The 111,481-nt window shown below is 63.5% G+C and carries 106 protein-coding genes (2 of these 106 running past the window's edge); 64 read left to right on the top strand and 42 right to left on the bottom strand.

What is annotated here, in order from left to right; all coding sequences use genetic code 11:
• The 12 genes from HMPREF3173_RS05005 to HMPREF3173_RS04950 all read left to right on the top strand — a co-directional run.
• On the top strand, nt 1-195 hold the end of the coding sequence (locus tag HMPREF3173_RS05005) for an efflux RND transporter permease subunit (RefSeq protein WP_070571772.1). 2,859 nt of this gene lie to the left of the window's left edge; the window shows 195 of its 3,054 coding nt (coding positions 2,860-3,054); the start codon falls outside the window, past its left edge; the stop codon is at nt 193-195.
• A gap of 198 nt (nt 196-393) precedes the next feature.
• Nucleotides 394-576, top strand: a complete 183-nt coding sequence (gene oscA, locus HMPREF3173_RS05000) for a sulfur starvation response protein OscA (RefSeq protein WP_043211521.1) — start codon at nt 394-396, stop codon at nt 574-576.
• Between the two features lie 49 nt (nt 577-625).
• On the top strand, nt 626-1,633 hold the full coding sequence (locus HMPREF3173_RS04995; protein ID WP_043211519.1) for a sulfate ABC transporter substrate-binding protein: 1,008 nt from the start codon (nt 626-628) through the stop codon (nt 1,631-1,633).
• Between the two features lie 113 nt (nt 1,634-1,746).
• On the top strand, nt 1,747-2,565 hold the full coding sequence (gene cysT, locus HMPREF3173_RS04990) for a sulfate ABC transporter permease subunit CysT (RefSeq protein ID WP_070571771.1): 819 nt from the start codon (nt 1,747-1,749) through the stop codon (nt 2,563-2,565).
• A 13-nt stretch (nt 2,566-2,578) separates the two neighbouring features.
• Nucleotides 2,579-3,451, top strand: a complete 873-nt coding sequence (gene cysW, locus HMPREF3173_RS04985; RefSeq protein ID WP_070571770.1) for a sulfate ABC transporter permease subunit CysW — start codon at nt 2,579-2,581, stop codon at nt 3,449-3,451.
• Nucleotides 3,452-3,454: 3 nt separating this feature from the next.
• Nucleotides 3,455-4,444: a sulfate/molybdate ABC transporter ATP-binding protein gene (locus tag HMPREF3173_RS04980; RefSeq protein WP_070571769.1), complete on the top strand. Its 990-nt coding sequence runs from the start codon at nt 3,455-3,457 to the stop codon at nt 4,442-4,444.
• Between the two features lie 368 nt (nt 4,445-4,812).
• The gene (locus tag HMPREF3173_RS04975) at nt 4,813-5,607 is read left to right on the top strand and encodes an energy transducer TonB (protein ID WP_070571768.1); all 795 of its coding nucleotides are present in this window, start codon (nt 4,813-4,815) and stop codon (nt 5,605-5,607) included.
• A gap of 35 nt (nt 5,608-5,642) precedes the next feature.
• Nucleotides 5,643-6,365, top strand: a complete 723-nt coding sequence (locus tag HMPREF3173_RS04970; RefSeq protein ID WP_070571767.1) for a MotA/TolQ/ExbB proton channel family protein — start codon at nt 5,643-5,645, stop codon at nt 6,363-6,365.
• 1 nt (nt 6,366) lies between these two features.
• Nucleotides 6,367-6,768, top strand: a complete 402-nt coding sequence (locus HMPREF3173_RS04965) for an ExbD/TolR family protein (RefSeq protein ID WP_070571766.1) — start codon at nt 6,367-6,369, stop codon at nt 6,766-6,768.
• A 229-nt stretch (nt 6,769-6,997) separates the two neighbouring features.
• Nucleotides 6,998-7,579: an alpha/beta hydrolase gene (locus HMPREF3173_RS04960; RefSeq protein WP_070571765.1), complete on the top strand. Its 582-nt coding sequence runs from the start codon at nt 6,998-7,000 to the stop codon at nt 7,577-7,579.
• Nucleotides 7,580-7,642: 63 nt separating this feature from the next.
• Entirely contained in the window at nt 7,643-8,578 is a 936-nt protein-coding gene (locus tag HMPREF3173_RS04955) for a sigma 54-interacting transcriptional regulator (RefSeq protein ID WP_070571764.1), read from the top strand.
• 195 nt (nt 8,579-8,773) lie between these two features.
• The gene (locus tag HMPREF3173_RS04950; RefSeq protein WP_070571763.1) at nt 8,774-9,559 is read left to right on the top strand and encodes a MetQ/NlpA family ABC transporter substrate-binding protein; all 786 of its coding nucleotides are present in this window, start codon (nt 8,774-8,776) and stop codon (nt 9,557-9,559) included.
• Nucleotides 9,560-9,902: 343 nt separating this feature from the next.
• Here the strand turns inward: HMPREF3173_RS04950 and HMPREF3173_RS04945 are convergent, their stop codons facing one another.
• Both HMPREF3173_RS04945 and HMPREF3173_RS04940 read right to left on the bottom strand, forming a co-directional pair.
• The gene (locus tag HMPREF3173_RS04945) at nt 9,903-10,721 is read right to left on the bottom strand and encodes an alpha/beta fold hydrolase (RefSeq protein WP_070571762.1); all 819 of its coding nucleotides are present in this window, start codon (nt 10,719-10,721) and stop codon (nt 9,903-9,905) included.
• Nucleotides 10,722-10,762: 41 nt separating this feature from the next.
• Nucleotides 10,763-13,126 carry a penicillin acylase family protein gene (locus HMPREF3173_RS04940; protein WP_070571761.1) on the bottom strand — a complete coding sequence of 788 codons (2,364 nt, stop codon included), beginning with the start codon at nt 13,124-13,126 and terminating at the stop codon, nt 10,763-10,765.
• Nucleotides 13,127-13,213: 87 nt separating this feature from the next.
• On the opposite strand from HMPREF3173_RS04940, the gene HMPREF3173_RS04935 reads away from it, so the two are divergent.
• Nucleotides 13,214-13,780 (top strand): sugar O-acetyltransferase, encoded by a 567-nt coding sequence (locus HMPREF3173_RS04935; protein WP_070571760.1) that lies wholly within the window; start codon nt 13,214-13,216, stop codon nt 13,778-13,780.
• Here HMPREF3173_RS04935 and HMPREF3173_RS04930 read toward each other — a convergent pair.
• Complete coding sequence (locus tag HMPREF3173_RS04930; RefSeq protein WP_070571759.1) at nt 13,759-14,322, bottom strand: DUF6436 domain-containing protein; 564 nt, start codon at nt 14,320-14,322, stop codon at nt 13,759-13,761. The genes HMPREF3173_RS04935 and HMPREF3173_RS04930 overlap by 22 nt on opposite strands.
• Before the next feature lie 133 nt (nt 14,323-14,455).
• Here HMPREF3173_RS04930 and HMPREF3173_RS04925 point away from each other — a divergent pair, with 133 nt between their 5' ends.
• Entirely contained in the window at nt 14,456-15,385 is a 930-nt protein-coding gene (locus tag HMPREF3173_RS04925; RefSeq protein WP_070571758.1) for a phospholipase BipL, read from the top strand.
• Here the strand turns inward: HMPREF3173_RS04925 and HMPREF3173_RS04920 are convergent, their stop codons facing one another.
• On the bottom strand, nt 15,386-16,138 hold the full coding sequence (locus HMPREF3173_RS04920) for a DUF2059 domain-containing protein (RefSeq protein WP_070571757.1): 753 nt from the start codon (nt 16,136-16,138) through the stop codon (nt 15,386-15,388). It abuts the gene before it with no gap.
• A 121-nt stretch (nt 16,139-16,259) separates the two neighbouring features.
• Here HMPREF3173_RS04920 and HMPREF3173_RS04915 point away from each other — a divergent pair, with 121 nt between their 5' ends.
• Together HMPREF3173_RS04915 and HMPREF3173_RS04910 are read left to right on the top strand one after the other, a co-directional pair.
• On the top strand, nt 16,260-16,883 hold the full coding sequence (locus HMPREF3173_RS04915; protein ID WP_070571756.1) for a 2OG-Fe(II) oxygenase: 624 nt from the start codon (nt 16,260-16,262) through the stop codon (nt 16,881-16,883).
• Nucleotides 16,870-17,373 (top strand): 2-thiouracil desulfurase family protein, encoded by a 504-nt coding sequence (locus tag HMPREF3173_RS04910; RefSeq protein ID WP_070571755.1) that lies wholly within the window; start codon nt 16,870-16,872, stop codon nt 17,371-17,373. Before HMPREF3173_RS04915 ends, HMPREF3173_RS04910 begins: the two co-directional genes overlap by 14 nt.
• A 54-nt stretch (nt 17,374-17,427) precedes the next feature.
• Here HMPREF3173_RS04910 and HMPREF3173_RS04905 read toward each other — a convergent pair whose 3' ends face one another.
• Entirely contained in the window at nt 17,428-17,907 is a 480-nt protein-coding gene (locus HMPREF3173_RS04905) for a transporter substrate-binding domain-containing protein (RefSeq protein ID WP_070571754.1), read from the bottom strand.
• A gap of 227 nt (nt 17,908-18,134) precedes the next feature.
• Here HMPREF3173_RS04905 and HMPREF3173_RS04900 point away from each other — a divergent pair, with 227 nt between their 5' ends.
• A complete protein-coding gene (locus HMPREF3173_RS04900) occupies nt 18,135-18,611 on the top strand; it encodes a DUF4399 domain-containing protein (protein WP_070571753.1) in 477 nt (158 codons plus the stop codon).
• Nucleotides 18,612-18,766: 155 nt separating this feature from the next.
• Here HMPREF3173_RS04900 and serA read toward each other — a convergent pair whose 3' ends face one another.
• Nucleotides 18,767-19,996, bottom strand: a complete 1,230-nt coding sequence (gene serA, locus HMPREF3173_RS04895; protein ID WP_043211478.1) for a phosphoglycerate dehydrogenase — start codon at nt 19,994-19,996, stop codon at nt 18,767-18,769.
• Between the two features lie 169 nt (nt 19,997-20,165).
• Here serA and HMPREF3173_RS04890 point away from each other — a divergent pair, with 169 nt between their 5' ends.
• The 4 genes from HMPREF3173_RS04890 to HMPREF3173_RS04875 all read left to right on the top strand — a co-directional run bounded on the left by HMPREF3173_RS04890 (nt 20,166) and on the right by HMPREF3173_RS04875 (nt 24,295).
• A complete protein-coding gene (locus tag HMPREF3173_RS04890; protein WP_070571752.1) occupies nt 20,166-21,563 on the top strand; it encodes an FAD-binding oxidoreductase in 1,398 nt (465 codons plus the stop codon).
• A gap of 26 nt (nt 21,564-21,589) precedes the next feature.
• Nucleotides 21,590-22,255, top strand: a complete 666-nt coding sequence (locus HMPREF3173_RS04885; RefSeq protein ID WP_070571751.1) for a fumarylacetoacetate hydrolase family protein — start codon at nt 21,590-21,592, stop codon at nt 22,253-22,255.
• A 145-nt stretch (nt 22,256-22,400) separates the two neighbouring features.
• The gene (locus tag HMPREF3173_RS04880; RefSeq protein ID WP_070571750.1) at nt 22,401-23,324 is read left to right on the top strand and encodes an SdiA-regulated domain-containing protein; all 924 of its coding nucleotides are present in this window, start codon (nt 22,401-22,403) and stop codon (nt 23,322-23,324) included.
• Nucleotides 23,325-23,389: 65 nt separating this feature from the next.
• The gene (locus HMPREF3173_RS04875) at nt 23,390-24,295 is read left to right on the top strand and encodes an SdiA-regulated domain-containing protein (RefSeq protein WP_043211469.1); all 906 of its coding nucleotides are present in this window, start codon (nt 23,390-23,392) and stop codon (nt 24,293-24,295) included.
• A gap of 103 nt (nt 24,296-24,398) precedes the next feature.
• Here HMPREF3173_RS04875 and rpiA read toward each other — a convergent pair whose 3' ends face one another.
• Nucleotides 24,399-25,073: a ribose-5-phosphate isomerase RpiA gene (rpiA, locus tag HMPREF3173_RS04870; protein ID WP_043211467.1), complete on the bottom strand. Its 675-nt coding sequence runs from the start codon at nt 25,071-25,073 to the stop codon at nt 24,399-24,401.
• A gap of 141 nt (nt 25,074-25,214) precedes the next feature.
• Between rpiA and ilvA the strand changes: the two genes are divergently transcribed.
• The 4 genes from ilvA (at nt 25,215) to ptsP (ending at nt 30,258) form a co-directional block, all read left to right on the top strand.
• Complete coding sequence (ilvA, locus tag HMPREF3173_RS04865; RefSeq protein WP_070571749.1) at nt 25,215-26,729, top strand: threonine ammonia-lyase, biosynthetic; 1,515 nt, start codon at nt 25,215-25,217, stop codon at nt 26,727-26,729.
• 38 nt (nt 26,730-26,767) lie between these two features.
• On the top strand, nt 26,768-27,193 hold the full coding sequence (locus HMPREF3173_RS04860) for a DUF2269 family protein (RefSeq protein WP_070571748.1): 426 nt from the start codon (nt 26,768-26,770) through the stop codon (nt 27,191-27,193).
• A 283-nt stretch (nt 27,194-27,476) separates the two neighbouring features.
• Nucleotides 27,477-27,956 carry an RNA pyrophosphohydrolase gene (locus HMPREF3173_RS04855; protein ID WP_029614755.1) on the top strand — a complete coding sequence of 160 codons (480 nt, stop codon included), beginning with the start codon at nt 27,477-27,479 and terminating at the stop codon, nt 27,954-27,956.
• A gap of 22 nt (nt 27,957-27,978) precedes the next feature.
• The gene (ptsP, locus tag HMPREF3173_RS04850; RefSeq protein WP_070571747.1) at nt 27,979-30,258 is read left to right on the top strand and encodes a phosphoenolpyruvate--protein phosphotransferase; all 2,280 of its coding nucleotides are present in this window, start codon (nt 27,979-27,981) and stop codon (nt 30,256-30,258) included.
• A 58-nt stretch (nt 30,259-30,316) separates the two neighbouring features.
• On the opposite strand, the gene HMPREF3173_RS04845 is transcribed toward ptsP, so the two are convergent.
• Nucleotides 30,317-31,063 carry an NRDE family protein gene (locus HMPREF3173_RS04845; protein ID WP_070571746.1) on the bottom strand — a complete coding sequence of 249 codons (747 nt, stop codon included), beginning with the start codon at nt 31,061-31,063 and terminating at the stop codon, nt 30,317-30,319.
• A gap of 131 nt (nt 31,064-31,194) precedes the next feature.
• On the opposite strand from HMPREF3173_RS04845, the gene HMPREF3173_RS04840 reads away from it, so the two are divergent.
• Genes HMPREF3173_RS04840 through HMPREF3173_RS04830 form a run of 3 tightly spaced genes read left to right on the top strand, consistent with a single transcriptional unit; the run spans nt 31,195 to nt 33,823 of the window.
• Nucleotides 31,195-31,977, top strand: coding sequence for a sulfite exporter TauE/SafE family protein (locus HMPREF3173_RS04840; RefSeq protein WP_043208693.1), 783 nt, complete (start codon nt 31,195-31,197; stop codon nt 31,975-31,977).
• Between the two features lie 16 nt (nt 31,978-31,993).
• Nucleotides 31,994-32,803 (top strand): prolipoprotein diacylglyceryl transferase, encoded by an 810-nt coding sequence (lgt, locus tag HMPREF3173_RS04835; RefSeq protein WP_043208691.1) that lies wholly within the window; start codon nt 31,994-31,996, stop codon nt 32,801-32,803.
• A gap of 48 nt (nt 32,804-32,851) precedes the next feature.
• Nucleotides 32,852-33,823: a thymidylate synthase gene (locus HMPREF3173_RS04830; RefSeq protein WP_070571745.1), complete on the top strand. Its 972-nt coding sequence runs from the start codon at nt 32,852-32,854 to the stop codon at nt 33,821-33,823.
• 33 nt (nt 33,824-33,856) lie between these two features.
• Here the strand turns inward: HMPREF3173_RS04830 and cadR are convergent, their stop codons facing one another.
• Entirely contained in the window at nt 33,857-34,300 is a 444-nt protein-coding gene (gene cadR / locus HMPREF3173_RS04825; protein WP_043208688.1) for a cadmium resistance transcriptional regulator CadR, read from the bottom strand.
• Between the two features lie 112 nt (nt 34,301-34,412).
• Between cadR and HMPREF3173_RS04820 the strand changes: the two genes are divergently transcribed.
• From HMPREF3173_RS04820 to HMPREF3173_RS04795, 6 genes are all read left to right on the top strand, one after another.
• Nucleotides 34,413-36,671 carry a heavy metal translocating P-type ATPase gene (locus tag HMPREF3173_RS04820; protein WP_070571744.1) on the top strand — a complete coding sequence of 753 codons (2,259 nt, stop codon included), beginning with the start codon at nt 34,413-34,415 and terminating at the stop codon, nt 36,669-36,671.
• 10 nt (nt 36,672-36,681) lie between these two features.
• A complete protein-coding gene (locus HMPREF3173_RS04815; RefSeq protein WP_043208684.1) occupies nt 36,682-37,551 on the top strand; it encodes a LysR family transcriptional regulator in 870 nt (289 codons plus the stop codon).
• A 179-nt stretch (nt 37,552-37,730) separates the two neighbouring features.
• Nucleotides 37,731-38,795, top strand: coding sequence for a putative 2-aminoethylphosphonate ABC transporter ATP-binding protein (locus HMPREF3173_RS04810; protein ID WP_043208682.1), 1,065 nt, complete (start codon nt 37,731-37,733; stop codon nt 38,793-38,795).
• 1 nt (nt 38,796) lies between these two features.
• The gene (locus HMPREF3173_RS04805; protein ID WP_070571743.1) at nt 38,797-40,521 is read left to right on the top strand and encodes a putative 2-aminoethylphosphonate ABC transporter permease subunit; all 1,725 of its coding nucleotides are present in this window, start codon (nt 38,797-38,799) and stop codon (nt 40,519-40,521) included.
• A 30-nt stretch (nt 40,522-40,551) separates the two neighbouring features.
• Nucleotides 40,552-41,577 carry a putative 2-aminoethylphosphonate ABC transporter substrate-binding protein gene (locus HMPREF3173_RS04800; RefSeq protein WP_070571742.1) on the top strand — a complete coding sequence of 342 codons (1,026 nt, stop codon included), beginning with the start codon at nt 40,552-40,554 and terminating at the stop codon, nt 41,575-41,577.
• Between the two features lie 66 nt (nt 41,578-41,643).
• On the top strand, nt 41,644-42,195 hold the full coding sequence (locus HMPREF3173_RS04795) for a phosphonate degradation HD-domain oxygenase (RefSeq protein WP_070571741.1): 552 nt from the start codon (nt 41,644-41,646) through the stop codon (nt 42,193-42,195).
• A 33-nt stretch (nt 42,196-42,228) separates the two neighbouring features.
• Here HMPREF3173_RS04795 and HMPREF3173_RS04790 read toward each other — a convergent pair whose 3' ends face one another.
• Nucleotides 42,229-43,593 carry a GTPase/DUF3482 domain-containing protein gene (locus tag HMPREF3173_RS04790; protein ID WP_070571740.1) on the bottom strand — a complete coding sequence of 455 codons (1,365 nt, stop codon included), beginning with the start codon at nt 43,591-43,593 and terminating at the stop codon, nt 42,229-42,231.
• Nucleotides 43,586-44,977 (bottom strand): DUF2868 domain-containing protein, encoded by a 1,392-nt coding sequence (locus HMPREF3173_RS04785; RefSeq protein ID WP_070571739.1) that lies wholly within the window; start codon nt 44,975-44,977, stop codon nt 43,586-43,588. The genes HMPREF3173_RS04790 and HMPREF3173_RS04785 overlap by 8 nt, the downstream gene beginning before the upstream one ends.
• A 53-nt stretch (nt 44,978-45,030) precedes the next feature.
• On the opposite strand from HMPREF3173_RS04785, the gene HMPREF3173_RS04780 reads away from it, so the two are divergent.
• Complete coding sequence (locus HMPREF3173_RS04780; protein ID WP_070571738.1) at nt 45,031-45,546, top strand: dihydrofolate reductase; 516 nt, start codon at nt 45,031-45,033, stop codon at nt 45,544-45,546.
• 95 nt (nt 45,547-45,641) lie between these two features.
• Here the strand turns inward: HMPREF3173_RS04780 and HMPREF3173_RS04775 are convergent, their stop codons facing one another.
• On the bottom strand, nt 45,642-47,033 hold the full coding sequence (locus tag HMPREF3173_RS04775; RefSeq protein WP_043208668.1) for an L-cystine transporter: 1,392 nt from the start codon (nt 47,031-47,033) through the stop codon (nt 45,642-45,644).
• 245 nt (nt 47,034-47,278) lie between these two features.
• Here HMPREF3173_RS04775 and HMPREF3173_RS04770 point away from each other — a divergent pair, with 245 nt between their 5' ends.
• Complete coding sequence (locus HMPREF3173_RS04770) at nt 47,279-48,334, top strand: HAD family hydrolase (RefSeq protein WP_070571737.1); 1,056 nt, start codon at nt 47,279-47,281, stop codon at nt 48,332-48,334.
• Between the two features lie 141 nt (nt 48,335-48,475).
• Here the strand turns inward: HMPREF3173_RS04770 and ilvD are convergent, their stop codons facing one another.
• The 3 genes from ilvD to HMPREF3173_RS04755 form a co-directional block, all read right to left on the bottom strand.
• Nucleotides 48,476-50,317, bottom strand: a complete 1,842-nt coding sequence (gene ilvD, locus HMPREF3173_RS04765) for a dihydroxy-acid dehydratase (RefSeq protein ID WP_070571736.1) — start codon at nt 50,315-50,317, stop codon at nt 48,476-48,478.
• Nucleotides 50,318-50,662: 345 nt separating this feature from the next.
• Nucleotides 50,663-51,859 (bottom strand): class I SAM-dependent rRNA methyltransferase, encoded by a 1,197-nt coding sequence (locus HMPREF3173_RS04760; protein WP_070571735.1) that lies wholly within the window; start codon nt 51,857-51,859, stop codon nt 50,663-50,665.
• Nucleotides 51,860-52,031: 172 nt separating this feature from the next.
• Nucleotides 52,032-52,568: a type 1 glutamine amidotransferase domain-containing protein gene (locus HMPREF3173_RS04755; protein WP_043208659.1), complete on the bottom strand. Its 537-nt coding sequence runs from the start codon at nt 52,566-52,568 to the stop codon at nt 52,032-52,034.
• Nucleotides 52,569-52,761: 193 nt separating this feature from the next.
• Here HMPREF3173_RS04755 and HMPREF3173_RS04750 point away from each other — a divergent pair, with 193 nt between their 5' ends.
• Nucleotides 52,762-53,574, top strand: coding sequence for an HDOD domain-containing protein (locus HMPREF3173_RS04750; RefSeq protein WP_177343684.1), 813 nt, complete (start codon nt 52,762-52,764; stop codon nt 53,572-53,574).
• Nucleotides 53,575-53,580: 6 nt separating this feature from the next.
• Nucleotides 53,581-54,393, top strand: coding sequence for a bifunctional DNA-formamidopyrimidine glycosylase/DNA-(apurinic or apyrimidinic site) lyase (mutM, locus tag HMPREF3173_RS04745; RefSeq protein WP_070571734.1), 813 nt, complete (start codon nt 53,581-53,583; stop codon nt 54,391-54,393).
• Nucleotides 54,394-54,527: 134 nt separating this feature from the next.
• On the opposite strand, the gene HMPREF3173_RS04740 is transcribed toward mutM, so the two are convergent.
• The 5 genes from HMPREF3173_RS04740 to HMPREF3173_RS04720 form a co-directional block, all read right to left on the bottom strand.
• Nucleotides 54,528-54,779 (bottom strand): YfhL family 4Fe-4S dicluster ferredoxin, encoded by a 252-nt coding sequence (locus tag HMPREF3173_RS04740; RefSeq protein ID WP_043208655.1) that lies wholly within the window; start codon nt 54,777-54,779, stop codon nt 54,528-54,530.
• A gap of 109 nt (nt 54,780-54,888) precedes the next feature.
• A complete protein-coding gene (coaD, locus tag HMPREF3173_RS04735; protein WP_043208653.1) occupies nt 54,889-55,368 on the bottom strand; it encodes a pantetheine-phosphate adenylyltransferase in 480 nt (159 codons plus the stop codon).
• A gap of 112 nt (nt 55,369-55,480) precedes the next feature.
• Nucleotides 55,481-57,079 carry a GMC family oxidoreductase gene (locus HMPREF3173_RS04730; protein ID WP_070571733.1) on the bottom strand — a complete coding sequence of 533 codons (1,599 nt, stop codon included), beginning with the start codon at nt 57,077-57,079 and terminating at the stop codon, nt 55,481-55,483.
• 15 nt (nt 57,080-57,094) lie between these two features.
• Complete coding sequence (locus HMPREF3173_RS04725; RefSeq protein ID WP_070571732.1) at nt 57,095-57,580, bottom strand: twin-arginine translocation pathway signal protein; 486 nt, start codon at nt 57,578-57,580, stop codon at nt 57,095-57,097.
• A gap of 13 nt (nt 57,581-57,593) precedes the next feature.
• Entirely contained in the window at nt 57,594-59,024 is a 1,431-nt protein-coding gene (locus HMPREF3173_RS04720) for a coniferyl aldehyde dehydrogenase (RefSeq protein WP_070571731.1), read from the bottom strand.
• Nucleotides 59,025-59,261: 237 nt separating this feature from the next.
• Here HMPREF3173_RS04720 and HMPREF3173_RS04715 point away from each other — a divergent pair, with 237 nt between their 5' ends.
• Together HMPREF3173_RS04715 and HMPREF3173_RS04710 are read left to right on the top strand one after the other, a co-directional pair.
• Nucleotides 59,262-59,927, top strand: coding sequence for a TetR/AcrR family transcriptional regulator (locus HMPREF3173_RS04715; RefSeq protein ID WP_043208646.1), 666 nt, complete (start codon nt 59,262-59,264; stop codon nt 59,925-59,927).
• Nucleotides 59,928-59,962: 35 nt separating this feature from the next.
• The gene (locus HMPREF3173_RS04710) at nt 59,963-60,817 is read left to right on the top strand and encodes a sulfurtransferase (RefSeq protein ID WP_070571730.1); all 855 of its coding nucleotides are present in this window, start codon (nt 59,963-59,965) and stop codon (nt 60,815-60,817) included.
• Between the two features lie 49 nt (nt 60,818-60,866).
• Here HMPREF3173_RS04710 and HMPREF3173_RS04705 read toward each other — a convergent pair whose 3' ends face one another.
• The 6 genes from HMPREF3173_RS04705 to HMPREF3173_RS04680 form a co-directional block, all read right to left on the bottom strand.
• Nucleotides 60,867-61,859: a hydrolase gene (locus HMPREF3173_RS04705; protein ID WP_070571729.1), complete on the bottom strand. Its 993-nt coding sequence runs from the start codon at nt 61,857-61,859 to the stop codon at nt 60,867-60,869.
• A 60-nt stretch (nt 61,860-61,919) separates the two neighbouring features.
• Nucleotides 61,920-63,326, bottom strand: a complete 1,407-nt coding sequence (locus HMPREF3173_RS04700) for a M16 family metallopeptidase (RefSeq protein WP_070571728.1) — start codon at nt 63,324-63,326, stop codon at nt 61,920-61,922.
• Nucleotides 63,323-64,663, bottom strand: coding sequence for a M16 family metallopeptidase (locus HMPREF3173_RS04695; protein ID WP_139146811.1), 1,341 nt, complete (start codon nt 64,661-64,663; stop codon nt 63,323-63,325). Before HMPREF3173_RS04695 ends, HMPREF3173_RS04700 begins: the two co-directional genes overlap by 4 nt.
• A gap of 90 nt (nt 64,664-64,753) precedes the next feature.
• Nucleotides 64,754-65,356, bottom strand: coding sequence for a 16S rRNA (guanine(966)-N(2))-methyltransferase RsmD (gene rsmD / locus HMPREF3173_RS04690; RefSeq protein WP_043208640.1), 603 nt, complete (start codon nt 65,354-65,356; stop codon nt 64,754-64,756).
• Nucleotides 65,356-66,852, bottom strand: a complete 1,497-nt coding sequence (locus HMPREF3173_RS04685; RefSeq protein ID WP_070571727.1) for a M16 family metallopeptidase — start codon at nt 66,850-66,852, stop codon at nt 65,356-65,358. Before HMPREF3173_RS04685 ends, rsmD begins: the two co-directional genes overlap by 1 nt.
• On the bottom strand, nt 66,845-68,200 hold the full coding sequence (locus HMPREF3173_RS04680; protein ID WP_070571726.1) for a M16 family metallopeptidase: 1,356 nt from the start codon (nt 68,198-68,200) through the stop codon (nt 66,845-66,847). The genes HMPREF3173_RS04685 and HMPREF3173_RS04680 overlap by 8 nt, the downstream gene beginning before the upstream one ends.
• A gap of 230 nt (nt 68,201-68,430) precedes the next feature.
• Between HMPREF3173_RS04680 and ftsY the strand changes: the two genes are divergently transcribed.
• The 4 genes from ftsY to rpoH all read left to right on the top strand — a co-directional run bounded on the left by ftsY (nt 68,431) and on the right by rpoH (nt 72,596).
• Nucleotides 68,431-69,939, top strand: a complete 1,509-nt coding sequence (gene ftsY, locus HMPREF3173_RS04675; RefSeq protein WP_070571725.1) for a signal recognition particle-docking protein FtsY — start codon at nt 68,431-68,433, stop codon at nt 69,937-69,939.
• Nucleotides 69,936-70,607 (top strand): cell division ATP-binding protein FtsE, encoded by a 672-nt coding sequence (gene ftsE, locus HMPREF3173_RS04670; RefSeq protein WP_043208636.1) that lies wholly within the window; start codon nt 69,936-69,938, stop codon nt 70,605-70,607. Before ftsY ends, ftsE begins: the two co-directional genes overlap by 4 nt.
• Complete coding sequence (gene ftsX, locus HMPREF3173_RS04665) at nt 70,604-71,629, top strand: permease-like cell division protein FtsX (RefSeq protein ID WP_070571724.1); 1,026 nt, start codon at nt 70,604-70,606, stop codon at nt 71,627-71,629. Before ftsE ends, ftsX begins: the two co-directional genes overlap by 4 nt.
• A 112-nt stretch (nt 71,630-71,741) precedes the next feature.
• Complete coding sequence (rpoH, locus tag HMPREF3173_RS04660) at nt 71,742-72,596, top strand: RNA polymerase sigma factor RpoH (RefSeq protein WP_043208632.1); 855 nt, start codon at nt 71,742-71,744, stop codon at nt 72,594-72,596.
• 95 nt (nt 72,597-72,691) lie between these two features.
• On the opposite strand, the gene mtgA is transcribed toward rpoH, so the two are convergent.
• The gene (gene mtgA, locus HMPREF3173_RS04655; protein WP_070571816.1) at nt 72,692-73,390 is read right to left on the bottom strand and encodes a monofunctional biosynthetic peptidoglycan transglycosylase; all 699 of its coding nucleotides are present in this window, start codon (nt 73,388-73,390) and stop codon (nt 72,692-72,694) included.
• Between the two features lie 64 nt (nt 73,391-73,454).
• Here mtgA and HMPREF3173_RS04650 point away from each other — a divergent pair, with 64 nt between their 5' ends.
• The 4 genes from HMPREF3173_RS04650 to trmB all read left to right on the top strand — a co-directional run bounded on the left by HMPREF3173_RS04650 (nt 73,455) and on the right by trmB (nt 75,709).
• Complete coding sequence (locus tag HMPREF3173_RS04650) at nt 73,455-73,826, top strand: DUF423 domain-containing protein (RefSeq protein ID WP_043208631.1); 372 nt, start codon at nt 73,455-73,457, stop codon at nt 73,824-73,826.
• Nucleotides 73,827-73,929: 103 nt separating this feature from the next.
• Nucleotides 73,930-74,130, top strand: coding sequence for a sulfur carrier protein ThiS (thiS, locus tag HMPREF3173_RS04645; protein WP_028689131.1), 201 nt, complete (start codon nt 73,930-73,932; stop codon nt 74,128-74,130).
• Nucleotides 74,131-74,182: 52 nt separating this feature from the next.
• The gene (locus HMPREF3173_RS04640; protein ID WP_043208630.1) at nt 74,183-74,977 is read left to right on the top strand and encodes a thiazole synthase; all 795 of its coding nucleotides are present in this window, start codon (nt 74,183-74,185) and stop codon (nt 74,975-74,977) included.
• Nucleotides 74,978-74,986: 9 nt separating this feature from the next.
• Nucleotides 74,987-75,709 (top strand): tRNA (guanosine(46)-N7)-methyltransferase TrmB, encoded by a 723-nt coding sequence (gene trmB, locus HMPREF3173_RS04635; RefSeq protein WP_070571723.1) that lies wholly within the window; start codon nt 74,987-74,989, stop codon nt 75,707-75,709.
• A gap of 228 nt (nt 75,710-75,937) precedes the next feature.
• Here the strand turns inward: trmB and HMPREF3173_RS04630 are convergent, their stop codons facing one another.
• The 9 genes from HMPREF3173_RS04630 to HMPREF3173_RS04590 all read right to left on the bottom strand — a co-directional run bounded on the left by HMPREF3173_RS04630 (nt 75,938) and on the right by HMPREF3173_RS04590 (nt 82,513).
• Nucleotides 75,938-76,264 carry a DUF3392 family protein gene (locus HMPREF3173_RS04630; RefSeq protein ID WP_043208627.1) on the bottom strand — a complete coding sequence of 109 codons (327 nt, stop codon included), beginning with the start codon at nt 76,262-76,264 and terminating at the stop codon, nt 75,938-75,940.
• A gap of 9 nt (nt 76,265-76,273) precedes the next feature.
• Nucleotides 76,274-77,461 carry a radical SAM family heme chaperone HemW gene (gene hemW, locus HMPREF3173_RS04625; protein ID WP_070571722.1) on the bottom strand — a complete coding sequence of 396 codons (1,188 nt, stop codon included), beginning with the start codon at nt 77,459-77,461 and terminating at the stop codon, nt 76,274-76,276.
• Nucleotides 77,458-78,054 (bottom strand): RdgB/HAM1 family non-canonical purine NTP pyrophosphatase, encoded by a 597-nt coding sequence (rdgB, locus tag HMPREF3173_RS04620; protein ID WP_043208624.1) that lies wholly within the window; start codon nt 78,052-78,054, stop codon nt 77,458-77,460. Before rdgB ends, hemW begins: the two co-directional genes overlap by 4 nt.
• Nucleotides 78,051-78,485, bottom strand: a complete 435-nt coding sequence (locus tag HMPREF3173_RS04615) for a DUF4426 domain-containing protein (protein WP_043208621.1) — start codon at nt 78,483-78,485, stop codon at nt 78,051-78,053. The genes rdgB and HMPREF3173_RS04615 overlap by 4 nt, the downstream gene beginning before the upstream one ends.
• 31 nt (nt 78,486-78,516) lie before the next feature.
• Nucleotides 78,517-79,137, bottom strand: coding sequence for a methionine biosynthesis protein MetW (gene metW / locus HMPREF3173_RS04610; RefSeq protein WP_043208620.1), 621 nt, complete (start codon nt 79,135-79,137; stop codon nt 78,517-78,519).
• Nucleotides 79,138-79,144: 7 nt separating this feature from the next.
• Nucleotides 79,145-80,284, bottom strand: a complete 1,140-nt coding sequence (locus HMPREF3173_RS04605; protein WP_070571721.1) for a homoserine O-succinyltransferase MetX — start codon at nt 80,282-80,284, stop codon at nt 79,145-79,147.
• 87 nt (nt 80,285-80,371) lie between these two features.
• Nucleotides 80,372-80,959 carry a YggT family protein gene (locus HMPREF3173_RS04600; RefSeq protein ID WP_043208615.1) on the bottom strand — a complete coding sequence of 196 codons (588 nt, stop codon included), beginning with the start codon at nt 80,957-80,959 and terminating at the stop codon, nt 80,372-80,374.
• 10 nt (nt 80,960-80,969) lie between these two features.
• On the bottom strand, nt 80,970-81,788 hold the full coding sequence (gene proC, locus HMPREF3173_RS04595) for a pyrroline-5-carboxylate reductase (RefSeq protein WP_070571720.1): 819 nt from the start codon (nt 81,786-81,788) through the stop codon (nt 80,970-80,972).
• 38 nt (nt 81,789-81,826) lie between these two features.
• Entirely contained in the window at nt 81,827-82,513 is a 687-nt protein-coding gene (locus HMPREF3173_RS04590; RefSeq protein ID WP_070571719.1) for a YggS family pyridoxal phosphate-dependent enzyme, read from the bottom strand.
• Nucleotides 82,514-82,579: 66 nt separating this feature from the next.
• On the opposite strand from HMPREF3173_RS04590, the gene HMPREF3173_RS04585 reads away from it, so the two are divergent.
• The gene (locus HMPREF3173_RS04585) at nt 82,580-83,578 is read left to right on the top strand and encodes a type IV pilus twitching motility protein PilT (protein ID WP_070571718.1); all 999 of its coding nucleotides are present in this window, start codon (nt 82,580-82,582) and stop codon (nt 83,576-83,578) included.
• Between the two features lie 163 nt (nt 83,579-83,741).
• Here HMPREF3173_RS04585 and HMPREF3173_RS04580 read toward each other — a convergent pair whose 3' ends face one another.
• On the bottom strand, nt 83,742-84,371 hold the full coding sequence (locus HMPREF3173_RS04580) for a C40 family peptidase (protein WP_070571717.1): 630 nt from the start codon (nt 84,369-84,371) through the stop codon (nt 83,742-83,744).
• 167 nt (nt 84,372-84,538) lie between these two features.
• On the opposite strand from HMPREF3173_RS04580, the gene HMPREF3173_RS04575 reads away from it, so the two are divergent.
• Nucleotides 84,539-84,955, top strand: a complete 417-nt coding sequence (locus tag HMPREF3173_RS04575; protein ID WP_043208605.1) for an NINE protein — start codon at nt 84,539-84,541, stop codon at nt 84,953-84,955.
• A 43-nt stretch (nt 84,956-84,998) separates the two neighbouring features.
• On the opposite strand, the gene HMPREF3173_RS04570 is transcribed toward HMPREF3173_RS04575, so the two are convergent.
• The 3 genes from HMPREF3173_RS04570 to HMPREF3173_RS04560 all read right to left on the bottom strand — a co-directional run bounded on the left by HMPREF3173_RS04570 (nt 84,999) and on the right by HMPREF3173_RS04560 (nt 89,856).
• Nucleotides 84,999-85,706 carry an SPOR domain-containing protein gene (locus HMPREF3173_RS04570; protein WP_043208603.1) on the bottom strand — a complete coding sequence of 236 codons (708 nt, stop codon included), beginning with the start codon at nt 85,704-85,706 and terminating at the stop codon, nt 84,999-85,001.
• A gap of 1 nt (nt 85,707) precedes the next feature.
• A complete protein-coding gene (gene argS, locus HMPREF3173_RS04565; protein ID WP_070571716.1) occupies nt 85,708-87,444 on the bottom strand; it encodes an arginine--tRNA ligase in 1,737 nt (578 codons plus the stop codon).
• Nucleotides 87,445-87,636: 192 nt separating this feature from the next.
• Nucleotides 87,637-89,856 (bottom strand): primosomal protein N', encoded by a 2,220-nt coding sequence (locus tag HMPREF3173_RS04560; protein WP_070571715.1) that lies wholly within the window; start codon nt 89,854-89,856, stop codon nt 87,637-87,639.
• 170 nt (nt 89,857-90,026) lie between these two features.
• On the opposite strand from HMPREF3173_RS04560, the gene rpmE reads away from it, so the two are divergent.
• The 3 genes from rpmE (at nt 90,027) to HMPREF3173_RS04545 (ending at nt 92,515) form a co-directional block, all read left to right on the top strand.
• Nucleotides 90,027-90,242, top strand: a complete 216-nt coding sequence (rpmE, locus tag HMPREF3173_RS04555; RefSeq protein WP_023378219.1) for a 50S ribosomal protein L31 — start codon at nt 90,027-90,029, stop codon at nt 90,240-90,242.
• Between the two features lie 2 nt (nt 90,243-90,244).
• Complete coding sequence (locus tag HMPREF3173_RS04550; protein ID WP_070571714.1) at nt 90,245-91,066, top strand: thermonuclease family protein; 822 nt, start codon at nt 90,245-90,247, stop codon at nt 91,064-91,066.
• 180 nt (nt 91,067-91,246) lie between these two features.
• On the top strand, nt 91,247-92,515 hold the full coding sequence (locus tag HMPREF3173_RS04545; protein ID WP_043208592.1) for a malic enzyme-like NAD(P)-binding protein: 1,269 nt from the start codon (nt 91,247-91,249) through the stop codon (nt 92,513-92,515).
• 148 nt (nt 92,516-92,663) lie between these two features.
• On the opposite strand, the gene HMPREF3173_RS04540 is transcribed toward HMPREF3173_RS04545, so the two are convergent.
• Nucleotides 92,664-95,114, bottom strand: a complete 2,451-nt coding sequence (locus tag HMPREF3173_RS04540) for a penicillin-binding protein 1A (RefSeq protein WP_371906661.1) — start codon at nt 95,112-95,114, stop codon at nt 92,664-92,666.
• 163 nt (nt 95,115-95,277) lie between these two features.
• Between HMPREF3173_RS04540 and pilM the strand changes: the two genes are divergently transcribed.
• The 10 genes from pilM to hemE all read left to right on the top strand — a co-directional run bounded on the left by pilM (nt 95,278) and on the right by hemE (nt 109,950).
• On the top strand, nt 95,278-96,183 hold the full coding sequence (gene pilM, locus HMPREF3173_RS04535) for a type IV pilus biogenesis protein PilM (RefSeq protein ID WP_070571712.1): 906 nt from the start codon (nt 95,278-95,280) through the stop codon (nt 96,181-96,183).
• Nucleotides 96,183-96,719 (top strand): PilN domain-containing protein, encoded by a 537-nt coding sequence (locus HMPREF3173_RS04530; protein WP_070571711.1) that lies wholly within the window; start codon nt 96,183-96,185, stop codon nt 96,717-96,719. Before pilM ends, HMPREF3173_RS04530 begins: the two co-directional genes overlap by 1 nt.
• Complete coding sequence (locus tag HMPREF3173_RS04525; protein ID WP_070571815.1) at nt 96,716-97,732, top strand: pilus assembly protein PilP; 1,017 nt, start codon at nt 96,716-96,718, stop codon at nt 97,730-97,732. Before HMPREF3173_RS04530 ends, HMPREF3173_RS04525 begins: the two co-directional genes overlap by 4 nt.
• Nucleotides 97,677-98,924 carry a type IV pilus secretin PilQ gene (locus HMPREF3173_RS04520; RefSeq protein ID WP_070571814.1) on the top strand — a complete coding sequence of 416 codons (1,248 nt, stop codon included), beginning with the start codon at nt 97,677-97,679 and terminating at the stop codon, nt 98,922-98,924. Before HMPREF3173_RS04525 ends, HMPREF3173_RS04520 begins: the two co-directional genes overlap by 56 nt.
• 4 nt (nt 98,925-98,928) lie before the next feature.
• Nucleotides 98,929-99,447 (top strand): shikimate kinase AroK, encoded by a 519-nt coding sequence (aroK, locus tag HMPREF3173_RS04515; RefSeq protein ID WP_043208585.1) that lies wholly within the window; start codon nt 98,929-98,931, stop codon nt 99,445-99,447.
• A gap of 97 nt (nt 99,448-99,544) precedes the next feature.
• Entirely contained in the window at nt 99,545-100,642 is a 1,098-nt protein-coding gene (gene aroB / locus HMPREF3173_RS04510) for a 3-dehydroquinate synthase (RefSeq protein WP_043208583.1), read from the top strand.
• Between the two features lie 15 nt (nt 100,643-100,657).
• Nucleotides 100,658-102,295 carry an AAA family ATPase gene (locus tag HMPREF3173_RS04505; protein WP_070571710.1) on the top strand — a complete coding sequence of 546 codons (1,638 nt, stop codon included), beginning with the start codon at nt 100,658-100,660 and terminating at the stop codon, nt 102,293-102,295.
• 364 nt (nt 102,296-102,659) lie between these two features.
• The gene (gltB, locus tag HMPREF3173_RS04500) at nt 102,660-107,105 is read left to right on the top strand and encodes a glutamate synthase large subunit (protein ID WP_043208577.1); all 4,446 of its coding nucleotides are present in this window, start codon (nt 102,660-102,662) and stop codon (nt 107,103-107,105) included.
• A gap of 123 nt (nt 107,106-107,228) precedes the next feature.
• On the top strand, nt 107,229-108,647 hold the full coding sequence (locus tag HMPREF3173_RS04495; protein ID WP_043208574.1) for an FAD-dependent oxidoreductase: 1,419 nt from the start codon (nt 107,229-107,231) through the stop codon (nt 108,645-108,647).
• 238 nt (nt 108,648-108,885) lie between these two features.
• Nucleotides 108,886-109,950 (top strand): uroporphyrinogen decarboxylase, encoded by a 1,065-nt coding sequence (gene hemE, locus HMPREF3173_RS04490; protein WP_043208573.1) that lies wholly within the window; start codon nt 108,886-108,888, stop codon nt 109,948-109,950.
• 122 nt (nt 109,951-110,072) lie between these two features.
• On the opposite strand, the gene HMPREF3173_RS04485 is transcribed toward hemE, so the two are convergent.
• Complete coding sequence (locus tag HMPREF3173_RS04485) at nt 110,073-111,233, bottom strand: MFS transporter (RefSeq protein WP_371906660.1); 1,161 nt, start codon at nt 111,231-111,233, stop codon at nt 110,073-110,075.
• 207 nt (nt 111,234-111,440) lie between these two features.
• Here HMPREF3173_RS04485 and HMPREF3173_RS04480 point away from each other — a divergent pair, with 207 nt between their 5' ends.
• Nucleotides 111,441-111,481: the 5' portion of a LysR family transcriptional regulator gene (locus HMPREF3173_RS04480; RefSeq protein WP_070571708.1), read on the top strand. 853 nt of this gene lie beyond the right edge of the window; the window shows 41 of its 894 coding nt (coding positions 1-41); the start codon lies at nt 111,441-111,443; its stop codon lies off the right edge, out of view.

Genomic DNA, 111,481 nt, shown 5'->3' with positions numbered 1-111,481 from the left:
CGCCGCCGACCGATCCTGCTGACCGCGGCGGCGGCGAGCCTTGGCATGATCCCGATCGCTCGGGAAGTGTTCTGGGGGCCGATGGCCTACGCGATGATCGGCGGCATCATCAGTGCAACGCTGCTGACGCTTTTGTTCCTGCCGGCGCTCTACGTGGCCTGGTACAAGATCCGCGAGCCGCAGACACAACGTTAGGGCACGCAACGGGTCTGTGGGAGCGGGTAAACCCGCTCCCACAGACCCGTTGCCACCTTCGAAATCGGCTCGGAATTTTAGTTATATAAAAATTCTTAAACAGTATTTTTCAGAATAAATACACGTCTCTAAGATTGCCCTCAAGCCAGGCGCAATCACCTTCCTCTGCCCGGCACTTCATACCCAAGGAGAACGAGCATGAGTGCATCTGTGCGTAGCATCGACGGTCAGGACGAAACCACCATTCTGCGTGAAATCCAGAGCGCGCTACGCGATCTGCGCTTCGGTGCGGTGGAGATCACCGTGCACAACGCCCAAGTCGTGCAGATCGAGCGCAAGGAAAAATTCCGCCTCCAGCAGCCAGGCAACAAGTCCGGCTGATACCGCCCCCCTCTAACAAACTAGAAAAATGCCAATCGGGAGCTTCACCATGTCCATCCGCCGTTATGCGCTTGCCGCTCTGGCCAGTGCCGTTTTTGCCGGTTCCGCGATCGCCAAGGACTACGAACTGCTGAACGTGTCCTACGACCCGACACGCGAGCTGTACCAGCAGTACAACGCCGAGTTCATCAAGCACTGGCAGGCCGCTCATCCCGGCGACAAGGTGAAGATCCAGCAATCCCATGGCGGCTCGGGCAAGCAGGCCCGCGCGGTGATCGATGGCCTGCGCGCGGACGTGGTGACCCTAGCCCTGGCCGGCGACATCGATGAAGTGGCCAAGCTCGGCAAGAGCCTGCCGCAGGACTGGCAGAAACGCCTGCCTGAGGCCAGCACGCCCTACACGTCCACCATCGTGTTCCTGGTGCGCAAGGGTAACCCCAAGGGCATCAAGGACTGGGGCGACCTGATCAAGAAGGACGTCTCGGTCATCACCCCCAATCCCAAGACCTCCGGCGGCGCCCGCTGGAACTTCCTCGCCGCCTGGGCCTATGGCCTGAAGACCGGCGGCAGCGAAGACAAAGCCAAGGCGTACGTGCAAGAGCTGTTCAAGCACGTGCCGGTGCTCGATACCGGCGCCCGTGGCTCGACCATCACCTTCGTCAACAACGGCCAGGGCGATGTGCTGCTGGCGTGGGAGAACGAAGCGTTCCTGGCCCTGAAGGAAGACGGCGGCAGCGACAAGTTCGAGATCGTCGTGCCGTCCCTGTCGATCCTCGCCGAGCCACCGGTAGCCGTGGTCGACAAGAACGCCGAGAAGAAAGGCAACACCGAGATCGCCACCGAGTACCTCAAGCACCTGTACAGCCCGGCCGGCCAGAAGATTGCCGCCGAGAACTTCTACCGCCCGCGTGACGAAAAAGTCGCTGCCGAGTTCGGCAAGCAGTTCCCGAAACTGGAGCTGGTGACCATCGACAAGGACTTCGGTGGCTGGAAAACTGCACAGCCCAAGTTCTTTAACGATGGTGGTGTGTTCGATCAGATTTATCAGGCACAGTGATCGGTCATGAAAACTTGCGGGGCCGCGGTGAGGCCCCGAAAAGCAACACCCTTCAGTAGCCTGCACCAGCCCGGGATCACGCCCGGGCTTCGTGCGTTCAACCAGGGAACTTTATGTCACGTCGTATTTCCCCCGTCATACCCGGCTTCGGGCTGACACTGGGCTACACCTTGGTGTATCTCAGCCTGATTGTGCTCATACCGCTGGCCGCCATGTTCGTGCATGCCGCGCAGCTCACCTGGGAACAGTTCTGGAGTATCGTCAGCGCGCCGCGGGTTCTGGCCGCGCTCAAGCTGAGCTTCGGCACCGCCCTGTTCGCCGCCCTCATCAATGGTGTGATCGGCACCCTGCTGGCCTGGGTGCTGGTGCGCTACAGCTTTCCCGGTCGCAAGATCATCGATGCGATGATCGACCTGCCGTTCGCTTTGCCCACCGCTGTGGCGGGTATCGCCTTGACCGCCTTGTATGCGCCGGCCGGCTGGGTTGGGCAGTTCGCGACCGACCTGGGCTTCAAGATCGCCTACACCCCACTGGGCATTACCCTGGCGCTGACCTTCGTCACCCTGCCGTTCGTGGTGCGCACGGTGCAGCCGGTGCTGGCCGATATTCCGCGTGAAGTCGAAGAGGCCGCTGCCTGCCTGGGGGCCAAGCCGCTGCAGGTGTTCCGCCACGTGCTGGCCCCGGCGTTGCTGCCGGCCTGGCTGACCGGCTTCGCCCTGGCGTTCGCCCGGGGCGTAGGCGAGTATGGTTCGGTGATCTTCATCGCCGGCAACATGCCGATGAAGACCGAGATCTTGCCGTTGCTGATCATGGTCAAGCTCGACCAGTACGATTACACCGGTGCCACCGCCATTGGCGTGCTGATGCTGGCGGTTTCCTTCATCCTGCTGCTGCTGATCAACCTGTTGCAGCGGCGCATCGAAACCCCTTGAAGGAGGCCCGGTAATGTCTTCGTCATCCCTTGGCGCAGCGGCCGCCGCCAACGCCGCCCGCCGTGGCAGTGCTACCTCAAGGCGTGTGCTGATTGCCCTGGCCTGGCTGGTGTTCGCGCTGTTCCTGCTGCTGCCGCTGTTCATCGTCGTGTCCCAGGCCCTGAAGAATGGCTTTGGCACGTTCTTCGAGGCCATCTTCGAGCCCGACGCCCTGTCGGCGCTGAAGCTCACCCTGTTCGCGGTGGTCATCTCGGTGCCGCTGAACCTGGTGTTCGGCGTCAGCGCCGCCTGGTGCGTGAGCAAGTACACCTTCCGCGGCAAGAGCCTGCTGGTGACCCTTATCGACCTGCCGTTCTCGGTTTCGCCGGTGATCGCCGGTCTGGTCTATGTGTTGATGTTCGGTGCCCAGGGCCTGTTCGGCCCCTGGCTGCAGGACCACGACATCCAGATCGTGTTCGCCCTGCCGGGCATCGTGCTGGCGACCATCTTCGTGACTGTGCCTTTCGTGGCCCGAGAGCTGATCCCGCTGATGCAGGAACAGGGCACGCAGGAGGAGGAGGCCGCGCGCCTGCTCGGCGCCAACGGCTGGCAGATGTTCTGGCACGTGACGCTGCCGAACATCAAATGGGGCCTGATCTACGGCGTGGTGCTGTGCACCGCGCGGGCCATGGGTGAGTTCGGCGCCGTGTCGGTGGTGTCCGGGCATATCCGCGGCGTCACCAACACCTTGCCGCTGCACGTGGAGATCCTCTACAACGAGTACAACCATGTCGCGGCCTTCAGCGTGGCCAGCCTGCTGCTGATCCTGGCGCTCTTCATCCTGCTGCTCAAGCAGTGGAGCGAGAACCGTATTAACCGCCTGCGCCACAGCGCCGCGGAGGAATGATTCATGTCGATCGAAGTTCGTAACGTCAGCAAGCGCTTCAACGCCTTCCAGGCCCTGGACAACATCAACCTGGATATCAACAGCGGTGAGCTGGTGGCTCTGCTGGGCCCGTCCGGCTGCGGCAAGACCACCCTGCTGCGCATCATCGCCGGCCTGGAAACGCCCGACCAGGGCAATATCGTGTTCCATGGCGAGGACGTGTCCGGCCATGACGTGCGTGATCGCAACGTCGGTTTCGTGTTCCAGCACTACGCGTTGTTCCGCCACATGAGCGTGTTCGATAACGTCGCCTTCGGCCTGCGCATGAAGCCCAAGGGTGAACGCCCGAGCGAGAGCAAGATCGCCGAGAAAGTGCACGAGCTGCTGAACATGGTGCAACTGGACTGGTTGTCCGACCGCTACCCTGAGCAGCTCTCCGGCGGTCAGCGCCAGCGTATCGCCCTGGCCCGTGCCCTGGCGGTGGAGCCCAAGGTGCTGCTGCTCGATGAGCCCTTCGGTGCGCTGGACGCCAAGGTACGCAAGGAGCTGCGCCGTTGGTTGGCGCGCCTGCACGAGGACATCAACCTGACCTCGGTATTCGTCACCCACGACCAGGAAGAAGCCATGGAAGTGGCAGACCGCATCGTGGTGATGAATAAGGGTGTGATCGAGCAGATCGGTTCGCCGGGCGAGGTGTATGAACACCCTGCCAACGACTTCGTCTATCACTTCCTGGGCGACTCCAACCGCCTGAGTCTGAGCGAGGGCCAGCATGTGCTGTTCCGTCCGCACGAAGTGTCGCTGTCGCGCCATGAGACCGAAGGCCACCAGGCCGCCGAAGTGCGCGACATCCGCCCATTGGGGGCGACCACGCGTGTCACCTTGAAGGTGCCAGGGCAGAGCGAGTTGATCGAGGCGGAAGTGGTCAAGGACCACGACAGCCTGTCGGGGCTGGCGCGGGGGGAGACGTTGTTCTTCCGGCCGAAGGTCTGGCAGAAGGTAACGGACATCTGATCCATCGTGCACACCGATAACCCGGGCATCGTCCCGGGTTTTTTTGGGCTGCAGGAATCTGTGGGAGCGGTTTTTGCCCGCGGATGCGTGGTGAAGAGGCGGGCGTAGTCGCGGGCTAACCCGCTTCCACAGAGGGTGTGCAACCCCACCTGTGCGCCAGGGCCATGCCTTGTCGCTATATTTCATATGCCGGGCAGGCATCGTTTTTTCGGTGCACTGCTGCAGCCCTTGAACGACGCGGCCTGGGCGCAACCGTAGGTTCTTCATATTCAAAAAAGATCTATTTTTAATTTTAAATATTACTTTCTGGGATAAGCCTTCGCGCCCGATGATTCAGTCATGAATCACGCCCCCAGGGAGTTCTATCGATGGGTAATGTCCATTCGGCCGTCAGGGCCTACGACCAGCCATGGCGTCCGGCATCGGGCGACCTGGTCGAGCTTGGACGAACGCTTCGCCTGCCATTGGGCCAACTGCGCCTGCAACGCACGCCTGTCAGTGGCCTCAAGCGTCGCGACACGCTGGCACTAGGGCTGCTGGTGTTGGCCCTGCATGGCGCTGCGGCCTACTGGATCAGCCAGGCGCCGACACCAGTATTGCCCGTGGTTCCACCACAGATTCCGCCGATGACCATCGAGTTCGCCGCGCCCGCAACGCCTGTGGTCGACCCCCCTCCACCGGCTCCAGCGCCGCCTGTGGTCGAGCCGCCACCCCCTGTGGTGGACGAGCTGGCGGCCAAGCCTGCGCCAAAACCGATACCCAAGCCCAAGCCGAAACCTGCGCCCAAACCAGTGGCCAAGCCGCAGCCCAAGCCCGTCGAGGCGCCGCCCGCTCCACCGGTGGCGGCCCCCGCGCCGGTAGCTCCGCCGGCACCGGCGCCGGTTACGCCACCTTCGGCCAGCGCTGCCTATTTGAAGAACCCCGCGCCGCAGTACCCACAAATGGCCCATCGCCGGGGCTGGGAGGGTTCGGTGCTGCTGCGTGTCGAGGTGCTCGCCAACGGCAAGCCTGGGCAGATCCAGATCCAGAAGAGCAGCGGTCGCCAGGTGCTGGATGACGCGGCCCTCGCCGCAGTGACGCGCTGGAGCTTCGTGCCGGCCAAGCAGGGCAAGGTGGCCCAGGTTGGCTGGGTCAGCGTGCCGATCGATTTCAAGCTTCGTTAATTCGCGCCCATCGACGTACAAAGGAAGACTTCATCATGAGCCTGTTGGCATCCCCACTCGAATCCGTTGAAAGCGCCGTCATCTGGCTGCTGGTTGGTTTTTCCGTGGCCACCTGGGCGTTGGCCTTGGTCAAGGTCGTGCAGTTCGTGCGCCTGAAGCATCAGGATCGGCGCTTCCATGAGCAGTTCTGGGCGGCCTCGAGCCTCGATGCGGCAGCCCAGCCCAGCCACGATCTGCCCGGCCCCGCCGCCCGGGTGGCCCAGGAAGGCTACGCAGCGATTGCCGTCGGGGAGCCGGGCCAGGCCAATGACCTGAGCCATGCCATCAATCATCAGGACCGTCTAGAGCGCGCGCTGCGTCAGCAGATCGTGCGTGAACGTCGCTCCCTGGAAACGGGCCTGGCAGTGGTCGCCAGCATCGGCAGCACCTCGCCTTTCATCGGCCTGTTCGGCACCGTGTGGGGCATCATGGAAGCGCTCAAGGGCATCAGCGCGGCAGGTTCGGCGAGCCTTGAAACCGTGGCCGGGCCGATCGGCGCGGCGCTGGTGGCCACCGGTGTCGGTATCGCCGTCGCGGTGCCTGCGGTGCTGGTCTACAACTACTTCCTGCGCCGTCTCAAGCTGACCGCCGCCGACCTCGACGATTTCGCCCATGACTTCTACAGCCTGGCGCAGAAGAGTGCCTTCCGCGTACTGGTACACCCTGCGGTGCACAAGGCTCAGGCCGGATTCACCCAACCGGTGAAGGAGGCCTCCTGATATGGCCTTCTCGACCCAGGACAGCGACGAAGTCCTCAGTGACATCAACGTCACGCCCTTGGTGGACGTCATGCTGGTGCTGTTGGTGGTGTTCATCGTCACCGCACCGCTGCTGACCAACGCCATCCCCATTAACCTGCCCAAGACCGAGGCGGTGGCCCCGGTCGAGCAGAAGGACCCGCTGGTGGTGAGCATCGATGGCAGCGGCAAGCTGTTCATCAACAAGGACGAGATCCAGCCCGATCTGCTGGAAACCAACCTCAAGGACGCCAAGGCCAAGGACGCCGAGCTGCGCGTCCAGCTGCAGGCCGACGATGGCGTCAATTACGGCGAAGTGGCGCGGGCCATGGCTGCCATCGAACGTGCCGGGATCAGCAAGTTGGCGGTGATCACCGCACGCTGACCGGCAAACCCTCTTCAGGCAAGTGCTTCAGGGCCATTTTCCTTGGCAGGGGATGGCCCTTTTTTTGGGCTGTACGTTTTGAGCTTCGTGCGGCAAGAGGGCACGAGTTAGCGACTGAAGCGCGTCGCTTAAAACTTAAAGCTATTAATAAATAGCGCCTTATTCCTTTACTGGTATAACCGACTCCTCAATACTGTCCCAAGCACGCAAACTTCCAGGAGGCGTCCCCATGCGCAATGAGTCGATCCGTTACCTGATTGTGCCGGGCTGGCAAGGATCGCCAGACAACCATTGGCAAAGTCACTGGCAGCGTAGTCTGCCCAACAGCGTCCGGGTCGAGCAGCGCGACTGGCTCACGCCTCAGCGACGCGACTGGGTCCAGGCGCTGGAACAGGCGATCGCCGCCGAACGCTCGCCGGTGATCCTGATCGCCCATAGTCTGGGCTGCATCACCGTCGCTCATTGGGCCGCCCAGGCCCGCCCAGCCTTGCTGCGCCAAGTGCGCGGCGCATTGCTGGTGGCTCCGGCGGATGTCGAGCGGCCCACCTGCTCGCCCGCACTGCGCAATTTCGCACCGATCCCGCTGCAGCCGCTGCCATTTCCGAGTCAGGTGGTCAGCTCGGACAACGACCCGGCCGTCAGTGTGCCGCGTGCATTGCACCTGGCACGGGCCTGGGGTGCCGAGGCGGGGCTGCTGGCCAATGCCGGGCATATCAACGTCAAGTCCGGCCATGAGCGCTGGGAGCAAGGCTTCGCCTACCTCTATCGCCTGCAAGGCCGTATCGAACAGCGGGCCTTGCGCCGCGCCTGATCCGCGAACCGTTCACGTACACCAAGACGCCCGGCCGGCAACGGCCTCGGGCGGGAGCGCGTCATGACCCTTCACAACACTTTCGGTCAGCCTTTGCTGACCTTCCCCGAGCAAGACAAAAGCCCATTGAGCATCCGCGCCAAGGCGCTGGTGTTCATCGACCCTCGTTCGCAACAGCTGCGCGATGCCCTGGAGCGCCTGGCACCGCAACCGGTGCCAGTGCTGATCCGCGGCGAGACCGGTACCGGCAAGGAGCTGCTGGCCCGACAGGTCCATCGTGCCAGTGACCGTAGTGGGTTGTTCGTCTCGGTGAGCTGCGCGGCGATCAGCCCGACCTACGCCGATGCCGAGTTGTTCGGCTACAGCGCCGGCACCCTGGGGGGAACCGCCAGCGGCCGGGCGGGCTGGTTCGGCTCGGCCAATGGCGGCACCCTGTACTTGGACGAGATCGCCGCCCTGCCGCTGGCGATCCAGGGCAAGCTTCTGGCGGCGCTGGAGAACCGCGAAGTCACCCGCGTCGGCGCCCAGCGGCCGCAGCCGGTGGATGTCCGCTTGGTGGCGGCGTCCAGTATCGACCTGGCCCAGGCCGTGCGTGCCGGGCGCTTCAACGAGCGACTCTACCTCTACCTGCGCGAAGGCCAGCTGGAATTGCCGGCGCTACGCGAGCGGGTGGGAGATATCCTGCCGCTGGCCGAATACTTCATCGGAATCTACAGCCTACGCCTGGGCGTTCCGGTGCCGCTGATCAGCGAAGCCGCCCAGCAGGCCCTTGAGGCCCATGCCTGGCCCGGCAATACCCGCGAGCTGGAAAACGTCATCCACTTTGCCCTGTTGGTGAGCGAGGCCGGGGAAATCCTCCCGCAGCACCTGGACCTGCCCGACACCACGCCGCTGGCCAGCCTGGCGCGCCAACTTGCGCAACTGGGCCAGAGCCAGGAGTTGCAAACGAAATCGGCGCTGCGCCAATTGCTGGCTTCGACCTTGGCCAGCCTGGGCTAAACCCTGCGCTAGAGCGGGGCACCGTTGGTCAGAAGTAAACGCGGTAATGGCAATTTGTTTTGGTTATAAGTGGCTAAGCAAAAGATATTGTTAAGGAATAAAAATTCCCGGTATCGTCCGCTTCACGCCCCCATTCAAAGGGTGGGCACCGACTTCGCCATCATCAATGGCTCCAGCTTGATAACAAGGATCACCATGAAAAAAACTCTGCTGACCACTGCCCTGGCCGCTGCCCTGTCGCTGGCCGGTTTCGCCAACGCCGCCGAGAAGCTGGTCGTGGCTGCTACCCCCGTACCCCACGCCGAGATCCTCGAACTGATCAAGCCAGCCCTGGCCAAGGAAGGCGTGGACCTGCAGATCAAGGTCTTCACCGACTACGTCCAGCCTAACGTGCAGGTCGACCAGAAGCGTCTGGATGCCAACTACTTCCAGACCCTGCCGTACCTGAAGAACTTCAACGAAGGCAAGGGTACTCACCTGGAAACCGTGATCGGCGTACACGTCGAGCCGTTCGGTGGCTACTCCAAGAAGGTCAAGAGCCTGGCTGAGCTCAAGGACGGTGCCACTGTCGCCATCCCCAACGAAGGCAGCAACAGCGGCCGTGCGCTGATCCTGCTGCAAAAGGCAGGTCTGATCACCCTGAAAGATCCGAAGAATGCCCTGGCCACGCCCAAGGACATCGCCGAGAACCCGAAAAACCTGAAGTTCCGCGAGCTGGAATCGGCCATGCTGCCGCGCGTGCTCGATCAGGTCGACCTGGACATGATCAACACCAACTACGCCCTGGAAGCCGGTCTGAACCCGGCCAAGGACGCCCTGGTAATCGAAGGCAGCGACTCGCCGTACGTGAACTTCCTGGTTGCCCGCCCGGACAACAAGGACAGCGAGGCCATCCAGAAACTGGCCAAAGCCCTGACCAGCCCGCAGGTGAAGGAATTCATCGCCAAGAAGTACAGCGGTGCGGTGCTGCCGGCGTTCTGATCTTCACGCCTGAAAGAAAAACGCCGACGCATTTGCGTCGGCGTTTTCGTTCATGCCCCCGATTTGGCCAGCGCCCGACGCAAGGCCAGGAGCCATTGAAGTTGCTCGTTCGAAATGGGTGGGCAGGCGCTGTTCATTGGGGGAGTCCTGAAGGCTGTCTGAGTGCCCTTTGAGAGGCCATCGACAGGAAAGATCCCAGGTCAGGACGAAATTTCCGCGCCCGCCGACGAAGGGTACGCGTTGCGACCGATCGCAGACCTTGCCCTCAAGGGCACAGCGCCAAGCCGAAGAATGTCGCCGTACCTGTGGGAGCGGGTGGGGCTGCATGGCAGCCTCCGGGATTTCAGCTATTGCGCGGCAACCAGTTCAACAGAAACTCATTCACCACCTGCGGGCTCTCGAGACTCGAGATGTGCCCCGCGAACGGAATCTGCGCCGCCAGGCAGCCGATCAAGCGGGCCATTTCGTTGGACTCTGCCGGTGGCCGGGGAATGTCCTGGTCGCCATACAGCACGATAGTACGTTCGCCTGGCAATTCGCCCAGCCGCGCCAGCAGGTCTGGCCGGCCGAAAATCACTCGGCCCATCGGCTCGAGGCTTTCCCGGATCGCCTGGGCGCTGCTGGCCTTGAGCTGGGCGCGAAACTGCTCACGGATCTCTGGCACCGTCTGGCCGCCAGCATGGAAGAAGATCGGTACGACGATGTCGAGCAAGGCATCGCTGAACCCGCCCGCTGCGCTCGCGGCATCGAGCAGGCCAAAGTATTTCAGGCGGGTGGCGTCCGGCTCGGCGCCCAGGTAGGTGTCCATCAACACCAGGCGGTCGATGCGCTGGGGGTGCTCGATGGCCAGTTGTGCGCCCCACATGCCGCCGACCGACAGGCCGACCAGATGGCATTTCGGGATATCCAGGGCATCGAGCAATGCCAGGTGCTGGCGCGCCAGCGCGCTCATGTCGGTAGTGGTGGACGGTAGCGCTGCGGAGTCGCCGTGGCCCCAAAGCTCGGGCACGATCACCCGGAAGTGTTTCGACAGCGCCTCGATCTGCGGCTGCCACATGGCCGCCGACCACAGGTAGCTGTGGCCCAGCAGTACAGGGAAACCTTGGCCCTGGTCGACATAGCTCATGCGGGCGCCGTCGATTTCAATGAAGTGCTTGTGCATCGGGATCCTCGGGAGCGGGTTGAAGGTCATGGCTTGGGCCGTCACTGTACCGGCAGCAGTCGCAGGGTGCTTTGCGCTGGAATCACGCCCATCTGCGCCCGTTGATAACGCCCATTGATGTAATCCTCGGCTTGGTCGCCATAGTGCGGGTCGAACAGCACACCGCTCTGGCCTACCGGGTTGATGGTCAGGGCCGCGCCGGGGTCTGCGAAATCGATCAGGCGCCGGGTTGAGGGGCCGTAGTTGACTGCCCAGGGCGCCGGACCGATCTTCGCCGAGAGGTTGTTGGGCACCTCATGGGTACCGGGTGCGGCGAAGGGGCCAACGTTGAACAGCAGGTTCAGCGGCTTCTTCACTCCCAGCGGGTGGTTGTGGGTCAGGGTGTGGGCTTTGCCCCACTGCCAGCGGGCCGGGTCCTTGCCGAACGTCTCGCGCAGGTGAGCGAGGCTGCGTTGCCAGGCCAGCTTGACGATGGCGGTGCGGTCGGTATGTTCGCTGGCGCCGCGTAGCGCCCACCAAGGCGACTCGGGATCGGCCGCCAGGCGCGGCAGGGCTGCATCGATGACGCGGGTGTTGATCAGGACTGGGAACCAGGTATCTCCCAGTTCGTCGTGCAGGGCCGCGAAGGCCAGTTCATACAGGAACTGGTTGAACAGGGTCGCACTGGTCGAATCCAGCGGGTAGTCGCCCCGCCAGGCGGCCAATTGTTCCACCAGTTCCTTCTCCTGCTCGCCCTGAGCGATGGCGCGCAAAGTGCCCAGCAGCGGTGCCACGGTGCGTGGGCCGTAGTCGGTGGCGGTATCGAGCTGCAAAGCTTGGGTGTTTTGGGTGTCCCACTGGATGCCTGGCGCGGCCAGGTGTCGGTCGAGCTGGCGACCGCGGTCGGGCAGGTTGTAGTAGCCTGGGACCGGCACGACGGCCGGAGGCTGGAAGTTGGCCGAGACGATGTAGCCGCTGGCAGGGTTCTCTTGCTGCGGGTTCACGCTGAACGGGTAGAAGCCGGGTTTGTCGGCCTGGGACGTGCTGCCATCGAGAATGAACGACGGATTGACCCCCTCTGGGCGCACCGGCAATTGCGCTGCTGCCCACCAACCGATGTCGCCACGGGCATTGGCCCAGACAAGATTCAGGCCGGGGGCATGGATCTTCGCTGCCGCGTCGCGCATCTTGCCCAGGGTATCGGCGCGGTTCACCTGATAGAAGCCATCGAGCAAGGGGTTGTCGGTTTCCAGGAATGCCCACCACATGGCAATCGGCCTAGGCCCGGCGGTGGCGCCGATCACATCGTTGACGATCGGGCCGTGGGGCGAGCGACGTAGGGTGATAGACGCGGGGGCCTGGCCTTTGACAGCGATCTGCTGCTCGACTTTTTCCAGCGGCTGCCACCTGCCATCGACCCTGACCTGTTCGGGGTCGTTCGGGTTGACCTGCTCGGCGATCAGGTCTACGTCGTCGTTCTGGAACATGGTCAGGCTCCAGCCGAAGTCGAGGTTGTGACCGAGCAGGGCGAAGGGGTTGAGCGCCTGGAAGTAGCCATACAAGTTGAACCCCGGTGCCGACAGTTCGGCCTCGTACCACACTGCCGGGACGGCAAAGCCAATGTGCGGATCGCCGGCCAGCAATGGGCGGCCGCTGCGCGTGCGGGTGCCGGACACTGCCCAGGCATTGCTGCCTTCGAACTGGGGTATGCCGGCCTCGCCCAAGGCCTCGTGACTCAAGCGTGCCAACTGCTCCAGGCTGCGCCAGTCCGCGGCAGCCAGGGGCGCGGCCAGGGCGCCGTCCGGTTGCCAGTCGAGATCGAAGATTTCCAGGTACTGGGGGCCGAGCTGATCGCGGATGTAGGTCAGCGCAGGCTCGGTGCGAAAGGCGGCGGCGAAACTGTATGCCAGGTAGCCGGCGATGCTGAGCGTGTCCTCGGCGGTGAAGGGGCGTGGGTTGATGCCCAGCAGGTCGAACTCCATGGGCTTGGGGTGGCTGGCCTGCCATTGGTTGACCCCGTTCAGGTAGGCCTGCAACGCCTGCCAGGCCGGCGACTGCTTGTCCTGGCGCTGGGCCATGCGTGTGGCCTGTTCGCGGATACGCAGGCTGCGAAACAGGGTGTCGGTGGGGATCAGGTCGGCGCCCAGCACTTCGGCCAGTTCTCCACGGGCCAGGCGCCGCAGGATCTCCATCTGGAACAGCCGATCCTGGGCATGCACATAGCCCAGGGCTCGGTACAGGTCAGACTCGTTCTGCGCCTGCAGGTGAGGAACGCCGCGAGCGTCGTAGCGTACGCTGACCGGCGCCTCAAGGCCGGCAACACTCACCTGGCCCTCGCGCTGTGGCTGCTTGCCTTCCACGTACCAGTAACCGGCGCCCACGGCAGCGACAATCGCCACTGCCAGCAGGGTCAGGCTGCGCTTCATCAAGACTCCTTGTGCATTCGAGCTAAAAGTGTGGTCCGATCATCGACGGATTCGCGAACTGAGCATAGTCCCCTGGAAGGAGTCTCCATGTCCCTCAGCGAAAAACAGAAAATGCTGACTGGCCAGCTTTACCATGCCGGCTGCCCTGAACTGCAAGCCGAGCAGATCGCCAACAAGCACTGGATGCACCGCTACAACAGCAGTGTCGAGCTGCTCAACGACGCCCGCCACGCGCTGTTGGTCGAGCACTTCGGCCATGCCGGCCCAGGCGCAGTGATTCGTCCGCCATTTTATTGCGACTACGGCTACAACATCAGCGTGGGTGCCAACACCTTCATGAATTTCAATTGCGTGATCCTCGATGTGTTGCCGGTCCATATCGGCGAGGACTGCCAGATCGGCCCTGCGGTGCAGATCTACACCGCTGACCATCCGCTGGACCCCGAGGTGCGCCGCAGCGGGCTGGAGAGCGGCCGGCCGGTGCGCATTGGCAACAACGTGTGGATCGGTGGCGGGGCGATCATCCTGCCGGGCGTGAATATCGGCGACAACGCCGTGGTGGGCGCCGGCAGCGTGGTCACCCGTGACGTGCCGGCCGGGGCGATCGTGGTGGGCAACCCCGCGCGGGTGCGTCAGCCGCCCCAAGGGCAGTAGCAGCCCTGGGCCAGGGTGTTGGACGCGTTGACCTTGCGGCCTTCGACCAGCGCCTTGAGGACCGGCTCGATGAAGCTGTTGCTGGCATTGCACACGGCGCCCTCGCTATAAGGGCCGAAGTAGGCCAGGCGGCCTTCGCGGTCCCAGATGGCCACGGCGGGAGACGCCGGCAGGTGCTCGCTGCCGGGCAGCGCGGCCAAGGGTTGGAGCGCCGCCAGGTTGCCAGGCAACTGGCCTTGGCTACCGGGCTTTTGCACCACATGAAAGCGCACGCCTTGAGGTGCGAAATGTTCGATCAGCTCGCCCAGGTGCTGCTGGTTGCCGACGTTGCAGGGGCAGGCCGGGTCCCAGAAATGCACCACCCGGATCGGGCCTGGGCCGGCCAGCTCGGCGGGCAACTGCAACTGGCTGCCCTCGAACAGCGTTGTCTGGTCGTCGAACGTGCGCAGGTAACGCGCCTGGAAACTGGCGTACGCCCACCAGAGGACGGCAGCGCAGAGCAGCAATGCGAAGGCGGTCAGCAGGGATTTTCGGGTGGGCATGGTGTGTCCGCAGGACGTGGGGCAGCGAAAACCCTGTGGGAGCGGTCTGTTCTGGCGAAGGGTCTAGCTTGCCACGATGACGCCCAGAGCTGAATATCACAGGTCAATACTCGCTTCGCTGTGGATCCGCCCGATGCCCGCCACCTTTCACCCCGACCTCCTGCGCGCCAGCCTTGCGCCCTTGGCAGCCCGCCACCCTCTGTCGTCTCAAGGCCTGGACTACCAGCGTTTCTATGGCCTGGACCTGCTGGTGCGCCAAAGCTGGCTGGGCGGCTTCAAGGCGGCGGGCTTCGAGTTGGTGGGGCAGGTGTGGTTGCCGCAGCGGCCTGTGGCGACGCTGTTTCTGCTGCACGGCTACTACGACCACATGGGGCTGTACTGCCATGTGATCGAGTGGGCGTTGGGTCAGGGGTTTGCGGTCATCAGTTGCGACCTCCCTGGGCATGGGCTGTCGAGTGGCGAACGGGCCAGCATCACTGATTTCGCCGTCTACCAGCAGATGCTCGATGCCTTGTTCGAACAGGCCCGTCTGCTCGACTTACCACGCCCATGGCATCTGTGCGGGCAGAGCACTGGCGGGGCGATCGTGGTGGACCACGTGCTGCACCACGGCGAGCAGAGCCCGGCCGATGGCCAAGTGATCCTGCTGGCGCCTTTGGTGCGGCCACGCTCGTGGTATTGGTCGAAACTCAGCTATTGCGTGCTGCGCCACTTCGTCAACGGCATCGAGCGGCGCTTCAGCGAGAACAGTAACGATCCGGCGTTCCTGCCGTTCCTGGAGGCCGACCCACTGCAACCGCGGCGGTTGCCGACGGCCTGGGTCGGGGCTCTGGTGGCCTGGGTCAAGCGTATCGAGGCCGCGCCGCGTAGCGTGCGGCGACCGGTGATCGTGCAGGGGGAAGCCGACGCCACGGTGGATTGGCCCTACAACCTCAAGGTGCTCAAGGCGAAGTTCGCCGAGCCGCAGATCCTCATGCTGCCCGAGGCGCGTCATCATCTGGCCAACGAGCTGCCGGACATTCGCCAGCGCTACTTCGCCTTCATCGATCAGCGCCTTGGCTGATCACTGCAGGTCTGCGGCGCTCTGCCCCACCGCCAGACCGGCGCGCACCGCTTCCAGGGCAGCCTTGTAGTAGGCCTTGCCTTCGGCAGATTCGGCGAAGGTGGCGAATTCTTCGAGCTCGGCGTCGGACAGGTCGCGGTAGACGTACAGCAGGGTGTTGTTCAAATCCTCGCCGATCTGCTGCATCAGGCGCTGGCGCTGGCCATCGAGCAGGCTGCTGGCCTGACCTGCCCCGAACAGGCCGGGGATCATGGAGCTGAGACTGTCGGCTGCGACGCCGGCGATTGCCAGGCTCACCTCGGCACCGGCTTCCCGGGCAGGCAGGGCTTGGGCCAGGTGGCCGATGATCAGCATGCGGTTGTCGCTGGCCTGGATCTTCGGCAGACCTTTGGCGTTCTTGGCCAGTTGGTCCTTGCGCGTGGCCAGCAGTTCGGCGGCCACGACCTTGCGCCCAAGCGGCGATTGGAAGAAGGCCAGCGCAGGCGCAGGGTTGGGCAGGTTGGCGCGCAATTGCGCCTGGGCCCGGCGGTCCATGGCTTGGGCCTGGAAACGCTGGTTGCTGTTGTTGACCAGCGCCTGGTAGACCGCAGGCGGCAGGCTGTTCTTGTAGCGCTGCTGGGCAGCGCTCACGGCATCGGTGAAGTGGGCGCGCTGGTCGGGCCAGCCGGCGACCTTGTACAGCTGATCGAGACTGTCTGCCCAGACAGGCATGGTGCAGATCATCATCAGCAGCAGGGAAAACAAACGGCGCATTCAGGACTCCTGTCGGCAGGCCGCTATTGTCCTTGGGGCGGCGTGGCTTTGTCGAGACGCCGATGACGGTTGGCGGCCAAGTGGCGCTGTCGGTTTTCACGGCGAGTCGATACTATGCGCCATGCCCATCTCTCTTGAATATCCGATGCTTTCTACCATCGTCGACGACCTGGCCAACCGTGGTTGGTCTCGCCAGCCTTTTTTCCTGCCCGAAGCATTGATCAGCGCCTTGGCGGCCGAGTGCCGACACCGTGCCGCCGAGGGCGAATTGAGCCCGGCCGGCGTAGGGCGCGGCACCGGACAAGAGGTGCGCGAAGCGATCCGTGGCGACCGCATCCAATGGCTTGAGCCGGGTGAGTCCGAGGCCTGTGACCGCTACCTGGCGGCCATGGACAGCCTGCGCCAGGCGCTGAACCAGGGCTTGTACCTGGGCCTCGAGGACTTCGAGTGTCATTTCGCCTTGTATCCACCAGGCGCCTTCTATCGCCGTCATGTGGACCGTTTCCGCGACGACGACCGACGCGCGGTCTCGGCCATCCTTTATCTCAACGAGAATTGGCAACCCCAGGATGGTGGCCAGTTGCGCATGTTCCTCGCCGAGGACACGGAGCTGGATGTGCAGCCGGAGGCGGGCAGCCTGGTGGTGTTCCTGTCTGGGGATATCCCCCATGAAGTCTTGCCGGCCAGGCGTGATCGCCTGTCTCTGACCGGCTGGTTCCGCCGTCGTGGCAATGAACCGTTCTGATTTGCCCAGGGTCCTGGTCAGCGCCTGTCTGCTGGGGCAGCCGGTGCGCTACGACGGGCGCGACAGCGGGCACCCGGATCTTCTTCAGCGCTGGCAGGCCGAAGGCCGCGTGGTGCCGCTATGTCCAGAAGTGGCGGGCGGCCTGCCGACACCCCGCCCACCAGCGGAAATTCCGGGCGGGCAGGGGGCGGCGGTGCTGGACGGGCAGGCCCAGGTAGTGACGGTGACCGGGTTGGATGTCAGCGAAGCCTTTCTTGCTGGCGCCCGGCAGGCCCTGGCGCTGGTGCGTGAACATGGCATCCGTGTGGCGGTGCTCAAGGCAGGCAGCCCTTCATGTGGCAACCGGTTGACCTACGATGGGACCTTCAGCGGCGTGAAGGTCCCGGGGGAAGGGGTGACCACAGCGCTGTTGCGCCGCGAAGGCGTGCTGGTGTTCAGCGAGCTGGAGCTCGAAGACGCACAGCGAGCGCTGGAAGGTATGAGCCACTAGCAAGGATTCGCCAGACGATAAAGGCCGATGCCCCCTGCAGCGTTTGGCAGGCCATCACTGGCTCGCTGCCTGGTTCTTGAGCCACTTCTGTTCCAATGCCGTCAGACGGCCGTCGTCCTTGATGCGCTGCAGGGCATTGTTCACAGCGCTTTCGAACGCCGGGTTGTCCTTCTGAAATGGAATCACCCGTGCGTCGGCGCCATAGGGCTGACTGATATCCAATTGCCCATCGAGTGTCTGTTTGGCATCGAGCTGATCGAGGGCGATGTCGAACTTGCCGCTCTGAACGCCAGGCAGCAACTGGTCCGCGGGGGCCTCGACGAATTGTGCACGCACGTCCAGTTCCTTGGCGATGGCCTGGCCCAGCTCGATCTCGAAGCCGGTCAGGTGTTCGTTTTCCTTGTAGGCGTAGGGTGGGGTATCGGATTGCACGGCAATGCGCAGCTCGCCCCGGTCGTTGACTTCGTCTATCAGCTCGGCCTGGGCCAATGGGCTGATCAAAAGTGCCAGCAGTACGCCAGTGCTCAAACGCATGAATGCCCCCATTTTCTTTTGGCAGTTGAATATGTTTCGCCGCGACTTTCTGACTTGTTACGGTCGAATGCAGGCTATGACCTTAGCTGCGCTGCAATGTTTTGAGCGTCGATCATTTTTTCTGGTCCTGTCCGGCAAGACCTTGGCGCCCAATTGAACTATGGTGATTTATCGCTGCGGTTCGTTAATGGACAGTAGTCAATGAAAGTGAAACACAGGAGATGTGAATGAACAGCCTATTTTCGCGTGCTGCCGTTGCCGGCTTGTTGATGGGGGTGTCGGTGTTCGCGGGCGCCGCGGACGCGCTGAAGAGTCAGGAGCCGCCCGAGGGCGCCAAGGTCTTCATCGTTTCCCCCGCTGACGGAGCGACCGTCGACAAGACCTTCACGGTCAAGTTCGGCATCGAGGGCATGGGGCTCAAGCCTGCGGGCGATGCGACCCCGCACACGGGTCACCATCACCTGCTGGTTGATGTCGACAAAGAGCCTGCGGCTGACCAGCCGCTGCCGACCACCTTGATGCCGGAGAACAACGCGCCACTGCCGGCCGGCCCGCAAGTGTTGCACTTCGGCAAGGCGCAGACCGAAGCCACCATCACACTGGCGCCGGGCAAGCACACCCTGCAGCTAGTCCTGGGGGACCGGTTCCATGTGCCATTCAAGCCAAGCGTCGAGTCCCAGAAGATCACCGTGCAGGTGAAGTAAATCCCGACCTTTTCGCGGCCCTCCAGGCGCAGCGAGAGGTTTCCAGAGCGACACATGACCTGTGGTGGCGGGTTTATCCGTGAAACAAACACCGCCAATGCACAGGCAAAAAAAAGGAGGCCCCGCAGGCCTCCTGTTTTATGTGACGCAGTAACTTAGAACAGCACGCGAGAGCGGATAGTGCCCTTGACCTGCTGGAGTTTTTCCTGCGCCAGGTCCGAGTATTCGGCATCCACGTCGATGACCACGTAACCCACTTTCTCGTCGGTCTGCAGGAACTGACCGGAGATGTTGATCCCGTTTTCGGCGAAGACTTTGTTGATTTCGCTGAGTACGCCGGGGATGTTTTGGTGGATGTGCAGCAGGCGGTGCTTGCCTGGGTGCGCCGGGAGGGCAACTTCGGGGAAGTTGACCGACGATACGGACGTACCGTTGTCGCTGTACTTGACCAGCTTTTCGGCCACTTCCAGGCCGATGTTGGCCTGGGCTTCGGCGGTGGAACCACCGATGTGTGGGGTCAGGATCACGTTGTCCAGGCCGCGCAGCGGGCTTTCGAACTGCTCGTCGTTGGAGCGCGGCTCGACCGGGAAGACGTCGATGGCGGCGCCGATCAGATGCTGGTCCTTGATCGCGGCAGCCAGGTGGTCGAGCTCGACCACGGTGCCACGGGCGGCGTTGATCAGGATCGAGCCCTTCTTCATCGCACGGATTTCCTTCTCGCCGATCATCCACTGGGTGGATGGCAGCTCAGGCACGTGCAGCGAGACGATGTCGGCCAGGCCCAGCAGCTCGTGCAGGCTGGTCACCTGGGTGGCGTTGCCCAGCGGCAGCTTGGTCAGCGGATCGTAGAAGTAGACCTGCATGCCCAGGCTTTCGGCCAGGACCGACAATTGGGTGCCGATCGAGCCGTAGCCGACGATGCCCAGTTTCTTGCCACGGATCTCGAAGGAATTGGCCGCGCTCTTGATCCAGCCGCCACGGTGGCAGGAAGCGTTCTTCTCGGGGATGCCACGCAGCAGCAGGATGGCTTCGGCCAGCACCAGCTCGGCAACGGAGCGGGTGTTGGAGAATGGCGCGTTGAACACGGCGATACCGCGCTCGCGGGCTGCGTTCAGGTCGACCTGGTTGGTACCGATGCAGAAGCAGCCGACAGCGACCAGTTTCTTCGCGCAGTCGAAGATCTCTTCGGTCAGCTGGGTGCGGGAGCGAATGCCGATGAAGTGGGCATCAGCGATCTTTTCCTTAAGCTCTGCTTCCGGCAAGGAACCAGTGAGGTACTCGATATTGGTGTACCCGGCAGCCTTGAGGGTATCGACCGCATTCTGGTGCACACCTTCAAGAAGAAGGAACTTGATCTTGCTCTTGTCGAGAGAAGTCTTGCTCATCTGCGTAAACCTGTATCCCGGAGAAAAAATGGCAGGGGGTAAAGCGGCGCGGTGTCGGCCTTAGCACGAACGGCGGGAGCGCTATGCTAGCATACGCGACAGAATCTGAGCTTATCCCGACAGGTGAAGAGTGCTCAGGGTGACTATGAATGGTTCGAGAGTTCAGCCGATGACCAACACCGCGGTACTTGATGAACTGATGACCCTGGTCGACCCGAGCAAGGTTCTTACCGACCCGGCTTCGCTGGAGGCCTACGGCAAGGACTGGACCAAGCACTATCCACCGGCGCCCTCGGCGATCGTCTTCCCTCGGACCATCGAGCAGGTGCAGGCCATTGTCGCCTGGGCCAATCGACATCAAGTCGCGTTGGTGCCCTCGGGCGGGCGCACCGGCCTCTCTGCCGCCGCGGTGGCCGCCAACGGCGAGGTGGTGGTGGCCTTCGACTACATGAACCGGATCCTCGACTTCAACGCCTTCGACCGCACCGTGGTGTGCCAACCGGGCGTGATCACTCGCCAGTTGCAGCAGTTCGCCGAGGACAACGGCCTTTATTACCCGGTGGATTTCGCCTCGTCGGGCTCCAGTCAGATCGGTGGCAACATCGGCACCAATGCCGGCGGCATCAAGGTCATTCGCTATGGCATGACCCGTAACTGGGTAGCAGGGCTGAAAGTGGTGATCGGCAAGGGTGAGCTGCTCGAGTTGAACAAGGGCCTGATCAAGAACGCCACCGGCTACGACCTGCGTCAGTTGTTCATTGGCGCCGAAGGCACCCTGGGCTTCGTGGTCGAGGCCACGCTGCGTCTGGACCGTGCGCCGCGCAACTTGACCGCCATGGTGTTGGGTACGCCGGACTTCGACTCGATCATGCCAGTGCTGCATGCCTTCCAGGGCAGGCTCGACCTCACCGCGTTCGAATTTTTCTCCGACAGGGCCTTGGCCAAGGTCATGGGGCGTGGCGACGTGCCGCCGCCGTTCGAGACCGATTGCCCGTTCTATGCCCTGCTGGAGTTCGAAGCCAGCACCGAAGATGTGGCCAACGAAGCCCTGGCCACCTTCGAGCATTGCGTCGAGCAGGGCTGGGTACTCGATGGCGTGATGAGCCAGAGCGAGACCCAACTCAAGAACCTATGGAAACTGCGCGAGTACATCTCCGAAACCATTTCCCACTGGACACCCTACAAGAACGACATTTCCGTCACGGTTTCGAAGGTGCCGGCGTTCCTGCGGGACATCGATGCCATCGTCGGTCAGCACTATCCGGACTTCGAAGTGGTCTGGTACGGCCATATCGGCGACGGCAACCTGCACCTGAACATCCTCAAGCCCGATGACATGGCCAAGGACGCGTTTTTCGCCACCTGCGCCAAGGTCAACAAATGGGTGTTCGAGATCGTCCAGCGTTACAACGGCTCGATCTCCGCCGAGCATGGCGTGGGCATGACCAAGCGCGACTACCTGGGCTACAGCCGCTCGCCTGAGGAAATTGCCTGCATGAAGGCAATAAAGGGAGTGTTCGACCCGAACGGCATCATGAATCCGGGTAAGATCTTCGCTCCTGAATAAGTACGCAGTATCCAGAGGAGTCGGCCATGAGTTACCAGCACCAGTACCTAGACGGCACGCGCATCCACTTTCCCCTGGGCAAGGTGGTCTGCATAGGCCGTAACTACGCCGAACATGCCAAGGAGCTGGACAACCCAATCCCCAGCGAGCCTCTGCTGTTCATAAAGCCCGGCAGTTGTGTGGTGCCCTTGGAGGGTGGTTTCAAGATCCCGATCGAGCGGGGGGCCGTGCATTATGAAGCGGAGATTGCCGTGCTGGTCGGCAAGCCGCTGTCGACCCACCCCAGCGAAGAAGAAGTGCGCGATGCCATTTCCGGCTTTGCCCCGGCCTTGGACCTGACCCTGCGCGACGTGCAGGCCAAGCTCAAGGAGAAGGGCCTGCCTTGGGAACTGGCCAAGAGCTTCGACGGTGCCTGCGTCCTGCCGCCGTTCGTGGTCGCCGACACCTTCGAGGACCTGACCGATATCGGCATTCGCCTGTCGATCAATGGCGAAGTCCGCCAGGACGGCAACAGCGCGATGATGCTCAACCCCATCGTGCCGGTCATCCAGCATATTGCCGCCCACTTCTCCCTGCTCCCGGGTGATGTCATCCTCACCGGTACACCCGTTGGCGTCGGCCCCTTGAGCGTGGGCGATGAGCTGGTGTTGGAGCTTCCCGGCGCGAGCCGCTTCGAAAGCCGCGTGTTGTGACCCGCTGACGATGGCAGTCTTGTCGGGCTGTCATCGTATTCAACGCGATATTTGCCGTTTTTTTCACAAATCATCCGGATAATGCCCCGGATATTTCATTAGCCGAAGTTAGGGAGAACTCGGCGATACCAGGAAGCGCTCTTCTATGGCATTTACCTCCAGTGCTCCACGCCCAGTTCGCAAGCGCGGTATTTTCCGTCGTTGGCAGGTATGGGTAGGGGTAGTCGCAGTGTTGGGCTATGTCCTGGCGGTGATCATGCATTGGGACGATCGCGCCGTGCTGTGGGTCAAGGAGCGCTTCGAGAGTAAGGTCGAGCGCGGTGAAAGCGTCTGGCTGCCGGACTACGTGGCGGACATCGATGCCAAGGTATTGCCGGACATGTCGGACGATGAGCCATCGGACCTGGCGTTCAACCCGTTTACCCGGACCCTGTTCGCGGTAATGGGGAACAACCCTTTCCTGGTCGAGCTGAGCCTCGAGGGTGATGTGCTGCGCAAGATCCCGCTGGTGGGCTGGGACAACCCCGAAGGGGTCGCGGTGTTGGCCGATGGCCAGATCGCGATTGTCGACGAGCGCAAGCATGACATGACCCTAGTGAGCGTGGATGCCAGCACCACCAGCTTGACCTACGCGGACCATCCGCACCACGACCTGGGCAAGTCAGCCAACAGCAACAAGGGTTTCGAGGCCATCGCCTGGGACCCTGTCCGCCAGCGTCTGCTGTTGGGTGAAGAGCGTCCGCCCAAACTGTATGCCTGGAGCACCGATGGCAAAAGCCCGCTCAAAGGCGAAAAGCAGGTTGTGCCCAGCGACCAGCTCGATGTGCGCAATCTCTCCGCCTTGTGGGTCGATCCCCGCACGGGCCATTTGCTGGTCTTGTCGGCTGATTCCAACTTGCTGCTGGAACTGGACGAAAAGGGCAAACAGGTCAGCTTCATGACGTTGCTCGGCGGTTTCAACGGCTTGAAGCACACCATTCCGCGCGCCGAGGGCGTGGCGACGGATGACCAAGGCAACCTGTACATGGTGAGTGAGCCAGACCTTTTCTATCGTTTCAGAAAGAACTGACGGCATTAAGTTTTATTTCAGTCGACCATGATTAGATTCCGGCCTTTCTTATCGGATCTATCTTCATGTGTCGTCGTTCACGCCTGTTCCTTGTTCTGGTGCCATGCCTTGCGCTGCTGGCGGGTGGATTGGCCGCCCATGAGTTTCGTCTGTTCGAGCGTGGCTGGTTCAATCTTCAGGCTTGGTGGCAGCCTGCCGAGCAGGGTATAGGCCTTGATCGTTACCGTGTGACGCTCGAAGCCCAGCCTATCGCAGGGTTGGATGACGATATCTCGGCGCTGACCTTCGACCCCGACCGCAAGACCCTCTTCACCGTCACCAACAAACGCTCCGAACTCATCGAACTGTCGCTAGAAGGTCGCATCCTGCGCCGCGTCCCCCTGACCGGCTTCGGCGATCCCGAGGCGGTGGAATACGTGGGGACCAACAGTTATGTGATCACTGACGAGCGTGAGCAGCGGCTGATCCGCGTGCATCTGGACGACGACACGCTGTTTCTCGACGCCAACGATGCCGAGCAGCTCACCTTGGCCATTGGTCGTAATGGCAACAAGGGCTTCGAAGGCCTGGCCTACGACTCGGCAGGCAAGCGCCTGTTCGTGGCCAAGGAGCGCGACCCGATGATGATCTACGAGATTCACGGCTTCCCCCACGGAAAACCCGGAAAACCCTATGCGGTGCATGTGGTGCAGGACCGCAAGCGCGATTCGCGGTTGTTCGTGCGTGACCTGTCGAGCCTGCAGTTCGACGAGCGCACGGGGCATTTGCTGGCGCTGTCGGATGAGTCCCGGTTGGTGGTGGAACTGGATGTGGAGGGCCGGCCGCTGAGCACGCTTTCGTTGAACAAAGGCTTCCAGGGGCTCAAACGCAGTGTGCCGCAGGCCGAGGGCCTGGCCATGGACGAGGAGGGGACCATCTATCTGGTCAGCGAGCCGAACCTGTTCTACGTCTTCAGGCAATCGACAGATTGAACGCGGGTCGCGAGCAGGTCTGAGCTCAAAGTCGCCAATTCCCACCGGATACCGGTGGAAACTGGCGAAGTCTTCAATGGGCTGCAATGCAGCCCCAGAAGGGTTACTCGGCCTTGAGCGTCTTGACGCCTTCGGCGGTGCCGAGCAGCAGCAGGTCCGCCGGACGGGCCGCGAACAGGCCGTTGGTGACCACGCCGACGATGGCGTTGATCTGCGACTCCAGGCCGACCGGGTCGGTGATTTGCAGGTTGTGCACGTCGAGAATGACGTTGCCGTTGTCGGTCACCACGCCTTCGCGATACACCGGGTCGCCGCCGAGCTTGACCAGCTGGCGAGCCACGTGGCTGCGGGCCATGGGGATCACCTCGACCGGCAGCGGGAAGGCGCCCAGCACGGGCACCAGCTTGCTGGCGTCGGCGATGCAGATGAAGGTCTTGGCCACCGCCGCGACGATCTTCTCCCGTGTCAGGGCCGCACCGCCGCCCTTGATCAGGTTCAGGTGTGCATCGCTCTCGTCGGCACCGTCCACATAGAACTCCAGTTCGCTGACACTGTTGAGTTCGTACACCGGGATGCCGTGGGACTTCAGGCGCTCGGCGGTGGCTTCGGAGCTGGCGACAGCGCCGTCGAAGGCGGTCTTGTGCTTGGCCAGGGCATCGATGAAGAAGTTGGCGGTCGAACCGGTGCCGACGCCGACGACGCTTTTCTCATCCAGCTTGGGCAGAATGAAGTCGACGGCAGCCTGGGCGACGGCCTGTTTGAGTTGGTCCTGGGTCATGCGGGCTCCGAGAGGGGCGGGATTTCAAAGCCCGGTATTATAGACGCAAGTGCCGGCAAAACCTCGGTTTCGCTGTGGTCGCCCGACGTAGCGCTGCGGTAGACTCCCAGGCCTTGTCCCGCGGCCAGTGATGCTTTCCCGATGCTCGAACAGTACGTCAAGAAGATCCTCACCTCGCGCGTCTACGACGTCGCGGTCGAAACCCCGCTGCAGAGCGCTGGCCAGTTGAGCAAGCGGCTGGGCAACCAGGTCTTGCTCAAGCGCGAGGATCTGCAGCCGGTGTTCTCCTTCAAGATCCGTGGGGCGTACAACAAACTGGCGCAGCTGAGCCCAGAAGAACTGGCCCGCGGCGTGGTCACCGCCTCGGCCGGCAACCATGCCCAAGGTGTGGCACTGGCGGCGCGCGAACTGGGTATCAAGGCAACGATCGTGATGCCTAAGACCACCCCGGAGATCAAGGTCGAAGGCGTGCGCTCGCGCGGCGGCAAGGTGGTGCTGCACGGCGACTCCTTCCCCGAGGCGCTGGCGTATTCGCTCAAGCTGGTGGACGAAAAGGGCTTCGTTTACATCCACCCCTATGACGACCCTCACACCATTGCCGGTCAAGGCACGGTGGCCATGGAGATCTTGCGCCAGCACCCTGGGCGCCTGGACGCGATCTTCGTGCCTGTCGGCGGCGGTGGCCTGATCGCCGGCATCGCCGCCTACGTGAAGTACCTGCGTCCCGAGATCAAGGTGATCGGCGTCGAGCCGGACGATTCCAACTGCCTGCAGGCCGCGATGGCTGCAGGCGAGCGCGTGGTGCTACCGCAGGTCGGCCTGTTCGCCGACGGCGTGGCGGTGGCGCAGATCGGCCAGCATACCTTCGACATCTGCCGACACCATGTGGACGAGGTAGTGACAGTCAGCACCGACGAGATTTGCGCTGCCATCAAGGATATCTACGACGATACCCGCTCGATCACCGAACCTGCAGGCGCCTTGGGCGTGGCGGGCATCAAGAAATACGTCGAGCTGTATGGCGTATCCGGCCAGACCCTGGTGGCGATCGACTCGGGTGCCAACGTCAATTTCGACCGCCTGCGCCATGTGGCCGAGCGCGCCGAACTGGGCGAAAAGCGCGAGGCGATCATCGCTGTGACCATTCCAGAGCGACCGGGCAGCTTCAAGGCATTCTGCGAGGCGATCGGCAAGCGCCAGATCACCGAGTTCAACTACCGTTACCACGCCGACAAGGAAGCGCACATCTTCGTTGGCGTGCAGACTCACCCTGAAACCGATCCGCGGGCAATGCTGGTCCAACAACTGACCGAGCAAGGCTTCCCTGTCACCGACCTGACCGACAACGAACTGGCCAAGCTGCATATCCGCCACATGGTCGGCGGGCACTCGGCAGGGGCCAGCGACGAGATGGTGCTGCGCTTCGAGTTCCCCGAGCGCCCAGGGGCGCTGTTCAATTTCCTCAACAAACTCGGCGGTCGCTGGAACATCTCCATGTTCCACTACCGCAACCACGGCGCAGCCGATGGCCGAGTGGTCGCAGGCTTGCAGGTACCGGACGACGAACGCCACCTGGTACCGGCGGCACTGGCCAAGATCGGCTACCCGTACTGGGACGAGACCGATAACCCGGCCTACAAGCTGTTCCTGGGCTAAACGACTAAGCTTGCCCTATCGCTCAAGGACGTGAAGACATGGAATACCTGACCACCCTCAAGGCCCTGCACATCGGTGCCACCGTGTTGTTGCTACTGGGCGCGCTGGGCCTGTCGATCTGGACCGTCGCTGCCCGCCGTCGTGGCGATGCCGAGGCCTACGGCAAGCTGCTGCGCCGGCCTCTGGTGTTTGTCTGGTTGTTGATGGGCGTTTGCTTGGTGAGCATGCCGTTCACCGGTTGGTGGCTGGTGCACCTGATCGGCTGGCCCCTGGGGCAGACGTGGTTACTGGCCTCCAGCGTCATCTACAGCGTGGGCGCGTTCACTGCCTGGTGGTTGTTGGTCCGTCTCAACCGTCTGCGCAAGGCTGAACCCACGGGGTTGCGCTTGACCCTGGCGTTGGCGTTGATCAGTGGCGTGTGCTTGCTCTCCATCGCCGGACTGATGGGCGCCAAGCCGATCTGAGCCCCAAGGGGCCGTTCCACGCCCCATCGCAGGCTTGGCCAGCTTCCACCTGGATCCGCTTTGAAAGGTAGGCGCTGGCGCAGCTCCGATGCTCCGTCACCAACCCTTCATGAAACCGCGGTATATCGTTACAGACCCTCGGCGACGTTCATGAGCCGGGCCTTGGCAAGACCCCATGGAACACAGAGTTTTCACCTCGCCGCACATAAGCTTGGCGGGCGCGTTGCTGCGCTCGTGAGCTTTGTGGAACAATGCGTTGACATGCGTTTGCGAGGTTGCTGCCGTGATCGACCCGGATGGTTTTCGCCCCAATGTCGGGATCATTCTTACGAATGATGCCGGGCAGGTGCTATGGGCTCGACGGATCAACCAGGATGCCTGGCAATTCCCCCAGGGTGGCATCAACCCTGACGAGACGCCGGAAGACGCCCTGTACCGCGAGCTGAACGAAGAAGTAGGCCTGGAACGCGAGGATGTGGAAATTCTTGCCTGCACCCGTGGCTGGTTGCGTTATCGTTTACCCCAGCGCCTGGTGCGCACCCACAGCCAGCCCCTGTGCATTGGCCAGAAACAGAAGTGGTTCCTGCTGCGCCTTGTGAGCAATGAGCAGCGGGTACGCATGGACCTGACCGGCAAGCCGGAATTCGACGGCTGGCGTTGGGTCAGCTACTGGTATCCCTTGGGCCAGGTGGTGACATTCAAGCGTGAGGTCTATCGCCGCGCCTTGAAAGAGCTAGCCCCGCGCCTGTTGACGCGCGACTGACGACGGAGTCCGACCCCGAGCCATGCTCAATACGCTGCGCAAGATCGTCCAGGAAGTGAACTCCGCCAAAGATCTCAAGACGGCGTTGGGGATCATTGTCTTGCGCGTCAAGGAAGCCATGGGCAGCCAGGTCTGCTCGGTCTACCTGCTCGATCCGGATACCAACCGTTTCGTGCTCATGGCCACCGAGGGCTTGAACAAACGCTCCATCGGCAAGGTCAGCATGGCCCCCAACGAAGGCCTGGTTGGCCTGGTCGGTACCCGGGAAGAGCCGCTGAACCTCGAAGACGCCGCCGCCCACCCCCGTTATCGCTACTTCGCCGAAACCGGCGAGGAGCGCTTCGCCTCCTTCCTCGGTGCACCGATCATCCACCACCGTCGTGTGGTCGGGGTGTTGGTCATCCAGCAAAAGGAGCGCCGCCAGTTCGACGAAGGCGAAGAAGCCTTCCTGGTCACCATGAGCGCCCAGCTCGCAGGCGTTATCGCCCATGCCGAGGCCACCGGCTCCATCCGTGGCCTGGGCCGCCAGGGCAAGGGCATCCAGGAGGCGCGCTTCGTCGGTGTGCCTGGCTCGCCGGGCGCTGCCGTCGGCAAGGCCGTGGTGATGCTGCCGCCGGCCGATCTGGAAGTGGTCCCGGACAAGACCGTCGAGGACATCGACACTGAACTCAAGTTGTTCAACACCGCTTTGGAGGGTGTGCGCGCCGACATGCGCAAGTTGTCGGCCAAGCTCGCCACCCAGCTGCGCCCGGAAGAGCGCGCGCTGTTCGACGTCTACCTGATGATGCTCGAGGATGCGGCCCTGGGCGGCGAGGTGGCGCAGGTCATCAAGACCGGCCAATGGGCCCAGGGCGCCCTGCGCCAGGTGGTGGGCGAGCACGTCAGCCGCTTCGAGTTGATGGACGACGATTACCTGCGTGAGCGGGCATCGGACGTCAAGGACCTGGGCCGGCGCCTGCTGGCCTATCTCCAGGAGGCGCGCTCGCAGACGTTGGTATACCCGGACAACACCATTCTGGTCAGCGAGGAGCTGACCCCGGCGATGCTTGGCGAGGTCCCGGAGGGCAAGCTGGTCGGCCTGGTGTCGGTACTCGGTTCGGGCAACTCCCACGTGGCGATCCTGGCTCGGGCCATGGGCATCCCGACGGTCATGGGCCTGGTCGACCTGCCGTACTCGAAAGTCGACGGCATCGAGATGATCGTCGACGGCTACAAGGGTGAGGTGTTCACCAACCCGGGCGAGGTGCTGCGCAAGCAGTACAGCGATGTGGTCGAGGAGGAGCGCCAGCTGGCCCAGGGGCTGGATGCCCTGCGTGAGCTGCCCTGCGTGACCCCGGATGGCCACCGCATGCCGTTGTGGGTCAACACGGGGCTGCTGGCCGATGTCGCCCGTGCCCAGCAGCGTGGTGCCGAAGGCGTGGGCCTGTACCGCACCGAAGTGCCTTTCATGATCAACCAGCGCTTCCCCAGCGAGAAGGAACAGCTGACGATCTACCGTGAGCAGCTGCAGGCGTTCCATCCGCTGCCTGTGACCATGCGCAGCCTCGATATCGGCGGCGACAAGGCGCTTTCGTACTTCCCGATCAAGGAAGAAAACCCCTTCCTGGGCTGGCGTGGCATCCGTGTGACCCTCGACCACCCGGAAATCTTCCTGGTGCAGACCCGCGCCATGCTCAAGGCCAGCGAGGGCCTGAACAATTTACGCATTCTGCTGCCGATGATCTCTGGCATCCATGAGCTGGAAGAGGCGCTGCACCTGATCCACCGCGCCTGGGGCGAGGTGCGGGACGAAGGCACCGATGTGCCGATGCCGCCGGTCGGGGTGATGGTCGAAATTCCTGCTGCGGTTTATCAGACCCGCGAGCTTGCGCGGCAGGTGGACTTCCTGTCGGTCGGTTCCAACGACCTTACCCAGTACCTGTTGGCGGTCGATCGGAACAACCCGCGCGTCGCCGACCTCTACGACTACTTGCATCCGGCGGTGCTTCAGGCCTTGCAGACCGTGGTCAGCGTCGCCCATGAAGAAGGCAAGCCGGTGAGCATTTGCGGTGAGATGGCCGGCGATCCAGCTGCCGCCGTGCTGCTTATGGCGATGGGCTTCGATAGCCTGTCGATGAACGCCACAAACCTGCCAAAGGTGAAGTGGATGCTGCGTCAGATCAACATGAGCAAGGCCAAGGAACTGCTGGTCGATGCCATGAGCCATGACAACCCGCAGGTTATCCACAGCTCGCTGCAGTTGGCCCTGAAGAACCTGGGGCTGGCGCGGATGATCGGGCCTGGGGCCAACAAGACCCTCTGACATCACTCCTGGCCTCTTCGTGGGTAAACCCGCGAAGAGGCCGGTACACCAATGCCTTTCAAACCAGCAGCTCGACCTCTCCCAAGTGCCCGCCAAAGGGCCCGAAACTGCGCTCGATGATTCGCCGCCGCCCTTGGTCATCGACCAGCAATACCGTACTCGCCCGTGTTCCATAGTTCTGGCTGGCAATGAACACGCTCGACAGCAGCTTCTCGGTCGCCAGCCCCACGCCAGTTTCCGGCAGATCGCTTTCATGGGCCGGCGCTGCATCGGCGAGCAACGCCAGCAGATGCTCTGGCTGAGGATCCTCAAGTAACGCCTCCAGCCCACTACGCGCCTTGATCAGCTTGGGCCAGGGCGTATCCAGCCCGGCATTGGACAGCCCGTACACCCCAGGCTCCAGCAGGCGCGGCGAGGTCTGGCGTGCGTTCAGGTAACCCAGCTGCCCGGCATCGCCCACCAGTAGATTGAATCCTGAGTACTGGCTGCTGCGGCTGGCCACGTGGTCGAGATAAGCCTCCACGCCCAGGTCCCCGCGCAGATACGCCGTCACCAGCTCGCCGCGTGAGCGTGGCCCGAGTGGCTGTTGTGGGTCACGGATGTTGGTCAGCGCCGCGAAGCGTCCCTGGGGGCCTATGCCCAGCCAGGTGCCACCGGCTTCCAGGTCGCGACCGGCATGCACGCCCGGGGCGTCCTCCCAGGCGGCCAGGGCTTGGGTCGGGCGGGCGTAGAACTCGTCACGGTTGGCCGCGACGATCAGCGGCAGGGCGTGCCCCGGCCGCCAGGCGAAAACGATCAGGCACATGTCAGGGCCTCGGTTGTTTTGGCCACTCTACCCACTAGGCCTGCGTCTATCCATCACCTGACAGAGAGTTCACTAGAGCCACGGGGCTGGCTTCCGCTACCATGGCGGATTGTTTCCATAAGGGGCGACGAATGGAATTCGTACTCTATCTGCTGTTGGGGGCCTGCGCCGGTGTGTTGGCCGGGCTGTTCGGTGTGGGCGGTGGCATCATCATCGTGCCGGTGCTGGTGTTCAGCTTCACCCTGCAGGGCTTCGACCCGTCGGTACTGACTCACTTGGCCGTCGGCACGTCGCTCGCGACCATCGTCTTCACGTCGATCAATGCCGTGCTTGAGCATCAGCGCAAGGGCGCGGTGCAGTGGCCGATCTTCGCCTGGATGACCCTTGGCATCCTGCTCGGTGCGCTGGTCGGGGCCAAGACTGCCTCGCTGATCCAAGGCCCGATGCTGCAGAAGATCATCGGCGTGTTCGCCCTGGTGATCGCCGCGCAGATGGCCCTGGACCTCAAGCCCAAGGCCAGCCGCGGCATACCCGGCAAGCCCGGCCTGACCGCTGCTGGCAGCGTGATCGGCTGGGCCTCGGCGATCTTTGGCATCGGCGGCGGCTCGCTGACCGTGCCGTTCCTGACCTGGCGCAGCCTGCCGATGCAGCAGGCAGTGGCGACCTCGTCGGCCTGTGGTTTGCCGATTGCCGTGGCCAGTGCCCTGAGCTTCATGTGGCTGGGCTGGAACGAGCAGCACCTGCCGGCTCACAGCATCGGTTACGTCTATCTTCCTGCGCTGGTGGGCATCGCGGTCACCAGCATGTTCTTCGCCCGATTCGGTGCCCGCCTGGCGCACAGGTTGTCGCCGCGTTTGCTCAAGCGTCTGTTCGCCGCGCTGCTGTTTTGCGTCGGTCTGAGCTTTTTGATTTAACCCGAGAGGAATGACAATGCTGCCTTACCCGCAGATCGACCCCGTGGCCGTGGCCATCGGGCCGCTGAAAATCCACTGGTACGGCCTGATGTACCTGATCGGCATCGGCGGCGCCTGGCTGCTGGCCTCGCGCCGGTTGAACCGCTTCGACCCCACCTGGACCCGCGAGAAACTCTCCGATCTGGTGTTCTGGCTGTCCATGGGGGTGATCGTCGGTGGGCGCCTGGGCTATGTGCTGTTCTATGACCTGCACCAGTACTTGGCCAATCCGACGTTGATCTTCGAGGTCTGGAAGGGCGGCATGTCGTTCCACGGTGGCTTCATCGGCGTGATGCTGGCGGCACTGTGGTTCGGCAAGCGCAACAACAAGTCGTTCTTCGAGCTGATGGACTTCGTCGCCCCGCTGGTGCCGATCGGCCTGGGCGCCGGGCGCATCGGCAATTTCATCAACGCCGAGCTGTGGGGCAAGGCCACCGACCTGCCTTGGGCGATGGTCTTCCCGCCGTTCAGCGACCCGGCGCAACTGCCGCGTCACCCGTCGCAGTTGTACCAGTTCGCCCTCGAAGGTGTGGCATTATTCGTCATCCTTTGGCTGTACTCGCGCAAACCGCGTCCGACCATGGCCGTTTCCGGCATGTTCGCGCTGTTCTACGGGATTTTCCGCTTCATCGTGGAATTCGTGCGGGTACCCGACGCCCAGCTGGGGTACATCGCCTTCGGCTGGTTGACCATGGGTCAGTTGCTCTGCGTGCCGATGATCGCCGGCGGCATCTTCCTGATCTGGTGGGCCTACAACCGCAAACCTACGGCCAAGGCCACCGTTTGACTCTCACGGCAGGGGCGATCCCCCTGCCGTTCTTGCTACAGGTAAGCCATGAAACAGTATCTAGACCTGGTCCGCGACGTCATCGAAAACGGTACGTTGCAGGAAAACCGCACCGGCATCCGCACCATCAGCCTGCCGGGCGCCATGCTGCGTTTCGACCTGCAGAAGGGCTTCCCGGCCATCACCACGCGCAAGTTGGCGTTCAAGTCGGCGATCGGCGAGATGGTGGGTTTTTTGCGCGGCGTGAAGAATGCCGGGCAGTTCCGTGAGTTGGGCTGCAAGGTCTGGGACCAGAACGCCAACGAGAACGCTCAGTGGCTGGCCAATCCCTTCCGCCAGGGCCACGACGACCTGGGTGAAATCTACGGCGTGCAATGGCGCCAGTGGCCGGGCTACAAGCGCATCCCGCTGAGCAACCCGGCGGCCATCGAGATGGCCGAGAAGGCAGGCTTTCGCCGCATCGCCCAGGATGAAGAAGACGGCCAGGCGTTCGTCATCCTGTACAAGGCCATCGACCAGGTGCGCCAGTGCCTGGACACCATCGCCCACGACCCGGGCAGCCGCCGCATTCTGTTCCACGGCTGGAACTGCGCCCAGCTCGATGAAATGGCCCTGCCGCCGTGCCACCTGCTGTATCAGTTCCACCCCAATGTCGAGACCAAGGAAATTTCCCTGACGCTCTACATCCGTTCCAACGACCTGGGCCTGGGCACACCGTTCAACCTCACCGAAGGCGCGGCGCTGCTGTCGCTGTTCGGCCGCCTGACCGGCTACACCCCGCGCTGGTTCACCTATTTCATCGGCGATGCCCATGTGTATGAAAACCACCTGGACATGCTGAACGAGCAGATGAAGCGCGAGCCATTGGCGGCGCCGAAACTGGTGATCAGCGACCGCGTGCCGGCGTTCGCAGAGACGGGCCAGTACGAGCCCGAGTGGCTGGAGAAGATCGAGCCGAGCGACTTCTGGCTGGAAGGGTACGAGCACCATGCGCCGATGACCGCGCCGATGGCGGTCTGACCTTTAGAGGGCTGGGCTGCTTCGTAGCCCCCCTCAATGCCCGTGACTGCGTCCCACGTGGGAGTGCTCGGTTTCGGGTACCGATACCGCCCCGTTCGTCTCCAGTTGCTGAAGGATCGCGCACTCCGATCCTTTGGCGTTGCACTGCTGGCGCAGCTCCACCAACTGCGCCTGCAGCGCCATCAACCCATCGATTCTCGCCTGCACATGCTCGATATGCTCGTCGATCAGCGCATTGACGCTGCCGCACGAGTCGTCCGGGCTGTCGCGCAGGCGCAACAGGCTGCGGATTTCGTCCAGGGTCATGTCCAGGGTGCGGCAGTTGCGGATGAAGGTCAGGCGCTCCACATGGGCCTGGGTGTATTGCCGGTAGTTGCCTTCGGTGCGGGCGGGGGCCGGTAGCAATTGCTCGCGCTCGTAGTAGCGGATGGTCTCCACGGCGCACTCGGTGGCCTTGGCCAGTTCTCCGATCTTCATGGCAATCTCCAGGAAAGGGGCTTGACCCTATAGTGGCTACAGGGTGTTCACTTGGCAACAACCCACTCTGTGGATACCTGCAGAGGTCAGCGCTCACGTTAAGGATGATTCCATGAACCAGCCTGTCAGCCCCGAACATCAGCATGACCACGGCCATGATCACGATCATGGCGACAAGGCGCACAGCCATGCCTCCCATGGTCACGGTTGCTGCAGCTCCAGTGCCGCGCCAGCCAGGGTGCAATTGACCGAGAGGGCCAGTGGCCAGGCGCGGCTCAGCCGTTTCCGCATCGAGGCCATGGACTGCCCGACCGAGCAGAGCCTGATCCAGGACAAGCTCGGCAAGCTGGCGGGCATCGAACAACTGGAATTCAACCTGATCAACCGCGTGCTCGGCGTGCACCACACGCTGGAGGGTACGGCCCAGATCGAGCAGGCCATCGACAGCCTGGGAATGAAGGCCGAGCCTGTGAGCAGTGAGGGTGATGATGCCCCAGCTGCGCCCCAGGTCCACCAGACCCGCTGGTGGCCGCTCGCGTTGTCCGGTGTGGCGGCGATCGCCGCCGAGCTCGTGCACTTCTCCGGCAAGGCTCCGGAGTGGGTCGTGGCGCTGTTGGCGCTGGCAGCCATCCTCGGCTGTGGCCTGGGCACCTACAAGAAGGGCTGGATCGCCCTGAAGAACCGCAACCTCAACATCAATGCATTGATGAGCATCGCCGTGACCGGTGCCGTGCTGATCGGCCAATGGCCGGAGGCGGCCATGGTCATGGTGCTGTTCACGGTCGCCGAACTGATCGAGGCGCGCTCGCTGGACCGCGCCCGTAATGCCATCGGTGGGCTGATGCAACTGAGCCCGGACCTGGCCACGGTGCAGCAGGCTGACGGCCAATGGCGTGAGGTCGAGGTGCGGGATGTGGCTATCGGTGCCTTGGTGCGCGTGCGCCCTGGTGAACGCATCGGCCTGGACGGCGAGGTGGTTAGTGGGCAATCGAGCGTCGATCAGGCGCCGATCACCGGCGAAAGCTTGCCGGTCGAAAAGGCTGTCGGCGACAAGCTGTTCGCCGGCACCATCAACCAGGCCGGTGCCTTGGAGTACCGGGTCACTGCGGCGGCAGGGCAGTCGACCTTGGCGCGCATCATCAAGGCCGTCGAAGAGGCCCAAGGCGCCCGGGCGCCGACCCAGCGCTTCGTCGACCAGTTCTCGCGCATCTATACCCCGGCGGTGTTCGCGGTGGCCCTGACGGTGGCGATCATTCCGCCGCTGTTCATGGCCGGTGCCTGGTTCGACTGGATCTACCGCGCGCTGGTCCTGCTGGTGGTGGCCTGCCCTTGCGCCCTGGTGATCTCCACCCCGGTGACCATCGTCAGTGGCCTGGCGGCGGCGGCGCGCAAGGGCATCCTGATCAAGGGCGGCGTGTACCTCGAAGGCGGGCGCAAGCTGGACTTCCTGGCTCTGGATAAGACCGGCACCATCACCCATGGCAAGCCGGTACAAACCGACAGCAAGGTGCTCGACCCGTTGTTCGAAGGCCGCGCCCAGGCGTTGGCGGCAAGCCTGGCGGCGCGCTCCGACCACCCGGTGTCGGGCGCCATCGCCCAGCATGCCCAGGCGCAGGCCCTGGAGCTGAGCGACGTGCGTGAGTTCACCGCCCTGGCAGGTCGCGGCGTGCGGGGCGAAATCGACGGCACCCTGTATCACCTGGGCAACCATCGCCTGGTCGAGGAGCTGGGCCTGTGCTCGCCGGCTCTGGAGGCCGACCTGGACCAGCTCGAGCGCCAGGGCAAGACCGTCGTGCTGCTGCTCGACGGCTCCGGACCGCTGGCGCTGTTCGCCGTGGCGGACACGGTCAAGGACAGTAGCCGCGAGGCCATCGCCGAGCTGCATGCGCTGGGTATCAAGACTGTCATGCTGACCGGCGATAATCCCCACACCGCCCAGGCCATCGCCGCCCAGGTGGGCATCGACCGCGCCGAAGGCAACCTTTTGCCGGCGGACAAGCTCGGCAGCATCGAGGCACTGTACGGCCAAGGGCATCGTGTCGGCATGGTCGGTGATGGCATCAACGACGCGCCGGCCCTGGCCCGCGCCGAGATCGGCTTTGCCATGGCGGCGGCCGGCACCGACACCGCCATCGAGACCGCCGACGTGGCGCTGATGGACGATGACTTGCGCAAAATCCCCGCCTTCGTCAGGCTGTCGCGCCAAAGTGCGGCGATCCTGACGCAGAACATCGTTCTGGCGCTGGGCATCAAGGCGATTTTCCTGGCGATCACCTTCGCAGGCATGGCGACCATGTGGATGGCGGTGTTCGCCGACATGGGCGTGAGCCTGCTGGTGGTGTTCAACGGCTTGCGCCTGCTGCGTAAATAGAGGTAATTCGATGCTGAGCGCGGAGCTCAAAGCCTTCTACATGGTCGCCCGCCTGGGCAGCATCACTTTGGCTGCGAAGAAGCTCGGGCTCAGCCAGCCCACGGTGACCACGCAGATCCGCAACCTGGAGAGCCAGTACGCAGTTGAGCTGTTCTACCGGGGTGGGCGGCGCTTGGTGCTGAGCGAGGAGGGCGCGCGACTGTTGCCGATGGTCAAGGCCTTGCTGCAACAGGAAGCCGACATCGAGTTCGAGCTGCGCAACAGTGGTCAGGCCCAGGGCGGTTTGCGCATTGCCGCCACCGCACCCTATTACATCCTCGACCTGGTGAAGATCTTCCGTGAGCGCTTGCCACAGGTGGAGCTGACCGTAGAAATCGGCAATTCCCAGCAGGTGCTGGAGATGCTCGAGGACTACCGGGTGGACATCGCTGCCTCCTCCCAACTGGTGGAAGACAATCGTCTGGTGCGTCGCGTGCTGGGTAGCGACCCGCTGGTCGTGGCGGTGCACCGCAACCACCCGCTGGCCCATCGCCACGCAGTTTCCATCGACGCGCTGGCCGGGCACTGTCTGTTGATGCGTGAACCTGGTTCGACCACTCGCAAGCTGACCGAGCGCATGCTCGAGGAGGCCGGGGTCAACGGTGGGACGCTGTTGGAAATCGGCAGCCGTGAATCGATCCGCGAGGCGGTGCTGCGCAACATCGGCATCAGCATCATTGCCCGCCATGAAGTGCCGCATAACCCGGAGCTGCGCGTGTTGACGCTGGAGAATGCTCCGGTGATGCACGAGTACTTGTACTGCCTCAAGGAGCGGCGCCAGGCCAGATTGCCGGCGGCGTTCCTGGGCGTGGCGCAAGAGGTGGTTGGGTCCCAGTTCTAGATCGGTGTTGGCTTCTTCGGGGGGGGGCTGAACCCTGTAGGAGCGGGTTTCCCGTGAAAGTGCCGTTGAGTTCACTACAAAAATCCGTGAATGGCACTATCGGCAGCTTTTGCTTACCAGCCACATAACCTTCGCATTGAGTTTCTAGCATGGCCCCATCTGTTCGATGAGGCCCTGTCATGAACAACGCTATCCCCGCCCCGGGCGCACAAATGAAAGTGCGCAATATCCACAAGCGTTTCGGCGCCTTCACGGCCCTCAACGATGTCTCCCTGGACATCGCCGCCGGTGAGCTGGTCTGTCTGCTGGGCCCTTCTGGCTGTGGCAAGACCACGCTGCTGCGCTGCATCGCCGGTCTAGAGCGCCAGGACCGTGGCGAGCTGTACATCGGCGAACGCGATATCTCCCACTTGCCACCCCAGGCCCGTGACTACGGCATTCTGTTCCAGTCCTATGCGCTGTTCCCCAATCTGACCGTCGAGGCCAATATCGCCTATGGTCTGACCGGCAGTAGCCGCGAGCAGGCACGCCATCGTGTGGCGCAGATGCTCGAACTGGTCGGTCTCTCGGGCAGCGAGAAGAAATACCCCGGCCAGCTGTCCGGCGGCCAGCAGCAACGCGTGGCCCTGGCCCGCGCCCTGGCGCCGTCGCCTTCGCTGTTGTTGCTCGACGAGCCCATGTCGGCACTCGATGCACGTGTTCGCGAGCACCTGTGCACCGAGTTGCGCCAGCTTCAGCGCCAGTTGGGCATCACCACCCTGATGGTGACCCACAACCAGGACGAAGCCATGTTGATGGCCGACCGCATCGCCGTGATGAACAACGGCCAGGTCGAGCAGTACGCCACCCCGCAGGAAATCTACGACCAGCCCGCCACGCCGTTCGTGGCCGAGTTCGTCGGTCAGGGCAACTGGCTGCCCTTCCAGCGCAGCGGCGACAGCCATGCCCAGGTGGGGGGCATGAACATGCGCCTGGCCCCTGGGGCGGTGCACAGCAGCAGCGGTCGACTGTTCTGTCGCCCTGAGGCGATCACCGTCAACCCGGTGGTGCATGAGGAGAACCTGTTCCCGGCCATGGTCCAGGAGATCACCTTCCTGGGTAACCGCTGCCGCATGAGCTTCGAGCTCAAGGCCCTGCCTGGCCATTCGCTGCTGGCGGAGCTGGCGCCAGAGGCCATGCCGCGCCTGGGGTCCCAGGACATCTGGGTGGCCTTGCCGCCGCGCAGCCTGCAGGTCTTTGCCTGAGATGGCCGCGCCCCTGTCCGTCGCGATCCCCCAGGCCAAGTCGGCACCACGCAGTGGTGTCGCTCTGGGCGATCGACTCTTCGTCGTCGGCGGCAAGTGCTTGCTGCTGCTCCTGCTCATCCTCGCCGTGCTGATGCCACTGCTGGCGATCTTCTGGCGTGGCTTCAATGGTGAGGCCGGTCAAGGTGGCGGCCTGGTCGCCGCCCGTGAACTGTTCGCCAGCGAGAACTTCCACTGGCTGTTGGGCAACAGCCTGAAGGTCGCCTTCAGTGTCGCGGCCATTGTCGTTCCGCTGGCCTATCTGTTCGCCTATGCCTTGCAACGCACGCTGATCCCCGCCAAGGGGCTGTGGCGAGGCATCTCGCTGCTGCCGCTGCTCGCACCGTCGATGCTGCCGGCGATCGCGCTGGTCTACCTGTTCGGCAACCAGGGCCTGTTGCGCGGGCTGCTGACCGATAACGTCTATGGCTTCTGGGGCATCGTGCTGGGCGAGGCGATCTACACCTTCCCCCATGCTTTGATGATCCTGCTGTCGGCCTTGTCGTTGGCGGATGCACGTCTGTTCGATGCCGCGTCGAGCATGGGCGCCGGGCCCTGGCGCGCGTTTCGCAGCATCACCTGGCCCGGCACGCGCCAAGCGGTGTTCGCCGCGTTCTGCCTAGTGTTCACCCTGACCATCACTGATTTCGGCGTGCCGGTCGTGGTGGGAGGCGACTATCAAGTGCTAGCGCTGGAAGCTTACAAGGCGGTGGTTGGCCAGCAGCAGTTCGGCCGGGGGGCGTTGATCGGCATGGTGTTGCTGGTGCCGGCGTTGCTGAGCTTTACCGTCGATGCCTGGCTGCGCCGACGCCAGGGCGATGCCATGAGCGGTCGTGCGCAGGTGTTCCAGCCCCAGCCGTCGCGCCGCCGTGATGCATGCTTCCTGGCCATCGTGCTGCTGGTCTGCGCGGTGCTGTTGCTGGTCATCGGTATGGCGGTGTACTCGTCGTTGGTAAAGTTCTGGCCGTACAACCTGTCGCTGTCGTTCAAGCACTATATGTTCGACGACACCGCCGGTGGCGGCTGGCTGGCGTACCGCAACAGCGTGACCATGGCGCTGGCCACGGCGCTGATCGGCAGCCTCGTGGTCTTCACCGGCGCCTACCTGATGGAGAAGACCCAGGGCCAGCGCCTGCTCAACCAGTCCCTGCGCCTGCTGAGCTTCATACCCATGGCGGTGCCGGGCCTCGTCCTGGGCCTGGGCTATGTGTTCTTCTTCAACCTCAACGGCAACCCATTGCACGTGTTCTATGGCGGCATGGCGCTGCTGGTGGTGTGCACCATCGCCCACTACCTGACCACGGCGCAGATGACCGCGACCACTGCCCTGCGCCAGCTCGACAGTGAGTTCGAAGCCGCCGCGCTATCGCTCAAGGCGCCGCTGTACAAGCACTTCATGCGGGTGACCGTGCCGATCTGCCTGCCGGCGCTGCTGGATATCATCCGCTACCTGTTCGTCTCGGCGATGACCACCGTATCGGCAGCGATCTTCCTGTACAGCCCCGACACCATCCTCGCCGCCGTCGCCGTGTTGAACATGGACGACGCTGGCAATGTGGGCGGCGCCGCCGCCATGTCCACCTTGATCCTGCTGACCAGCGCGACCGCTTCGCTGCTGCTGGCCGGTGCTTCCCGCGGCCTGCTGCGCCGCTCCCAGGCCTGGCGCCAGCGCGCGCCCGGCCATTGACCGACTGCCAACCCTGTAAGGAACCGCATCATGTTCAAGCCCCTCGCACTTGTCGCTGCCGTATCCGCCGTGTTCAGCCTGCAGGCTTCGGCCGCCGGGACCCAACTGACGGTCTACACCGCCCTGGAAGCCGAGCAGCTCAAGAGCTACAAGCAGGCCTTCGAGAAGGCCAACCCGGACATCGAGATCAAATGGGTGCGTGACTCCACCGGTATCATCACCGCCAAGCTGCTGGCCGAAAAAGACCGCCCGCAGGCAGACGCGGTGTGGGGCCTGGCCGCCTCCAGCCTGGCCATCCTCGACCAGAACGGCATGCTCGAAGCCTACGCGCCCAAAGACCTGGGCAAGATCTCCGCCAACTACCGCGACGCCGCCAACCCGCCTGCCTGGGTCGGCATGGACGTCTGGGCCGCCACCCTCTGCTTCAACACCGTTGAGGCCGAAAAGCAGGGCCTGAGCAAGCCGGTGAGCTGGCAGGACCTGACCAAGCCTGAGTACAAGGGCAAGATCGTCATGCCGAACCCGGCCTCGTCCGGCACCGGCTTCCTGGATGTCAGTGCCTGGCTGCAGACCTTCGGCGAGCCTCAGGGCTGGGCCTACATGGACGCCTTGCACCAGAACATCGGTCAGTACGTCCACTCCGGGTCCAAGCCGTGCAAGCTGGCTGCGGCCGGTGAGTTCCCGATCGGTATCTCCTTCGAGTACCCGGCCGTGCAGCTCAAGCGCCAGGGCGCGCCGCTGGATATCGTCCTGCCCAAGGAAGGCCTGGGCTGGGAAATCGAAGCCACCGCGGTCATCAAGGGCTCGCCGAAGGCCGAGGCCGCCAAGCGCCTGGCCGACTTCTCGGCAAGCCCCGCGGCCATGGAGCTGTACAAGGAAAACTTCGCCGTGCTTGCCGCCCCTGGCATCGCCAAGCCGCAGACCGAGCTGCCGGCAGATTACGAGCAGCGCCTGATCAAAAACGATTTCGCCTGGGCCTCGAAGAACCGCGACGAGATCCTGAGCGAGTGGCGCAAGCGCTATGACGGCAAGTCGGAGAAAGTCGCTCAGCAGTAATCGCGGCTAGTCTCTTGCGAGGGCCGCAGGCCCTCATTTGCGGGTACCTAATTCTGGAGATGAGCAATGCCCACCCCCGAACAGATCATCCATACCACCTTCGCCCTCTACGAACACCACGGCGCCGACGACTACATCGGCGAGGCGATCACCCAGATCGAGCACATGTCCCAGGCCGCCGAATTGGCCATGGCCGAGGGCTTCGACGATGAAGTGGTGTTGGCTGCGTTCTTCCATGACATCGGCCATCTGTGCGGGGAGGGCGAAGGGGACATGGGCGGCTATGGGGTGGTCAGCCACGAGCGGATCGGGGCTGAGTACCTGCGCCGCTGCGGTTTCGGCGAGCGCATGGCGCGGTTGGTGCAGTACCACGTCGAGGCCAAGCGCTACCTGACCTTGCGCCAGCCGGGTTACTACGACCGCCTGAGCGAAGCGAGCCGGCGCACGCTCGAGTATCAGGGCGGGGTGATGAACGATGCCGAGGCCGATGCGTTCGAGCAGGACCCGTTGTTCAAGGTCAGTCTGCGCATGCGCGAGTGGGACGAAATGGCCAAGGAAGTCGGGGTACCGGTGATCGACCTGGCGCTGCTGAAGGAAAAGGCCCTGGCGTTGCTCTGAAGGAACTCTTCGCGGGTAAACCCGCGAAGAGATCTACAGGTCGTTCACCAGGGTTTCGAGTTGCTCCTGCCGCTCGGCCTGGTTGACCCGCGCCCCAGGGTTGAGCGTCGACCACTGGGGGTGTGCCCGGGCGCGCTTGAGGGCCTCGGGCAACTTGCCCTCACGCCAGGCTTTTTCATCCGGCTCGCTTAGGCGGACGCTGTCTTGCGCGGCATGTCCGCGGCTGTCGAGCGCCACCATCAGCTGTTGTTGGCGCAGCGCCAGCAGGCGCAGCACTGTGTCGTCCACGGTCAGCTCGCGCTGGCCTTTGAGCTTGCCCATCAGGCGCGACCCGTAGTTGCGCGCCGTTTGCAGTGCGCCACCGGCAATGGCCCCGGCCAGGGCGGCGGCACCCAGGGTCAGGCCACCCACCAGCAGGTCCACGCCAGCCCCGGCGGCCGCCCCGGCCGCCACGCCGCTGCCCAGGCGCACGCCGAGCAGCTTCAAAGTTTCCGGGTTGAACAGGTCATCCCCCCAGCGCCCGTCGAGCAAGGGCAGGTCGCCGGCATGGGCGTCGTCGCGACGGAAGGCATAGAGCTTGAGTAGCGCTTCGACGCAGCGTTGCTCGCGCTGGCGCACCTCATGACGCAGGGCTTCGATGGCTTGGGCTTCGGCGGCAGGTTCGGCTTCGACGCTGCGTCGGCAGGCGGCGCAGTCGAGCAGCAACTCGGCGATCAAGCGCTTGGCACTTTGCTGGCGTGCCTTGCGCTGGGCCTGCTGGTCGTCGATCAGGCGTTGCAGGGCGGGGCGGGCGTCCTCGAGCAGCAGGGCCAGGCTCTCGTACAGGCGCCGTTCGCCGTCCTCGGGCGGCGCCACGCTGTCGAAGCGCACCAGGGCGTGCAGGCCAAGACGGGCGAGGGCTTCGCGCCACTGCGGCTCGCGATGTTGCTGGCTGGCGACGAAGTTGAGCACGGGCAACAAAGGCTTGCCGCAACTGGCCAGGACCTCCAGCTCATCGCGGTACTTGGCCAGCACCGGCTCGCGGGCATCGATGACATAGAGCCCGGCATCGCTCGCCAGCAGTTGGCGCAGGACCTTGGCTTCCTGTTCGAAACGCTGGCGCGCCTCGCTGCCCTGGAGAAACCGCTCCAGCCGTGCCGGGCCGTCCAGGCGTTCGCCAGGGCGTTCCAGGCGTTCTAGGTAATCGAGCAGGGCGATGGCATCTTCCAGGCCGGGCGTGTCGTACAGCTCCAGCAGCGGCACGCCATCCACCGACAGCCGCGCGCCCTCCACGTGGCGGGTGGTGCTGGGCCGGTGGGAGACCTCGCCGAAGCTGACGTCACGGGTCAAGGTGCGCAGCAGGGAGGTCTTGCCGACGTTGGTGTGGCCGACCACGGCCAGCTTCAGGGGCTCAGTCATGGCCGTGCTCCAACCAGGTCATGGGCGAGGTGTCGGCGTGGGGCAGGCCGAGGCGATCCAGGGCGTCATGCCAATCACCCAGGCGATCGGCGTCCAGCGGCTCGCCTGGGAGGGCCTGGAGCAGCCAGATGCGTGTGGCCCCTGCGTTACGTGCCAGTTCGGCCAGCAGCGCGAGGCTGCCACGGTCAGGCGAGCGACGGGGGTCGCAGGCGATGGCCAGGCGGGCTGGCGGGAAGCGGCTCAGTTGCTCCAGCAGCTTGTTGCGCGATTCGCGGCTGTCCAGCACGCCCGCGTTGGCCACGGTCTTGGGCAGAATGGGTGGCCAAGGACGCTGGTCATCCAGCTCCAGGCCGACCAGCAGGGCGCCGCCATCCTGAACGCCCAATTGGCCGGCCCGGAACTCGGGCAGGGCGTGAGGCGCGGCGTCCTGCACGCCGAGCCGTTCGCTGCTGGGCATCAACACCTCCCGCAGGTGGCTGTAGCCGGGCAGGTTCAGGTCCAGCTTCAAACGCGCGCGACCCTGGTGCCAGTGCCACAGGCAGAGCAGGGCGAGCAACAGGCGCGGCAGCAAGCCGTACACCAGCACCACGCCAAGCAACCAGCTGGCCCAGGCCTGGCGTGCCAGGTCGAGCGCGGGCAGGGTGTCGCCACTGGCGCGGATCAGGGCTTCATCGGGCACCGCGAAGCCCAGTAACGAAGGCAGAGCGCCGAGGGTCTGGGTCAGATGGATGAACGGTTCGGCGGCGAGCAAGGTGGTTTCCCAGACGAAGCCGTAGCGCCGGGTGGCCAGCAACGCCAGAAGCATGCCCACTGCGGCGACCATTGCCAGCAGCCACAGGCCATGCACCAGCGCGCCGAGCAGCCAGCGGTTGAGCCGTTGGCGTTGCAGCATCACCAGCAAGGCGGGGGCCAGGTGCGCGGCCTGCGCATCGCGCGCCAGGCGTTCGCTGAGCCATAGCCACAGGCGCCCAAGGCCGGTGTCGTGTTCGCCGGCCAGCAACAGCCCGGCGGCCCATCCCAGCAGCATCAGCAGGTTCAGCCCCAGCAGGCTGCCCAGGGCCCAGAACACATTCACCGGGCGCTGCCCGTCGCCCAGGGCCGCCAGCCCCAGGCCGGCGCCGCTGAGAACGGCCAGTACCATCAGGGCCAGCAAGGCCAGGCGCGCGCCCTGTTTCCAATGGCGCAGGGCTTGGGTCATACCATCGCGTTCGGCCAGCCACAGCGCGCGCGTTTCGATGCGCGCCGCCAGGTCGCCACCTTGTTGGCGGGCGCGGCGGTTGGCTTCCTGATCCTCCAGGGGGCCGGCCTGTTCCTCGCGCAGGCGCACCGCTTCGGTGAGCCAGCGTTTGTCGAATAGGGTGGGTGCAGTCACGAGCTCTTCCATTGCACAAGTCAGGGCAAAGCATAACCCAGGCGCCGGGTGCTATCCTCGCCACCATGAATACATCACTCCCCCTCAGCCTGATCGCGGCGCTCGCCGAGAACCGTGTGATCGGCATCGACAACACCATGCCCTGGCACCTGCCGGGGGACTTCAAGTACTTCAAGGCCACGACCCTGGGCAAGCCCATCATCATGGGTCGCAAGACCTGGGACTCGCTGGGTCGGCCGTTGCCAGGGCGCCTGAACATCGTGGTCAGCCGCCAGCCGGGCCTGCAATTGCAGGGCGCCGAGGTGTTCGCCTCGCTGGAGCAAGCGTTGCTGCGCGCCGAGCAGTGGGCGCGGGAACAGGGAGTCGGCGAGCTTATGTTGATCGGCGGGGCGCAGTTGTACGGGCAAGCGCTGGAGAAGGGCTTGGTAAGCCGCATGTACCTGACCCGGGTGGAGCTATCGCCGGAGGGGGATGCGTGGTTCCCTGAGTTCGACAAGGCTCACTGGCGCTTGGTGTCGAGTGAGCCGCAGGCCGAGGAAGGCAAGCCTGCGTATCACTTCGAGGTGTGGGACAAGGTTTGAAACTACCGGGGCTGCTTTGCAGGTGAACCCGCTCCCGCAAGGATCACCGCCAACCCTGTGGGCGCGAATTTACCCGCGAAGAAGTCGCCACGGCGCTAGGAATGGCTCAGCTCGGCATGGGCATCATCGGCCAGCACCTGCTGGTCGGTCTGCTTGAGCAACTGGCTGGTGACCACGCCTGCCGTCATCGAGCCGTTCACGTTCAATGCAGTGCGGCCCATGTCGATCAGCGGCTCCACGGAAATCAACAACGCCACCAGCTCCACCGGCAGGCCCATGGCGGGCAGCACGATCAGCGCAGCGAAGGTCGCGCCGCCGCCCACACCGGCTACACCTGCCGAGCTGAGGGTGACGATGGCCACCAAGGTGGCGATCCACAGTGGGTCGAAGGTATCGATGCCCACCGCAGGCGCGACCATCACCGCCAGCATGGCCGGGTACAGGCCGGCACAGCCGTTCTGGCCGATGGTGGCGCCGAACGAGGCACTGAAGCTGGCGATGGACGGCGGAACGCCCAGGCGCCGGGTCTGCGCTTCGATGTTCAGCGGGATGCTGGCTGCGCTCGAGCGGCTGGTGAAGGCAAAGGTCAGCACAGGCCAGACCTTGCGCAGGAAGCGCAGCGGGCTGACGCCGGTCGCGGCCAGGATCACGCCATGCACCACGAACATCAGCCCCAGGCCGAGGTACGACACCACCACGAAGCTGCCCAGCTTGAGGATGTCCTCGAGGTTGGAGCTGGCGACCACCTTGGCCATCAGCGCCAGCACGCCGTAGGGAGTGAGCTTCATCACCAGGCGCACCAGGCGCATCACCCAGGCCTGCAGGGTATCGATGGCCGCCAAGGCGCGGTTGCCCTTGTCGGCGTCGTCCTTGATCAGTTGCAAGGCAGCCAGGCCCAGGAACACAGCGAAGATGACCACGCTGATGATCGAGGTCGGCTTGGCCCGCGCCAGGTCACCCACCGGGTTGGTGGGGATGAACGACAGCAGCAACTGCGGGATGTTGAGGTCGGCGACCTTGCCCGCGTAGTCGCTGTGGATGGTTTGCAGGCGCGCGGTTTCCTGGGCGCCGGCCACCAGGCCGTCGGCGCTCAGGCCGAAGAGGTTGGTCAGGGTGATGCCGATCAGCGCCGCGATCGCGGTGGTCAGCAACAGGATGCCGATGCTCAGCACGCTGATCCGGCCCAGGGACGATGCGTTGTGCAGGCGAGCCACGGCGCTGAGGATCGAGGCGAAGATCAGCGGCATCACGATCATCTGCAACAGGCCCACGTAACCGTTGCCGACCAGGTCGAGCCAGGCGATCGTCGCCTTGAGCACCGGATGGCCCGCGCCATAGAGCGTGTGCAGCACCAGACCGAACGATACGCCCAGCACCAGGCCGAGCAGGACTTTCCGGGCCAGGCTCCAGTCGGTACGGCGGGTTTGCGAAAGGCCCAGTAACAAGACCACGAAGGCCAACAGGTTGAGTGACAACGGCAGGTTCATTGAAGCTCCAGGGTAAAGCACAAGAGGCATCGCCTCTGATTGAGCGATTGCGAACGCAAATGCTAACAGCCTGAAAACAAACGAATTTATACCCAAATCGAATGTGCTTAGTCGTTTCTGGAATATAAAGGCGTCGCACCTGGAACATCACGTGGCGCGTGGAGAAGGTTCGACGTCGCTGTCGGGCCCTTGTAGTGGCGGGGGTTTGTCTAGCGTTGCAGGTCCACTGTTCAGGAGAACTTGCAATGAAGTCTGCTCCGAAAGTACTCGCGGCGGGCCTGGCCCTGCTGCTGAGCGTCGAGACCTGGGCCACCGAGCTCAAGCACTGGCCCGCAGAGGCCGCCAAGCAGTTGGACAGCATGATCGCCGCCAATGCCAACAAAGGTAACTACGCGGTGTTCGACATGGACAACACCAGTTACCGCTTCGACCTGGAAGAGTCCCTGCTGCCGTTCATGGAAAACAAAGGGCTGATTACCCGCGACAAGCTCGACCCCTCCCTGAAGCTGATCCCGTTCAAGGACACCGCTGATCACAGGGAGAGCCTGTTCAGTTACTACTACCGCCTCTGCGAAATCGACGACATGGTCTGCTACCCTTGGGTGGCCCAGGTGTTTTCAGGCTTCACCCTCAAGGAATTGAAGGTGCAAGTCGATGAGCTGATGGCCTCCGGCAAGCCGATCCCGACCACCTATTACGACGGCGACCAGATCAAGCAGATGGAGGTACAGCCGCCGAAGGTCTTCACCGGGCAGACCGAGCTGTACAACAAGCTGATGGAGAACGGGATCGACGTGTATGTGATCTCCGCAGCGTCCGAGGACCTGGTGCGCATGGTCGCCTCCGATCCCAAGTACGGCTACAACGTCAAACCGCAAAACGTGATTGGCGTCAGCCTGTTGCTCAAGAACCGCACCACCGGGCAGTTGACCACGCCACGCAAGCAGATCAGCGAGGGCAACTACGACGCCAAGGCCAATCAGGACCTGGAACTGACGCCTTACCTGTGGACCCCGGCCACCTGGATGGCAGGTAAACAGGCCGCCATCCTCACCTACATCGACGAATGGAAAAAGCCCGTGCTGGTCGGCGGCGACACCCCCACCAGCGATGGCTACATGCAGTTTCACAGCGTCGATGTGAACAAGGGCGGCATCCATCTGTGGGTCAACCGCAAGGCCAAGTACATGGACCAGATGAACGGGATGATCGCCAAGAACGCAGCGGCCCAGGCCAAGGAAGGGCTGCCGGTGACGGCGGACAAGAACTGGGTGATCGTGACGCCGGAGCAGATTCAGTAGCGCTTGTCTTGCTTGGTCCGGTTCGCGGGTAAACCCGCTTCCACAAAGGTTCAACGGCTGTGGGACGGGGTAGCCGCGAAGGGCTACCGCAGGCAAAAAAAACCGGCGCACGGGGCGCCGGTTTTTTTATGCCTTCAGGCCTTACAGCCCTTCGAGCATCGCCTTGTTGCGCACAGCGCCTTTGTCGGCGCTGGTGGCCAGCAGGGCGTAGGCCTTCAGGGCGGTGGTCACCTTGCGTGGGCGGGCTTCGGCAGGCTTCCAGCCTTTCTTGTCCTGCTCGATGCGGCGGTGCGCCAGTTCCTCGTCGCTGACCAACAGGTTGATGGTGCGGTTAGGGATGTCGATGAGGATCTTGTCGCCGTCGCGCACCAGGCCGATGGCGCCGCCTGCGGCAGCTTCCGGCGAGGCGTGGCCGATCGACAGGCCCGAGGTGCCGCCTGAGAAGCGGCCGTCGGTGAGCAGGGCACACGCTTTGCCCAGACCTTTGGACTTGAGGTACGAAGTCGGGTACAGCATCTCCTGCATGCCCGGGCCGCCTTTGGGGCCTTCGTAGCGAATGATCACCACATCGCCGGCCTTCACTTCGTCGGCCAGGATGCCGCGCACGGCGCTGTCCTGGCTTTCGAAGATCTTCGCGTTGCCTTCGAACACCAGGATCGAGTCGTCGACACCGGCGGTCTTCACCACGCAGCCGTCCAGGGCGATGTTGCCGTACAGCACCGCCAGGCCACCTTCCTGGGAGTAGGCGTGCTCGACGCTGCGGATGCAGCCTTCGGCGCGGTCGGCGTCCAGGGTGTCCCAACGGGTCGATTGGCTGAAGGCGGTCTGGGTCGGGATGCCGGCAGGGCCTGCCTTGAAGAAGGTGTGTACCGCTTCGTCATCGGTCTGGGTGATGTCCCACTTGGCGATGGCTTCTTCCATGCTGCGGCTGTGCACGGTCGGCAGGTCGGTGTGCAGCAGGCCGCCGCGGGCCAGTTCGCCGAGGATGCTGATGATGCCGCCGGCGCGGTGCACGTCTTCCATGTGGTACTTCTGGATGTTCGGCGCCACCTTGCACAGCTGCGGGACTTTACGCGACAGGCGATCGATGTCGCGCAGGTCGAAGTCCACCTCCGCTTCCTGGGCGGCGGCCAGCAGGTGCAGGATGGTGTTGGTCGAGCCACCCATGGCGATGTCCAGGGTCATGGCGTTCTCGAACGCCTTGAAGCTGGCGATGCTGCGCGGCAGGACGGACGTGTCGTTCTCGCCGTAGTAGCGTTTGCACAGCTCGACGATGGTGCGGCCAGCGGTCAGGAACAGCTGTTCGCGGTCGGCGTGGGTGGCCAGGGTGGAGCCGTTGCCCGGCAGGGCCAGGCCCAGGGCTTCGGTCAGGCAGTTCATCGAGTTGGCGGTGAACATGCCGGAGCACGAACCGCAGGTCGGGCAGGCGCTGCGCTCGTACTCGGCGACTTTCTCGTCGCTGGCGGACGAGTCGGCGGCGATGACCATGGCGTCGACCAGGTCCAGGCCGTGGCTGGCCAGCTTGGTCTTGCCAGCCTCCATCGGGCCGCCGGAGACGAAGATCACCGGGATGTTCAGGCGCAGGGCGGCCATCAGCATGCCGGGGGTGATCTTGTCGCAGTTGGAGATGCACACGATGGCGTCGGCGCAGTGGGCATTGACCATGTATTCCACGGCGTCGGCGATGATCTCGCGGCTCGGCAGGGAGTACAGCATGCCGTCATGGCCCATGGCGATGCCGTCGTCGACCGCGATGGTGTTGAATTCCTTGGCCACGCCTCCGGCGCGTTCGATTTCGCGGGCGACCAGCTGGCCCAGGTCCTTCAGGTGCACGTGGCCTGGGACGAACTGGGTAAACGAGTTGGCGATGGCGATGATCGGTTTCTTGAAGTCTTCGTCCTTCATCCCGGTGGCGCGCCACAGGGCACGAGCGCCGGCCATGTTGCGGCCCTGGGTGGAAGTCTTGGAACGATAATCAGGCATGAAGCACTCCTGGCGGCTTAATCAGGTCACAAAATGGGGAGTGAGCTTGTCTTTCCTTTGCGCCGAAGGCCGGTTGCCGCTGGCACGGATGAGGCCGAAAGCGTCACGGGATCGCCGTGTGCTCGACCAGAGCTCATAAACCCGCCGGGGATGTCTGGCGATGAATAGGCCGATTCTACACCGCTGGCGCGGCGAGGGAATGGGGATGTGGATGGTTGGCGGAGGGCGTAGGCCAGAAGGGGCTGCCGTGCAGCCTTTTCGCGACGCAAGGCCGCTCCTGCAATGGAGCGCGTAACGCTGTAGCAGCCTTGCGTCGTGATGGGCCGCGACGCGGCCCTAGGGATATCAGCTGTTGGGTAGCAGACGGCAGGTGATGCTCTTGATGTAGCGGGTTTCAGGGATCGCTGGGTGCACCGGGTGGTCCGGGCCCTGGCCGCCGCGCTCGAGCAGTTGCAGGTTGCGGTCCAGGTGGCGGGCGCTGGTCAGCAGGATGTTGTGCAGGTCGTCCTCGGGTAGGTGCATCGAGCAGGAGGCGCTGACCAGGATGCCATCCTTGGTGAGCATGCGCATGGCTTGCTCGTTGAGGCGACGATAGGCAGCCTCGCCGTTTTTCAGGTCCTTCTTGCGTTTGATGAAGGCGGGTGGGTCGGCGATGATCACGTCGAAGCGCTCTTCGGCGGCCTTGAGCTCGCGCAGGGCCTCGAACACGTCGCCTTCGATGCAGGTCAGCTTTTCGCTGATGCCGTTGAGCGCAGCGTTGCGCTCGACGCCGTCGAGGGCGAAGCCCGAGGCATCGACGCAGAACACTTCGCTGGCGCCGAACGCGCCGGCCTGCACGCCCCAGCCACCGATGTAGCTGAACAGGTCCAGTACACGCTTGCCCTTGACGTAGGGGGCCAGGCGCGCACGGTTCATGCGGTGGTCGTAGAACCAGCCGGTCTTCTGGCCATCACGCACAGGCGCTTCGAACTTCACGCCGTTCTCCTGTAGCGGGACCCAGTCCGGGACTTCCCCGTAGACCGTCTCGACATAACGCTCCAGACCTTCGGCATCACGAGCGGCGGAGTCGTTCTTGAACAGGATGCCGCTGGGCTTGAGTACCTGCACCAGCGCGGCGATCACATCATCCTTGTGCGCTTCCATGGTGGCCGAGGCCAACTGGACCACCAGCATGTCGTAGAAGCGGTCGACCACCAGGCCTGGCAGCAGATCGGAATCGCCATAGACCAGGCGGTAGCAGGGCTGGTCGAACAGACGCTCGCGCAGGGAAAGGGCCACATTGAGGCGGTGAACCAGCAGCGACTTGTCCAGGGGCAGCTTGGCGTCACGGGACAGCAGGCGTGCGCAGATGAGGTTGTTCGGGCTCATGGCCACCACACCCAGGGGCTTGCCGTTGGCGGCTTCGAGGATGGCCTGCTGACCGGCCTTCAGGCCTTGCAGCGGGGTTGCGGCAACATCGACTTCATTGCTGTAGACCCACAGGTGGCCGGCGCGCAGGCGGCGGTCGGCATTGGCTTTGAGGCGAAGGCTGGGCAGGGACATGACGTCGCTCCGGGAAAAAAGAGCGGGATTATAGCGTGTTGGCCATACGCTGAGCGTTGCCCCGTCGGTTTTCCGCTGCCCGGACAGGCGCTTTTTCGGGTCAACCCCTCCCACAGGGTTCAGTGGTGTCCAGCGACACCGCTTAGCCTGTGGGTACGGCGTTGTCCGCGCCTCAGGCCAGCGCCTTGACCAGCTGTTCGCTGAATGCCGGAATGTCGTCGGGCTTGCGGCTGGTGATCAGGTTGCCATCGACCACCACTTCTTCGTCGACCCACTCGCCGCCAGCGTTGCGGATGTCGTCCTGCAGGGTCTTGTAACTGGTCAACCGGCGTCCCTTGGCCAGGCCACAAGAGACCAGCAGCCAGGCGCCATGGCAGATCACGGCGAGCGGCCTGCGGGCCGAATCATGGCTTTTCACCAGCTTCTGGGCAGCCGGGATGATCCGGATGGTATCGGAGTTCTGCACACCGCCTGGCAGCACCAGGGCGTCGTACAGGTCCAGGCTGGCGCCTTCGAAGGTGGCGTCCACGGCGAACTCATCAGCGGGCTTGTCATGGTTCCAGCCGCGCACCGTGCCTTCCTTGTCGCTCAGGATATCGACCACCGCGCCGTTGCGTTCCAGGGCCTCGCGCGGGCCGGTCAATTCCACCTGCTCGAAGCCATCGGTGACCAAGAAAGCCACGCGCTTGCCGTTCAGTATTGCACTCATGGGAGGTTCTCCTTTGAGGGTGGGTCTTGAGAGTGCAGGCCAGTGGCGTGGGGGAAAGTTCCGGCGCAGTGCGCCAGTGGTGGGTGCCCTGCCGGGCGGAGGACGGTAGAATTCGCCGTCCTCAATGTATGTGTGCACCATGTCCCAGGAACTCAGCCCCGAACAGATCCAGCAGGTCCTGCAAGGAATCAGCATCGCGCCGCAACCGCAGATCATGGTCGATCTGCAGTTCGAGCAGTACATGCCAGCCCCGGACCTGGACACCATCTGCCGGCTGATCGCTCAAGATCCTGGTCTCTCGGGGGCCTTGCTCAAACTGGTGAATTCCCCGCACTTCGGGCTTGCCGACAAGGTCGGTTCGATCCAGCGCGCCGTAGCGCTGTTGGGCAGCGGTTCGATCATCAACCTGATCAACGCCTTGTCGATCAAGGGCGAGATGAGCGATGAAACCATCGTCACGCTAAATCGCTTCTGGGACACCGCCCAGGACGTGGCCATGACCTGCCTGACCCTGGCCAGGCACGCCGACATCCCGGCCGTGGACGAGGCCTATACCCTGGGCTTGTTCCATGATTGCGGCGTGCCGCTGATGCTCAAGCGCTTCCCCGACTACATGAGCGTGCTGGAAACCGCCTATGCCCAGGCCAGCGAGCAGACGCGGGTGGTGGACACCGAAAACCGCATGTTCAACACCAACCATTCGGTGGTGGGTTACTACACCGCCAAGTCCTGGCGACTGCCGGAGCACATCACGGCGGCAATCGCCAATCATCACAATGCCCTGGCAGTGTTTCGCGACGACGCTTCGGGCGATACTCGACTGAAGAACCTGCTCGCGGTGTTGAAGATGGCCGAGCACATCTGCGCCTCTTACCGGGTGCTGGGCAACCAGGCCGAAGACCATGAGTGGCAGGCGGTCGGGCCCTTGGTGCTCGACTACATCGGCCTGTCGGAGTACGACTTCGAGCACCTCAAGCAAACCATTCGCGAATTGGGCGGACACTGAAAGACCATGCCGGAACTACCTGAAGTCGAGACTACCCGGCGCGGTATCGCGCCTTACCTGGAAGGTCAGCGGGTCAGCCGCGTGGTGGTGCGTGACCGGCGCCTGCGCTGGCCGATCCCTGAGGACCTGGATGTGCGTCTTTCCGGGCAGCGCATCGTCACCGTTCAGCGGCGCGCCAAGTACCTGTTGATCAATGCCGAGGTCGGCACCTTGATCAGCCACCTGGGCATGTCGGGCAACCTGCGCCTGGTGGAGCAGGGCTTGCCGGTGGGCAAGCACGAGCACGTAGACATCGAACTGGAATCGGGGCTGGCCCTGCGCTACACCGACCCGCGTCGTTTCGGCGCGATGCTTTGGAGCCTGGACCCGTTCAATCACGAGTTGCTCGTGCGTCTGGGGCCGGAGCCGCTGACCGACCTGTTCGATGGCGAGCGGTTGTTCCAGCTGTCCCGTGGGCGGAGCATGGCGATCAAGCCGTTCATCATGGACAACGCCGTGGTGGTGGGGGTGGGCAACATCTACGCTACCGAGGCGCTGTTCGCGGCCGGCATCGACCCGCGGCGCGAGGCAGGCGGCGTCTCTAGGGCGCGTTATGTGAGGTTGGCGATCGAGATCAAGCGGGTGCTGGCGGCGGCGATTGAGCAGGGCGGCACGACGCTGCGCGACTTCATCGGAGGCGACGGGCAGCCGGGATACTTCCAGCAGGAGTTGTTCGTGTATGGGCGCGGGGAACAGCCATGCAAGGTCTGCGGCACGACGCTCAGGGAAGTGAAGCTGGGGCAGCGGGCCAGCGTGTACTGCCCGCGCTGCCAGCGCTGATCATGATTGGGGATCGCCTCATGGGCCTTCGCGGGTAAACCCGTCGCCACAGGTTACTGGTGGTCTTAAGAGCACCGCAGAATCTGTGGGTGCGGGTACACCCGCGAAGAAGTGCGAAACCCTTGCCGAGCGCTTCAGGCCTTGCCGGTGATCCGCTTGTACTTTTCCATCAGCTCGTCGTGGGTCTCCGGGTGAGCTTCATCCAGAGGGATGCAGTCGACCGGGCAGACCTGCTGGCACTGCGGCTCGTCGTAATGACCTACGCACTGGGTGCACAGGTTCGGGTCGATCACATAGATCTCTTCGCCTTGGGAGATGGCGGCGTTCGGGCACTCGGGTTCGCAGACGTCGCAGTTGATGCAATCGTCGGTGATGATCAGGGACATGGGGGCTCCGGCCGGGGCTCTTGGCCCGGGCATGTATCAAACCAGTGGGCACAATTGTGCCGCATTCGCGCCCGCAGTGCACGCTGGCGCGATGATCAGGCGGTGGGTGTCACTTCTTGAAGCGTAGGGTCAGCGCCTCGGCCACCACCGGGTGGACGAATTTGCTGATGTCGCCACCCAGGGCGGCGATTTCCCGGACCAGGGTCGAGGAAATGAACGAGTAGCGCTCCGACGGCGTCAGGAACAGGCTTTCGACGTCCGGCGCCAGTTGCCGGTTCATGTTGGCCAGCTGGAACTCGTACTCGAAGTCCGAGACCGCACGCAGGCCGCGCAGGAAGACATTGGCACCCTGCTCCTTGGCGAAATGCGCCAGCAGGCTCGAGAAACCGATGACCTCGACATTGGGCAGGTGCTTGGTGACCTCACGGGCCAGCTCCACGCGTTGCTCCAGCGGGAACAGCGGGTTTTTCTTCGGGCTGGCGGCGACTGCGATGATCACGTGATCGAACAGACGCGAGGCGCGCTCGACCAGATCGCCGTGGCCTTTGGTAATGGGGTCGAAAGTACCCGGGTACAACACTCGGTTCATCGCGTCATCCTGGCTGGAGTGCGTTGGGGAGTCGGATGGTAGCGCAGCGACTGCTGCCCGGCCAAGTCGCACGGCCGAATGAGGGCACTATAGACAGCCAGGCCGTTCGTTGTCATGCGCCCCGTGCCAGGCGGGTGGCCAGGGCGTCGCTGAGCCGGGCGGCGAGGGCGTAGACCGACAGTTGCGGGTTGGCACCAATGCTGGTGGGGAACAGCGAGCCGTCGTGGATCGACAGATTCTCCAACTGGTGGTGCCGCCCCAGGCTGTCGCACACGGCCTGGCGTGGATCCTCGCCCAGGGCGCAGCCGCCCATTACATGGGCACTGCCCAGGCGCGTGCGAAACGGCTCCAGGCGCAATTCGTCGATCAACGCCTGCGCCTGGGGCAGGTCTGTGGTGTAGCGGGCATCGCTGTGCACCGGTATCACTTGGGTAGCGCCGGCGGCGAACTGGATGCGCGCCATGCTCAAGTAGGCCCGGCGCAGGCCATCGCGCAAGTAGTCGGTGATGGGATAATCGAGTACCGGCGAGCCGTCGCCGCGCAGCTCCACCTGGCCGCCCTGGCTCTCGGGGTGGAAACCATCGCGCAGCAACGCCAGCATGACATGGGTATGTGGCAGCGCGGCCATGCGCCGGGCGCTTTCCTGGCCATGGGCGCCCAGCAGCGTGCTCGCCAGCGCCGGATGCAGCGGGGGCACTTCGAGTTTGAAGCCGATCGGCCCATCGACGCCGTCGCGCCACTGGAATTGGTCGCTGTAGATGGACTGAGGCGCGCCATAGAACGGATCGATGCGCTCGTCGAACAAGGCTGCGCTGAAATTGACCAGGTGCAGGAAGGTGCGCTTGCCCAGCCGTCGGTGCGGGTCGGGCGCCTCGGAGCGTAGCAGCAGGGCGGGGCTGTTGATGCCGCCGCCAGCCAGTACATAGTGCCGTGCGCGGATCCGTACCTGGTACCCGGTCGGCGCCACGCCCCGGCGGTCCAGGGCCTGGCACAGCAGTTGGGTGATGCGCTTGCCGTCATGTTCGAATCGCTGCGCACGGGCCAGATAGAGCAGCTCGCCGTGATTGTCGAGGGTGGCCGGAATGCTGGTCACCAGCATCGATTGCTTGGCATTGACCGGGCAACCCATGCCGCAGTAGCCCAGGTTCCAGCAGCCGCGCACATTGCGCGGGATCACTGCCCAGCGGTAGCCGAGCACCTCGCAGCCCCGGCGCAGCACGTCGTTGTTGGGGTTAGGCGGCAGGGCCCAGGGGCTGATGCCCAGGCGTTGCTCGATGCGCTCGAACCAAGGGCGCAGGTCTTCGCTGGCGAGCCCTTTGACGCCGTGCTCCCGGGCCCAGTGCTCGAGGGTTTGCGCAGGGGTGCGGAAACTGGAGGTCCAGTTGACCAAGGTGGTGCCGCCCACGGCGCGCCCTTGGAGGATGGTGATGGCGCCATCCTTGCTCATGCGCCCGAGCCCTTCTTGGTACAACTGGGCGTAGGCCTCGTTTTCCTGCAGGTGGAAATCGCTGCTGGTCTTGAGCGGGCCTTCCTCGATCAACAGCACCTTGAAGCCTGCGGCGCTGAGCAGCTCTGCGCTGGTGGCGCCGCCAGCACCACTGCCAATCACGGCGATGTCGGCCTCCAGCGTCAGGTCCTGGTCCAGACGCGAACCATCGTAGGTGATCCAGCCCCGGGCGAGGCCTTGGCGAAACGGGTCGGTGACAGGCATGGGCAAGCCTCTTGGTCAGATCTTCGGTGGGCCGGGATAGCCGCAGGCCGCCCAGGCCTCGGGACGTTCGTACCAGGCCATGAGCAGCAGTTGCAGCAGCGAGGCGTGGCCCATGCGCAGCATGTCCAGCGAACTGTCGCGCCAGCGTCGCAGGAAGGTGTTCACCTGGGCGCTGCTGGCGTTTTCCCAACTGCCCCAGATGCCCGTCAATGGTCCACGGGTCAGCGGCAGGCTGAGCACGTCGAACAACTGGCGGGTGAGCTTGAGCATTTCAGGCGAGAGCGCTGCCAGCTTGTGATCCAGGCTGTGCAGTACCAGTGCGTCGCTGGCCTGGGTGCCGGCGAGCACCACCGGAATCACCGCAGCCAGCATCGGCAAGTCGTCTTCGCGCAGCACCGAGAAACCTGCAGCGGATGTCTGCGGCGCACAGCCGACCAGGCTGGCGGTGCTCAAGAAAACGCTGGCACCCAGGCTGAACCGAAGCAGATCTCGGCGGTGCATGGCATCCCCTCGCTCAACGGATGAACAGCTTGAAAATCAGGCGCTGCAAGGCTTTGCCATAAGGAGGGTAGATCAGCCGGGCGGTGTTGAGGCGTTGCTTGGCCAACACGGCCTTGGCCTTGCTGAAGGTCAGGAAGCCTTCATGACCATGGTAGTGGCCCATGCCCGAGGGGCCGACGCCGCCAAAGGGAAGATCATCTTGGGCCACATGCAACAGCGTGTCGTTCAGGCACACGCCGCCGGAATGGGTGTTGCGCAGCACGTGGGCCTGCTCGGCGCGGTCGTAGCCGAAGTAGTACAGCGCCAGGGGCCTCGGGCGCTGGTTGATGTAGGCCAGGGCCTGGTCGAGGTTGTCGTATGGCACCAGGGGCAGCAAGGGGCCGAAGATCTCGTCCTGCATCACCTGCATGTCGTCATTCACCGCCATCAGCACGTGAGGGGGCAGGCGACGACCCTGGCGGGGCTCATCGGCATACAGGTCGAGCACCCGGGCGCCCTTGTCGCGGGCATCGGTGAGCAGCCGCTCCAGGCGTTGCAGTTGCCGGGAGTTGATGATGGCGCTGTAGTCGGGGTTGTCGGCGATGCGCGGGTACAGGCGGCGCATGGCGCGTTGGTAGGCTTCGGCGAAGGCGTCGAGGCGCTCGCGAGGAACCAGCACATAGTCAGGGGCGACGCAGGTCTGGCCGGCATTGAGGCCTTTACCGAAAGCGATGCGCTCGGCGGCGGTTTCCAGCGGCACGCTGGGGGAGACAATGGCGGGCGACTTGCCGCCCAGTTCCAGGGTCACCGGGGTGAGGTTGGGGGCGGCGGCCAGCATGACTTGTCGGCCCACGCGGGTGGACCCGGTGAACAGCAGGTGGTCGAAAGGCAGGCGCGCGAAGGCCTGGCCGACTTCGACCTCGCCGAGCACGACGCTGACCAGGTCCGCCGGGAACACGCGCTCGAGCAGGGTCTTGAGAGCCTGCCCGCTGGCCGGTGAGGCCTCGCTGAGCTTGAGCATCACCCGGTTGCCGGCGGCCAGGGCGCAGGTCAACGGCCCGATCGCCAGTAACAAGGGGTAGTTCCACGGCACGATGACCCCGACCACGCCCAGTGGCTGATAGAGCACCTGGGCGCTGGCCGGCTGGAAGGCCAGGCCGACCGTACGCCGCGAAGGTTTCATCCAGCGTTGCAGGTGACGCTCGGCGTGGCGCAGGCCCTGGATCGACGGCATCAGCTCGGCGAGCAGGGTTTCGTCGGCGCTGCGGCCATCGAAGTCTCGGTCGATCGCCTCGATCAGCGATTGCTGGTCTTGCAGCAGCGCTTCGCGCAGGCTCCTGAGCCATTGCCGGCGTTGGGCCGCCGGCGGCATGGGATTGTTTGCGAAGGCTTGGCGTTGGGCGTCGAACAACGCGGGCAGGTCGAGGTCGGAATGCACTGGAAGCTGAGTGATCGGCGAGGTCATGGCTGCTCCGCTGGGGTGCTCGATGGCTAGAGCATATACTCTAATCCGTTGCCTGGACATTCAATTAAGGTGTGCCGTCTTGAAAATTTACCGACAGCGCGGACTCGTCTGCCTGCCGTCCACCCTGCCGGACTTTTCGCAGGTAAACCCGTTCCCACGGACCCCCGCGCCCGCATCACCGTGCATTGCCTGGTCGATACGCCGTAAGATGAACCATCAACGAACCTGGAGCTGAGCATGGCCCCGCGCATGAAGACTCGCGAGCGCATCGTGCAGAACAGCCTGGAGCTGTTCAACCAACAGGGCGAACGTAGCGTCAGCACCAACCACATCGCCGCGCACATGGAAATTTCGCCCGGCAACCTCTACTACCACTTCCCCAACAAGCAGGCGATCATCGCCGTGCTCTTCAACCAATACGAAGAGCTGGTGGACAGCTTCCTGCGTCCGCCACAAGGGCGTGTCGCCACGGTCGAGGACAAACGTTTCTACCTCAAGGCCTTGCTGGCGGCCATGTGGAACTACCGATTCCTGCACCGGGACCTCGAGCACCTGCTCGACAGCGACCCGGAACTGGCTGCCCGTTACCGCCGTTTTTCCCAGCGTTGCCTGCAGCAGGGCCAGGCGATCTACCGGGGTTTCGTCGATGCTGGCATTCTTGCGATGGATGCCGCGCAGGTCGAATCGTTGACCATCAATGCCTGGATCGTGCTGACATCCTGGGTACGTTTTCTCAGTACTACACGCGAACATTCCGCGCATCTGGGAGAAGAAGCCTTCAAGCGTGGTGTCTACCAGGTGCTGGTGCTCGAACTGGGCTTCGTCACTGCCAGCGCGCGTGCCGCCGTGGATGCCCTCTGCGAGGAGTTCCACGTTCCGTTCAACCAGGCCCTGGAGCAGTGACCCCGGGCTTTCGTGCTATCGATCAGGAGATTGTCATGGCTCTTGCGCAATTGATCACCCCAACGCAGCTGGCCGAGCGCCTGGGCGCGCCTGGGTTGGTGATCCTCGACTGTCGCTTTGCCCTGGAAGATGTGGACTACGGCCAACGCAGCTACGCCCTCGGGCATATCGCCAGCGCGCACTTCGCGGATCTGGAGCGAGACCTGAGCGGGCCGGTGGTCAAGGGCGTGACGGGCCGTCATCCGTTGCCGGATCCGCAACGGCTGGTCGAGCGCCTGCGTGAGTGGGGGATGGACAACGACAGTCAGGTGGTGCTTTACGACGACGGCCCGGGCGCCTTCGCTGCTCGCGCCTGGTGGCTGCTGGCCTGGCTGGGCAAGCGCGAGGGGGTGTCGATTCTCGACGGAGGCCTGAAGGCCTGGCACGCCGCGCATCAGCCGCTGAGCCTGGACCCTCCGGCCAAGCGTGAGGGCACCTTCACCGGTGCGCCGGACATGAAACTGGTGATCGACGCCGAGCATCTGGCCAAGGGGTTGGGCAATCCAGAAATGACCCTGATCGATGCCCGTGGCCTGCCGCGTTTTCGCGGTGAGGTCGAGCCGATCGACCCAGTGGCCGGGCATATTCCCGGGGCTCAGTGCGCGGCCTTCACCGACAACTTGGGGCCGGATGGGCACTTTTTGCCGGCCGAACAGCTCAAGCAGCGTTTTGCCCAGAAACTGGCAGGGCGGGCGCCAGAACAGGTGGTGGCCTACTGCGGATCGGGCGTGACCGCCTGCCACAACTTGTTCGCCCTGGCATTGGCGGGGTACCCGCTAGGCAGACTCTACGCCGGGTCGTGGAGCGAGTGGATCAACGACCCTGGCCACGGTGTGGCAACCGGTGATTGACGCCACCTGAGGAAAGCGGGGGCGTGATACAGGCCAATCCCTTCGACGATCAAGCCCCCTGCACCAACCACTGCGGAATCCTGCGCTCCAGGTAATACCCGGGATTGCGCAGGCTCCCTTCCACAAAGCCCACGTGGCCGCCTCTGCTGTGCAGTTCCAGATGCGTGTCGCGCGCCAGTTCACTCGCAGTCGGCAGGCTGTGGTCGAAGACGAAAGGGTCGTCGCTGGACTGGATGATCAGCGTCGGGGTGCGGTTTTCGCCGAGGTAGTAGCGACTCGACGAGCGCCGGTAGTAGTCGTAGGCATCGCTGAAGCCGTTCAGGGGCGCGGTGACCTTGCCGTCGAAGTCCCAGAAGTTGCGTAGGTTGCGCAATGACCCGAGTCGTTCCAGTTCGGCCAGCCGCTCCACATGGCCGTTATCGCGAAAGTGCCGCTGTTTTCGTTGCACATAGGCCAGCAATTCGCGCATGAAATGCGCTTGGTAGACCTTCGAGAAACCCATCCCAATACGGTCGGCGCTTTGGTCCAGGCGAAACGGTACCGATACTGCGACCGCCGCTTGCAGTTGGCTGGCCAAGCCGCTTTCCCCCAAATACTTGAGCAACACATTGCCGCCCAGCGAATACCCCACCGCATAGAGCGGTGCCAATGGTCGCTGGACACGCAAGTGACGGATGGTCTCGGCCAGGTCCTCGCTGGCGCCGGAGTGGTAGCTGCGCGTCAATAGGTTGGGCTCGCCCGAGCAGCCTCGCCAGTTCACTGCGACACTGGCCCAGCTATGGGCCTGCAGGGCCTGCTGCAGGCCTTTGACATAGGGCGAGTGGGACGAGCCGGTCAGGCCATGGAGCACCAGGACCACGGGTGCGTTGACCTGATTGGGGCCAAGCCAGTCGAGGTCGAGAAAATCTCCGTCGGAAAGCCACATTCGCTCGCGGGTGCGATGCAACTCGGGCGTTTTACGCCAGAGCGGGCCCCACAAGGTTTGCAGATGCGGATTGGAGAGGCCGATGGCGGGCGTGAACTGGGCGATAGGACTTGGCATGCTGGACAACTCGTCATGTGCTCGCCTAGCTTGCCATGAAGCGCCTCTTCAGGGGTTGCCCTATACGCCTATGGTCGGTGGCTCGGGCAACGGCTGCTGATCGACGGCAGGGCCAAGGGTGGCGAAGAAAGCCTTTTTTATATCGAGCCAGCCCCGAGCGGCTTGTCGAATGCCCTCGGGTGTCAAGGCTGCGAGTTTCTCCTGGTAGCTCGCCAGATGATTGGCTGGCAGCCCCTGATGGCTGAATGCTGCCAACCCGTTTGCCAGCACCGCATTGTCGGCCATGCCACGCATCAGCTTGCCCGCCAGCTGGTTCAGGGCCAGGTCGCACTCGGCCTGGGTGGGCCCATAGGCGATGAAGCATTCAAGCACGTTCGATACCAGGTCCCTGGAGGCATCCCGGTATTCAGGTGCGATATCCCAGCTCACCTGCCACAGGCATCCCGCATCCATCGGTTCTAATACAGCATAGATGCTGTAGGTCAGCGCGCGACGTGTGCGCAGCTCGGCGGTCAATCGGGACTCGAACCCCGCTCCCAGGATTTCAGTGGCCATTAGCAGGGCTGGGTAGTCCTCGTCCTGTGGCCAGGCATGCAGCGGGAGTGTCAGCAGCACCTGAGAGCTGGCGCCTGGACGCTCAAGATGCAGGGGGCCAGCGGCAGGCATTGGCAGCGCTGGCGGGGGCACGGCGGCCCATTGCTGCGGCAGTGCCTGGACAAGATCGTTTACCAGCGCTTGGGCCTCTTCACGGGACAGATCGCCAACCAGGCCGATGTCGAGATTGTTGGCGGAGTAGGCTTGTCGATGGAAGGCGCGTACATCGTCTGGTGTCAGGGAGCCCAGGCCATCGAGTGTTCCGGCCAGCGGGGTGGCATAGGGATGACCTGCGAGCAATTGCTCCATCGTGGCGTCGGACAACCGTGCATGCAGAGGCTGCAGGCTGCTTTGCTGTGCACCGACAAGGCGCGCGCTGATCTTGGCGACATCTTCTGGGCGCAAGGCAGGCCGGGCGACCATCTCGGTGATCAAGCGCAAGGCGCAAGTGAGCAGGTCCGGCGTGTTAAGGCTGCGCAGCGTGACGATCGCGCAGTCTTGGGTCACCTGCCGGTTCATGATCGCGCCCAGACCTTCCAGTCGCTCGGTGAATTGGGTGGCGTTGAGCTCGGCAGTGCCTTGGTCCAGCGCGTACAGGGCCAGGGCTGCCAGACCGGGCGTATCGCCGTCCAGGGCGCTGCCAGCCTTGAAGCGCAACACCAGGTCGAACATCGGCCGTTCCTGGGAAGCCAGAAAACGTACGCGAGTGCCTTCTTTTGTCCGCCAATGCTGTACGTCGTGCTTCACGAGCGGGAACGGGTTAAGGTCGAGGGCCTGCGCCGATGCGAGGTTGGCCAGCGTCAGGGAGAGGTTGTCCGGTGCAAGAGGGTTGCAGGTTTCGGCGTTCGCCGCGGGGGAAGAGAGATCGTTCATGCTGGCACTCCTTGCTGCAGATAGGTTGTCGTCAGCCGCTCTCGGCTCAGGTATTCACTGGCGACACGTTGCAGGGTGGCGCTGGTGAGGTCGCGGATGATTCGTGGCGCTTCATCGTGTAGCGCCGGATCCAGGCCGGCCGCGGCCGCATGGCCAATGAGCGTCGCCTGGTGCGCGAGGTCGTCGCGCTCGTAGAACTGCCTGGCCAGCAGGCGCAGCTTTGCACCCTCGAGCTCTGCTTCTGGTAGTGCTGCGGTTCGAAGCGTGTCGATCAGTTGCCATACCTCGGCAGCCGCCTGCTGGACCGTGGCCCTGTCAGGGACCGTGGCGCTCGAGAGCGTCATCAGGGTGTCGCCCCGCACGTGGTGGTCATAGGAGAGTTGAGCGTATTTGAGGAGGCGTTTGTCACGCACCAGTTGGCTGTACAGCCGGGCACTGTAGCCAGTGCCCAGAACTTGGCAGAGCAAGCGCAGCGCCAGGACGGTTTCCTGAGAAGGGGCTGTGGCCTGGCTCGGGACGTTGAACGACATGAACAGGCCATCCACCAGCGTGGGCTGAACGAGCGTCTGGCTGCGTTCGGCAAGCACGCCTCTGTGCCGAGGAGCGGGTTTGTCATCAAGGGGGGCGGGTGGCAGGGCCGCGAAGTAAGTCTCTACCTGGTGACGCAGGACTTGGGGATCGACCGCACCCGCGACCACCAAGGTCGCGTTGTTCGGTTGATACCACGTCTGATACCACGTCCGTACCGATGCCAGGCTCATCTCTTCGAGGTCGATCGAATATCCGAAGCTGGGCATGGCATAGGCGTTGTCCCCGTGTGCGAGCATTCGGTGCTGTTCAAATGCCAGCTGGATCGGCGAATTGTCCACTCTGAAGCGGCGTTCGTCGGCAACGGCTTTGACTTCCTGTTCGAATGCAGCCGGGTCCAGTGTGGCGTTCTTCATGGCATCGGCCATGAGTTCCAGAGCAACAGGCAGCCGGGAGGCAGGCAAGATCATCTCGAACGAAGTGGCGTCGTCATGGGTGGTGGCATTGGCCACACCGCCCAGGCGGGCGATCAATCGGGAGTACTGCCCAGCCGGGAGTTTACTGCTGCCCTGGAAAATCAGGTGCTCGAGCAGGTGCGACAGGTTCGAATGCCCTGGTGGCTCGTGGCTTGAGCCGACGTGGTACCACAACTGGACGGCTGTCAGTGGGGCGCTGTGATCTTCATGCAGGTAGACCGAGAGGCCGTTGTCCAGCCTGAAATGATGCAAAGGGGCGAGCTTGGCTGATGCCAGTACGTCGAGACTGACGCAACCTGTGTGGGCCTGATTAGGAGTTGGGGAAGAAATCATCGCTGAAGTGCTCCTCATGGGCGATAAGCCGGAGCAGCTTCAGCGATAGAAAAGGTCCATCTGCGTTACATAAGTAGGCAGACCGTCGATTCAGCCCCGTTGCCAGAGCGCGTAATGCACCTGCCCGGTCTTTTTCTCCCGGTGCAAGCGCCAGTTGCCGGGCATCTGCAAGGTGGAAGGCGCCGCTTCGCTCTCGGTGTAGACCCAGGCGCTTTCGCTCAGCCACTGGCGGTCTTCCAGCAGGTTGCAGGTGTCGGCCAGCAGGTCCTGGTGGAAGGGCGGATCCAGGAACACCACGTCGAACTGTTGTTTGGCCGGGCCTTGCAGGTAGCGCAGGGCATCGGTCTGCAGGATCTGGCCACGCGGGCAGCGCAGCACTTCCAGGTTGTCCTTGAGGTTGGCGATGGCCGCTGGGTTGCTGTCGAGGGCGACGGCATCCTTGGCTCCCCGCGACAGGGCCTCCAGTACCAGGGCGCCGCTGCCAGTGAAGGCATCCAGCACCAGGGCACCCTCGATATAGGGCGCCAACCAGTTGAACAGGGTTTCGCGGACCCGGTCTGGTGTCGGCCGCAGGCCTTCACCTTCCGGGACCGTCAGGCGGCGGCTGCGCCATTCGCCGGCGATGATGCGCAAGTGTCCTGGGCCCTTGCTCTGGGCCTGGCCCGGACGGGCAGGGGTCGATGGCTTGGCCATTAATGCTCCGGTATGCCGAGCGGCTGCTCGGCGGGTTTGTCAGTGGGCGGCGGCAGCGGTTTCTGCGCCACGGTCGGGCCGACGGTGACGATCACCAGCTTGTCCGCCGCCAGGTGCTTGTTCATGGCGGCCTTGACCTGCTCGACGGTCAAGGCCTGGGACTGCTGCATGAAGTCCTCGAGCCAGGTCAGCGGCAGGTTGTAGAAACCGATGGCGCCCAATTGGCCGACGATGCTCGAGTTGCTGGCATTCGACAGCGGGAAGCTGCCGGCCAGTTCGCGCTTGGCATCGTCCAGCTCTTGCTGGGTGGGGCCGGTCTTGAGGTAATCGGCGAGGATGTCCTGGACCAGCTTGAGCGTGCCTTCGCTCAGTTCGGCGCGAGTCTGCAGATTGATCATGAACGGTCCGCGCACCTGCATGGGGCTGAAGGCCGAGTACACGCCGTAGGTCAGGCCGCGTTTCTCGCGAACTTCGCTCATCAGTCGTGTGCCGAAAGCGCCGCCGCCGAGGATCTGGTTGCCCAGGGACAGCGCCGGCCAGTCCGGGTCCTGGCGGTCGATGCCCAACTGCGCCAGCATCAGGTGGGTCTGCTTGGACGGGAAGTCGATGTGGGTCAGGCCAGGCTTGGGTTCGGCCGGCTGAGCAGGCTTGGCCAGCGCCGGCCCCTTGGGCAGCGCGCGGGAGACCTGGGCGGCGATGGCTTCGGCCTCGGCCCGGCTCAGGTCGCCGACCAGGGCGATCACGGCATTGCCGGCAGCATAGGCCTTGGCGTGGAACGCCCGCAGCTGCGCCAGGCTAATGCCAGGGATGCTTTCGGCACTGCCATCGCTGGGATGGGCGTAAGGGTGGTTGCCGTAGAGCTGGTTGAACAGGGCCTTGCCGGCGATCTTGCCCGGGTTCTGCTTTTCGTACTCGAAGCCGGCCAGCAGCTGGTTCTTGATGCGCTTGAGGGCGTCATCCGGGAATGTCGGCTTGCCCACCACTTCGGCGAACAGCTTCAGGGCTGGCTCGCGCTTGTCCGGGGTGCTCAGGCTGCGCAGGGTGGCCACGGCCATGTCGCGGTAGGAGCCGTTGCCAAAGTCCGCCCCCAGGCCTTCGAAGCCTTGGGCGATGGCGGTCACGTCCTTGCCGGCCACACCTTCGTTGAGCATGGCGTTGGTCAGGGTCGCCAGGCCTGGCACATCGCCGTCCTGGCTGCTGCCGGCCGCGAAGGTCAGGCGCAGGTCGAACATCGGCAGTTCACGCGCTTCGACGAACAGCACCCGCGCGCCCTCGGCGGTGCTCCAGCTCTGGATGTTCAGTTGGCGCCGACTGGGCGCCTTGCCGTCCAGCTCGGCCAGCGACTGCAACGTATTGGCCGGGCGCGCCGCCGTGTCCTGGGCCTTTGCGGCGTTGTCCGACTGGGCCGGGCGGGCCAGCACGAGGGCCAGGGCCACGACCAGGGTGATGACCCCGAGGCCGAACAAGGTGTAGCGGGGGGCGCTGCGATCACTCATGAGCGGACTCCTCGGGCAGTACATGGGCAACGCTCAGGCGTTCGCGGGTGAAATAGGTGCGTGCGGCGTCCTGGATGTCCTGCGGGGTCACGCGCTTGAGCTCGTCCAGCTCGCTGTCGATCAGCTTCCAGGACAGGCCCACGGTCTCCAGCTGGCCGATGGTGGTGGCCTGGCTGCTGATGGAGTCGCGGTCGTAGACCAGCCCGGCGATCACCTGTGCGCGCACGCGTTCGAGCTCCTCGGCGGTGGGCGGGGTGGTCTTGAGTTCGTCGAGCAGTTGCCAGATGCCTTTCTCGACGTCGGCCAGGGTTTTCTGCTTCTGCACGTTCGGCGTGGCCGAGATCATGAACAGGCTGTCACCGCGGGTGAAGGCGTTGTAGCCCGACGAGGCGCCGGCCACCAGTTCCTGGCCACGCTCAAGGCGTGACGGCATGCGCGCGCTGTAGCCGCCATCGAGCAGGGCCGAGATCAGTCGCAGGGCATTGACCGCGCGTGCATCCTTGGCGGTGGCCAGGCTGGGCACGTTGAAGCCGTAGATCAGGCTTGGCAACTGGGTGCGTACATGCAAGGTCAACTGGCGCAGGCCGGGCTTGGCCAGTTCCAGAGGCAGCTTGGCGGGAGGAACGGCTCGTTTGGGGATTGCGCCGAAGTACTTCTGCGCCAAGCCCTTGACCTCGTCGAGGGTGACATCGCCGACGACTACCAGCGTGGCATTGTTCGGTGCGTACCAGGATTCATACCAGTGGCGCAGCTCCTCGACCTTCATGCGCTCGAGGTCGGCCATCCAGCCGATAGTCGGTGTGTGATAGCCACTGGCCGGATAAGCCATCGCACGAAACAGCTCGTAGGCCTTGGCATTGGGCTGGTCGTCCGTGCGCAGGCGGCGCTCTTCCTTGATGACTTCGATTTCGCGGCTGAACTCATCGGCTGGCAAACGCAGGCTCGCCAGGCGGTCGGCTTCGAGCTCCAGGGCCACCGGCAGGCGGTCGCGGGCCAGCACTTGGTAGTAGGCGGTGTAGTCGTCGCTGGTGAAGGCGTTTTCCTCTGCGCCCAAGTCGCGCAGGATGCGCGAAGCTTCGCCCGGACCTATCTTGGCACTGCCCTTGAACATCATGTGTTCGAGGGCATGGGACAGGCCGGTCTGGCCTGGCGTCTCATAGCTGGAGCCGACCTTGTACCAGATCTGCGAGACCACCACCGGTGCGCGATGGTCTTCGCGCACGACCACTTTCAGGCCGTTGTCGAGGATGAACTCGTGGGTGGGTTGCGGATCGGCGGCAAGGGCCGCGAGCGGCAGGCAGAGCGTGCTGAGCAACAGGCCAGCGGCGCGGCGGGCTAGAGCATTCATACGTTGGATAACCTGTACGGCGGCCCGCAGGGTTTAGCGTCGGCGGGCCAGGAGGTGCTAGGATACTGATCCGGTTGCCTGGCGACCATGCCTGTCGCCGTTCTGGCCTGCGGGCCTGACGACAAAATATTGCGCATGAACCAGCCGGATTCAAAATAGTCTGTTCTGCGTTTAGAGAATTCCCGATGCGCCGCTGATGGCCCATCGCTACCCTGAGATAGCCGTCTTCCATGTTTGGTTCCAACGACGACAAAAAAGCGCCGGCCGAGGCTGGCGAAAAGAAAGGCCTGTTCAGCTGGTTTCGCAAGAAGCCGCAGCAACCTGTCGCCGAACAGCCGCAAACCCCTGAACCGCAAACCGTAGAACCGGTCGCGCCACAGGCCCCCGTAGAGCAGCCCGAGGTTGTTCCGGCCGAGCCGGTGGCCCCGGTCATTGCAGCGCCGACCCCAGAGCCGGTCGCGTCCGAGCCATTGCAGGCCCCGCAGCCTGAGCCGATCGCGTCCATGCCGCTGCAGGCGCCTGCTCCGGAGCCGGTCGCCTCGACGCCTGTACAGGCTGTGCCGCCAGTGGTCGCGCCTGCAGCGCCGGTGAGCAATTTGGTGCTGCCGGTGGCTGAGGAGCCCGTGGCTTTGGTCCCGGATCTGGAGCCCAAGGCCCCGCCGGTCATACCTGAGCGTCCAGTGGTCGAGGTGGCCCCGGTGGCCACTCCCGAGGCGCCCAAGGCACCCGTCGAGCCAGCACCGACACTGCGTGACCCCGCACCCGAGCCGGCCGAGGCTCCCGCGCCGGCCGTCGCCGAACCCGCCAAGCCCGGCTTCTTCGCCCGCCTCAAGCAGGGCCTGTCCAAGACCAGCGCCAGCATCGGCGAAGGCATGGCCAGCCTGTTCCTGGGCAAGAAGGCCATCGACGACGACCTGCTCGACGAGATCGAGACCCGTCTGCTGACCGCCGACGTTGGCGTCGAAGCCACGTCGGTCATCGTCCAGAACCTGACGCAGAAGGTCGCTCGCAAGCAGTTGGCCGACGCCGATGCCCTGTACAAGTCGCTGCAGGAAGAACTGGCTGCCCTGCTGCGCCCGGTCGAGCAACCGCTGAAAGTCCAGGTCCAGAACAAGCCGTACGTGATCCTGGTCGTGGGCGTCAACGGCGCCGGCAAGACCACCACCATCGGCAAGCTGGCCAAGAAACTGCAACTCGAAGGCAAGAAGGTCATGCTGGCCGCTGGCGATACCTTCCGCGCAGCAGCGGTGGAGCAGTTGCAGGTGTGGGGCGAGCGCAACCAGATTCCGGTCATCGCCCAGCACACCGGTGCGGATTCCGCCTCGGTGATCTTCGACGCCGTGCAGGCCGCCAAGGCACGGGGCGTCGATGTACTGATCGCCGATACCGCCGGTCGCCTGCACACCAAGGACAACCTGATGGAAGAGCTCAAGAAGGTCCGTCGGGTCATCGGCAAGCTCGACGCCGAGGCGCCCCACGAGGTGCTGCTGGTGCTCGATGCCGGCACCGGCCAGAACGCCATCAGCCAAGCCAAGTACTTCAACCAGAGCGTCGAGCTGACAGGCCTCGCCCTGACCAAGCTGGACGGCACCGCCAAGGGCGGGGTGATCTTCGCCCTGGCCAAGCAATTCAACCTGCCGATCCGCTTCATCGGTGTCGGCGAGGGCATCGATGACCTGCGCACCTTCGAGGCCGAGCCGTTCGTCAAAGCCCTGTTTGCCGAGCGGGAGCACCCATGATCCGATTCGAACAGGTTGCCAAGCGCTATCCCAATGGCCATGTCGGCTTGCATGAGCTGAGCTTCCGGGCGCGCCGGGGCGAGTTCCTGTTCGTCACCGGGCACTCGGGCGCGGGCAAGAGCACCTTGCTGCGCTTGCTGCTGGCCATGGAGCGTCCGACCAGCGGCAAGCTGCTGTTGGCTGGGCAGGACCTGGGGCAGATCAGCAATGCGCAGATCCCGTTCCTGCGCCGGCAGATCGGCGTGGTGTTCCAGAACCACCAACTGCTGTTCGATCGCACCGTCTTCAACAACATCGCCCTGCCGCTGCAGATTCTCGGGCTGTCCAAACCCGAGATCGCCAAGCGCGTGGACTCGGCCCTGGAGCGTGTGTCCCTGAGCGACAAGGGCGAGCTGTTCCCGGCCGATCTCTCCACGGGTCAGCAACAGCGGGTGGGTATCGCCCGCGCCATCGTTCATCAGCCGGCCTTGCTGCTGGCAGACGAACCCACCGGTAACCTGGACCCGCGCCTGGCCGCGGAAATCATGGGCGTGTTCGAGGACATCAACCGCTTGGGGACCACCGTATTGATTGCCAGTCACGACCTGGCGCTGATCGCGCGCATGCGGCACCGCATGCTGACTCTGCAGCGCGGTCGTCTGATCGGCGATGGGGAGGCCGGGCAATGACCACTACACGTACGCCTAAGGTATCCGAGCGTGTCGCGCCGAAGGCTGCCGATCCGCAGCCATCCAAGCAGCGCGGCGGCCACGATGACGATGGCCCGGACTTTCGCAGCCTGCTGCACGCCTGGCTGGAGAGCCACCGCGCCAGCCTGATCGACAGCTTGCGCCGCCTGGGCAAGCAGCCGATCGGCAGTTTCTTCACCTGCCTGGTGATGGCTGTGGCCCTGAGCATGCCCATGGGGTTGTCGTTGCTGCTCAAGAACGTCGAGAAGCTCGGCGGCTCCTGGCAGCGCGCCGCGCAGATTTCCTTGTACCTCAAGCTCGATGCCGGCAGCCGTGAAGGTGAAGCGCTGCGCGACGAGATCAAAGGCATGCCCGGTGTGGCCGATGCCCAGTACGTCAGCCGCGAGCAGGCGCTGGAGGAATTCCAGCAGCAGTCCGGTTTGGGCGAGGCCCTGCGCGAACTGCCGGAAAACCCGCTGCCTGGCGTTGTGGTGGTGACGCCGACAGAGGTCGACAAGCCGGCCCTGGAAGCCCTGCGCCAACGGCTATCGGAACTGCCGCGAGTCGAAGTGGCGCAGCTGGATCTGGTCTGGGTCGAGCGCCTGGCGGCGATCCTCAAGTTGGGCGATCGATTCGTCTTCGGCTTGGCTGTTTTGCTGATTTCGGCCCTGCTGTTAGTAATCGGTAACACAATTCGTCTACATATCGAGAACCGCCGCATCGAGATCGAAGTGATCAAGCTGGTGGGCGGTACCGACAGCTATGTGCGCCGGCCCTTCCTCTACATGGGCGCGCTCTACGGCCTGGGTGCCGGCGTGTTGGCGTGGGGGATCCTGGCGTTCTCGCTGGACTGGCTCAACGATGCGGTCGTGGACCTTTCCGGGCTGTACGGGAGCGACTTCGCCCTGGCAGGTGTGCCAGGGTCTGATGGACTTTCGCTCTTGATCGGTGCTGTACTGTTGGGGTATATCGGTGCGTGGATCGCGGTCGCTCGTCACCTGAACGAGCTGGCACCACGATAATGTTTTTACGCCAGCATTGACTTTTCTACCGTTCTGGGAACTTGTTTCGTGGTTTCCGGTCAATGTTGGCAGTGCCCACAAGGCGCGAGTTTAGTAAGTCGGAGGTTCTTGAATGACCAATTCGTTGCAACCTGCATATGCCCTGGTTCCCGGTGCAAACCTGGAAGCCTATGTGCACACGGTCAACAGCATTCCCCTGCTGACGGCCGAGCAGGAGCGTGAACTGGCCGAGCGTCTCTACTACGAGCAGGATCTTGAGGCCGCTCGGCAAATGGTGATGGCCCACCTGCGTTTCGTCGTACATATCGCTCGCAGCTATGCTGGCTACGGGCTGGCCCAAGCCGACCTGATCCAGGAAGGCAATGTTGGCCTGATGAAGGCGGTAAAGCGTTTCAACCCGGAAATGGGCGTGCGTCTGGTGTCCTTTGCGGTGCACTGGATCAAGGCCGAGATCCATGAGTTCATTCTACGCAACTGGCGCATCGTCAAGGTGGCCACCACCAAGGCCCAGCGCAAGCTGTTCTTCAACCTGCGCAGCCAGAAGAAGCGTCTGGCCTGGCTGAACAATGAAGAAGTCCATCGCGTGGCCGAGAGCCTGGGGGTCGAACCCCGTGAAGTGCGCGAGATGGAGAGCCGCTTGAGTGGCCAGGACATGGCTTTCGACCCGGCGGCCGAAGCTGACGACGACAGCGCCTTCCAGTCGCCCGCGCATTATCTGGAAGATCACCGCTACGACCCGGCCGTACAGCTGGAAGACGCAGACTGGAGCGACAACTCCACCAGCAACCTGCACGTTGCGTTGCAGGGTCTTGATGAGCGCAGCCGTGACATCCTCTATCAGCGTTGGCTCGCCGAGGAAAAGGCAACGCTGCATGAGTTGGCGGACAAATACAGTGTTTCGGCCGAGCGGATTCGCCAGCTGGAAAAGAACGCAATGAACAAGGTCAAGGCGCTGATCACTATCTGATCAAGACCTGGCCATACACGAAAAGCCGCTTGCCTTTGGGCAAGCGGCTTTTCTTTTGGCTTCATGAAAGGGGCAGCTGTCCTCGTTGTGGAAACTCAAGGACGTAGTTGCATCAAGTAGCTCGGCCCACCTAGCTGGCTCATCTGCCGGCGAATCCACCCAGCGCGGCTGGCGACATAGGCGCTGGGCCGGCTGGCGCTCCATTTCAGCGGACTGGGCAGTACGGCGGCCAGTTGAGCGGCCTGCTGGCGGGAAAGACGGCTGGCATCGACGCCAAAGTGGTAGCGGGCGGCGGCTTGCGCCCCGAACACACCCTTGCCCCATTCGGCGCTGTTCAAATAGACCTCGAGAATCCGCTCCTTCGACCAGAACAGCTCGATCAACCCGGTGAACCAGGCCTCCAGGCCCTTGCGCAGCCAGCTGCGACCGGACCAGAGGAACAGGTTCTTGGCGACCTGCTGGGTCAGGGTGCTGGCCCCCCGGATCTTGCCGCCGCGTTCGTTGTAGGCCAGTGCAGCCTGGATCGCCGGTAGGTCGAAGCCCCAATGGCTGGCGAACTTCTGGTCCTCGCCAGCAATGACCGCGACTTTGAGGTCGTCGGAGATCCGCTCCCACGGCGTCCATTCACGTTGCAAGTCGATCGGCTCGCCGTTGATCCAGGATTGCACCTTGCGCTCGACCATCAGCGCCGTGCCCGGTGGCGGTATCCAGCGCAGGGCCAGCACCACGACGATGCTGCCGGCGGCGAACCAGAGCAGGGCGCGGGCGAGGCGATGGATTAGGGATGACAGCATGGTGATGGCTTGGCCGGACCGTTGGAACGGGCCATTATACAGACCCCTTTCGAGGAGTCGTCCCATGCTTCGCAGCTTCCTGATGCTCGCCGCTTTCTTCGGCTTCACCGGGGTCGGTTTGGGCGCCTTCGCCGCCCACGGCCTGAAGAACCGCCTGACGGCCGACTACCTGGCGATCTTTCACACCGGCGTGACCTACCAGTTGGTGCATGCCTTGGCGCTGTTCGGCGTCGCGCTGCTGTCTGTGCACCTGCCGGGTCGGTTAATTGGCTGGGCCGGTGGCCTGTTCGCTGTCGGAATCTTGCTGTTCTCCGGTAGTTTGTACGTTCTGACCCTCAGTGGCCTGGGCAAGCTTGGCATCATCACACCCATCGGCGGGCTGTGCTTTCTGGCCGGTTGGTTGTGCCTGGGTCTGGCAGCCTGGCGCCTGAGCTGACCAAGTGGTCCACAATCGCGACTAATGGCGTTGGCTGGCCTTGGGTTGAAGTGCGGATCAGGGCTAGAATGCCGACCCCCAAAGCACAATGGTGGCCGTGCGCATGCGCATTCAACTGAACGGTGAACCTTACGAATTGCCCGATGGCGAGAGCGTCGCTGCCCTGCTGGGCCGGCTGGAGCTCGCTGGTCGCCGAGTGGCGGTGGAACTGAACCTGGATATCGTCCCGCGTAGCCAGCACGAAAGCACGCGGCTCAGTGAAGGCGACCAGGTCGAAGTGGTCCATGCCATCGGTGGCGGCTGATCCGCCCGGTGATTCACCTGCAAGTCCCGTAACCTTTTCCCGAGGATCCACGATGAGCAACGTTCGTAGCGACAAGCCCTTCACCCTGGCCGGGCGCACTTTCCAGTCGCGTCTGCTGGTTGGCACCGGCAAGTACCGTGACATGGAAGAAACCCGCCTGGCCATCGAGGCCTCGGGTGCCGAAATCGTCACCGTTGCTGTGCGCCGTACCAACATCGGCCAGAACCCGGGCGAGCCGAACCTGCTCGACGTGCTGCCTCCCGATCGCTACACCATCCTGCCGAACACCGCCGGTTGCTACGACGCGGTCGAGGCAGTGCGCACCTGCCGCCTGGCCCGAGAACTGCTCGATGGCCACAATCTGGTGAAGCTGGAAGTCCTGGCCGACCAGAAAACCTTGTTCCCCAACGTGATCGAGACCCTCAAGGCCGCCGAAGTGCTGGTCAAGGACGGTTTCGACGTGATGGTCTACACCAGCGACGATCCGATCATCGCCCGCCAGTTGGCTGAAGCCGGCTGCATCGCGGTGATGCCGCTGGCAGGTCTGATCGGCACTGGCCTGGGTATCTGCAACCCCTACAACCTGCAAATCATCCTGGAAGAGTCCAAGGTACCGGTGCTGGTCGATGCGGGCGTGGGTACGGCCTCTGACGCGACCATCGCCATGGAAATGGGATGTGAGGCAGTGCTGATGAACTCGGCCATCGCTCATGCCCAGCAACCGGTGCTGATGGCCGAAGCCATGAAGCACGCAATCGTCGCCGGTCGCATGGCCTACCTGGCCGGGCGCATGCCGAAGAAACTCTATGCCAGCGCCTCGTCGCCGCTGGAAGGTCTGATCAAGTAAGAGCCTCTGATGACTGAATCGCAAGAAACGCCGATTACCACCGACGGCGAAGAGCGCCCACACCGCCGCATCAAGAGCTTCGTGATGCGCGCCGGGCGCATGACTGAAGGCCAGCAGCGTGGTCTGGAACAGGGCGGTCCGCTGTTCATCCTGCCCCTGGCCGATAGCCCGGTGGACTACGACCAGGTGTTCGGGCGCTCGGCGCCGCGTACCCTGGAGATCGGCTTTGGCATGGGCCATTCCCTGCTGGAAATGGCCGCTGCCTCGCCTGAGCAGGACTTCATCGGTGTCGAAGTACACCGTCCTGGTGTCGGCGCACTGCTCAACGGTGTGCTCACTCAGGGCCTGAAGAACCTGCGTGTGTATGATTGTGACGCCATCGAAGTGCTCAACCGCTGCGTGGCCGACAACAGCCTCGACCGCTTGATGCTGTTTTTCCCGGACCCATGGCACAAGGCGCGCCACCACAAGCGCCGTATTGTCCAACCGGAGTTCGCTGAGCTCGTGCGTCGCAAGCTCAAGGTGGGTGGTGTGTTCCATATGGCTACCGACTGGGAGCCCTATGCCGAGCATATGCTGGAGGTGATGAGCGTCGCCCCGGGCTACCGCAACCAGGCCGCCGACGGGACTTATGTGCCGCGCCCAGAGGAACGCCCGATCACCAAGTTCGAGCGCCGTGGCGAGCGACTGGGGCATGGGGTGTGGGATTTGAAGTTCGAGAAAGTCGACTGATCGGCTGAATCGGTACTTCGAGCTATGAACGCCTGCTGAAACGGCAGGCGCAAAAAACCGCCTTGAGAGGGGCGGTTTTTTATTCGCACGTTCATGGTTGCCAAGGCTGACGTACGGGAATGGATGTGCTCGTACCCAGCTCAGCGCAGGCAACCCAAGACACTTACACCTGAAGGGATGGCGTCCACATCTAGCTCTTGCGGGGTAGGTATGCAGCTGGAGTCGTAATCAGCCCCTGCGATCAGCCACCACGCCGATCAATACCAGTACCACCAGCAATACCGGCGCCAGGGCATAGTTGTTGAACTGGGCCAAGCCCTTCACCACCCACGGCGTTGCGTAAATCAACGCCGCGCCGCTGCCGATCATCACCAGCAATGCCATGAAGGGGACGCGCAGGGCGCCGGCCAGGCCGCCCAGGCGTTGCTCCACCCAACCCTTGATGTCGGTGCCAAACAGCACCAGCATGCAGCCTACCAAGGCCAGGGAAATCTCCGACAGGTTGCTGCGGCTCCAGCGGGAGACGGTCGCGAGCAGGTCAAGTACCAAATCCATGGGTCATCCTTAGGTCAAGAAATACTGCAACAGGTCATTGAGGAACAACTGGCCGCGTGGTGTGGCCACCAATCGATCCGGTTCGACCTGCAAAAGGCCCTTTCGTTCTGCCTCGCGCCGGGCCTCTGCCAGCTGCGACAGGGGCAAGCCGGTACGCTGGGTGAATAGCTCGGCTTCCACACCCTGTGTCAGGCGCAGGGCGTTCATCAGGAACTCGAACGGCAACTCCTGCGCGGGCAGGAGCTTCTCGCCGGCCTTGAACGGCTTGGCCAGGTTCAGGTAGTCCTTGGGCAGGCGGGTCTTCCAGGTGCGCAGGATGCGGCCGTCGGCAAAGGTCAGTTTGCCGTGGGCCCCGGCACCGATGCCGATGAAGTCGCCGAAACGCCAATAGTTGAGGTTGTGGCGCGCGGCCCGGCCCGGCTGCGCATACGCCGAGACCTCGTACTGCTGGAAGCCGTTCGCCGCCATCAGGGCCTGGCCGGCTTCCTGGATGTCCCAGAGAATGTCGTCTTCGGGCAGCTCCGGCGGCTGGTTCCAGAACACCGTGTTCGGCTCCACCGTCAGCTGGTACCAGGACAGGTGCGTCGGCGCCAACTCGATGGCCTGGCGCAGGTCGGCCAAGGCGTCGTCCAGGGACTGGTCGGGCAGGCCGTGCATGAGGTCCATGTTGAAGTTGTCGAAGCCGGCTGCGCGTGCCATGTCCGCGGCGCGGATCGCCTCGTCGCCGTTGTGTATACGCCCCAGGGCCTGGAGCTTGGCGGGCTGGAAGCTCTGTACGCCGATGGACAAGCGATTGATGCCGGTTTGCCGGTACGCCTTGAATTTCTCTTGCTCGAAGGTCCCTGGGTTGGCTTCCAGAGTAATTTCGATGTCGACGGCGAACGGGATGCGCTGCTCCACGCCGCGCAGCAAACGCCCCAAGGCCTTGGCGCTGAACAAGCTTGGAGTGCCGCCGCCGAAGAAGATCGAGCTGATGGGGCGCCCCTGGACCGCAGCCATCTCCTGATCCAGGTCGGTCAGCAGCGCATCGACGTACGCCTCTTCCGGCAAATCAGGCCCGGCAGCGTGGGAATTGAAGTCGCAATAAGGGCATTTGCGCACGCACCAGGGAATATGGATATACAAGGCCAGAGGTGGGAGTGCGGCGAAACCTGCCGCGCCGCAATGGCGCAGCTGGGTGGACAACGTTTCGGTCATGCCAGGCCCAGACGTTGACGCAGCAGGGCCATGGCGCGGGCGCGGTGGCTGAGCTGGTTCTTTTCGACAGGGCTGAGGTCGGCGCTGGAGCACTTGCGCTCCGGGACCCAGAACAACGGGTCGTAGCCAAACCCGTGCTCGCCGCTGGCCTCGAACAAGATGCTGCCATGCCACAACCCTTCGCACAGAATCGGCAGCGGGTCATCGGCGTGACGCACCAGGGCCAGCACACAGACGAACTGCGCGCCGCGCTCTGCGGCGGGTACATCCTGGAGTGCTTGTAGCAGCTTGGCGTTGTTCGCCGCATCGCCCTTGCCGTCGGCATAGCGCGCCGAGTAGATACCCGGTGCGCCGCCAAGAGCGTCCACCGCCAGGCCCGAATCGTCGGCCAGGGCCGGCAGGCCGGAGATGCGAGAAGCGTTGCGTGCCTTGAGGATGGCGTTCTCGACGAACGACAGGCCGGTCTCCTCCGGCTCGACCTGGCTGAATTCGCCGATCGAGCGCAGTTGCACGGACTCGCCGAGCATGGCCTGGAGTTCCTTGAGTTTGCCGGCGTTGTGGCTGGCCAATACGAGCTGTTGGAAATTCATCATTCGCCTGGGAACACTTCCTGGTTGAAGCTGAGTTTGTGGCTGACGCCGCCGGTTTCGACGTTCAGGTCGAAGGTCAGGGTTTCTGCCTGGTCAATCTTGAACTGGGCGATGTAGTAGACCGCGCCCTGGTCGGTGATCTGCTTGAACGACAACGGGCTGCTACGCCCGGTGAGGTCCTTTACGGTGCCACTGACCACCGCCATGCCTGGCTTGCCGGCCTTGAGCACGGCGATGTTGAGCACGCCTTGATTCTTGCTGCGGGTCAGGCCCGTGGCCGCGGCCACATCCGGTTGCAGCATGCTTGAGGTGAAGGCGCTGTAGTGGACCGTCACGTCGCCGAAGACTTCCTTGCGTTCCGGCCTGGCGGGGTCTGCAGCCAGAACTGGCAAGGCCAGGCACAGGCTGATCAAGAAAAGTGCAAGGCGACGCATGGTGCGATCCTCCAGTGGGATGGGCTCGAGGTCAGACCGCGACCTGATGTTCCTGCAGGCCTCGGCTGCTGACGCGATAGATACCGATTTCTCCTAGAAGATTAGGCCAAAGCCGGCCTGCCCACCCATTACGGTGCAGACGGTCGACCGCCAGGCGGTCGATCACCTTGGCGCGACGTTCGTGGCACAGGTCCTCGAAGTCGGCGAAGGTACAGAAGTGGATGTTTGGCGTGTTGTACCAGGTGTACGGCATGAAGTCCGAGACGGGCATGTGGCCCTTGGTCGCCAGGTACCAGCGGCAACGCCAGTGGCCGAAGTTGGGGAAGGTGATGATGCACTCGCGGCCCACCCGCAGCATTTCGTCCAGAATGCGGTCAGGGTATTCCACGGCCTGCAGGGCCTGGGTCATGACCACCACGTCGAAGCTGTTGCTGGCGAAGTTGCCCAGGCCTTTGTCCAGGTCCTGCTCGATGACGTTGACGCCTTTGGCCACACAGGCGGCGATGTTGTCGGCATCGATCTCCAGCCCGTAGCCGGTGACGTTCTTGCGATCGCGCAACGAGGCCAGCAGCTCGCCGTTGCCGCAGCCCAGGTCGAGTACCCGGCTGCCGGCGGGGATCCAGTCGTGGATGATTTCCAGGTCGGCTCTCATGCTGTCCTCAGATGGCGATGCGGTTCATGTAGTTCGCGAAACCTTGCATGTAGCGAGGCGTGGGGATCAGGAAGGCATCGTGCCCGTAAGGTGAGTCGATCTCCAGGTAGCAGACGTTCTTGCGCGCGGCCATCAGGGCATCGACGATTTCCCGAGACCGCGCCGGCGAGAAACGCCAGTCGGTGGTGAACGACATGATGCAGTAGTCCGCCGTGACATGCTCCAGCGTCGCCGCCAGGTCCCCTCCGTGGGTGGCGGCCGGGTCGAAGTAGTCCAGCGCCTTGGTCATCAGCAGGTAGGTATTGGCATCGAAGCGCCCGGAGAACTCCTCGCCCTGATAGCGCAGGTAGCTCTCGACCTGGAACTCGACGCTGTGGAAGTCGTAGTTGAGCTTGTCGCTTTTGAGTTCGCGACCAAATTTCTCGCCCATCGAATCATCGGACAGGTAGGTGATGTGGCCCACCATGCGCGCCAGCATCAGGCCGCGCTTGGGCACCACGCCCTTGTCCTGGAACGAGCCGCCGTGGAACTCAGGGTCGGTGAGGATGGCCTGGCGGGCGACTTCGTTGAAGGCGATGTTCTGTGCCGAGAGCTTGGGCGCCGAGGCGATGTCCACGCAGTGGCGTACTCGGTCCGGGTAGCTGATGGTCCATTGCAGGGCCTGCATGCCGCCCAGGCTGCCGCCGACCACCGCCGCCCACTGCTGGATGCCGAGGCGGTCGGCGAACCGCGCCTGGCTGTGCACCCAGTCTTCGACGGTCAGGACCGGGAAGTCGGCACCGTAAGGCTTGCCGGTGGCTGGGTTGACGCTGCTCGGCCCCGTGCTGCCGTTGCAGCCGCCGAGGTTGTTCAGGCTGACCACGAAGAAGCGATTGGTATCGATCGGCTTGCCGGGGCCGATGCAGCTGTCCCACCAGCCGGGCTTTCGGTCGGTGGGGGCGTGATAGCCTGCGGCATGATGATGGCCGGAGAGCGCATGGCAGATCAGCACGGCATTGCTGGCGGTGCTGTTGAGGGTGCCATAGGTCTCGTAGATCAGCTCGTAGCTGGCCAGCGAACGGCCACAGGCCAACGCCAGCGGCTCATCGAACCGGGCAATTTGCGGTGTTACCAGACCAACGGAATCTTCGGGAAAGACAGTGGACATCGACCCTGCTCACGCTTGACGGAGGCGTAAGTCTAAAGAGCGCTATCCCCAGCGGCAAGCAAAGGCTTGCCGCTGGAAACACCGGGGTCAGATCATGCGCCAGAGGATCTCTGGCATGCCGACATATTCGGCAAGTACCGGCATGGCGTAGGACTGGATGACCTGGATCGCCAGGAAGGCGAAGATCGGCGAAATATCCAGCCCGCCCAGGTTAGGAATGAGCTTGCGGAACGGCGCCAGCACCGGCTCGCTGATCTGGTAGGCCAGTTCGGCGGCAGGGTTGTGGCTGTTGGGCGCGACCCACGAGACGATCACCATGACGATCATCGCCACCCAGAAGATCTTCAGAAACAGCGAGGTCACGCCGATGATCGCCCAGATCACCAGTTGCAGCGGGCTGTAGCTGTAGAGCACGAACATCATCACGAAGGCCATCAACAGCGCCTGGATGGCCACCGACAGCAGCAAGGACGAGGTGTCCAGGCCGCCGATGCTGGGGATGATGCGGCGCAGCGGCTTGAGCAGCGGCTGGGTGGCGCGCACCGCGAACTGGCTCAGGGGGTTGTAGAAGTCGGCCTTGACCAGTTGCAGCACGAAGCGCAGCAGGACGATCACCAGGTACAGGCTGACCAGGGTTTGCACCACGAAGATCATGGCGCCGGACAATGCATTCATCGACAGCTCCTTATTTGCCCAATTGCTCGGCCAGCTCGGCGGAACGTTTTGCCGCGGCCTCCAGTGCCTGCTCGACGAGCGCCTCGAAGCCGTTGCCCTGGAACGATTTGATCGCCGCTTCCGTGGTACCGGCCGGCGAGGTCACGCGCCGACGCAGCTCGGCGGCGTCCACGTCGCTGGAGATAGCCATGCGTGCGGCGCCCAGTGCGGTCTGCAAGGTCAACTGCGAGGCGGTTTCACGCGGCAGGCCAAGTTTTTCGCCGGCTGCGGTCATCGCTTCGATCAGCAGGAAGAAATAAGCCGGGCCACTGCCGGAGACGGCGGTGACGGCATCGAGTTGCTGCTCCTGGTCCAGCCACAGGGCGGTGCCCACGGCGCGCAGCAGTTGCTCGGCCTGTTGGCGTTGCTCGGCAGACACCTCGGCGGTGGCGTACAGGCCACTGGCGCCTTCGCGCAGCAGGGCCGGGGTGTTGGGCATGCAGCGAACCACCGGGCGTGGGCCCAGCCAGGCTTGCAGGCTGGCGCAAGTGATGCCGGCGGCGATGGAGACGATCAGTTGACCAGGCGCCAGATTGGGCTGCAGGGCCTGGCACACGGCTTTCATGACCTGCGGCTTGACCGACAGGACGATCACATCCGCGCCGGCGATGGCCTGGGCGTTGTCTTCGAAGGCTTCGATGCCGTGCTCGGCCTGGATCTTGGCCCGGGTCTCGGCGCCCGGGTCGCTGGCGCGGATCTGCGCGGCGTCCAGACCCTGGGCACGCAGGCCGCCGATCAGGCTGGCGGCCATGTTGCCGGCGCCGATAAAGGCAATACGTGTCTTGCTCATGTCAGGTCCTTGAAGGAAAGAGTGAGTAAAGCATGGAATCAGGGGCGTCCGTAGTCGCGGGCACCGAACAGGGCGGTACCGATGCGGACCCAGGTCGCTCCCTGTGCAATGGCCGCTTCCAGGTCATGGCTCATGCCCATGGACAAGGTGTCCAGGCCCAGTCCTAGGCCCTCCTGCAACTGGCGCAGGGTGGCGAAGGCCGCCTCTTGGGCGACACGGTCCTCGGTGGGTTCGGGAATCGCCATCAAGCCCCGCAGACGCAGGCCGGGCAGACTGGCAATGGCACTGGCCAGAGCCGGCACATCGGCTGGCTGGCAGCCGGACTTGCTGTCCTCGCCGCTGACGTTCACCTGCAGGCAGACATTCAGCGGTGCCAGGTTGGCAGGGCGTTGTTCGGACAGGCGTTGGGCGATCTTCAGGCGGTCCACGGAGTGTACCCAGTCGAAATGTTCGGCGATTGCACGGGTCTTGTTCGACTGGATGGGGCCGATGAAGTGCCAGGTCAAGGGCAGGTCGCGCAATGCTTCCTGCTTGGCCAGGGCTTCCTGGAGGTAGTTCTCGCCAATGTGGAGTACGCCGGCGGCGTGGGCTTCACGCACGGCATTGGCGGGTTTGGTCTTGCTCACCGCCAGCAGCTGGATGCTGGCCGGGTCGCGTCCGGCAGCCTTGGCCGCGCTGTCGATGCGGGCGGCGAGGGCGGACAGGTTGTCTGCTATGGTGGACATGGAATCGATGCCGACGGCTCAATGGTCTGCGGCATTCTACCTGCTTGATGGCCTTTGGGGAGTCTCATGGATGTGACCGACCTGTTGGCCCGGGCCGTGGCTGCGGGCGCTTGCGACCTGCACCTGGCAACGGGCGAAGTACCGGTGCTGCGCCTGGACGGCGAGCTGCAGCGCCTGGATCTGCCGCCACTGGCGGCTGCGACCCTGAGCGAAGGGTTTGCGCCGGTGCTCGATGAAGTCCAGCGCCGCCAGTGGACGCAGGGCGATGAGTTGGATATTGCCTTGACACTGCCAGGCGCCGTGCGCGTGCGCGCTAACCTCTATCGCCAGCACCGTGGGCCAGGTGTGAGCCTGCGACTGCTGCCAGCTCGCATTCCCAGCCTCGACGAGCTGGACCTGGAGGAAGTGTTTCAAGCTATTGCCCAGTGGCGCGATGGCCTCGTGCTGGTCGGCGGGCCGACAGGCAGCGGCAAGTCATCGACCCTGGCGGCTCTGATCGATCAGCTCAATCGAACGCAGGCGCTGCACATCGTCACCCTCGAAGACCCCATCGAAGTTATCCACAGCGGCCAGCGCAGTCTGGTCAACCAGCGCGAGATCGGCCGCGACTGCCGAAATTTTGCCCAAGGCCTGCGCAGTGCATTGCGCCAGGATCCGGATGTAGTCGTGATCGGCGAGCTGCGTGATCTGGAAACCATCCGCCTGGCCTTGCGCGCTGCGGAAACGGGGCACTTGGTGTTGGCGACGGTGCATACCCGCTCGGCGGTGAACAGCATCGACCGCCTGGTGGAGGTGTTTGCGCCAGAGGAAAAGGCTCTGGTGCGGGGCATGCTGGCTGAGTCGCTGCGCATGGTGGTGGCGCAGACATTGATCAGACGATTGGATGGCGGGCGTGTGGCGGCCAGGGAAGTGCTGGTGGCTACGCCCGCCGTGCGCAACCTGATCCGTGAAGGTCGCATGGCGCAGCTGCATTCAGTGATGCAGACCGGAGCGGCGGCGGGGATGAGGACGATGGAGATGGCGATGCAGCAATTGCAGGGGGCGGGGCTGATCGCGTCAGGCTGAGGTTGGATCTTTGGCCCATTCGCGAATAAATCCGCCTCCACCCACCGCGCGGAGCTGGGATTGGCGAGGTTCTTGTGGGAGCGGGTTCACCCGCGAATGGGCCGAGCAGCAGTCCCGGCGATGTCAGGCAGTTCGAAGAACCTGGGCTCCACCGAGGGGCAGGTCAGCGTTTGGCCAGGGCCAGGGTCTGCTGTTCTTTAGGCAGCACGCGCTTGGCCACCACGTAGTGCTTCTGCCAGTACGGCTTGCTCAGGGTGTCGATGCTCACCCGCTTGCCGGTGCGTGGCGCATGGATGAAGCGGTCATTGCCCAGGTAGATGGCGACGTGGTTGACCCGGCGGCTCTTGATGTTGAAGAAGATCAGGTCGCCAGGCTTTAGGTCGCTTTTTGCGACTTTGACGCCGTGCCCTTGGGCCATGGCATTGGAGGTGCGCGGCAGGTCGACGTCGGCGACATCGGTGAAGGCGTACTTGACCAGGCCGCTGCAGTCGAAGCCCTTGCTCGGGCTGCTGCCGCCCCAACGATAGGGCGTGCCCAGTACATTCACTGCGCGGCTGAGCACGTTGCTGCTCTGCTTGGCCGACATGGCCACGACGGGCAGATTGCTCGAAGCCTTGGCGGCATTGCTTGGGCGGGCGCGCAAGGTGCTGTACTTGACCGGCGCGTGTTTCACCGAGGCGTTGGTGGTATAGCCGGTGAAACCATTGGGAAGACGTTGCTCACGATTGGTGGCGTGGGCGGCCAGGGGCAACAATAGGCAGAGGGTCAGCCATGTCTTGAACAGAGGCGGCATAGTTGAAGCTCTTTTTAGGTATGTGTTGGCTTTGGCGCGCAACTCTATAACAGCTTCGGGTGATTTTTTGCTCCGTTGGTCGATTGCGCGGGTACCATACGTCGGCTTCCCACGGAAAAGTCACATTTTCCGTTAGAAAATTTTTTGCTAACCCACGGAGGACAAGCATGAACGGTTATCAACAGGGTGGGCTGCACGACACCCACAGCAAGGTCCTTGGCTACCTCTTGTGGATCTTCGGTTTCACCGGCTCGCACCGCTTCTACTACGGCAAGCCGATCACCGGGACGATCTGGTTCTTCACCCTGGGGTTACTCGGTATCGGCTGGCTGATCGACCTGTTCCTGATTCCGTCGATGGACCGTGAGGCGGACATGCGCTTTCAGTCCGGTCGCGTTGATTACAACCTGGCCTGGATCTTCCTGACGTTCCTCGGGATCTTTGGCGTGCACCGGCTGTACCTGGGCAAGTGGATCAGCGCGTTGATCTATCTGCTCACCGGGGGCTTGTTCCTGATTGGTGTGCTGTACGATTTCTGGACCTTGAACAGCCAGATCTCCCAGGTCAACGCCCAGCGCCGCTGACAGAAAAAAGGCCTTGTCGCATCGAGCGGCAAGGCCTTTTTCGTTACTGGCGGGTCTGGCGCTGTTGCAGCAGCAGGTTGCTGAACCCTGCCCCGGCAAGTTGCTTCTGAGCCACTGTCAACTGCTCACGGTTGCTGAACGGGCCGACCAGGACGCGGTACCAGGTTTCATCTTTCACTGTCCCTGACTCCACCTTGACCGCTTGGCCAAGCAGGATGATCTGCGCACGAACCTTGTCGGCATCGGCCTGTTTGCGGAACGAGCCGGCCTGCAGGAAGAAGGTGGTAGTCGCCGCAGGCTTGATCACCGGTGGGGCAGGCGGAGGCGTCTGCCCCATCAGGGCGGCTTGGGCGCGCGCGGTATCGATCTTCGCAGCTTCCGCTGGCGTTACCGGCTTGACCGGCTGCACTGGCTGGGCTGGTACCGGTGGGGTTTTCTCCGGTACGGCCTCCGGCGGCACGATGACCTCCGACTCCGGCAGCAGGGTGTAGAAGTCGTACTTCGGCTTGACCGGCTGCTGTGTCGTCGGTGCGCTGGTCTTGCCGGCTTCGGCGACCTTGGCGGGCTTTTGCTGCTCAGGCTTGGCGCGCTTGATGTCTTCGCTGCCTGGCTCGAGCTTCATCAAAAAGACAACGAAAGCGCCTACGGTGAGGCCGACCGCCAGCCAGATCCAACCAGGAATCGGCTGTTTGGCCGGTGCCTGGTTGCGGCTGGCGCCACGCTTGGGTGCAGGTTTTTTCTTGGCAGCCAACTTACATGCGCTCCAGGGTTTCCAGGCCGAGCAGTTCCAGACCTTGCTTGAGCGTACGGCCGGTCAGAGCGGCCAGACGCAGACGGCTTTGCTGCTGCTCGGCGGTTTCGGCGGCGAGGATCGGGCAGTTCTCGTAGAAGCTGGAGAACAGGCCCGCGATGTCGTACAGGTAGCTGCACAGCACGTGTGGGGTGCCCTTCTCGGCGACGTTGTTGAGTACTTCACCGAACTGCGCCAGGCGAGCGGCCAGATCCTGCTCATGGGCCGCCTGCAGGACGATGTTGCCCTCGACTTCCTCGAAGCCCTTGCCCAGCTTGCGGAACACGCTGGCCACACGGGTGTAGGCGTACAGCAGGTAGGGTGCGGTGTTGCCGTCGAAGTTGAGCATCAGCTCGAAGTTGAAGCTGTAGTCGCTGGTGCGGTGCTTGGACAGGTCGGCGTACTTCACCGCGCCGATCCCGACCACTTCACCAATGTGGCGCAGTTCCTCTTCGGACAGGCTCGGATTCTTGTCCTTGACCAGTGCGTAGGCACGCTCCTTGGCCTCGGTCAGCAGGTCGATCAGTTTTACGGTGCCGCCGTCACGTGTCTTGAACGGGCGGCCGTCAGCGCCGTTCATGGTGCCGAAGCCCATGTGTTCCATCTGCATTGGGTGGCCGACGAAGCCTGCGCGGCGCGCGACTTCGAACACCTGGTTGAAGTGCAGGGCCTGGCGCTGGTCGACGAAGTACAGGGCACGGTCGGCCTTGAGGACGTTGCTGCGATAGCGCACTGCGGCCAGGTCGGTGGTGGCATAGAGGTAGCCGCCATCGGCCTTCTGCACGATCACCGGCAGCGGCTCGCCTTCGGCATTCTTGAATTCGTCGAGGAACACGCACTGGGCGCCCTGATCCTCGACCAGCAGGCCCTTGGCCTTGAGGTCGGCGACCACGTTGGCCAGGTCGCCGTTGTAGGCGCTTTCGCCCATCACGTCGGCCATGGTCAGCTTGACGTTGAGCAGCTCGTAGGTCTTCTGGCAGTGGGACAGGGAGATGTCCTTGAAGCGGGTCCACAGGGCCATGCACTCAGGGTCGCCGGCCTGCAGCTTGACCACCAGGCCACGGGCGCGGGTGGCGAATTCCTCGGACTCGTCGAAGCGCTTTTTCGCCGCGCGGTAGAAGTTCTCCAGGTCCGACAGCTCGTCGCTGGTGATCGGGTTTTCTTCCAGGTAGGCCAGCAGCATGCCGAACTGGGTGCCCCAGTCGCCCACGTGGTTCTGGCGGATCACCTGGTCGCCGAGAAACTCCAGCACGCGTGCGACGCTGTCGCCGATGATTGTCGAGCGCAGGTGGCCGACGTGCATCTCCTTGGCCAGGTTCGGTGCCGACATGTCGATCACCACTTTCTCGCTAGGGCCGGCTTTGCGCACGCCCAGATGATCGTCTGCCAGGGCTGCGTCCAGGCGGTTGGCCAAGGCCTGGGTGTTCTGGAAGAAGTTCAAAAAGCCCGGGCCTGCGATCTCGACCTTGGTGATGTCGGCGCTGGCCGGCAGGGCGTCGATGAGCTTTTCAGCCAAGTCGCGCGGCTTCATGCCGGCCGGCTTGGCCAGCATCATGGCGATGTTGCTGGCGAAGTCGCCGTGGGTCTTGTCCCGGGCGTTTTCCACCTGGATCGCCGGCGTCAGTCCCTCAGGCAGCACGCCGTCGGTGACGAGTTGGGTGAGGGCTTGCTGGATGAGCTGGCGAATGGTGTCTTTCATGGCGTTCTCTTTTCGACCGCAAGCGCGGTGGGGCGCTTCGATGCGCAGGTGGAAAAACTGGGCATTATCCGTTCCCGGGGGCGTGTTGCCAACCTTTGAGCGGCAAGCTGGGTATGGAGCGGCAAGCTTCAAGCTTCAAGCTGCACGAAAAAGCGCAGCGTGCACGGCCTGCCCTTGCTTGTTGCTTGCAGCTCAATAAAGGTCGACCGGATCGACGTCCAGCGACCAGCGCACTTGGCGCCCGGATGGCATGTGCTCCAACACTAGCAACCAAGCGCTGATCAGTCGATGCAAGGGCGCCCGGGCATTGGCCTGGAGCAACAATTGCGCGCGGAAACGCCCCGCACGGCGCTCCATGGGCGCAGGTACCGGGCCGAGCAGCTCGATACCCTGCAGGTTCTGCTCGGCCAACAGCCGTTCAGCGGCGCTGCAGGCCTCGTCCAGAAAACCCTCGGCCTGGCCTGGCTTGTGCGCCTCGGCCCGGAGCAGGGCGAGGTGGGAAAAGGGCGGCAGGCCGGCCGCGCGGCGTTCGCTCAGGGCCTGCTCGGCAAAGGCGAAATACCCTTGCTCGGTCAGTTGCACCAGCAGTGGATGTTCGGCCAGGTGAGTCTGGATGATCACCTTGCCGGGCTCCTCTGCCCGACCGGCGCGGCCGGCGACCTGGACGATCAACTGCGCCATGCGTTCGCTGGCGCGGAAGTCTCCGGAGAACAGGCCGCCATCGGCGTCAAGGATGGCCACCAGGGTTACCCGGGGGAAGTGGTGACCCTTGGCCAGCATCTGGGTGCCGACCAGGATGCTCGGTTGTCCGCGCTGAATAGTGGTGAACAGGTTGTGCATCGCATCCTTGCGCGATGTGCTGTCGCGGTCGACCCGCAGGATGGGATAGTCCGGGAACAGCACCTTCAGACGCTCCTCGGCGCGCTCGGTACCCGCGCCCACCGGGCGCAGGTCGACATGGGCGCATTGCGGGCACTGGTGGGGCAGGCGTTCGTCGTGGCCACAGTGGTGGCAGCGCAACACGCCAGAGCGCTGGTGCACCGTCATTCGGGCGTCGCAGCGGGGGCATTCGGACAGCCAGCCGCAATCGTGGCACAGCAGGGTCGGCGCGAAGCCGCGGCGATTGAGGAACACCAGCACTTGCTGGCCTGCTTCCAGGGTCTGGCGGATGGCCTGTTGCAGCGGGCCGCTGATGCCGCTGTCCAGCGGCAGGCTGCGTACGTCCAGGCGCAGGAAGCGGGGTGCGCGGGCGCCGCCGGCGCGTTGGTTCATGCGCAGCAGGCCGTAGCGGCCGCTGTGGGCATTGTGCAGGCTTTCCAGCGAGGGGGTGGCCGATCCCAGCAGGATCGGGATGTTCTCTTGGTGGGCGCGGACCACGGCCAGGTCCCGGGCGTGGTAGCGCAGGCCTTCCTGCTGTTTATAGGAACCGTCGTGCTCCTCGTCGATGATGATCAGCCCGGGATTTTTCATCGGCGTGAACAGTGCCGAGCGGGTGCCGATGATGATATCGGCCTCGCCGTCGCGGGCGGCGAGCCAGGCATCCAGGCGTTCGCGATCACCGACCGCCGAATGCAGCAGGGCGATGCGGGCGTTGAAGCGTTGCTCGAAGCGCGCCAGGGTCTGGGGGCCGAGGTTGATTTCCGGAATCAGGATCAGCGCCTGTTTGCCGGCTTCGAGGGTTTCACGGATCAGTTGCAGGTAAACCTCGGTCTTGCCGCTGCCAGTCACCCCCGCCAGCAAGAAGGCATGGAAGGCGCCGAAGCCCGAGCGCACGGCGTCGAATGCGGCCAGTTGTTCTTCGTTGAGCGGCAGCTCCGGCTGCGCCAGCCAATGCTCGTGGCGGGGCTGGGGCAGATGGCGGCGGACCTCTACCTGAACCAGTTCCTTGGCCAGCAGCAGGTCGAGGCTGTCCTTGCTCAGGCCCAGCTTGGCCAGCACGCTGTGGGCGACGCCGTGCGGATGCTGGGCCAGGGCCTTGAGGGCGTCACGCTGGCGGGGAGCGCGTGCGATACGCGGGTCTTCGAGGCGGGCGCCGGGAGTGACATGCCAAAAACGCTCTTGGCGCATCTCGGCCGGCTCGCCCTGGCGCAACAAGGTGGGCAAGGCCCAGTTCAAGGTGTCGCCCAGGCTGTGCTGGTAGTACTGCGCGGTCCACAGGCACAGCTTGAACAGTGCCGGCGGCAGCGGTGAGACCGGATCGAGCAGGGCGCTGGCGGGCTTGAGCTTGTCGGCGGGCACTTCGCTCTTGTCGCAGACCTCCACCAGTACGCCGATCATCTCCCGGCGGCCAAACGGCACGCGGATGCGCATGCCAGGCGTCAAGGCCTGGCGGGCCATGCTTGCTGGCGCCCTGTAGTCGAACAGGCGACGCAAAGGCGAGGGCAGGGCTAGGCGCAGAATGACGTCGGACACGCGGGAGGTCTCTGGATGGGAGGTTCACAAGTTTCGCGAGCCTAGCAGACGACAGTCGGTGATCGCGACAACTTGCGCTGGCGCCTTGCTCTGGTATTATTCGCCGCCTAATTACGTGCGGTATTCAACAATTGGTGTTGGGTGGCGGCACGCAGCTCGAGGAAGTGACCATGAAAGCAGATATTCATCCGAACTACGAAGTAGTTGCAGTCACCTGCAGCTGCGGCAACAAATTCGAAACCCGTTCGACCCTGGCCAAGCCGCTGGCGATCGACGTGTGCTCCCAGTGCCACCCGTTCTACACTGGTAAGCAGAAAGTCCTGGACACCGGTGGTCGCGTACAGAAGTTCGCCGATCGCTTCGGTATGTTCGGTACCAAGAAGTAATCATGCGCATGGCGAATCCCTCGGGTTTCGCGCTGCTGCAAAAAAAGGCGCCCCTTGTGGGCGCTTTTTTTGTGGGCGCGATCTGGCATTTTCCCGCGCTGGCCTTCTGCCCATTGCCCGACAAGCCACAGCAGGTGGCGGTACGTCAGGTGGTCGATGGCGACACCTTGCGTCTGAGTGATGGACGCAGCGTTCGGATGATCGGCATCAATGCACCGGAAATCGGCCGTAAAGGTCGCACCAGCGAGCCCTATGCCGAGGCCGCCAGGCAGCGTTTGCAGGCGTTGGTCAAAGCCAGCGACGGACGGGTCGGGCTGGTGCCGGGGGTAGAGGGAAAGGACAAGTACGGTCGCACCTTGGCGCACATCTATGGCCGGGATGGCAACAATCTTGAAGCCACACTGCTCAGCGAGGGCTTGGGCTATCGCGTCGCGGTGGCGCCCAACGTCAAGCTTTCCCGCTGCCAGCAACAGGCCGAGCAGGTGGCCAGGGCGGCGCGGGTCGGGTTATGGCGGCAGTCGCCAGTGCTGCGAGAGGGTGATGTCCGGCAGTCGGGCTTTGCTGTCATAAGCGGCAAAGTACAGGCTATCGAGCGCAATCGTGGTGGTGTTTGGCTGGAACTTGGCAATGCGGTGGTGCTTCGCATTCCCGCTCGTCTGCAGCGCAACTTCCCCTCGAGCTTCTTCGATAACCTCAAGGGACGCCAGGTCGAGGCGCGCGGCTGGGTGCTGGATCGTTCCCGCAAGGGTGGGCTGAAGCCTGGGCAGCGACGCTGGGAATTGCCGTTGACCGATCCGAGCATGCTCGAACGGATTTCAGGGTAAATAGTTGTAGACATTTCGCTATTAAATTGTACACACTTGATGGTGTATGCCCCCGTGGGTTATAGCGTAAAGTCGTAGGCTAAAGGCCTTGACACAAGTGACCGGGCAGTCTTGTGGCCCCCCGGCTCTTTGCGTATCCTCGGCGGTCCGTCAGAACAGTAAACAAGCGGAATGCCCACCATGTCAGACCTGAAAACCGCCGCTCTCGAATACCACGCTCAGCCTCGTCCGGGGAAACTGAGCGTCGAACTCACCAAGCCGACCGCAACCGCCCGTGACCTGGCCCTGGCCTACAGCCCGGGTGTCGCCGAGCCTGTGCGTGAGATCGGCCGTGATCCAGAGCTGGCCTACAAGTACACCGGCAAAGGCAACCTGGTTGCGGTGATTTCCGATGGTACCGCCATCCTCGGCCTGGGTGACCTGGGTCCGCTGGCGTCCAAGCCGGTCATGGAAGGCAAGGGTGTTCTGTTCAAGCGTTTCGCTGGCATCGACGTATTCGACATCGAAGTCGATTCCGAAAGCCCGCAAGCCTTCATCGACACCGTCAAGCGTATTTCCATCACCTTCGGTGGCATCAACCTGGAAGACATCAAGGCGCCTGAGTGCTTCGAGATCGAGCGCACGCTGATCGAGCAGTGCGACATTCCGGTCTTCCACGATGACCAGCACGGCACCGCGATCGTCACCGCGGCCGGCATGATCAACGCCCTGGAAATCGCCGGCAAGAAGCTCGACGAAGCCAAGATCGTCTGCCTGGGCGCTGGCGCTGCCGCCATCTCTTGCATGAAGCTGCTGGTCAGCATGGGTGCCAAGGTCGAGAACATCTTCATGATCGACCGCACCGGCGTGATCCACGCAGGCCGTGACGATCTGAACCAGTACAAGGCCCAGTTCGCGCACGCGACCGACAAACGCACCCTGGCTGACGCACTGGAAGGTGCCGATGTCTTCGTGGGTCTGTCCGGCCCGAACCTGCTGAGCCCGGAAGGCCTGAAGAGCATGGCTGCGAACCCGATCGTGTTCGCATGCTCGAACCCAGATCCGGAGATCAAGCCAGAGCTGGCCCACCAGACCCGCAGCGACGTGATCATGGCTACCGGTCGTTCCGACTACCCGAACCAGGTCAACAACGTGCTGGGCTTCCCGTTCATCTTCCGTGGCGCTCTGGACGTACGTGCCAAGCGCATCAACGAAGAAATGAAAATCGCCGCCGCCATCGCCCTGAAGGACCTGGCCAAGCTGCCAGTGCCGCAGGAAGTCTGCGACGCCTACGGCGTGCAGGCGCTGGAATTCGGCCGTGAGTACATCATTCCGAAGCCGATGGACCCACGCCTGATCACCGTCGTCTCCGATGCCGTGGCCAAGGCTGCCATCGAGTCCGGCGTTGCAACCCTGCCGTATCCGAAGCACTACCCACTGCAGAACGTGAACGACGTGTTCAACGGTTAATGCAGAACGCAAAAAAGAACCGGCTCAAATGAGCCGGTTTTTTTTGCTTCGAGTTTAGAGCTGCGAGCGACACGTTGTTCGAGGTTGTCTGTAGGGGAGCGCCCGGGAGAGCCGGCGCGCCCTTCTTCTTGCTTGTCGCTTGTGCTGCTTAGAACAGATCCATCGGCGCCGCTTCATCGGCCGGCAGCGGGCTGCCTGGTGCCGCACCGTTGCCCAGCTCGTCTACCGAAGGCGGGGAATCCTCGGCCTTGAAGAGCTCGAAATAGGCATTCGGAGTGCTTGGCGTGGCGGCGCGGCCGCTGACCGGATCGACCCGCAGACTGAGGATGCCTTCCGGTTCGGCTGGGGCATGCTCGGGCTTGCCTTTGAGCGCCGCGCCCATGAAGTTCATCCAGATCGGCAGCGCGGCGGTGCCGCCATACTCGCGCCGGCCCAGGGTCTCCGGCTGGTCGAAGCCAACCCACACGGTCGTCACGTAGTCGGCGTTGTAGCCAGTGAACCAGGCGTCCTTGGACTCGTTGGTGGTGCCGGTCTTGCCCGCCAGATCGTTTCTACCAAGGGCCAGGGCGCGGCGGCCGGTGCCGCGCTTGATCACGTCCTGCAGCATGCTGGTGAGAATATAGGTGGTACGACCGTCGACGATGCGCTCGGCCACGACCGGTGCCTGTGGCGCGGATGCCACCTGGCCCAGTGTCGAGGGTGCTTCGCCTGGCAGCGGCTGGATGCTGATCGGCTGTTCCGGCGCGGCGATGCCGGCCTGGTCCTGACCCTCTTGAGGAACCCTCGCCGGATTGGCGGTGAACAGGGTTTCGCCGTTGCGGCTCTCGATGCGTTCGATCAGATAGGGGCTGATCTTGTAGCCGCCGTTGGCGAAAGTGCTCCAGCCCGTGGCGATTTCCATCGGCGTGAGGGTTGCGGTCCCCAGCGCCAGAGACAGGTTCGGCGGCAGGTCCTGCTTGTTGAAGCCAAACTTGGCGATGTAGTCGATGGTCTTGCCCACGCCCATCGATTGCAGCAGTCGGATCGAGACCAGGTTGCGCGACTTGTACAGGGCTTCGCGCATGCGGATCGGGCCGAGGAAGGTGTTGGTGTCGTTCTTCGGGCGCCAGACCTTGTCCAGGTACTCGTCGACGAACACGATCGGTGCGTCGTTGACCAGGCTGGCGGCGGTGTAGCCGCTATCCAGTGCGGCGCTGTAGACGAAGGGCTTGAAGCTCGAACCGGGCTGGCGCTTGGCCTGCATGGCGCGGTTGTAATTGCTCTGTTCGAACGAGAAACCGCCGACCAGTGCGCGGATGGCGCCGTTGTAAGGATCCAGGGTGACCAGTGCGCTCTGGGCACCAGGCACCTGGCTGAACTTGAGCTTGCCGTCTTCCAGTCGCTGCACACGGATCAGATCACCGACCTGGGCTACGTCGGCGGGCGATTGCGGGGAGCGACCTTGAGCATTGCTGTTGAGGAATGGCCGGGCCCACTTCATGGTGTCCCAGGCTACGTGCTCCTCTTCGCCACTGCGGGTCAGCACCTTCAGGCCGCTCTTGTCGACCTGAGTGACGATCGCAGGCTCAAGGCCCCCAAGGGTGCGCTGCTTGCTCAGCTCCTGCAGCCAGGCGGCGTGGGTCTTGCCTGGGAAACGCGATTCCGGGCCGCGATAGCCATGGCGCTCATCATAGTCGGTCAACCCAGTGAGCACGGCCTTATTGGCCATCTCCTGCATGTCGCTCGGCACCGTGGTGGTCACGCGGAAGCCTTCGGTGTAGGCATCGCTGCCATAGCGGCCGACCATTTCGGCGCGGGCCATTTCGGCGATGTAGGGCGCGTTAACCTCGGGTGTCGGGACGTGATAGCTGGCATTGAGCGGCTCGGCCAGGGCGGCCTCGTAGCTGGCCTGGTCGATCTTGCCGAGCTTGTACATGCGGCCCAGGATCCAGTCGCGGCGCTCCTTGGCGCGCACCGGGTTGGCCAGCGGGTTGAAGCGAGACGGCGCCTTGGGCAGGCCGGCGATCATGGCCATCTGGGCCAGGCTAATGTCGCGGATGGACTTGCCGTAGTACACCTGTGCAGCGGCTTCGATGCCGTAGGCGCGGTTGCCCAGGTAGATCTTGTTGACGTACAGCTCGAGGATTTCGTCCTTGGTCAGCTCGCGTTCGATCTGCAAGGCCAGGAGGATTTCATTGGTTTTGCGCGAGAAACTGCGCTCGCTGGTGAGGAAGAAGTTCTTCGCCACCTGCATGGTGATCGTGCTGCCGCCGGTCTGGATGTGGCCAGATTTCACCAGCTGGGTCGCGGCGCGCATCAGGCTGCTCGGATCGACCCCATAGTGATTGAGGAAATTGTCGTCCTCTGCTGACAGAAGCGCCTGGATGAACTGTGGGGGAATATCCGCGAAACGGATAGGCGAGCGGCGCATTTCGCCGAATTCCGCAATCAGCTTGCCGTCGCTGCTGTACACCCTCAAGGGGATCTGCAACTGGATGCTTCTGAGGGACTCGACCGAGGGGAGGCTGGGGCTAAGATACAGAAACGCACCGCTCACACCGAGTACGAGCGCGCAGATGACTGCGACGAAAGACCACCAGAAGAACTTCAGCAGACGTATCAAGGCTTTTGGGTGTCCAGGTTGGGAGTGGATTGCACGCGGTCCGGCGGACAGGAAAAAACGCTGGGCATTATAAGCATTTTTCGCTTTGCCGGGGCGACCGGCCGGCCTGGACGGTCGGCTCCTGTAGTGCGGCGCTGCGACGATCTTTCAAGGAAGAACCATGCTTGGACGTTTCGGCAGGGATGCCGGTTCACTGCTGGGGGTGGAAATCGCCTCCGGTTCCGTTCGAATCCTTCAATTGCAACGGCGCCAGGGCGGCCATGCAGTCTGCGCCTGGGCCGTGGAGCCTTTCGAGGCGCCACCGGGGCACTGGACGGCACACCCTGATGTGGTGGCCAAGGCCTTGCAACGAGCCTGGCAGCGTAGTGGGTCTCGTCAGCGTCAGGCCGCAGTGGCGTTACCGGGCTCTGAGGTGATCTGCAAGGTACATCGGCTGCCGGCGCGGTTGTCCGACAGCGAGATGGAGGCGCAGTTGCTGGCCGAGGCCGAGCGCCTGTTTCCGTTTCCATTGCAGGACCTCGCGCTGGATTTCCAGGCGCTCGAGGCGGTGCCGGGGCCGGTCGATGAGGTCACCGTGCTGGTGGGGGCTTGCCGCCACTGTCTGTTGGAGCCGTTGGAGCAGGTGTTCCACAGCGCTGGCTTGCAGTTGGTGATGGTCGAAGTGGACAGCCTGGCCTTGGCCCGCACGCTCGCCCCCGGCCGACTTACCGCAGCGGCGGTCCTTAGGATCGAGGCTGTTTGTGCCACCGTGCATACCTGGCCGGAGCCTTTCATGCCTCAGCGTCTGGAGTTGCGCTTCATGCCCGAGCAGGACCAAGCACAACGCCTCGAACGTATCGGGCACTGGCTGCGCAGTGCGCTGCCGGGAACATCCGTCGAATGCCTTCACGTCGCACCGTGCGATGTGCCGGAAGACGGCTGGCTGGAAGGGCTCGCGCAGCAACTGGCGATGCCGTGTGAGTCGCTCTGGCCTTTCGCTGGCCTGGCCATGGATTCCACGCTGTCGTGCAGGGAGGCTGGTGGCATGGCGCTAGCCTACGGACTGGCATTGGGAGGAGGGCAGTGATGCTGCGGTTGAACCTGCTTCCCTGGCGCGAACGGCAGCGCCTTGCGGCAGTTCGGCGCTTCAAGCTGGCCGTGCTCGCCAGTGTCCTGGTCGCCTTCTGCGGCGTGATGCTGCTCGACCATATGGCCCGTCAGCGTTTGCAGAGCCAGGAATTGGCCATTGCGCAAAGCCAGGCTTTGTTGCAAGAGCAGCAAGCGGAGCTCGCGCGCATCGATGGGTTGCGTGAGCGGCGCGAGGCCGTGCAGGCGCAATTTTCAGCCCTGGCTCGCCTGCGTGCCGATCAAGGGCTGCCTTTGGTGGTGTTCGCCGAGCTTGAGCGGGCCATGCCAGAGGGATTGAGCTTGAGCGAGCTGACCTTCCAGGAAAATCGCGTGCAAGTGCTTGGTTTGGCGGCGTCCCCCGCTGTCCTGGCGCAGCTCATGCGCGCGCTCGAGCAGTCTGCCGTCCTGCAGGGGCTGGAGCTAAAACGCCTTCGCAATGTGCCAGCGGGGGAAGAGTTCTTATTGTTGGCCCAGGTGCCGGTTTCGTGGTCATGACGTGGGCCGAGATGACCGACTGGCGGGAGTGGGGGATCCGTTCGCGGGGTGTCATTGCCGCGATTCTGGCGACGTTGATCGCCCTGGTGTTGCTTGCCGGGTGGTTCGGGCTTCTCCAAGGGCGGTATCGGACCTATCAGTTGGGCAAGGGCCAAGAGCAATCATTGATCTTGGCGCTGTCGGGCAATTCGCAGGCGCTGCACCTGCACGAGTCTGCCCGGCTGGCGCTGGACGATGCCACTTTGCAGTTGCGCGATGCGCGTTGGCGCCTGTCTGCGGGTGTGAGCATGAGTGATCTGCTCGACGAGCTGACCAGTTCGGGACATGCCCATGGGTTGGTGTTCGAGCAGCTCGATGTGGAGCAGGCGCGCGTGGAGACTGGCTACCAGATGGTGCCGCTGCGGGTAGAGGTCGTGGGGCGTTATGCCGCGCTGCGGATGTGGCTGGACGAATGGTTCGGCCAGGTTCGTCTCTTGCGGGCAACGAGCCTGCGGCTGGTCGACTTGCCCGAGCGTCCAGGCCTGCTGCGCCTGCAGGTGCAGGTCGCTTCGTATCACCCGGGCGAAGAACTGCCGGCACCGGCCTCGCTGGCCCATGAGCCGGCGAGGCCGGCGGCCCGCCCTCCGCGCGTGGACCTGTTCGTGCCCTGGTCGACTCAGGCCGCCGTGACGGGGCTGGCTGGCGTGCCCCTGGATCAGTTGGAGATGGTCGGCAGCCTGTCGCAGGCTGGGCATCACCAGGCTCTGCTGTGGTCGGCTGGACGTTTGTATCGGGTGCGTTCTGGGGACCGTGTGGGGCGTAATGAGGGTGTCGTGGTACGGATCGATCGACACCAGATCGAGGTGCGCGAGCGTGTGTTCGTCGCGGGAGTGTGGCACGAGCGGTCGGTCTACCTGGCCATGGGAAAGCGGGTCAACAACGAGGTCATGGATGACGCTGAACAAACTGAAGATCGGCATGGTGATGGCAATGCTGTCGAGCCCGGTGGCGACAGCATCGCTCTATCGAGGTGAGCCGCTGTCCCTGAATTTCCAGGACATCGAAGTGCGCGCGGCGCTGCAGGTGCTGGCTGATCATGCCGGCATCAACCTGGTTGCCAGCGACACGGTACAAGGCAGTCTTACCTTGCGCCTGGAAGACGTGCCCTGGGATCAGGCGCTGGACCTGGTACTGCGCAGCAAAGGGCTGGCCCGGCGCGAGGAGGGTAACGTTCTGGTGGTCGCGCCAATCGCGGAGCTGGCGGAGCAGTTTCGTGAAGCCCGGTCTGGGCAGGCGCTGGATGCACAATTGCAACCCATGCGGCGTGAGCTGCTGCCGATCCATCACGCCAAGGCGGCGGACATGGCAGAGTTGCTGTTGGCCGCGCTCGCCGACGAGGGCATTCTCACCGGGCGCGGTAGCCTGAGTGTCGACCCACGGACCAACACCTTGGTGGCCTACCAGCCGGCCGATCGGCTCGCCGAGTTGCGGCGACTGGTGGGGCAGCTGGATGTGCCGGTGCGACAAGTGCTGATCGAGGCGCGGATCGTCGAGGCCAACGTCGATTACGAAAAAAGCCTGGGTGTGCGCTGGGGCGCGCCACTGCAAGGCGATACCGCTCGTCTGGGAAAAGAACTGTTCGTGGACCTGGGTGTGGAGCGCGGGACGTCCGGCATTGGGTTGGGGGTGCTACGAGGCGGGACGCTGCTGGACTTGGAGCTCAGTGCCATGGAAAAGAGCGGAAACGGCGAGATCATCTCCCAGCCGAAGGTAGTCACCGCTGACAAGGAGACCGCGCGGATCATCAAGGGTACCGAGGTGCCTTACCAGGAAACCAGCAAGAGTGGCGCGACCTCCATCTCGTTTCGCGAGGCATCGTTATCGCTTGAGGTGACGCCGCAGATCACGCCCGATGGCAAGGTCGTGATGGCTGTCAGGGTGACCAAGGACGAGCCTGACTACGTCAATGCACTGAACAACGTCCCGCCCATCCGCAAGAATGAGGTCAACGCCAAGGTGCGGGTGGCGGACGGCGAGACGATCGTCATCGGTGGCGTTTACTCGACCACGCAAAACAATGTGGTCGACAAGGTGCCATTTTTAGGCGATCTGCCGTATGTTGGCAGGCTGTTTCGACGCGATGTATTACAAGAGAAAAAATCCGAGCTGCTGGTCTTCCTGACTCCGCGTATCATGAGTGACCAGGCGATTGCTGTGAGTCGTTGATTCTGTGCGAAATTTGATACTTGTGGGACCCATGGGCGCTGGTAAAAGCACCATCGGACGCCTATTGGCCAAAGAGCTGCGCCTGCTGTTCAAGGATTCCGACAAGGAAATCGAGCTGCGAACCGGCGCCAACATCCCGTGGATCTTCGACAAAGAAGGCGAGCCGGGCTTTCGTGACCGTGAGCAGGCCATGATCGCCGAACTCAGTGGCCTCGATGGCGTGGTCCTGGCGACCGGCGGCGGCGCGGTGATGCGTGAAGCCAATCGCAGGGCGCTGCGTGAGGGCGGACGGGTGATCTACCTGCACGCCTCGGTGGAGCAGCAGGTCGGGCGCACAGCGCGTGATCGCAACCGGCCACTGTTGCGCACTGCCAACCCGGAGGCGACCCTGCGCGCCCTGCTGGAAACCCGCGACCCGCTTTACCGTGAAATCGCTGACCTGGTGGTGGAAACCGACGAACGGCCGCCGCGCATGGTGGTGCTCGACATCCTTGAGCGCTTGCAGAAGTTGCCGCCCCGGTAAGCCGGGACTATTCTCGGCGACCAACGCCGAGGCGGGTTGAACGTTACCGCGCGGGGTCGCCTGGACGATGCCGCGCCCTAGTACATTGTGGGGATACATGCAGACATTAAAGGTCGACCTGGGCGAACGCAGCTACCCGATCTACATTGGCGAAGGCCTGCTGGACCAGCCTGAACTGCTGGCGCCGCACATTGCCGGACGGCAGGTCGCCATTGTCTCGAACGAAACCGTTGCTCCCCTGTATCTCGAGCGTCTGAGTCGCACCCTCGGTGCCTACGCGGTGTTGCCCGTGGTGTTGCCTGATGGCGAGGCCCACAAGAACTGGGAGACCTTGCAACTGATCTTCGATGCCCTGCTCACTGCCCGGCATGATCGCCGGACCACCGTGGTGGCCCTGGGCGGTGGTGTCATCGGTGACATGGCCGGCTTCGCCGCTGCTTGTTACCAACGCGGCGTCGACTTCATCCAGATACCGACTACCTTGTTGTCCCAGGTCGATTCCTCCGTGGGCGGCAAGACCGGTATCAATCATCCCTTGGGCAAGAACATGGTCGGCGCGTTCTATCAGCCCAACGCCGTGCTGATCGATACCGCCAGCCTGAAGACCCTGCCGGCACGCGAACTGTCGGCGGGCCTGGCCGAGGTCATCAAGTACGGCCTGATCTGCGACGAGCCATTCCTGACTTGGCTTGAAGCCCACATCCATGACCTGCGCGAACTGGAGCCCGTCGCGCTCACCGAAGCCATCCGCCGCTCCTGCGCGGCCAAGGCTGCGGTGGTTGGGGCTGACGAACGCGAATCCGGCGTGCGGGCCACCCTGAACCTCGGGCATACCTTCGGCCATGCCATCGAGACCCACATGGGTTATGGCGTTTGGCTGCATGGCGAAGCCGTAGCGGCCGGCACCGTGATGGCACTGGAAATGTCCATGCGCCTGGGCTGGATCGACCAGGCTGCGCGAGATCGCGGCATTCGTCTGCTGCAGGCGGCCGGCTTGCCGGTGGTGCCTCCCCAGGAGATGACCCCTGAACACTTCATGGAACACATGGCGGTCGACAAGAAGGTCCTCGACGGTCGCTTGCGCCTGGTGCTGCTGCGCCAGATGGGCGAGGCCGTGGTGACCGACGACTATCCGAAAGAGATTCTTCAGGCCACGTTGGCAGCGGATTACCGCGCAATCGTGGCCCAGCTTTGAGGTTGTGACAGCGCAATGACCAGTTTGCATGCCGATGAGGCGTTTCTCGACCACTATCAGTTGAGCCACGATCCGTTCGCGCCCCGTGTGCCCGGTTTCAAATTCTTCCCCGCCCAGCGCAAGCCGGTGCTGGGCCAACTGCATCATCTGGCGCGTTATAGCCAGCTGATGCTGGTGGTCACAGGCCCTGTGGGCAGCGGCAAGACCCTGCTGCGCCAGGCCCTGGTGGCAAGCACCAACAAGCAGTCGGTGCAGAGCGTGGTGGTCTCGGCCCGTGGCGCGGGCGACGCGGCCAGCGTTCTGGCCCAGGTGGCACAGGCACTCAATGTCGCCAATGCCGAAGTGCAGACCATCCTCGCCCAAGTCGTGCAACTGGCGCTGACCGGGCAGGAAGTCTATTTGCTGGTGGACGATGCGGAACAACTCGACGAGTCGGCACTCCAAGCGTTGCTGGAGCTGGCGGCGGGTGTTCCGGAGGGCCGTCCGCACGTGTTCCTGTTCGGTGAGCCGTCACTGATCGCCGCACTGGAAGGGCTCGATGCCGACGGGGAGCGATTCCATGTCATCGAGCTTGCGCCCTACAGCGAGGAGGAAACCCGCGAGTACCTGGAGCAGCGTCTGGATGGCGCAGGCCGGGGCATCGAGGTGTTCACCCGTGAACAGATCGTCGACATCCATGAAAACTCCGACGGCTGGCCTGGCAACATTAACCAGGTCGCCCGCGATACCTTGATCGAAGCCATGATCGCTAGCCGCAGTACGGTGAAGCGACCATCCATGGGGTTCAATATGCCTAAGAAACACGTGCTCGCGCTGTCCGCTGTCGTCGTGGTCGCGGTTGCCGCGGCGGTTCTGATGCCCAAGAAGGGCGGTGACAAGCCTGCCGAAGCGCCTGCCGCCCAGGCCCAGTTGCCGCTGGGTGAAGGCCAGCCGGCCAATGCCCAGTCCAATAATGGTGGTCCGGCCATCGAGTTCTCCGGCTCTTCCCAGCCAATGCCACTGCCGCTGGTTGGGCAGTCGCAGCCGGTGATGCGCGAGCCGCTGGCCCAGGCGGCCGGCATGGGGGATGGCGAGGAGGGCGGCCCGGCCGGCAACACCGCACTGCAGCCTGCCAACCCGCCGACTGTCACGACTATCGCGCCGCCGCAAGGTGCTACCGCAGGCCCAGCCCCGGTACCGGCTCAGCCTGTTACCAGCGCGCCGGCCCAGAATGTCGCCACCGCACCAGCCCAGCCTGTAGCGCCTGCGCCTAAGCCTGTTGCAACCCAGCCGGCCAAGCCGGTTGCACCTGTCAAGCCTGCTCCGGCGCCGACCCAGGTTGCCACTGCCAAGCCAGCCGCCAAGCCAACCGCCGGTGGCGCGGGCAACAGCGGCTGGTACAGCGGTCAGAAACCGGGCAACTACGTGGTGCAGATCTTCGGCACCAGCTCCGAGGCCTCGGCCCAGTCCTTCGTCAAGGCCCAGGGTGGCGACTATCGCTACTTCAAGAAGACCCTGCAGGGCAAACCCTTGTACGTGGTGACCTACGGCAACTTCGCCAGCCGCGATGCAGCGGTTGCGGCAATCAAGAACTTGCCAGCCAAGGTCCAGGCTGGTAAACCTTGGCCACGAACCGTCGGCAGCGTCCAACAAGAGCTGGCCACGGCCCGCTGACACCTTCCGGGCGGCACCACCCCGCTGCCCAGTTGCCTGAGTTTCGATAAGCCTGCTGCGCCTGAGCGCGGCAGGCTTTTCTGTCCCGGACTGCCGGCCACAAGCCCTTTCTTGCAGTCATGGCTGAAACGCTTCAGACTCGAGCCAAGCCGTTACCACGGCCAATGGCGCAAAAACATTCAAAAATGCGACATAAGTTTTCAATGATGCGTCATGAAAATTTGTGGGCGTTGCTGTCCCTGTGCAACAATGGTTTCCCATTGCCCACCGCAAAAAGCTGGCATTCGATCGGCGTGGATGGTAAGTGGTTGTACTAAAAAGAGATTTGCCTTGGTTGAGAGGCGAACCTGGTGAGAAAGTGTCTATGAAAACAGGTCTGTACCATCCCGAAGAATTCAAGGACAACTGTGGTTTCGGCCTGATCGCCCATATGACGGGCGAGGCGAGCCACCATCTTCTGCAAACCGCCATGCAGGCGCTGACCTGTATGACCCACCGCGGCGGGATCAACGCCGACGGCAAGACCGGCGACGGTTGCGGTCTGCTCATGCAGAAGCCCGATCAATTCCTGCGTGCCGTGGCCCAGGAACACTTCGCCGTCGAGCTGCCCAAGCAGTACGCCGTCGGCATGGTGTTCTTCAATCAGGACCCGGTGAAGGCCGAAGCGGCCCGCGCCAACATGGACCGTGAGATCATCAATGCCGGCCTGAAGCTGGTCGGCTGGCGCAAAGTCCCGATCGACACCAGCGTGCTTGGGCGTCTGGCCCTGGAGCGCCTGCCGCAGATCGAGCAGGTCTTCATCGGCGGCGAAGGCCTGAGCGACCAGGAATTCGCCATCAAGCTGTTCAGCGCCCGTCGTCGCTCGTCTGTGGCCAATGCCCACGACGCCGACCACTACATCTGCAGCTTCTCGCACAAGACCATCATCTACAAAGGCCTGATGATGCCGGCGGATCTTTCCGCCTTCTATCCGGACCTGGGCGATGAGCGCCTGAAAACCGCGATCTGCGTGTTCCACCAGCGCTTTTCCACCAACACCCTGCCGAAGTGGCCGCTGGCGCAGCCCTTCCGCTTCCTCGCCCACAATGGCGAGATCAACACCATCACCGGCAACCGCAACTGGGCTATCGCCCGTCGCACCAAGTTCGCCAACGATCTGATCCCCGACCTCGAAGAGCTCGGCCCGCTGGTCAATCGCGTGGGTTCGGACTCCTCGAGCATGGACAACATGCTCGAGCTGATGGTCACCGGCGGCATCGACCTGTTCCGCGGCGTGCGCATGCTGGTACCGCCAGCCTGGCAGAACGTCGAGACTATGGACGCCGACCTGCGCGCGTTCTATGAGTACAACTCCATGCACATGGAGCCGTGGGACGGCCCGGCCGGTATCGTCATGACCGAGGGCCGCCACGCGGTCTGCCTGCTGGACCGCAACGGCCTGCGTCCGGCACGCTGGGTGACCACCAAGAACGGCTACATCACCCTGGCCTCGGAAATCGGCGTCTGGGACTACAAGCCCGAGGATGTGCTGGCCAAGGGGCGCGTTGGCCCGGGCCAGATCTTCGCCGTGGACACCGAAACCGGCCAGATTCTCGACACGGACGCTATCGACAATCGTCTGAAGTCGCGCCATCCCTACAAGCGCTGGCTGCGTCAGCACGCCCTGCGCATCCAGGCGACCCTGACCGACGACCAAGGCGTGGCCAGCTATGACGCTGACCAGCTCAAGCAATACATGAAGATGTTCCAGGTCACCTTCGAGGAGCGTGACCAGGTGCTGCGTCCGCTCGGCGAGCAGGGCCAGGAAGCGGTCGGCTCGATGGGCGACGACACGCCGATGGCCGTGCTGTCCCAGCGCGTGCGTTCACCTTACGACTTCTTCCGCCAGCAGTTCGCCCAAGTGACCAACCCGCCGATCGACCCGCTGCGCGAGGCGATCGTCATGTCCCTGGAGATCTGCCTGGGCGCCGAGCGCAACATCTTCCAGGAATCCCCTGAGCACGCCTCGCGGGTAATCCTCAGCTCCCCGGTCATCTCGCCTGCCAAGTGGCGTTCGCTCATGAACCTGGAGCGTGAAGGCTTCGATCGCCAGCTGATCGACCTCAACTATGAAGAGAGCGTCGGCCTGGAAGCGGCCATCCGCAATATCGCCGACCAGGCCGAGGAAGCCGTACGCAGCGGCAAGACCCAACTGGTGCTGAGCGACCGCTACATCGCCCCGGGCAAGCTGCCGGTGCATGCCTCCCTGGCGGTCGGTGCGGTACACCATCGTCTGACCGAGCAAGGCCTGCGCTGCGACAGCAACATCCTGGTTGAAACCGCCACCGCCCGTGACCCGCACCACTTCGCCGTGCTGCTGGGCTTCGGTGCCTCGGCTGTCTACCCGTACCTGTCCTACGAAGTGCTGGCCGACCTGATCCGCACCGGCGAGGTCCTGGGCGACCTGGATGAGGTGTTCAAGTACTACCGCAAAGGTATCTCCAAAGGCCTGCTGAAGATCCTGTCGAAGATGGGCATCTCCACCATCGCCTCCTACCGCGGCGCCCAGCTGTTCGAAGCCGTGGGCCTGGCCGAGGAAGTGGTCGGCCTGAGCTTCAAGGGCGTGGCCAGCCGCATCAAGGGCGCACGCTTCGTGGACCTTGAGAACGACCAGAAGCTGCTGGCGGCCGAAGCCTGGAGCGCGCGCAAGCCGATCCAGCAGGGCGGCCTGCTCAAGTTCGTCCACGGCGGCGAGTACCACGCCTACAACCCGGATGTGGTCAACACCCTGCAGGCAGCAGTGCAGAAGGGCGACTACGCCAAGTTCAAGGAATACACCACGCTGGTCGACCAGCGTCCGGTGTCGATGATTCGCGACCTGCTCAAGGTCAAGCTGGCCGAGCAGCCGTTGGCGCTGGATCAGGTCGAGCCGCTGGAGGACATCCTCAAGCGCTTCGACTCCGCGGGCATCTCCCTCGGCGCCCTGTCGCCGGAAGCCCACGAGGCCCTGGCCGAGGCGATGAACCGCCTGGGCGCGCGCTCCAACTCTGGCGAGGGCGGCGAAGACCCGGCCCGCTACGGCACCATCAAGAGCTCGAAGATCAAGCAGGTGGCCACCGGCCGCTTCGGCGTCACCCCGGAATACCTGGTCAACGCCGAAGTGCTGCAGATCAAGGTGGCCCAGGGCGCCAAGCCCGGCGAGGGCGGCCAGCTGCCTGGCGGCAAGGTCAACGGCCTGATCGCACGGCTGCGCTATGCCGTGCCGGGCGTGACCCTGATTTCGCCACCCCCGCACCATGACATCTACTCGATCGAAGACCTTGCCCAGCTGATCTACGACCTCAAGCAGGTCAATCCGCAGGCACTGGTGTCGGTCAAGCTGGTGGCCGAGGCCGGCGTGGGCACCATCGCCGCCGGCGTGGCCAAGGCCTACGCGGACCTGATCACCATCTCCGGCTACGACGGTGGCACCGGCGCCTCGCCGCTGACCTCCATCAAGTACGCCGGTGCACCGTGGGAGCTGGGCCTGGCCGAGACCCACCAGACCCTGCGCGGCAACGACCTGCGTGGCAAGGTGCGGGTACAGACCGACGGTGGCCTGAAGACTGGCCTGGACGTGATCAAGGCGGCCATCCTTGGCGCCGAGAGCTTCGGCTTCGGCACCGCGCCGATGATCGCCCTGGGCTGCAAATACCTGCGTATCTGCCACTTGAACAACTGCGCTACCGGCGTTGCCACCCAGAATGACAAGCTGCGCAAGGACCACTACATCGGTACCGTCGACATGGTGGTGAACTTCTTCACCTTCGTCGCCGAGGAAACCCGTGAGTGGCTGGCCAAGCTGGGCGTGCGTAGCCTGGGCGAGCTGATCGGGCGTACCGATCTGCTCGACATCCTGCCAGGCGATACCGAGCGCCAGCAGTACCTGGACCTGTCGCCGCTGTTGGGCAGCTCGCACATCCCGGCCGACAAGCCGCAGTTCTGTGAAGTCGACAAGAACCCGCCGTTCGACAAAGGCGAGCTGGCCGAGAAAATGGTCGAGATGGCCCTGCCGGCGATCCGCGATCTTTCCGGTGGCGAATTCAGCCTGGACATCTGCAACTGCGACCGTTCCATCGGCGCGCGTATCTCCGGTGAAATCGCCCGCCTGCACGGCAACCAGGGCATGGCCGGTGCGCCAATCACCTTCCGCTTCAAGGGCACTGCCGGCCAGAGCTTTGGCGTGTGGAACGCCGGTGGCCTGAACCTGCACCTGGAAGGGGATGCCAACGACTACGTGGGCAAGGGCATGACCGGCGGCAAGCTGACCATCGTGCCGCCTGCCGGCAGCCCGTTCGAAACCCAGCACAGCGCCATCGTCGGCAACACCTGCCTGTATGGCGCCACTGGCGGCAAGCTGTTCGCCGCTGGCACCGCGGGCGAGCGCTTCGCTGTACGTAACTCCGGCGCCCACGCTGTGGTCGAGGGTACCGGCGATCACTGCTGTGAATACATGACCGGCGGCTTTGTCTGCGTCCTGGGCAAGACCGGTTACAACTTCGGTTCTGGCATGACTGGCGGCTTCGCCTACGTGCTCGACATGGACAACACCTTCGTCGACAAACTCAACCACGAGCTGGTGGAAATCCAGCGCATCAGTGGTGAGGCGATGGAGGCCTACCGCAGCCATCTGGCGCGGGTCCTTGGCGAATACGTGGAAGAGACCGGCAGCGAGTGGGGGCGCGAGCTCTCGGAGAACCTGGACGACTACGTGCGTCGCTTCTGGTTGGTCAAGCCCAAGGCCGCCAACCTCAAGCAACTGTTGTCCAGCACCCGTGCCAACCCGCAGTAAAAGCAGCTGCAAGTGGCGAGCCTCGAACTGCAAGTTGAAGCGGTTCGAGGTTCGCCCGGCTTAAGTGATCGTCTTGCGGCTTGCAGCGCTTAGCTTGCAGCTGCTGTTAAGAGGTTTTGAAAAATGGCTGAACGTCTGAACAACGACTTCCAGTTCATCGAAGTGGGCCGTAAGGACCCTAAGAAAAAACTGCTGCGCCAGCGCAAGAAGGAGTTCGTGGAGATCTACGAACCCTTCAAGCCCCAGCAGTCGGTCGAACAGGCACACCGTTGCCTGGGTTGCGGCAACCCGTATTGCGAGTGGAAGTGCCCGGTGCACAACTTCATCCCCAACTGGCTGAAGCTGGTCTCCGAAGGCAATATCCTGGCGGCGGCGGAGCTGTCGCACCAGACCAACACCCTGCCGGAAGTGTGCGGTCGTGTGTGCCCGCAGGACCGCCTGTGCGAGGGTGCCTGCACTCTTAACGACGGCTTCGGCGCGGTGACCATCGGCTCGGTGGAGAAGTACATCACCGACACTGCCTTCGCCATGGGCTGGCGCCCGGACATGTCCAAGGTCAAACCGACTGGCAAGCGTGTCGCAGTCATCGGTGCAGGCCCGGCGGGCCTGGGCTGTGCCGACGTGCTGGTGCGCGCGGGCGTGACTCCGGTGGTGTTCGACCGCAACCCTGAAATCGGTGGCCTGCTGACCTTCGGTATCCCCGAGTTCAAGCTGGAAAAGACCGTGCTGAGCAATCGCCGCGAAGTCTTCACCGGCATGGGCATCGAGTTCCGCCTGAACACCGAGGTGGGCAAGGACATCACCATGGAACAACTGCTCGCCGAATACGATGCGGTGTTCATGGGCATGGGTACCTACACCTACATGAAGGGCGGTTTCCCAGGCGAGGACCTGCCGGGCGTGCATGACGCGCTGGACTTCCTGATCGCCAACGTCAATCGCAACCTGGGCTTCGAGAAGTCGCCGGAAGACTTCGTCGACATGCAGGGCAAGAAGGTGGTGGTGCTTGGCGGTGGCGACACCGCGATGGACTGCAACCGCACCTCGATCCGCCAAGGCGCCAAGTCGGTGACCTGCGCCTATCGCCGCGACGAGGCCAACATGCCGGGTTCGCGCCGCGAGGTGAAGAACGCCAAGGAAGAGGGCGTGAAGTTCCTCTACAACCGTCAGCCCATCGCCATCGTCGGCGAGGACAAAGTCGAAGGCGTGAAGGTGGTCGAGACCCGTCTGGGCGAGCCGGATGCCCGTGGCCGTCGTAGCCCCGAGCCGATTCCAGGTTCCGAGGAGATCTTGCCGGCCGATGCCGTCGTGATCGCGTTCGGCTTCCGTCCGAGCCCGGCGCCGTGGTTCGAGCAGTTCGACATCCAGACCGACAGCCAGGGCCGCGTGGTGGCACCGGAGAAGGCCAAGTTCAAACACCAGACCAGCAACCCGAAAGTGTTCGCCGGTGGCGACATGGTGCGCGGTTCGGACCTGGTGGTGACGGCGATATTCGAAGGCCGTACTGCGGCTGAAGGCATCCTCGACTACCTCGGCGTCTGATCCGTCAGTGGGGCTGCTTTGCAGCCCTATTGCGGCCAAAGCCGCTCCCACAGGTACAGCAAGGTCTCGATAAGGGTGTGAGACGTGTGGACCTGGGCGACGAAAGGCCGCCTCCGAAGCATTTTTGTATACAAAAATGCTTGATCTACGGCACTCAATAGACAAAACGCATGGCCTTGGCCGTGCCTTTTGTGTCGGCGTCTGAGAAAATGCCCGCACTTTTTTGCTGGATGCCGACATGACTGCCCTGAAGAACGATCGTTTCCTGCGTGCACTGCTCAAGCAACCCGTAGACGTCACCCCGGTCTGGATGATGCGCCAGGCCGGTCGCTACCTCCCGGAGTACCGCGCCAGCCGCGCTAAGGCCGGTGACTTCATGAGCCTGTGCATGAACCCGCAGTTCGCCTGCGAGGTCACCTTGCAGCCGCTGGACCGCTACCCGCTGGACGCGGCGATCCTCTTCTCGGACATCCTCACCATCCCCGATGCCATGGGCCAAGGCCTGTACTTCGAGACCGGCGAAGGCCCTCGCTTCAAGAAGGTCATCAGCACCCCGGCCGACATCGAAGCGCTGCCGATCCCTGATCCGCACAAAGACCTTGGCTATGTGATGGACGCCGTCAGCACCATCCGCCGCGAACTCAACGGCCGCGTACCGCTGATCGGCTTCTCCGGCAGCCCTTGGACCTTGGCCACCTACATGGTCGAAGGCGGTTCGTCCAAGGACTTCCGCAAGACCAAGGCCATGCTCTACGACAATCCCCAGGCCCTGCATCTGCTGCTGGACAAGCTCGCCCAGTCGGTCACCAGCTATCTCAACGGCCAGATCCAGGCCGGCGCCCAAGCCGTGCAGATTTTCGACACCTGGGGCGGCAACCTGTCGGCGGCGGCCTACCAGGAATTCTCCCTGGCCTACATGCGCAAGATCGTCAGCGGCCTGATCCGCGAGCACGAAGGGCGCAAGGTGCCCGTTATTCTGTTCACCAAGAACGGCGGCCTGTGGCTGGAAAGCATCGCCGAGGCCGGCGCCGACGCCTTGGGCCTGGACTGGACCTGCGAGATCGGCGATGCCCGTCGCCGGGTCGGTGACAAGGTCGCTCTGCAGGGCAACATGGACCCGACTGTGCTGTATGCCAAGCCCGAAGCCATCCGCAAGGAAGTGGCGCGGATCCTGGCAAGCTATGGCCATGGCAGCGGTCATGTGTTCAACCTGGGCCATGGCATCACGCCTGAGGTCGACCCGGAACACGCGGGTGCATTCATCAACGCTGTGCACGAGCTGTCGGCGCAATACCACGCTTGAGTTCGAGTCAGGCCGCCTGCATCTGCTGATGCAGGTGTGCCAGCGGTTGCTATGCAGCCCGTCGCAAGGCCGAACAGCTCCAGGCCAGGGTCGAATTGGCGCTGGAGCCGGTTTGCGCGGTTTCAGGCAGGGGTCTTGGAAGGCAACCGGCTCAAATGCAGGGCCACCAGCAACGCCACGGCCAATAGGCTGCCGATGAACAGGCCGATGCCGTTCCAACCGGCCTGGTGCCAGAACACGCCACCGGCGGTGCCGGCGATGCTCGAACCTGCGTAGTAGCTGAACAGGTACAGCGACGAAGCCTGGCCCTTGGCCTTGAGCGCCCGGCGTCCTATCCAGCTGCTGGCCACCGAGTGGGCGCCGAAAAAGCCGAAGGTGAACACCAGCATGCCCAGGATCACCATCACCAGCGGACTGGTCAGGGTCATCAGCAGCCCCGCGGCCATCACTACGATACTCGCCCAGAACACTTTGCGCCGACCCAACCTGTCGGCCAGGGCGCCGACCTGCGCAGAGCTGTAGATACCCGAGAGGTACACCACCGAGAGCAAGCCGACCAAGGCCTGGTTCATGTGGTAGGGCTCGGCCAGCAGGCGATAGCCGATGTAGTTGAACAGCGTGACGAACGCACCCATCAGCAGGAAGGCTTCGAGGAACAGCCAAGGCAGCCCGGCGTCCTTGAAGTGCATGACGAAGCCATCCAACAGGCTGCGCGGATTCAGCGGCTGGGAGCGGAAGTTGCGCGACTCGGGCAGTACCTTCCAGAACACCAGCGCCGCCATCAACGCCAAGCTGCCGATGGCCAGCATTGCCGTGTGCCAGCTGACGAAGTCGATCAGCACACCCGTGATCAACCGACCGCTCATGCCGCCAATGGCATTGCCGCCGATGTACAGGCCCATGGCCAGACCGATGTGTTGCGGGTGGATCTCTTCGCTCAGGTAGGTCATCGCCACGGCCGCCAGGCCGCTCAGTGACAGGCCGACCAGGGCGCGGGTAGCGAGCACCAGTTCCCAGCTAGGCATCACTGCGCTGGCCAGCGTCGCAAGCGCCGCGCACAGCAGGGCGAAGACCATGACCGGCTTGCGCCCGATGCGGTCCGAGATTGGCCCTGTGACTAGCAAGCCGAAGGCCAGCGTGGCGGTAGAGATCGAGAGCACCAGACTGCTTTGCGCCGCATTGATGGAAAACTCCCGCGACAACAACGGCATCATCGGCTGCACGCAGTAGAGCAAGGCAAAGGTGGCGAAGCCGCCGCTGAACAAGGCCAGCACGGTCTTCATGAAGGCGGGGCTGCCTTTCTCTATCCAGGCGTCGTTCAGGACGGGGTCAGGCTCAAGGGATAGCGGGGCGACGGCGGATTTCACGGCAGGGTACCTCGGGGCGCGGGGCCGGCGTTGCGATGGAAAAAAGCATATAGCTGGCTAATGATTAGATCCAATATATTGTTCGACCTGTTTGATAGGTTTTGCGACTGATTCGGAGGCTTCATGGAACTGCGCCATTTGCGGTATTTCATCGCCGTGGCTGA

The organism is Pseudomonas sp. HMSC08G10, from assembly GCF_001808425.1.
Classification (GTDB): Bacteria; Pseudomonadota; Gammaproteobacteria; order Pseudomonadales; family Pseudomonadaceae; genus Aquipseudomonas; species Aquipseudomonas guariconensis.
Note: the sequence above shows the minus strand (reverse complement) of the source record. Positions and strands in the feature narration are given on the sequence as shown.

Coding starts and splice junctions, on each gene's coding strand:
- oscA (WP_043211521.1), top strand. CDS start 394: ATGAGTGCATCTGTGCGTAGCATCGACGGTCAGGACGAAACCACCATT.
- HMPREF3173_RS04995 (WP_043211519.1), top strand. CDS start 626: ATGTCCATCCGCCGTTATGCGCTTGCCGCTCTGGCCAGTGCCGTTTTT.
- cysT (WP_070571771.1), top strand. CDS start 1,747: ATGTCACGTCGTATTTCCCCCGTCATACCCGGCTTCGGGCTGACACTG.
- cysW (WP_070571770.1), top strand. CDS start 2,579: ATGTCTTCGTCATCCCTTGGCGCAGCGGCCGCCGCCAACGCCGCCCGC.
- HMPREF3173_RS04980 (WP_070571769.1), top strand. CDS start 3,455: ATGTCGATCGAAGTTCGTAACGTCAGCAAGCGCTTCAACGCCTTCCAG.
- HMPREF3173_RS04975 (WP_070571768.1), top strand. CDS start 4,813: ATGGGTAATGTCCATTCGGCCGTCAGGGCCTACGACCAGCCATGGCGT.
- HMPREF3173_RS04970 (WP_070571767.1), top strand. CDS start 5,643: ATGAGCCTGTTGGCATCCCCACTCGAATCCGTTGAAAGCGCCGTCATC.
- HMPREF3173_RS04965 (WP_070571766.1), top strand. CDS start 6,367: ATGGCCTTCTCGACCCAGGACAGCGACGAAGTCCTCAGTGACATCAAC.
- HMPREF3173_RS04960 (WP_070571765.1), top strand. CDS start 6,998: ATGCGCAATGAGTCGATCCGTTACCTGATTGTGCCGGGCTGGCAAGGA.
- HMPREF3173_RS04955 (WP_070571764.1), top strand. CDS start 7,643: ATGACCCTTCACAACACTTTCGGTCAGCCTTTGCTGACCTTCCCCGAG.
- HMPREF3173_RS04950 (WP_070571763.1), top strand. CDS start 8,774: ATGAAAAAAACTCTGCTGACCACTGCCCTGGCCGCTGCCCTGTCGCTG.
- HMPREF3173_RS04945 (WP_070571762.1), bottom strand. CDS start 10,721: ATGCACAAGCACTTCATTGAAATCGACGGCGCCCGCATGAGCTATGTC.
- HMPREF3173_RS04940 (WP_070571761.1), bottom strand. CDS start 13,126: ATGAAGCGCAGCCTGACCCTGCTGGCAGTGGCGATTGTCGCTGCCGTG.
- HMPREF3173_RS04935 (WP_070571760.1), top strand. CDS start 13,214: ATGTCCCTCAGCGAAAAACAGAAAATGCTGACTGGCCAGCTTTACCAT.
- HMPREF3173_RS04930 (WP_070571759.1), bottom strand. CDS start 14,322: ATGCCCACCCGAAAATCCCTGCTGACCGCCTTCGCATTGCTGCTCTGC.
- HMPREF3173_RS04925 (WP_070571758.1), top strand. CDS start 14,456: ATGCCCGCCACCTTTCACCCCGACCTCCTGCGCGCCAGCCTTGCGCCC.
- HMPREF3173_RS04920 (WP_070571757.1), bottom strand. CDS start 16,138: ATGCGCCGTTTGTTTTCCCTGCTGCTGATGATGATCTGCACCATGCCT.
- HMPREF3173_RS04915 (WP_070571756.1), top strand. CDS start 16,260: ATGCCCATCTCTCTTGAATATCCGATGCTTTCTACCATCGTCGACGAC.
- HMPREF3173_RS04910 (WP_070571755.1), top strand. CDS start 16,870: ATGAACCGTTCTGATTTGCCCAGGGTCCTGGTCAGCGCCTGTCTGCTG.
- HMPREF3173_RS04905 (WP_070571754.1), bottom strand. CDS start 17,907: ATGCGTTTGAGCACTGGCGTACTGCTGGCACTTTTGATCAGCCCATTG.
- HMPREF3173_RS04900 (WP_070571753.1), top strand. CDS start 18,135: ATGAACAGCCTATTTTCGCGTGCTGCCGTTGCCGGCTTGTTGATGGGG.
- serA (WP_043211478.1), bottom strand. CDS start 19,996: ATGAGCAAGACTTCTCTCGACAAGAGCAAGATCAAGTTCCTTCTTCTT.
- HMPREF3173_RS04890 (WP_070571752.1), top strand. CDS start 20,166: ATGACCAACACCGCGGTACTTGATGAACTGATGACCCTGGTCGACCCG.
- HMPREF3173_RS04885 (WP_070571751.1), top strand. CDS start 21,590: ATGAGTTACCAGCACCAGTACCTAGACGGCACGCGCATCCACTTTCCC.
- HMPREF3173_RS04880 (WP_070571750.1), top strand. CDS start 22,401: ATGGCATTTACCTCCAGTGCTCCACGCCCAGTTCGCAAGCGCGGTATT.
- HMPREF3173_RS04875 (WP_043211469.1), top strand. CDS start 23,390: ATGTGTCGTCGTTCACGCCTGTTCCTTGTTCTGGTGCCATGCCTTGCG.
- rpiA (WP_043211467.1), bottom strand. CDS start 25,073: ATGACCCAGGACCAACTCAAACAGGCCGTCGCCCAGGCTGCCGTCGAC.
- ilvA (WP_070571749.1), top strand. CDS start 25,215: ATGCTCGAACAGTACGTCAAGAAGATCCTCACCTCGCGCGTCTACGAC.
- HMPREF3173_RS04860 (WP_070571748.1), top strand. CDS start 26,768: ATGGAATACCTGACCACCCTCAAGGCCCTGCACATCGGTGCCACCGTG.
- ptsP (WP_070571747.1), top strand. CDS start 27,979: ATGCTCAATACGCTGCGCAAGATCGTCCAGGAAGTGAACTCCGCCAAA.
- HMPREF3173_RS04845 (WP_070571746.1), bottom strand. CDS start 31,063: ATGTGCCTGATCGTTTTCGCCTGGCGGCCGGGGCACGCCCTGCCGCTG.
- HMPREF3173_RS04840 (WP_043208693.1), top strand. CDS start 31,195: ATGGAATTCGTACTCTATCTGCTGTTGGGGGCCTGCGCCGGTGTGTTG.
- lgt (WP_043208691.1), top strand. CDS start 31,994: ATGCTGCCTTACCCGCAGATCGACCCCGTGGCCGTGGCCATCGGGCCG.
- HMPREF3173_RS04830 (WP_070571745.1), top strand. CDS start 32,852: ATGAAACAGTATCTAGACCTGGTCCGCGACGTCATCGAAAACGGTACG.
- cadR (WP_043208688.1), bottom strand. CDS start 34,300: ATGAAGATCGGAGAACTGGCCAAGGCCACCGAGTGCGCCGTGGAGACC.
- HMPREF3173_RS04820 (WP_070571744.1), top strand. CDS start 34,413: ATGAACCAGCCTGTCAGCCCCGAACATCAGCATGACCACGGCCATGAT.
- HMPREF3173_RS04815 (WP_043208684.1), top strand. CDS start 36,682: ATGCTGAGCGCGGAGCTCAAAGCCTTCTACATGGTCGCCCGCCTGGGC.
- HMPREF3173_RS04810 (WP_043208682.1), top strand. CDS start 37,731: ATGAACAACGCTATCCCCGCCCCGGGCGCACAAATGAAAGTGCGCAAT.
- HMPREF3173_RS04805 (WP_070571743.1), top strand. CDS start 38,797: ATGGCCGCGCCCCTGTCCGTCGCGATCCCCCAGGCCAAGTCGGCACCA.
- HMPREF3173_RS04800 (WP_070571742.1), top strand. CDS start 40,552: ATGTTCAAGCCCCTCGCACTTGTCGCTGCCGTATCCGCCGTGTTCAGC.
- HMPREF3173_RS04795 (WP_070571741.1), top strand. CDS start 41,644: ATGCCCACCCCCGAACAGATCATCCATACCACCTTCGCCCTCTACGAA.
- HMPREF3173_RS04790 (WP_070571740.1), bottom strand. CDS start 43,593: ATGACTGAGCCCCTGAAGCTGGCCGTGGTCGGCCACACCAACGTCGGC.
- HMPREF3173_RS04785 (WP_070571739.1), bottom strand. CDS start 44,977: ATGGAAGAGCTCGTGACTGCACCCACCCTATTCGACAAACGCTGGCTC.
- HMPREF3173_RS04780 (WP_070571738.1), top strand. CDS start 45,031: ATGAATACATCACTCCCCCTCAGCCTGATCGCGGCGCTCGCCGAGAAC.
- HMPREF3173_RS04775 (WP_043208668.1), bottom strand. CDS start 47,033: ATGAACCTGCCGTTGTCACTCAACCTGTTGGCCTTCGTGGTCTTGTTA.
- HMPREF3173_RS04770 (WP_070571737.1), top strand. CDS start 47,279: ATGAAGTCTGCTCCGAAAGTACTCGCGGCGGGCCTGGCCCTGCTGCTG.
- ilvD (WP_070571736.1), bottom strand. CDS start 50,317: ATGCCTGATTATCGTTCCAAGACTTCCACCCAGGGCCGCAACATGGCC.
- HMPREF3173_RS04760 (WP_070571735.1), bottom strand. CDS start 51,859: ATGTCCCTGCCCAGCCTTCGCCTCAAAGCCAATGCCGACCGCCGCCTG.
- HMPREF3173_RS04755 (WP_043208659.1), bottom strand. CDS start 52,568: ATGAGTGCAATACTGAACGGCAAGCGCGTGGCTTTCTTGGTCACCGAT.
- mutM (WP_070571734.1), top strand. CDS start 53,581: ATGCCGGAACTACCTGAAGTCGAGACTACCCGGCGCGGTATCGCGCCT.
- HMPREF3173_RS04740 (WP_043208655.1), bottom strand. CDS start 54,779: ATGTCCCTGATCATCACCGACGATTGCATCAACTGCGACGTCTGCGAA.
- coaD (WP_043208653.1), bottom strand. CDS start 55,368: ATGAACCGAGTGTTGTACCCGGGTACTTTCGACCCCATTACCAAAGGC.
- HMPREF3173_RS04730 (WP_070571733.1), bottom strand. CDS start 57,079: ATGCCTGTCACCGACCCGTTTCGCCAAGGCCTCGCCCGGGGCTGGATC.
- HMPREF3173_RS04725 (WP_070571732.1), bottom strand. CDS start 57,580: ATGCACCGCCGAGATCTGCTTCGGTTCAGCCTGGGTGCCAGCGTTTTC.
- HMPREF3173_RS04720 (WP_070571731.1), bottom strand. CDS start 59,024: ATGACCTCGCCGATCACTCAGCTTCCAGTGCATTCCGACCTCGACCTG.
- HMPREF3173_RS04715 (WP_043208646.1), top strand. CDS start 59,262: ATGGCCCCGCGCATGAAGACTCGCGAGCGCATCGTGCAGAACAGCCTG.
- HMPREF3173_RS04710 (WP_070571730.1), top strand. CDS start 59,963: ATGGCTCTTGCGCAATTGATCACCCCAACGCAGCTGGCCGAGCGCCTG.
- HMPREF3173_RS04705 (WP_070571729.1), bottom strand. CDS start 61,859: ATGCCAAGTCCTATCGCCCAGTTCACGCCCGCCATCGGCCTCTCCAAT.
- HMPREF3173_RS04700 (WP_070571728.1), bottom strand. CDS start 63,326: ATGAACGATCTCTCTTCCCCCGCGGCGAACGCCGAAACCTGCAACCCT.
- HMPREF3173_RS04695 (WP_139146811.1), bottom strand. CDS start 64,663: ATGATTTCTTCCCCAACTCCTAATCAGGCCCACACAGGTTGCGTCAGT.
- rsmD (WP_043208640.1), bottom strand. CDS start 65,356: ATGGCCAAGCCATCGACCCCTGCCCGTCCGGGCCAGGCCCAGAGCAAG.
- HMPREF3173_RS04685 (WP_070571727.1), bottom strand. CDS start 66,852: ATGAGTGATCGCAGCGCCCCCCGCTACACCTTGTTCGGCCTCGGGGTC.
- HMPREF3173_RS04680 (WP_070571726.1), bottom strand. CDS start 68,200: ATGAATGCTCTAGCCCGCCGCGCCGCTGGCCTGTTGCTCAGCACGCTC.
- ftsY (WP_070571725.1), top strand. CDS start 68,431: ATGTTTGGTTCCAACGACGACAAAAAAGCGCCGGCCGAGGCTGGCGAA.
- ftsE (WP_043208636.1), top strand. CDS start 69,936: ATGATCCGATTCGAACAGGTTGCCAAGCGCTATCCCAATGGCCATGTC.
- ftsX (WP_070571724.1), top strand. CDS start 70,604: ATGACCACTACACGTACGCCTAAGGTATCCGAGCGTGTCGCGCCGAAG.
- rpoH (WP_043208632.1), top strand. CDS start 71,742: ATGACCAATTCGTTGCAACCTGCATATGCCCTGGTTCCCGGTGCAAAC.
- mtgA (WP_070571816.1), bottom strand. CDS start 73,390: ATGCTGTCATCCCTAATCCATCGCCTCGCCCGCGCCCTGCTCTGGTTC.
- HMPREF3173_RS04650 (WP_043208631.1), top strand. CDS start 73,455: ATGCTTCGCAGCTTCCTGATGCTCGCCGCTTTCTTCGGCTTCACCGGG.
- thiS (WP_028689131.1), top strand. CDS start 73,930: ATGCGCATTCAACTGAACGGTGAACCTTACGAATTGCCCGATGGCGAG.
- HMPREF3173_RS04640 (WP_043208630.1), top strand. CDS start 74,183: ATGAGCAACGTTCGTAGCGACAAGCCCTTCACCCTGGCCGGGCGCACT.
- trmB (WP_070571723.1), top strand. CDS start 74,987: ATGACTGAATCGCAAGAAACGCCGATTACCACCGACGGCGAAGAGCGC.
- HMPREF3173_RS04630 (WP_043208627.1), bottom strand. CDS start 76,264: ATGGATTTGGTACTTGACCTGCTCGCGACCGTCTCCCGCTGGAGCCGC.
- hemW (WP_070571722.1), bottom strand. CDS start 77,461: ATGACCGAAACGTTGTCCACCCAGCTGCGCCATTGCGGCGCGGCAGGT.
- rdgB (WP_043208624.1), bottom strand. CDS start 78,054: ATGATGAATTTCCAACAGCTCGTATTGGCCAGCCACAACGCCGGCAAA.
- HMPREF3173_RS04615 (WP_043208621.1), bottom strand. CDS start 78,485: ATGCGTCGCCTTGCACTTTTCTTGATCAGCCTGTGCCTGGCCTTGCCA.
- metW (WP_043208620.1), bottom strand. CDS start 79,137: ATGAGAGCCGACCTGGAAATCATCCACGACTGGATCCCCGCCGGCAGC.
- HMPREF3173_RS04605 (WP_070571721.1), bottom strand. CDS start 80,284: ATGTCCACTGTCTTTCCCGAAGATTCCGTTGGTCTGGTAACACCGCAA.
- HMPREF3173_RS04600 (WP_043208615.1), bottom strand. CDS start 80,959: ATGAATGCATTGTCCGGCGCCATGATCTTCGTGGTGCAAACCCTGGTC.
- proC (WP_070571720.1), bottom strand. CDS start 81,788: ATGAGCAAGACACGTATTGCCTTTATCGGCGCCGGCAACATGGCCGCC.
- HMPREF3173_RS04590 (WP_070571719.1), bottom strand. CDS start 82,513: ATGTCCACCATAGCAGACAACCTGTCCGCCCTCGCCGCCCGCATCGAC.
- HMPREF3173_RS04585 (WP_070571718.1), top strand. CDS start 82,580: ATGGATGTGACCGACCTGTTGGCCCGGGCCGTGGCTGCGGGCGCTTGC.
- HMPREF3173_RS04580 (WP_070571717.1), bottom strand. CDS start 84,371: ATGCCGCCTCTGTTCAAGACATGGCTGACCCTCTGCCTATTGTTGCCC.
- HMPREF3173_RS04575 (WP_043208605.1), top strand. CDS start 84,539: ATGAACGGTTATCAACAGGGTGGGCTGCACGACACCCACAGCAAGGTC.
- argS (WP_070571716.1), bottom strand. CDS start 87,444: ATGAAAGACACCATTCGCCAGCTCATCCAGCAAGCCCTCACCCAACTC.
- rpmE (WP_023378219.1), top strand. CDS start 90,027: ATGAAAGCAGATATTCATCCGAACTACGAAGTAGTTGCAGTCACCTGC.
- HMPREF3173_RS04550 (WP_070571714.1), top strand. CDS start 90,245: ATGCGCATGGCGAATCCCTCGGGTTTCGCGCTGCTGCAAAAAAAGGCG.
- HMPREF3173_RS04545 (WP_043208592.1), top strand. CDS start 91,247: ATGTCAGACCTGAAAACCGCCGCTCTCGAATACCACGCTCAGCCTCGT.
- pilM (WP_070571712.1), top strand. CDS start 95,278: ATGCTTGGACGTTTCGGCAGGGATGCCGGTTCACTGCTGGGGGTGGAA.
- HMPREF3173_RS04530 (WP_070571711.1), top strand. CDS start 96,183: ATGCTGCGGTTGAACCTGCTTCCCTGGCGCGAACGGCAGCGCCTTGCG.
- HMPREF3173_RS04525 (WP_070571815.1), top strand. CDS start 96,716: ATGACGTGGGCCGAGATGACCGACTGGCGGGAGTGGGGGATCCGTTCG.
- HMPREF3173_RS04520 (WP_070571814.1), top strand. CDS start 97,677: ATGGTGATGGCAATGCTGTCGAGCCCGGTGGCGACAGCATCGCTCTAT.
- aroB (WP_043208583.1), top strand. CDS start 99,545: ATGCAGACATTAAAGGTCGACCTGGGCGAACGCAGCTACCCGATCTAC.
- HMPREF3173_RS04505 (WP_070571710.1), top strand. CDS start 100,658: ATGACCAGTTTGCATGCCGATGAGGCGTTTCTCGACCACTATCAGTTG.
- gltB (WP_043208577.1), top strand. CDS start 102,660: ATGAAAACAGGTCTGTACCATCCCGAAGAATTCAAGGACAACTGTGGT.
- HMPREF3173_RS04495 (WP_043208574.1), top strand. CDS start 107,229: ATGGCTGAACGTCTGAACAACGACTTCCAGTTCATCGAAGTGGGCCGT.
- hemE (WP_043208573.1), top strand. CDS start 108,886: ATGACTGCCCTGAAGAACGATCGTTTCCTGCGTGCACTGCTCAAGCAA.
- HMPREF3173_RS04485 (WP_371906660.1), bottom strand. CDS start 111,233: ATGAAGACCGTGCTGGCCTTGTTCAGCGGCGGCTTCGCCACCTTTGCC.